This window comes from Variovorax ginsengisoli, from assembly GCF_030486595.1.
Lineage (GTDB): Bacteria > Pseudomonadota > Gammaproteobacteria > Burkholderiales > Burkholderiaceae_C > Variovorax > Variovorax ginsengisoli_B.
In genome coordinates this window covers 1-81,938 of sequence record NZ_JAUJZH010000032.1, presented here as the reverse complement: position 1 = coordinate 81,938, position 81,938 = coordinate 1, and the positions used below count along the sequence as shown (strand labels likewise).

Below are 81,938 nucleotides of genomic sequence, written 5' to 3'. Positions count from 1 at the left end.
GCCCGGCGCCGGCCTGGGTGACCCCCACGCTCCCTCACTTCGTGTAGTCGCTGCCCCCCGAGGGGGCCGCAGGCCGCCTTGGGGCGGCCCGGCGCCGGCCTGGGTGACCCCTCTCGTCCGGTGGCTGGCCGCCGAGGGCCCCATCGGCGGCTTCGTCGGGCTTCAGGCTGCCGGTGCGCTCCAGGCGCTCGAACTGGGCGATCACCTGGGCGCCGAACAGCACCAGCGTGGCGGCGATCTCCAGGCTCAGCAGCACCACGATCGCGGTGGTGAGCGAGCCGTAAACGACGTTGACCTGCGACAGGGTGGCGAAATAGAACACCAGCACCCGGCGAGTGACCTCCCACAGCAAGGCGGCGGTCACGCCGCCGATCAAGGCATGCCGCAGGCGCAGCCGGCCGACCGGCATCACCAGGTAGAGCGAGGTCAGCATGAAGATCTCGCCGCCCAGCCCGAGCAGGTAGAGCAGCACGCCCGAGACGCCCGACAGCGACCAGCTATAGCCGAACAGCTCGACGCTTTCCTCGCCGATCACCTGCAGCGCGCCTGTCACTAAGGTCACCAGCATCAGGCCGACGCACAGGCACAGGATGTAGACGTAGGGCATCACCACCGAGATCAGGAAGTGCCGCGAATGCTCGGCCTTGCGGTGGTGGAAGATCACCGCCATCGCGCCCTCGAGCACCGTGAAGGCCAGCGAACTGAAGAAGATCATCGTCACCAGCAGCACCGGGCCGAGCACCTCCGCATGGGTCAGGAAATTCGACAGTTCGGCGACGATCGCCTGCGACTGGCCGGGCAGCAGCCAGGCCAGGTAGCGCCCGACCGCACTCAGCAGCGCCGCCTGGTCGACGAAATGCGACAGCGCGATGACGCTGACGATCAGGAGCGGCACGATCGACAGCAGCGCGTAGTAGGCCACCGCGCCCGCGAGCAGCAGGCCCTGGTTGGCCTTGAAGCTCTTGAACGCCTGCCAGATGAAACGCAGTGGGTGGCGCAGCACGGGGCCGATCGGGTGGGTGAGGGAACGGCGGATCATTCGGTGCTTTCGGGCCATCGGCGGTTCGGGGGCCCGGCGCGGGCCTGACGGCTTGCGTATCATTTGGAGTTCCGAGCCTACATGACCATCCCCGCTTCTTTCATCCAGGAACTGATCGCACGCGCGGACGTGGTGGAAATCGTCGGACGCTATGTCCAGCTCAAGAAGGCCGGCGCCAATTTCATGGGCCTGTGCCCCTTCCACGGCGAAAAATCCCCGTCCTTCTCGGTCAGCCCGACCAAGCAGTTCTATCACTGCTTCGGCTGCGGCGTGCACGGCAACGCGATCGGCTTCCTGATGGAGCATGCCGGCATGGGCTTCGTCGAGGCGGTGCACGACCTGGCCGGCCAGTACGGCCTGCAGGTGCCCGAGGACGACGCCTCGCCCGAGGAACGCGCCCGCGCCGCCGGCCAGCGGCAGAAGCAGGCCACTTTGTCCGAGGTGCTCGAGAAGGCCGGCGAGGCCTACCGCAAGCAGCTGCGGCAATCGCCCGGCGCGATCGACTACCTCAAGGGCCGCGGCGTCTCGGGCGAGGTCGCGAAGCAGTTCGGCATCGGCTACGCCCCGGCCGGCTGGCGCTCGCTGGCCAGCGTCTTCCCCGACTACGACGACCCGCTGCTGGCCGAGAGCGGCCTGGTGATCGTCGGCGAGGCCGAGGAAGGCGGCGAAGCCAAACGCTACGACCGCTTCCGCGACCGCGTGATGTTCCCGATCCGCAACGTCAAGGGCGAATGCATCGGCTTCGGCGGCCGGGTGCTGGGCGACGAGAAGCCCAAGTACCTGAACTCGCCCGAGACCCCGGTGTTCAGCAAGGGCCGCGAGCTCTACGGACTCTACGAGGCCCGGGCGGCCTTCCGCGACCGCGGCTACGCGCTGGTCACGGAGGGCTACATGGACGTCGTGGCGCTGGCGCAGCTGGGCTTCCCGAACGCGGTCGCGACCCTCGGCACCGCCTGCACGCCCGAGCACGTGCAGAAGCTGTTTCGCTTCACCGAATCGGTGGTCTTCAGCTTCGACGGCGACGCCGCCGGCCGGCGGGCGGCCCGCAAGGCGCTCGACGGCGCCCTGAGCTACGCCACCGACGTGCGCAGCATCAAGTTCCTGTTCCTGCCGGCCGAGCACGACCCCGACAGCTTCATCCGCGAGTTCGGCGCCGACGCCTTCGCCCGCTTCGTGTCCGAAGCCACGCCGCTGAGCCGCTTCCTGATCGAGGCGGCCCGCGAAGGCTGCGAACTGTCGACCGCCGAAGGCCGCGCCCACATGGCGAGCAATGCCCGCCCGCTCTGGAGCGCCCTGCCCGAAGGCGCGCTCAAGCGCCAGCTGCTGGCCGAGATCGCCGCCCTGGCGCAGCTCGGCACCCAGGAGCTGGCCGAGCTCTGGATGCCGGCGGCGCCGCGCCCGCCCGCCCCGGCGCCTTCGCGGGCCAGCGCGCCGGTCGCCTCCGAAATGACCGAGGAGGACTGGGCCAGCCGGGACCAGTGGTTCGACGAACAGGCGCGCGGCGGTTCCGAGAAAAAGCGCTTCAAGTCGTTCCGCCAGCCGCCACCTCCCCGCCCGCCCCCGGGCGGCCGCCGGCTGCCGACCAGCCGGGCCGACGTGGCGGCGCGGCTGGTGCTGTCGAATCCGGCCGAATGGGAAGCCCTGTCGCACGAGCTGCACGCCCTGCTCTGCGACCTGCCCGGCGAGCACGGCCAGCTGTTCGCCTGGCTCGACAGCCAGGGGCATGAGCATGGGATCCAGCCCTGGGCGGCGCTGCGCGAGGGCCTGCGCGGCCTGAGCTTCGAAGCGCTGGCGGTGCGGGTCATGACCGGCCCGGACGGCGGTCCGATCGGCGATGCCGAGGGCGAGCAGGCGGCCGATGCGGCCCGCGAACTGCGCAACGTGCTCGACTACATGCTGGACGACCTGCTCAAGGCCCAGCAAAGCGAGGCGATCGCGGCGGTCGGCAGCGATCCGCGAGCGCTGGAACGCTACAAGGCGCTCGAAGCGCGCCGGCTCGAGTTGCGAAATCGCCTCAGGCCGAGCACAAACAGTGCTTGAAAAACTGGCAGCGCGCTATAATGTAAGGCTTAGCCAGACGCTCGAGGGCGTCTGGTTGAAGCAAAAACTGGCAAGAGCGACAGCAGCACCTCCGGGCCGACCCCAAGCGCAATGCACTTCCCGACGGGAAAAGGGTCAATACACCGCAAGGACTGCACACCAAATGTTCGCCCGACATCTTGCCTTTTGACGGCTGCCGGGGGGCTCGCGTTCCCCCAGCCTCAGTGTTTGTGCTCCTGCCTGCGCCGGGTTTCGAGGCGCGTGTGATTCCGCTTGGTCCATCTTGTTGTACGAGGTCGTATGCCCAGTTCAAAGAAGCCTGCCGTGTCCGCTGCCAAGAAGCCCGCTGCAGAAAAACCGTCGAAGACCGCCGCGCTGCAGGCAACCAAGACGGGTGCCGTCGCCTCCAAGGCGTCAGCAGCAACGAAAGTGAAAACCGTGCCCACCAAAACGACTCTCTCCGCCGATCCCACCATCGAAAAGCCCGCCGCCAAGAAGGTGGGCCGTCCGCCCAAGGCCGCCGGCGCCGCCACCACGACCACCGGCGCCAAGCGCGGCCGCAAGCCGAAGGCCGGCAATGAGTCGACGGGCAGCGACATCGACCTGTCCGACATCGAGGACGACCTGGCCGGCGAGGAGCCGGCAGCGACCACGACCGAAGAAAAGGTCAAGCCGCTGCGCATGAAGATCAGCAAGGCCAAGGAACGGGCCTTGATGAAGGAATTCGGCCTCGACGAGACCGTGCTCTCCGAAGAAGACTTGGCCAAGCGCCGTTCGCGCCTGAAGACCCTGATCACGCTGGGCAAGACCCGCGGCTACCTGACGCACGGAGAAATCTCCGACCACCTGCCCGACAAGCTGGTTGACGCCGAGACCATGGAAGTCGTGGTCACGATGCTCAACGACATGGGCGTGGCCGTCTACGAGCAGACGCCCGACGCCGAGACGCTGCTGCTGAACAACACCGCCCCGACCGCCACCACGGTCGAGGAAGCCGAAGAAGAAGCCGAAGCCGCCCTGTCGACCGTCGACAGCGAATTCGGCCGCACCACCGACCCGGTGCGCATGTACATGCGCGAGATGGGCACGGTCGAACTGCTCACGCGCGAAGGCGAAATCGAGATCGCCAAGCGCATCGAAGGCGGCCTGATGGCGATGATGGAAGCCATCTCGGCCTCCCCCGCCACGATCGCCGAGATCCTGCGCCTGGGCCAGGAAATCCGTGATGGCAAGGTCGTCATCTCGACCATCGTCGACGGCTTCTCGAACCCCAACGAGGCCGACGACTACGTGGCCGAAGAAGACTTCGACGAATTCGACGAGGAAGACGACGACGACGGCAAGGGCGGCTCCAAGGCGCTGACCAAGAAGCTCGAGGAACTCAAGCGCGACGCGCTCGAACGTTTCGACCGCATCGCCGTGCTGTTCGAGAAGGTCCACAAGATCTACGACAAGGAAGGCTACGGCACGCCGGCCTACGAGAAGGCGCAGCACGCCCTGTCCGAAGAGCTGATGACGATCCGCTTCACGGCCCGCACGATCGAGAAGCTGTGCGACCTGGTGCGCACCCAGGTCGACGACGTCCGCAAGAAGGAGCGCGAGCTGCGCCGCATCATCGTCGACAAGTGCGGCTTCCCTCAGGAAGAGTTCATCCGCGACTTCAGCGGCTACGACAAGAACGGCAACCGCGTCGCCTCCAACCTGCTCAACCTCAAGTGGGTCGAGAAGCAGGCCGCCGCCGGCAAGCCCTGGAGCGCCGTGCTGGCCCGCAACATCCCGCCGGTGCAGGAACTGCAGCAGCGCCTGACCGACATCCAGTCGCGCGTGGTGGTGCCGCTGACGCAGCTGAAGGACATCAACAAGCGCATGAACGAAGGCGAATCGTCTTCGCGCGATGCCAAGAAGGAAATGATCGAGGCCAACCTGCGCCTCGTGATCTCGATCGCCAAGAAGTACACCAACCGCGGCCTGCAGTTCCTGGACCTGATCCAGGAAGGCAACATCGGCCTGATGAAGGCGGTCGACAAGTTCGAATACCGCCGCGGCTACAAGTTCTCGACCTACGCGACGTGGTGGATCCGCCAGGCGATCACCCGCTCGATCGCCGACCAAGCGCGCACCATCCGCATCCCGGTCCACATGATCGAGACCATCAACAAGATGAACCGCATCAGCCGGCAGCATCTGCAGGAGTTCGGTTTCGAGCCCGACGCCAGCATCCTGGCCGCCAAGATGGAGATCCCGGAAGACAAGATCCGCAAGATCATGAAGATCGCCAAGGAGCCGATCTCGATGGAAACCCCTATCGGCGACGACGACGATTCGCACCTGGGCGACTTCATCGAGGACAGCAGCAACACGGCGCCGATCGAGGCCGCGATGCAGGCCGGCCTGCGCGACGTGGTCAAGGACATCCTCGACAGCCTGACGCCGCGCGAAGCCAAGGTGCTGCGCATGCGCTTCGGCATCGAGATGTCGACCGACCACACGCTGGAAGAAGTCGGCAAGCAGTTCGACGTCACGCGCGAGCGCATCCGCCAGATCGAGGCGAAGGCACTGCGCAAGCTGAAGCACCCGAGCCGTTCGGACAAGCTGCGCAGCTTCATCGACACTCTGTAAGCGCGCACTCGCAAGCAGACGACAAGAAGGCGCCCTCGGGCGCCCTTCTTTTTTCCAAGAACACCAAGAACCGACCGGAGACGCCGTCCATGAACCCCGAAGCCGACAAACTCTGGCGCGCGCCGCGCTGGGCGCTGGCCGTGCTGCTGGCGGTGCTGGGCATGCTGGGTCCGTTCTCGATCGACACCTACATCCCGGCTTTCTCGGGCATCGCGCGCTCGATCGGCGCCACCCCCGCCGAGATGCAGCAGACGCTCTCGGCCTACCTGTTCGGCTTCGCCTTCATGAACCTGTTCCACGGCGCGTTGTCGGACAGCTTCGGGCGCCGGCCGGTGGTGCTGTGGGGGCTGGCGGTGTTTACCCTCGCCTCGCTGGGCTGCGCCCTGTCGCAGACCATAGGGCAGCTGGTGCTGTTCCGCGCCCTGCAGGGCCTGTCGACCGGTGCCGGCATCGTGGTCTCGCGGGCGGTGATCCGCGACATGTTTCCGCCGGCGGAGGCGCAGAAGGTGATGTCGCAGGTGACGATCTACTTCGGCATCGCGCCGGCGATCGCGCCGATCGTCGGCGGCTTCCTGTTCGTGCACCTGGGCTGGCACGCGATCTTCTGGTTCCTGGTCGGCGTCGGCGTGGTGCTGTGGGTCGCCAATTTCAAGCTGCTGCCAGAGACGCTGCACAAGGACCATCGCCAGCCCTTCGAGGTGCGGCACCTCATGCGCGGCTACTGGGACCTCTGCTCCGACCCGCGCTTCCTGCTGCTGGCGCTGGCCAGCGGCGTGCCCTTCAACGGCATGTTCCTCTACGTGCTGGCCGCGCCCGCCTTCCTCGGCGAGCACCTGGCGCTGGCGCCGACCCAGTTCTTCTGGTTCTTCATCCTGACCATCGGCGGCATCATGAGCGGCGCCTGGGCCAGCGGCCGGATGGCCGGCAAGGTGGCGCCGAAGCGGCAGATCCGCGACGGCTTCGTGATCATGCTGGCGACCTCGATCCTGAACGTGGCCGCCAACGCCCTCTTCACCCCGCATGCCGCCTGGGCGCTGTGGCCACTGGCGGTGTTCGCCTTCGGCTGGGCACTGATGGTGCCGGTCGTGACCCTGCTGGTGCTCGACCTGCACCCGGACCGCCGCGGCATGGCCTCGTCGCTGCAGGCGGTCATCGGCTCGACCGCCAACGGCATCGTCGCCGGCGTGGTCGCGCCGCTGGTGATGCACTCCACGCTGGCACTGGCCGCCACCTCGCTGCTGATGCTGGGCGTCGGGCTGGTGGCCTGGGTCTGGCTGCACGGGCGCTGGCCCGAGATCGGTCGGCGGGTCGCCGGCGAGGCGGCCTGAAGCGATGCGGTCGTTCGATCTGCGAAGCTTCGCCCGCGCCTGGCTGCCCGGGCCCACCGTCGTCGACGGGCGCGAACGGCTGCGCGCGGTCGTGGGGGCTGCGATCGGCCTGCTGTTCACCGGCCTCGCCTGCGAATGGCTGGCCGGCGGCAGCGGCTGGCTGATCGCCCCGCTCGGCGCCAGCGCGGTGCTGGTGTTCGCCTTGCCGGCCAGCCCGCTGGCCCAGCCCTGGCCGGTGATCGGCGGCAACACGCTCGCGGCCCTGGTCGGCGTTGCCTGCGCCCATTGGCTGCCCGACGCCGTCTGGACCGGCGCGCTGGCGACCGCCCTGGCGATCGGGCTGATGTTCGCCATGCGTTGCCTGCATCCGCCGGGCGGCGCGGTGGCGCTGCTGGCCGTGCTGACCCGCACCGGCGAGCTGCCTTTCGCCTTCCTGCCGGTGTTCGCCGATTCGCTGCTGCTGGTGCTGGCCGGCGTGGTCTACAACAGCTTGACGGGACGCCGCTATCCGCACCTGCAGTTGGCGCCGCCGCGCCCGCCCGGGGCCGATGCGGGCGCCATGTCGGCCGACATCGACGCCGTGCTGGCGCGCTACAACCAGGTGCTGGACATCAGCCGCGACGACCTCGAATCGCTGATCCGGCAGACCGAGATGGAATCCTGGCACCGGCGGCTCGGCACGGTGCGCTGCGCCGACATCATGTCGCGCGACCCGGTGGTGGCCGAGTTCGGCATGCCCCTGCAGGACGCCTGGACCCTGATGCACGAGCGCCGCATCAAGGCGCTGCCGGTGACCGACCGGACGCGCCGGGTGGTCGGCATCGTCACCCAGGCCGACTTCTTCCGCCAGATCGACCTGGAGCACCACGAGGGCATCGGCGGCCGGCTGCGCCACTTCATCCGCGCGACCCGCAGCGTGATGTCGAACAAGCCCGAGGTGGTGGGCCAGATCATGACGCGCCAGGTGCGCGTGGCCAGCGAGGACCGGCCGCTGGCCGAACTGGTGCCGCTGTTCTCCGAAGGCGGCCACCACCACATCCCGATCATCGACGCCGAGCGCCGCCTGGCCGGGATGATCACGCAGTCGGATTTCGTGCGCGCGCTCTACCGCGCGGTCGGGCCGGAGAACTGACCCCGCCGGGCGGCCAGTGGGCCGGCTCGGCGAAGCGCGCCACCAGGAAATCGAGCAGCGTCCGCAGCGACGCCGGCATCTGGCGCCGCGACGCGTAGACACCGTAGACGCCCAGGCCCTGCGGCTCGAAGTCGGGCAGCAGCGCCACCAGCCGGTCCTGGGCGATCGGCCCGCGGGCCGAGTAGGCCGGCTGCATCGCGATGCCGGCGCCCTCGATGGCCGCCGCCAGCAGCACCTGCGACTCGTTGGCGCTGAGGTTGCCGCTGACCGGCACCGCGATGCGCTCGGCGCCCTGCTCGAACTGCCACAGGCTCTTGCCGAAGTAGGAATAGGTCAGGCAGTTGTGCAATGCCAGGTCCTGCACGCTGGCCGGCTCGCCGTGGGCCGCCAGGTAGGCCGGCGAGGCGCAGACCACCGAGTCGCACCGGCCCAGCGGCCGGGCGATCAGGTTCGGATCGAGATCGTTGGTGATCCGGATCGCGAGGTCGATGCGTTCCTCGACCAGGTTCACCGGCCGGGCGTCGATGTGCAGGTCGATCGCCGCCCGGGGATGGCGGCGGAGGTAGTCGGCCACCGCCGAGGCGAGCACGTCCTGGGCCAGCGACTGCGCGCAGGCGACCCGCAGCAGGCCGCGCGGTTCTTCCGCGCAGGCGCTGGCGGCGGTCGCCATCTCGGCCGCGACCTCGAGCATGCGGCGGCAGCGCGCCAGTGTTTCTTCGCCGGCCTCGGTGAGGCTGAGGCGCCGGGTCGTGCGATGCAGCAGCCGGGCGCCGGCCCACTGCTCCATCTGCGCAAGGTAGCGCGTCACCATGGCGCGCGACATGTCGAGCGTCTCGGCGGCCGCGCTCATGCTGCCGCGCTCGGCGATGCGGACGAAAACTTCGGCGGCGACGATGCGGTCCATATTCGATCGAATCAAGCAACAAACCATTGCATGCTACGCGGTTTTTCGATCGGATAGAGAAACATACGATACGGGGCATGACGGCAACGAACCCCCTCCCCCGGCGCGCCACGCTGCACTATGTCTTCGACCCGCTGTGCGGCTGGTGCTACGCCGCGGCGCCCTTGATCGAGGCCGCGCGCAGCCTGCCGGCGCTGGCGATCGAATGCCATGGCGGCGGCATGCTGACCGGCAGCAACCGGCGCCCCATCACGCCGGCCTGGCGCGACCACGTGAAGCCGCACGACCGCCGCATCGCCGAACTCAGCGGCCAGCCCTTCGGCGCCGCCTATTTCGACGGGCTGCTGAACGACAGAGGCGCGATGCTGGACTCCGCACCGCCGCTGACTGCGATCCTGGTCGCCGAGGCCGCGGCGGGCCGGGGGCTGGACATGCTTCACCGCGTCCAGCGCGCCCACTACGTCGAGGGGCGGCGCGTCGCCGACCCGGAGGTGCTGCGCGCGCTGGCGGCGGATCTCGGTCTCGACGCCGCCGCCTTCTCCGACGACTTCGACTTCATCGCCGGCGAAGCCACCCAGCGCCATATCGACGAAAGCCGCCGCTGGTTGGCCCGGATCGGCGGCCAGGGCTTTCCGACCCTGGCGCTGGCGACCACCGATGGCCGGCTGACGCCGCTGGACGCCGGCCGCTACCTCGGCCGGCCCGACGCCTGGGTCGAGCAACTCGACACCCTGCTTTCCCAACCCCTTTCACCACAGTCCCTCAAGGAACACCCATGAGCAAGATCGCCCTTCTCGGGATCACCGGCCGCGCCGGCTCCCGCATCGCCGACGAACTGCTGGCGCGCGGCCACAGCGTGACCGGCGTCGCCCGCCATGTCGACGGCGTCGACGCCCGCCCCGGACTGAGCCTCCACGCCGCCGACGCGAAAGCGCTCGACGCCCTGGTGCCGCTCTTGCGCGGCCATGACGTGCTCGTGAGCGCGACCCGTTTCGCGGGCGGCACCGACGCCGCGACCCTGATCGCCGCCGCCCGGCAGGCCGGCGTGCCGCGGCTGCTGGTGGTCGGTGGCGCGGGCAGTCTCGAGGTCGCGCCCGGCGCGGCGCTGATCGACGCGCCCGGCTTCCCCGACGCCTACAAAGCCGAGGCCGCCGCCGGCGGCGCGATGCTGGCCGCGCTGCGCGCGGAGAAAGACATTGACTGGACCTTCTTGTCGCCCTCGGCGATCTTCGAGCCGGGCCAGCGCACGGGCAAGTTCCGCGTCGGCGGCGACAGCCTGCTGAGCGACGCCGGCGGCAAGAGCTGGATCTCGATGGAGGACTACGCGATCGCGATGGCCGACGAGATCGAGTCCCCGAAGCATCCGCGTCAGCGTTTCACGGTCGGGTACTAGAGGGGCGGACGGGGCGGGCGGGTCGGCATGTTCAAGCGGCTGCCGACCCCGGATGTCGACTTCCATGGATCGACGACCAGGAGCCCGCAGCCCTCGAAATCGGTGACGTTCCGGGTCGCCAACTGGACACCATGGTGCCTCGCGATCGCGGCGATCTGAGCGTCTAACTGACTGATGGGACGACCGGCAGCCCGCCGCGCGCTCACGATGTCGGCGTAGACCCAAGCTGCCGAGGGGTCGAACGGCAGTATGCGCCCCCCAAAATCCTCGTCGAACATCGCCCGAACAGCGGTTTCGAGCGCCGCACGCCGCTTGCCTGCAGGCAACAGTCGCGCCCCAAGCATCATTTCCGCCTGCGTGATCGAACTGACGAACAGGGTGTCGGCCGGTTGGGCTTCGAACCATCTCAGCACGCCCGGGTCGGGGGTCGCCCGCAAGAGTTCCGACAGGACGTTGGTGTCGAGAAGCGTGCTCATCGAGCGCTTTCGCAGAGCGGCGCTTCGGACTTCTTTGGAGCGAGACTCCGGCTCGCCGAAAAGCTGCTGCGCAGCAGCGCTGCGGCATTCGCCTTCTGAGCGGCCGGGCGGCTCATCGTCGCTTCCGGGGCGCAGGGGCGGACTTTGGTTTGCTCGGCGCGGACGCGGCTGCCTCGTCGCCGAAGTCGGGCAGCGGGCGCACCGGACCCCTGGCCTCGATGGGCAATTGAACATCGCCCAGGGTCGCAAATCGAGAGCGAATGCGGGCGCTCAAATCCAGCGACGGCTGCGGCGACTCCTGCAGCGCGGCCCTCAGGATTTGACGCGCCTCTTCTTCCATCGACCGGTTGCGGGCCGCCGCACGCAGACGCAACCGGCTCTTGAGCGGATCCTCCAGATTGCGAATCGTCAGGGTTGCCATGGCGCGTTACTCCCGTGGAACCAGATTGTAGTCATTGCTTTCATTGCTAGCACCGACTGGCCACGGTTCCAGGGATAGCGCCTGAGCAGGCCTCCGTCGGACTGCCGCCCCGGTGATCGATGACGAAGCGTTCATTGAACAGTTGCTCCGCCCTGCGCAAGCCCTCCTCCGTCAAGACGACCGACTTGGCCTTGTTGACGGGGTCGTCAATGTAGCCCTGGGCGTGAAGACGGTCCAGCGCACCCCATTCATGGCCTTTCCAGGCCCGATTCCGTTCGTGCAGGGTCAGATAGAGGAGCGCCAGCACGGTTTCGTCGATGGCGCGCACATCGAGTTCCATGATCTTCTCCTGTCAGATGCCGGGGTTCTCCAAGGTCCTCTTCATCGCCTTCAGCCCCTCGGCGATCATGCCCGCGATCGCCGGCTTCATCTCGTGCGGCAGCAGGTCGGCGATCCAGACCAGGCGGCTGTGGGCCGCGTCTTCGGCGAACACCTGCAGCGAGGCGTTGTGGTGCGTGAGGCGGCCGCCGCTGGCCGACCAGACGGCGCGACGCGCCGCGTCGTCGAGGTCGACGATGACTTCGCGCGCCACCATGCCGTTGCCGAAGGTCACGATGCGGGCGTCGCCGTCGAGCTTGCAGTCGGTGACGAAACCCGGCACCAGCCGGCGGTGGATCTCGCCGACGTCGCGGACCGCGTCCCAGATCTTCTCGGCCGGGGCCGCGACCTGGATTTCCTGTCGAATCGATGCCATGGTCCGGCCCTTTCAGCGGAAACGAGGGCCGTGAGTTTAGGCCGCTGCGCGCTAGCGGCCAACCCCGAGCAGCCGTTCCAGCACCTCGGGCTGCGCCTGCAAGCTGGCCGCGTGGTCCGCATGCACCACGGTGCCGTGGTCGAGCACCACCGCCTCGTCGGAGATCGCGAGGATCGCCTGCGGATGCTGCTCGACGATGATCGCCGCCAGGCCTTCGTCGCGCGTGATGCGGCGGATCGCACGCAGCAGCTCTTCGACGATGATCGGCGCCAGCCCTTCGAGTGGCTCGTCGAGCAGCAGCAGGGTCGGGTTCAGCACCAGCGCGCGTCCGACGGCCAGCATCTGCTGCTCGCCGCCCGACAGCTGCGTGCCCAGGTTGCCCTTGCGCTCCGCCAGCCGCGGGAACATCTCGTAGACCCGCTGCGGATTCCAGCGGCCCGGCCGCTCCACCGCCGTCAGGTTCTCGTGCACCGTCAGCGACTTGAAGATGTTGCGTTCCTGCGGCACCCAGCCGATGCCGGCCGCCGCCCGCAGGTGCGGCGACAGCTTGTGCAGCGCCGCGCCGCCGAGCGTGATGCTCCCGCCATGCTGGCGCGTAGCGCCCGCCAGCGTGTTTATCAGCGTGGTCTTGCCGGTGCCGTTGCGGCCCAGCAGCGCCAGCGTCTGGCCCTCGCCGAGCGCGAGCCCGACGTCGTGCAGCACCACGGCCTCGCCGTAGCCGGCGCTCAGGTTCTCGATGCGCAGCAGTTCAGACATGCGCGGCTCCATGGCCCAGGTAGACCTCTTTCACCTTCGGGTCGTTGGCGATCGTGTCCGGATCGCCTTCGGTCAGCAGCGTGCCGTTGACCAGCACGGTCATGCGGTCGGCGAAGCTGAAGACCAGGTCCATGTCGTGCTCGATCAGCAGCACCGAGACGTCGGCCGGCAGCGCCGCCACGGTCTCGAGCAGTTCTTCGCGTTCACCGGCCGGCACCCCTGCGACCGGCTCGTCGAGCAGCAGCACGCGCGGCTCGCAAGCCAGCGCGATCGCGATCTCGAGCAGCCGCCGCTTGCCGTAGGCCAGATGGCGGGTCTGCTGCCAGGCGACGTCGGCCAGGCGGAACTGCTCCAGCAGCTGGCCGGCCCGTTCGGCCACCGCCGTCGAGGAGCCCAACGGGCGCCACCACTGGGCGCCCACGCCGCTGTGCTGCGAAACCACCAGCGCCAGCGTCTCCAGCGGCGTCATCGAATCGAACAACTGGTTGATCTGGAAGGTGCGCACCATGCCGCGCGCGACCCGGCGGTGCGGCGCCAGCCACGTGATGTCCTCGCCCTCGAGCACGATGCGGCCCTCGGTGGGCGTGAGCACGCCGGTCAGCAGGTTGATCAGCGTCGTCTTGCCGGCGCCGTTGGGGCCGATCAGCGCATGGCGGGCACCGCGCCGCAGGTTCAGCGTGACGTTGTTGGTGGCCGTGATGCCGCCGAAGCGCATCACGAGGCCGGTGGCGGACAGCACGATGTCGCTCATGGCTTCACCGCCTTGCGCGCGCCGAACCAGGTCCAGGGCTTGAGCAGCCGGTCGCGCCCGACCAGCACCAGCAGCACCAGGATCAGGCCGATCCAGAACATCCAGTACTGCGGCGTGACGGTCGACAGCGTGTCCTGCAGCAGCTTGAAGACGATCGCGCCGGCGATGCCGCCGTAGAGCCAGCCGACACCGCCGATGACCAGCATCAGCACCACGTCGGCCGAACGGTCGAAGGCCAGCACGTCGAGCGAGGCGAAGCCGGTGGTCTGGGCCAGCAGCGCGCCCGCGCCGCCCGCCACGGCCGCCGCCACGGTGTATATCACGGCCAGCCGCGACACCACGGGGATGCCGATCGCCATCGCCCGCAGCCGGTTGTCGCGGATCGCCTTGAGCGTGGCGCCGAAGGGCGAATGCACCAGCCGGCGCATCAAGAGGAACAGCAGCAGCAGCACCGACAGCGAGTACCAGGCGGCGGTGCGGCCGAACAGGTCGAAGTCGAAGACACCCAGCACCGGCCCCATCACCACGCCCTGCAGCCCGTCGGCGCCGCCGGTGAGCCAGTCGAGCTTGTTGGCCAGTTCGAGCAGCAGCAGGGCGGTGCCCAGGGTGACCATCAGCCGCGTCAAGTCGCTGCCGCGCAGGATGGTGACGCTGGCCACGGCGCCCAGCGCCGCCGACAGCGCAATGGCCACCACCAGGCCGATCGTCGGATCGGGCATCACGTGCTTGGCGAACAGCGCCGCCGCATAGGCGCCGAAGCCGAAGAAGGCCGCGTGGCCCAGCGACACGATGCCGGTGTAGCCGAGGATCAGGTCGAGCGACATCGCGAACAGCGCGACGATGGCGATCTCGTTGATCATCAGCGCATGCGACGGCACCAGCAGCGGCAGCGCGAAGGCCACCACCCACAGTGCGTATTCCCAGGGGCGCCAGCGCGCCTTCTGCAGCAGGGGTTGACGGAAATCCATCACTTGCCCCCCTTGCGCGTGAACAAGCCCTGCGGCCGCCACATCAGGATCAGGATCATCAGCAGGTAGACCGTGAAGGCGCCCATCTTCGGGATGAAGTACTTGCCCGCCACGTCGGCGACGCCGAGCAGCAGCGCGGCCAGCAGCGGCCCGGTGATCGACGAGGTGCCGCCGACCGAGACCACGATGAGGAAATAGACCATGTACTTGAGCGGGAAGGTCGGATCGAGGCCGAGGATCTCGGCGCCCAGCGCACCGCCCAGCCCCGCCAGCCCCGAGCCCACGGCGAAGGTCAGCAAGAACACCACGTTGACGTTGATGCCCAGACCGGCCGCCACGCGAGGATCGTCGACCGCCGCGCGCAGCCGGCTGCCGAAGCGGGTCTTGGAGAGGATCAGTTGCAGCACCACGGTGAGCAAGGTGCAGACCGCGATGATGAAGATGCGGTAGTGGCCCATGCCCAGCAGCAAGGCGCCGTCGCCAATCTCGGTGCGCCCGCGCAGCCACTCGGGCAGGTGGATGTTCTGCTGCGAGGAGCCGACGAAGTAATCGACCGCCGCCACCGCCATGAAGGCCAGCCCGATCGAGAACAACACCTGGTCGAGGTGCGACTTGCCATACATCGGCCGGTAGAGCGTGCGCTCGAGCAGCGCCCCCGCCGCGCCGACCACCAGGAAGGCCAGCGGCAGGCACAGCAGGAAGGGCACGCCCAGCTTCTGCATCGCGAACACCGTGAGATAGCCGCCGGCCATCGCGAAGGCGCCGTGCGCGAGGTTGATGAAGTTCATCAGCCCCAGCGTCACGGCCAGGCCGACCGCGAGCACGAACAGCAGCATGCCGTAGGCAATGCCGTCGAAAAGAATGGTCAACATGCGGCTGTCCGGAATCCTTCGTCTGGCTTACTTGGACTTGCCCGGGTCCTTGACCGCCTTGATGACGTCGAACTCGATGTTCCAGAGCTGGCCGTCCTTCTTCTCGACCTTGCGCAGGTAGATGTCCTGCGTGATGTCGCGGGTCTGGGCGTCGATCAGCACCGGGCCGCGCGGGCTCTCGAAGACCTGGCCCTTCATCGCGGCCAGCAGCGCATCGCCGCCGCCCTGGCCCTTGGTGGTCTTGAGCGCCTCGTAGATGATGCGCATGCCGTCGTAGCCGCCGACGGCCATGAAGTTCGGCCGCATGTTCTTGTTGGCGGCTTCGAAGTCGGCCACGAACTTCTTGTTCATCGCCGAGGGATGGGCCGTCGAGTAGTGGTGCGAGGTGACAACGCCGAGCGCGCCGTCGCCCATGTCGTTGAGCTGGTCGTCGTCGGTCACGTCGCCGGTGCCGATCATCTTGATGCCGGCCTTGTCCATGCCGCGCTCCAGGAACTGCTTCATCACGGCCGCGCCGGCGCCCGAGGGCACGAAGACGAACAGCGCATCAGGCTTGGCGTCGCGCACCTTCTGCAGGAAGGGGGCGAAGTCGGGGTTGCGCAGCGGCACCCGCAGCTTCTCGATCACCTTGCCGCCGTTGAGCTCGAAGCGCTCGGCGAAGAACTTCTCGGCGTCGTTGCCCGGACCGTAATCGGCCACCAGCGTGACCACCGACTTGATGCCGTTCTTGGGTGCCCAGTCGCCCATCGCGACCGCGGCCTGCGGCAGCGTGAAGCTGGAGCGCAGCATGTACGGCGAGGCCTGGGTGATGGCCGAGGTGGCGGCCGCCATCGTGATGGCCGGGGTCTTCGACTGGGTCGCAATCGGCGCCACGGCCAGCGCGATCGGTGTCAGGCCGAAGCCGGCCAGCACGTTGACCTTGTCGTTCACCACCAGTTCCTGCGCCAGGCGCTTGGCGACGTCGGGCAGGCCGGTGTCGTCCTTGACGATCAGCTGGACCTTCTTGCCGGCAACCGTGTCGCCATGCTGCGCCATGTAGAGCTTGGCGGCAGCCTCGACCTGGCGGCCGGTGGAGGCTTGCTGGCCGGTCATCGGCAGGATCAGGCCAATCTTGAAGGTGTTGTCCTGTGCCTGGGCGGCCAGCGGCAAGGCCAGCGCGATGGCGGTCAGGCTGGCGGCCTGGACGAGATGGCGACGAAGCATGGGAACTCTCCTATTTCAGTGGAAGCGTGACGGTGGATATTGTGACCAGATGCAAGCAGGCCCGGACGCCGGCAAATACCTAGGCTTCAAGCCCGGGCTGCGAATTCTGCGCGATCAGTAAAACGGCTGCGCGATGATCGCGCAACGCGTGGGGGTCTCAGGGATTGTCGGGTCGCCAGGCGGAGTCGAGCGTGATCGTGCCGACCGCGCGCGAGACGCAGGCGCAGATGCGGCGCCCGGATGCTTTTTCGTGTTCGCTCAGGAACACGTCGCGGTGGTCGATCTCGCCGTCGACCGCCAGCACGTCCATCGCGCACAGGCCGCACTCGCCGCGGCGGCAGTCCCAGAGCGTCTGGACGCCGGCGCCCTCGAGCGCTTCGAGCAGCGTGCTGCCTGCTGGCACGGTGATGGCGAGGCCGTGGCGCGGAATCCGCACCTCGAAGGCCTGGGTCGGCAGCCGGCCGCTGCTGCCGAAGGTCTCGAAGCGCAGGTCGGCCTGCGGCCGGCCGGCGGCGGCCCAGGCCCGCTTGACCGCCTCGAGCATCGGCACCGGTCCGCAGGTGTAGAGCTGGCCGCCGGCGGGCAGCGCGGCGATCTCGGCGGCGAAGTCGATCGGCGCCGCGCCGGTGTGGGCCTGCACGCTGGCGCTCGGGTGCGGCGCCAGCGCCGCACGCAGCTCCGGCAGGTAGGCCAGCTCGGATTCGTTGCGCGCGCCGTAGAGCATGCGCACCGGGACCCCGCCGCGCTCGGCCAGCGCCGCCAGGCGCTGCGCCATGTAGACCAGCGGCGTGATGCCGATCCCGCCCGCCACCAGCAGGTAGCCGGGCGCCGTCAGGTCGAGGCCGAAGTGGCTCTGCGGCTCGCTCACCAGCAGCCGGTCGCCGATGGCCAGCCGCCACATCGCGAGCGAGCCGCCGCGGCCGTCATCGAGGCGCTTGACCGCGATCCGCCAGCTGCGGCCGTCGGGCGCGCCGACCACCGAGTAGGAACGGTTCTGCATGCGTCCCGCGCCGGGCGCGCCGACCAGCACTTGCACCTGCAGGTGGGCGCCCGGCTCGTGGCTGGCGACCTCGCCCGATTCGGGCGTGATCACGAATTCGCGCACGGTGGGGCTGAGGTCCTTGATGGCGCTGATGCGCGCCGGCATCCAGTGGATATCGCTTTTCATCTTGGGAGCTTCTTCATGCGCGGCGGCGGATCAGCTGCACGCCCGGCAGCGGATGGTTCTGGACACCGTGCAAGGCCTCCCGCAAGTTGCGCTGGGCGATCCGGCTGTGCTCGCGCATCAGCGCCTCGGCGCGCGAGCCTTCGCGGTTCTCGATCGCATCGAGCACCTGGCCGTGCTGGTCCTGCGCGATCAGCAGCATGTCGCGGGCGGCGGGCGAATTGGCCTGCACCACCACGAAGCCCGAGGGCGAGGCGAACGGCAGGTTGATGACGCGCTCCATCTGCTTGGCGATCAGCGCGCTGCCCGACATCTCCGAGAGCAGCCGGTGGAACTCCTCGTTGAAGGCGACGTAGCGCGAGAAGGCGGCATCGTCGAGCGCCGGCTGGCGCAGCAACTCGTCGATGCGCCGCAGGCAGGCCCTGGCCTCGCGCAGCACCACCGGCGGTGCGCCGCGCTCGGCCGCCAGCCGCGCCGACAGGCCTTCGAGCGTGCCGCGAAGCTCGATGGCGTCGGCCACGTCGCGCTCCGAGAAAGTCCGCACGGCATAGCCGCCGTTGGGCAGGCTTTCGAGCAGCCCTTCCTGTTCGAGCCGCATCAGCGCGCTGCGCACCGGGGTGCGCGAGACGCCCAGCAGCTCCGACACCGCCACCTCGGCGATGCGGGCCCCGCCGGCCAGCGCGCCGGCCAGGATCATCTCGCGCAGGCGCAGCTGGGCCTTGACCGCGTGGGAACCGCCGGCCTCGACCGGCTCGGGCGTCAACCCGACAGTGCTCATGAGGAAATCCCCGCCGGCTGGATTGGGATCGTCGGCGCGCGCGGCTTCTCGCGCGCCACCATCTGGTCGATCAGGCGCCGCGCCCACATCGCGCCGGCGTCGATGTTGAGGTTGTAGAAGCTGTAGTCGGGCCGATCGTCGATCGCCCGCTGCTGGGCCTCGAGCACCAGCTCGTCCTCGCGGAAGATGCCGGCCACGCCCTCGCGCAACTGGTGCGTGAGGCGCTGCTCGCCGATGCAGTAGTTGCGCGCGAAGGCCCAGAAGTAGAGGCAGCTCTTGTCGGTCTCGGGCGTGATGGTGTTGAGCACGTAGCCGTTGACGCCCTTGCTGCGGTCGCCGGCCTGGCCGTCGCGCGGCACCGCCCCGCTGCCCGCCTCGGCCACGCCGACGTCGATGTTGACCGTGCACGGGCCCTCGAAGCGGATGATCTGCCAGCGGTCGACCGGGCCCCGGTAGCCGCGCGCATGGTGGATCTGGCCGGCCCAGAACGGCGGCGCCTCGATGCCCTCCATCCAGCGCGTGACGGTCGCCGAGCGGTCGCCATGGGTGGCGACGAAGGGCGCCTCGGCGACCGCGCGGTTGCCGATCGACGAGCCGTGGACGAAGGTCTCGTGGGTCAGGTCCATGAGGTTGTCGACCACCAGCCGGTAGTCGCACGCCACCCGGATCATCTTGCCGTCGCCGGCCCATTCGGGGTCGTCGTTCCAGTGCATGTCGGGCACCAGCGCCGGATCGGCCTTGGCCGGGTCGCCGGGCCAGACCCAGACGAAGCGGTGCTTCTCGACCACCGGATAGGCCCGCACGCAGGCCGAGGGATTGAGCGTCTCCTGGCTCGGCATGAAGGTGCAGCGCCCCTGGCTGTTGTAGACCAGGCCGTGGTAGCCGCAGACCACCTCGTCGCCCTCGAGCCGCCCGAGCGACAGCGGCATCAACCGATGCCAGCAGGCGTCTTCGAGCACCGCGACCTGGCCGTCGGTGCGGCGGTAGAGCACCAGCTTCTGGTTGCAGATCGTGCGCGGCAGCAGCGCATGCGCGACCTCGACGTCGTAGGCGGCGGCGTACCAGGCATCGAGCGGAAAGTAGCGGGTGTCGGCTTTCATGGGATACGCAATGTATACAGTGATGCGCTAAAGTCCATCGTTTTCAGCCAAATCCAGGGTAAATACTGATCTTTCGGTATCCATTGCAGGGATTCCCTGTGCGGATACGATCGACCGTTCTTTTCCAGTTACGACGGAGCCATCCCATGTCCCAGCACGCTTCCCTGCCTGCCCGCTACGACCACGTCGGCAGCTTCCTTCGCCCGAAATACCTGCTCGAAGCCCGCGAGCAGAAAGCCAAGGGCGAGATCACGCCCGAGCAACTGCGCAAGGTCGAAGACAAGGCGATCACCGAGATCGTCAAGTTCCAGGAAGACATCGGCCTGAAGAGCATCACCGACGGCGAATTCCGCCGTACCTATTTCCACATCGACTTCCTCGAGCAGCTCGGCGGCGTGAAGACCGACATCCCGGTCACCATCCGCAAGCCGGACGGCACCGAGGAACTGGCGCCCCCCGTGATGCGCGTGATCGACAAGGTGCGCCACGCCAAGAACATCCAGCTGGCCGACTTCGAGTACCTCAAGTCCCAGGTGTCGGCGGGCAACACGCCCAAGGTCACGATCCCCTCGCCCACCATGCTGCATTTCCGCGGCGGCCGCGCCGGCATCAGCCGGGAGGCCTACCCCGAACTCGACCCGGTGTTCTACGACGACGTCGCCAAGGCCTATGGCGACGAGCTGCGCTCGCTCGCGGCCGCTGGCTGCACCTACGTGCAGATGGACGACACCAACCTCGCCTACCTCTGCGACGAGAAGATGCGCGAAGCGGCGCGTCAGCGCGGCGACGACCCGAATGAGCTGCCGCACCGCTACGCCGCCTTCATCAACAAGGTGGTGGCGCAGAAGCCCGAGGGCATGATCCTGGCGATGCACCTGTGCCGCGGCAACTTCAAGAGCACGCACGCCGCGGCCGGCAACTACGAGCCGGTGGCCGAGGCGCTGCTGAAGGAGATGGACCTCGACGCCTACTTCCTCGAATACGACGACGCCCGCTCGGGCGACTTCCGGCCGCTGCGCTTCCTGCCCAAGGGCAAGACCGTGGTGCTGGGCCTGGTGACCACCAAGTTCGGCGAGATGGAAGACAAGGACGAGCTCAAGGCCCGCATCGAGGCGGCCGCCAAGTACGTGTCGCTCGACCAGCTCGCGCTGTCGCCGCAGTGCGGCTTCTCCAGCACGGTGCACGGCAACAACATCGCGGTCGAGGCGCAGCGCGCCAAGCTGCGGCTGGTGGTCGAGACCGCCCAGGAAGTCTGGGGCGCGTAGCCCGCCCGGTTGGACTCCGGGCCGGTGTGAAGTAGGCTCGGGGCCCATGAAGCTCTATTCCGGCCCCCTCAGCATGTTCGGCGCCAAGGTGCAGATCGCGGCGCTCGAAAAGGGACTCGCCTTCGAGTGCATCATGGTGCCCTTCGACCGCGACGACCGCTACGAGCCCAGGCACCCGGAAGTGCTGCGGGTCAATCCGAAACGGCAGGTACCGGTGCTGATCGACGGCGAGGTCGAGCTGTTCGACTCGACCCAGATCTTCGAGTACCTCGAAGACCGCTTCCCCGAGCCCGCCCTGTGGCCCGGCGACGTGGCGGCCCGGGCCCACGCGCGCCGGCTCGAGCTCGAATCGGACGAGGTGTTCTTCCCGCACGTCATCAAGCTGTTCGGGCTGCAGGACGACATGCAGAGCCCGGCCGCGGTCGCGGCCTGCGCCGGCTGCGCCGCCTTCTACGCCAAGCTCGAGCCGCTGCTCGCCGCGCGCGAGTACCTTGCTGGCGGCTACTCCTTCGTGGACATCGCCTTCTACATGGCGCAGGTGTTCGCAGAGCGCAAGGGCGCGCCGATGACGCAGGCCACGCCGCGCCTGCTGGACTGGCGCGAACGCGTGGGAGCGCGCCCGCCGGTGCGCGAGGTGGTCGGCGCGATGATGCGGTTCCTGGCTTCCGAGGGCCGTCCGGTGCCACCGCACCTTCAGGCGCTGGCCCGCCCGTGAACCAGATCGACGACCTGCTCGACTGGCTGCCCTCGCCGTCGCAGCATCTGCTGGTCGTCACCTTCGCCCTGCTGGTCTACGTGCTCACGACCCGCGCGCGACGGGAGCAGCGCGCGCCCACCACCGCCATCGCCTGGGTCATGGGCCTGGCGCTGCTGCCCTACGTGATCCTGCCCATGTACCTGGTGTTCGGCCAGCGCAAGCTCCGGCCGGTGGGCCTTCCGCGGCCGCCGCGCTCGGAGCCGGCGGGACACTGGGCCGCCGAGCTGATCGAGAGCTTCGGCCTCGCGGCGCCGAGCCGCTGCGACACCCGGCTGCATTCCGACGGCGCAGGCGCGCGCGACGCGCTGTTCGAGGTGATCGAAAGCGCCCGCCATTCGCTCGACGTCTCGACCTTCATCATCGGCGACGACGCGCTCGGGCACGAGGTGATCAACCGCCTGTCGCGCCGGGCCCGCGGCGGCATCAAGGTGCGGGTGCTGCTCGACGGCTTCGGCGCCCTGTCGCTGCCGCGCACGCATTTCGATTCGTTGCGCGATGCCGGCGCCGAGGTCGCGGTGTTCCGGCCGATCTTCAGCCTGCGGCGCAGCGGTCCGCGCAATCTCCGCAACCACCGCAAGCTCACGATCGCCGACGACCACTGGCTCTGGTCCGGCGGTCGCAACCTGGCGGGCGAATACTTCACTGGCAACGACGCCCATCCGGTAGCCTGGCGCGACCTGTCCTTCGACCTGCGCGGCGACGCGGCGGCCGCGGCGGCGCGCCAGTTCGACCACGACTGGACATCGGTGCGCGGACGCCAGTCGCGCGCCATCGCGGCCGATGCGGGCCCGCAGGACCACGGCGGCCTGGCGCAGTTCCTGCCCAGCGGCCCCGACCAGACCGAGGACACGGCGCAGGCGCTGCTGATCGACGCCTGTTTCCGCGCCGAGCACCGGCTGCTCGCGGTGACGCCCTACTTCGTCCCCGGCGACGGGCTGCGCGATGCGCTGCGGCTCGCCGCCCGGCGCGGCGTCCAGGTCACGATCGCGATCCCGGCCCGGTCGAACCACCGCCTCGCCGACTTCGTGCGCGCCCGCACCATGCGCGACCTGGCCCGCGCCGGCGTGATTTTCAAGATGCTGCCCTTCATGGCACATGCCAAGGCCGTGGTCATGGACGAGGACCTGGCGCTTTGCGGTTCGATCAACCTCGACTTGCGCAGCCTGCTGCTCAACCACGAGGCGGCGGTGGTGTTCTACGGCCGTGCCGAGGTCGACTGGCTGGCGCAATGGATCGAGACCACGGCCTCGGCCGGCGAGACCTACCGGGCGCGCAGGCCGGGCCTGGTGCGCGACGTTGCCGAAGGCCTCTTGCTCACGATCGCTTTCCAGCTTTAGCCTTCTTGTCTTTCTTGCCGGGCCTGGCTTTGTTGGTGAAGCTGGCATTGCCCAGTCCCGTGCCGATGGTCAGCACCGCCCAGTGCTTCACGTCCTGCATGAAGGGCAATTCGCTCAGGCCCTGCACCACGGCGTCGTTGTGCATCAGCGCCACGGTCGCCTCGCCGGCGATCTGCGGCAGCCGCTTGACGAGTTCGCTAGGCAGGTGGAAGTTGTCGCTCTCCCAATCGCCCGGCAGATTCTGGGCGCCGCGCGAGATCGAGCCGTCCTTGCGGATCAACCCCGGACAGGCGATGCCGATGAAAGGCGCCAGCCGGATCCCCTGCTTCCTGCTGTAGCGGATCTGCGCCTCGACCATCTCGGCCAGCCGGTCGATCAGCACCTTGCGGCTCGGACCGTCGTCCGCATGCCGCCATTTCTCGCGTCGCACCACCTTGGCCTTCGACAGGTCCGGCGCCCGCTTCTTTCGCAGCTTGACGATGCCGCAGCGAACATTGGTACCGCCGATGTCGAGCGCGACGATGGCGTCGTGCCCCTTCAGCATCGGCGGCGGCACCAGGTGGACCCAGCCCAGCAGGCCGCCGTCGTCGGGCTCGTGGCAGATCCGCGCCAGTTCGACCGAAACCTTCATGTGCTGCAGGATCGCCGCCGCCTGCAGCACCACGCGCTCGCCGACGTCGCTGCCCGGAAAGCCGCCGCCGATCACGATCCGCTGCACGCCTTTCCACGAAGGCTGGCGCATGAAGCGATCGATCACCCAGGCCAGTTCTTCCGCGAATTCCTCGATCGCGCCGTGCAGCATGTCGGCGGCTTCGGAGGTCTTCGTCTCGCCGAGCGCCTCGTCGAGTTCACGCTTGCTGAGTTCCTTCGAATGCACGCCGCCCAGCGGATCATTGCCCTTGCGGCGCCGGCGCTGGCGCCAGCGCTCGAGCAGCTGCCTGAAAGCGGTCTGGCTGGCCTGGTCGCCGATGAAGCCATCCTTGCCGCGCAACTGCAGGCTGTAGCCATCGACCGTGACCGAAGGGAGTTCGCGGGCGCCGTGCGGGTGGTGTTTGTTCATTGCGTCAAGTGGATTTCAATCAACGGTGGTGTCGAGGATCAGGCGGGCGGTTTCTTCGGGCTGGTCCCAGTGCGGATAGTGGCCGCAGCGCTCGAACCAGTGCAGCCGGGCGTCGGGGAACTGCGCTTGTGCGCGCGCCGCCTGGCGCGGGAAGCACACCTTGTCGAGCCGGCCCCAGCCGATCACGACGGGCTTGGCGAGCGTGCCGAGGGCCGCGCCTTCGAGCGGCGGCGATCCGCGAACGAAATCGTCCAGCATGAGCTGGAAGGTTTTCGCCGCGGCGTAGCTGTGCATTTCCTCCAGCACCAGCGCCGGCGACAGCCGGTGGCGCTGCGCCGAGAACCGTGCCAGGAGCAGCGTGCGCGCCCATGCATGGGTCACCAGGGCCGGCATGGCGGATTCGAAACCGCGCGCCAGCCTCATCGTCAGGCAGACCGAGATTTGATAGGCCAGGTGCTCACGGCCGGCCCAGAAGCCGCCCGGCCCCAGCGCCACGACCGCGCCGAGCACCTGGCCGCGGCGCGCCAGTTCGAGCACCAGGCGCGCGCCCATCGAACTGCCGACCGCGTCGGCACCGCACAGATCGTGTTCGTCCAGGAAGCGGGCCACCGCACCGGCCAGGGTGTGCAACGTGACCTCGCCTTCCAGTGGCGGGCTCTTGCCGAAACCAGGCAAATCGATCGCCACCACCGCGCGCTCGACGGCCAGGGGGTCGAGGATGGTCTGCCAGGTCCGCCAGTTGCTGCCCAGCCCGTGCACGAGCAACAAAGGCTTTCCCTGGCCACGACGGACATAGTTGATGAGCACCACTCACTGTGCTGGCCGGATGCGCGCGGTCGAATCAGCGGCGCGAACCATCGGCTGTAGGAGAGGGACCCCAACTGGTGAGACCCGGACGGCGCGCGGGTGCCGGCGCCGATACACTGGCCGCGATGCAACTGCTGCGCCGCACCGGGCTCGCCGCCCTGGCTTTCATCTTCCTGCTCGGCACCGCCCTGGGCGCGGCCGCCCAGGAGCAACCGCTGCGCGCAGGCTCCAAGCGTTTCACCGAGTCCTACATCCTGGCCGAGGTGCTGGCGCAGACCGCGGCGCCGCATACAGCCGTCGCCCCGGTCGTGCGGCAAGGGTTGGGCAACACGGCGATCGTCTACGAGGCGCTGAGATCCGGCGGCATCGATGTCTACGCCGAATACACCGGCACCATCGCGCTCGAGATCCTCAAGGGCCAGGCCTCGATGACGCGCGAGGCGATGAACGCCGCACTGCGCCCGCTCGGGCTCGGCGTGGCGGTGCCGCTCGGATTCAACGACGGCTATGCGCTCGCGATGCGGGCCGCCGACGCCGAGCGGCTCGGCATCCGCACCCTGAGCGACCTGGCGGGCCGGCGCGAACTGCGCTTCGGCCTTTCGAACGAATTCATCGGCCGCGCCGACGGCTGGCAGGGCCTGGCGGCGCGCTACGGCTTCACTCATGCGCCGACCGGACTCGACCACGGCCTCGCCTATGAAGCGATCGCCGCCAAGCAGATCGACGTCATCGACATCTACACCACCGACGCCAAGATCGACCACCTCGGCCTGCGCGTGCTCGAGGACGACCGGCACTACTTTCCCCGCTACGACGCCGTGCTGCTGTACCGCCTCGACCTGCCGGCGCGGCTGCCGGCGGCCTGGGCGGCGCTGCAACAGCTGGAGGGCCGGATCGACGAGCACGCCATGATCGCGATGAACGCGCGCGCAGAGTTGCAGGGCGTGGCCTTCGACGTCATCGCACGCGATTTCCTGGCCGCGGCGCAACCGGGTGCGGGGGCTGCGCCGAGAAGCGGGGAAGGCGCCCGCGGCTTCATGGCCAAGCTGTTCGGGCCCGACCTCGGCCGGCTCGCGCGCCAGCACCTGATGCTGGTCGCGATCTCGGTCGGTGTCGCGATCCTGATCGCGGTGCCGGTCGGGGTCGCGGTGTTCGGCCACCTGCGATTGCGCGCGCTGGTCCTGGGCCTGACCGGGCTGCTGCAGACCATTCCCTCGCTGGCGCTGCTGGCCGTGCTGATCTCTCTGCTCGGCGCGATCGGCACCTTGCCGGCGCTGATCGCGCTGACGCTCTATTCGCTGCTGCCGATCATGCGCAACACCGTGACCGGCCTGGCCGAGGTGCCCACCGGCCTGCGCGACGCCGGCACCGCGCTCGGCATGACCAGCGGCCAGAACCTGCGCGCGGTGCTGCTGCCGCTGGCCATGCCGACCTTGCTGGCCGGCGTGCGCACCGCGACCACCATCGCGATCGGCACCGCCACCATCGCCGCCTTCATCGGTGCCGGCGGCTTCGGCGAACGCATCGTGACCGGTCTCGCGCTGAACGACCGCGAACTGCTGGTCGCGGGCGCGGTGCCCGCCGCGGCGCTGGCGCTTCTGAGCGAGGCCTTGTTCGAGGCGCTCGAACATTTCATGCGGCGCCGCCGCGCGGCGCGGGCGCCCTGAACATGTGATGTCCGTGAAAGTCCCGACGTGGCGAGTCCGGTATTTGCCGCATAGTCGAGGGTTGCTTCGCGGGCGAGCCCGCACACCTTCCCACTCAGGAGACTTCCCCATGAAATTGAGCCAACTGGCCGCAGGCCTGATCCTCGGCTTTGGCATCGCGAGCGCGGCCCTTGCGCAGACGACGATGAAGATCAGCATCTCGACCTCGCAGAACTCGCACCAGGGCGTCGCCATCGACACCTTCGCAAAGGAAGTCGCCGCGCGCACCAACGGCCGCTACAAGGTCGAGACCTTCTACAACGGCTCGCTCGGGGGCGAACGCGAATCGATCGAGGCGGTGCAGCTGGGCACCCAGGAACTCGCCTTCTCGTCGACCGGCCCGGTGCCCAACTTCGTGCCCGAGACCAAGATCCTCGACGTCCCCTTCCTGTTCCGCGACAAGGCGCATGCGCGCGCCGTGCTCGACGGTCCGATCGGCCAGGAGATGCTGGGCAAGTTCGACGCCAAGGGCTTCAAGGCGCTGGGCTGGGGCGAGAACGGCTTCCGCCACATGACCAACAGCAAGCGCGACGTCAAGGCGCCCGAAGACCTGAAGGGCCTGAAGATGCGCACCATGGAGAACCCGGTGCACATCGCGGCCTACAAGGGCTTCGGCATCATCACCACGCCGATGGCCTTCCCCGAGGTCTTCACCGCGCTCCAGCAAGGCACGGTCGATGGCCAGGAGAACCCGCTGCCGGTCATCATCTCGGCCAAGTTCGACCAGGTGCAGAAGCACCTCACCTTGACCGGCCACGTCTACTCGCCCTGCATCTTCGTGATGAACAAGGCCGCCTTCGACAAGCTGAGCGCCGCCGACAAGCAGGCCTTCCTGGACGCCGCCAAGGAAGCCATCAAGGCCAACCGGGCCCGTGTCGACGAGGACGACGCCAAGGGCGTGGCCGACCTGCGCGCCAAGGGCATGACCGTGATCGACAACGTCGACAAGGCCAAGTTCGTCGCCGCGCTGGCGCCGGTCAACGCCGACTTCGAGAAGCAGTTCGGCAAGGCCAACCTCGACAAGATCCGCGACGTCAAGTAATGCCATCCGCGGCCGCGACATGCTCGCGGCAGCGCGCGCCCGCTCAGTCTCACTGGCGGGCGCTTTTTCGTTCGATTCCCTGATGCCCCTATGAAATCCGCCTTCCTCGCACTCGACCGCTGGACCACCGGCCTGGCGATGGCGATCGCCTGCTTCATGCTGGTGGTCGCCTCTTCGCTCGGCGTGTTCCAGATCGTCACCCGCTTCGTGCTCGAACAACCGGCCGAATGGTCCGAGATCCTGATCCGCATCAGCCTGATCTGGATGGTCTTCATGGGCATCCCGACCGCCTTCCGTCAAGGAGCGATGGTCAGCGTCGACGTGCTCTACCGCTGGAGCCCGCCGAAGGTCCGTCGGGTGCTCGACTGGGTGGTGTGCCTGGCCGCGCTGACCCTGATCGCGGTGATCATCTGGTGGGGCTGGGACTACGCGCAGCGCGGCAGCGTGCAGTCGATGGCCGGCCTCGAATCGATCTCGATGTTCTGGGCCTACGTGGCGCTCCCCGTGGGCGGCCTGTTCTGCGTGATCGGCATCGTCGCCAACCTGATCGACCCGCAGCGCAACGAACTGGAAACCGCCCAATGACGCCGGTGATGGTCATCACGATGGTGGTTTGCTTCGCACTCACCATCTCCGTCGCCGTCTCGATCGGGCTGGCTTCGATCCTCGGCATCCATGCCTCCAACGCGAACATGCTGATCTCCGTCAAGGAGATGTTCAACGCGATCAACAAGTTTCCCCTCGCTGCCATCCCCTTCTTCATCCTGGCCGGCAACCTGATGGAAACCGGCGGCATCTCGCGCCGGCTCGTCGACTTCGCCAAGAGCCTCGTGGGTGGGGTGCAGGGCGGCCTGCCGATGACCTGCGTGCTGACCTGCATGATCTTCGCCGCGGTGTCGGGCTCCTCGGTGGCGACCACCTTCGCCATCGGCGCGATCCTGATCCCGGCGCTCATCAAGCACGGCTACCCGGTCGGCTACGCGGCCGCGCTGCAGGCCACCAGCGCCGAGCTCGGCGTGATCATCCCGCCCTCGATCCCGATGATCCTGTACGGCGTCAGCGCCGAGGTCTCGATCGGCGAGCTGTTCATCGCCGGTTTCGGCCCGGGCATCCTGATCAGCCTGGCGCTGATGGCCTTCGTCTATGTCTATTGCAAGTTCAAGGGGCTGGGCAAGAACGATGGCGAAGGCCGGCTCAGCGTCGGCACCGCCACCTGGCGTGCGGGCTGGGCCTTGCTGATGCCGGTGATCATCCTCGGCGGCATCTACGGCGGCATCTTCACGCCCACCGAGGCGTCGGCGGTGGCGGTGCTCTACGCGCTGATCGTCGGCACGCTGATCTATCGCGAGATCAAACCGGCCGAGCTCTATGCGGTGCTGCGCAAGTCGGTGGTGTCCTCGTCGGTGATCATGTTCATCATCGCCAACGCCGGCCTGTTCGCCTTCCTGATCACGCGTGCCGGCGTGCCCGACGCGATCGGCCGCTGGCTGCAGGAGGTGCTGCAGTCGCCAGCGATGTTCCTGCTCGGCGTCAATGCGGCGCTGTTCGTGATCGGCATGTTCATCGAGACCAGCGCGGCGATCATCGTGCTGGCGCCGATCCTGGCGCCGGTGGCGCAGCACTTCGGCATCGATCCGGTGCACTTCGGGCTGGTGATGGTGGTCAACCTGGCACTGGGCATGATCACCCCGCCCTTCGGCGTCAACCTGTTCGCGGCCTGCACGGTGGCGCGCATCTCGCTGGACCGGATCGTCCCCTACCTGATCCCCTTCGTGCTGGTGATCCTGGCCTGCCTGATGGTGGTCACCTACGTGCCCGGCATCTCGCTCGGATTGCGCGACCTGGTCTACGCCAAGTAGCGCCGGCGCGGGCGGTTTCACGAAGCCGTCACGCGCAGGGCCCATGCTGCGGCGCTTGCCCACCGCAACGCCGCAGCATCCCATGTTCCTCACCAAGACCGACAAGGCGCGCCACGAACTCCAGCCCGGCCGCCGCACGCTGGGGCAGCGCGAGCGCGCCCTGCTGCTGATGGCCGACGGCCAGCGCTCGCTGACCGATTTCGGCGCCCTGTTCGGCGGCCGCGAGGAAGCCGGCCGGGTGGCGCGCCACCTGCTGCAGGAGGGCTTCCTGCAGGGGCGCCAGGTCGAAGCGGTCGAACCGGTCGAAGTGATCGAAGCGGCACCGGTCGCGGCCGACATCTTCGACGGCAAGCCCTCGCTGGCCACCACCCGCATGTTCCTGTTCGACCTCTGCGAGCGCATGTTCGTGCGCCGCGACCCGGTGCTGGCCGAGCGCTTCCGCGAAGCGCTGCGCGAGGCGCGCGACCGCGATTCGATGCTGGTCACCGCCCGCGCGATGCTCGGCGAGATCGAGCAGGCGGCGGGCGCCGCGCGCGCCGAGGCGATCCGCGAGCGCATCGAGAAACTGCTTCCGGCATCGCCGGTGCACTGAAGTCGCCGGCCGGCTCCCGATTCCCTTACACTTCCCCGGTCAGGAGAGCGTCCCGCCGCGGTGGGGCCGCCGAAGGCGCAGGTCCCCCCAAACAAGGGCCCGAACGCTCAGGCAAAAGGACTGACAAGGCGCCCGGGTCCGGGCGTTTCCTTGCTGGAGAGAGGTGGTTCGGCACGCCAGGCGTGCCGTGCCGCCCACCGAAGGAGCAAACCCCGATCGTGGGGCGAATCTCTCAGGTAAAGCGGACAGCAGGGGTGGCCCATGGCTTCTCGTCATGGAACAAGCACTGCCCCTTTGGAGAACCGCCCTTGGCCGCCGCATCCGACGTACTGCTGAAGACCCCGCTCCACGGCCTGCACCTGGAGCTCGGCGCCCGCATGGTGCCCTTCGCGGGCTACACCATGCCGGTGCAATACCCCGCCGGTCTGATGGCCGAGCACAAGCACACCCGCGCAGCCGCCGGCCTGTTCGACATCTCCCACATGGGCCAGTTGCGCCTGGTGGGGCCCGATGCAGCCGCCGCCTTCGAGAGCCTGATGCCGGTCGACGTGATCGGCCTGGCGCCGGGCAAGCAGCGCTACGGCCTGCTGCTGAACGACCAGGGCGGCATCCTCGACGACCTGATGTTCTTCAACGAAGGCAACGACTCGCTGTTCGTGATCGTCAACGGCGCCTGCAAGGCCGCCGACATCGCCCACATCCAGGCCCGGATCGGCCAGCGCTGCCAGGTGCAGCCGATGCCCGACCACGCGCTGCTCGCGCTCCAGGGTCCGCAGGCCGCGGCCGTGCTGGCGCGCCTGTCGCCGGGCATCGAGCGCTTCGTCTTCATGACCGGCGGCCCGGTCCGGATCGGCGGCATCGAGGCCTTCGCCACGCGCAGCGGGTACACCGGCGAAGATGGCTTCGAGATCTCGGTCGCGGCCCAGGACGCCGAAGCGCTGGCCCGGCTGCTGCTGGCCCAGCCCGAGGTCCAGCCGATCGGCCTGGGAGCCCGCAATTCGCTGCGGCTCGAGGCCGGCCTCTGCCTCTACGGCAACGACATCGACGAAAGCACGACACCGGTCGAAGCGGCGCTGAGCTGGGCGATCCAGAAGGTCCGGCGCAGCGGCGGTGCACGCGAAGGCGGTTTTCCGGGGTCGGCCAGGGTGCTGGCCCAGCTCACTGCCGCCAGCGGCACCGCCGGCCACCTCGACCACGAGACGCTGAAGCGCCAGCGCGTCGGCCTGGTCGCGCTGGAGCGCGTGCCGGTGCGCGAGGGCACGGTGCTGGAATCCTTCGAGGGCCTGCCCATCGGCCAGGTCACCAGCGGCCTGCTGGGCCCCAGCGTCGACCGGCCGGTCGCCATGGGCTACGTCGCGCTGGCCTATGCCGAACCGGGCACCCGGCTGCAGGCCATGGTGCGGGGCAAGCCGGTGCCGATGGAAGTCAGCACGCTGCCCTTCGTGCCGGCCCGGTACTACCGCGGCTGACGCCCCTCTTCTCCAATTTCCCCAATTTCTCCAAGCCAGCCTTTTTTCCAAGGAGTTTTCCCCATGACCATCAAATACACCAAGGACCACGAGTGGGTGCGGCAGGAAGCCGACGCGGCACTGGTCACCGTCGGCATCACGGTGCATGCACAAGACGCGCTCGGCGACGTGGTCTTCGTCGACCTGCCCGAAGTCGGCAAGAAATTTGCCCAGGGCGAGGTCGCGGGTGTCGTCGAATCGGTCAAGGCCGCCGCCGACGTCTTCATGCCGGTCTCCGGCGAAATCATCGAAGTCAACGAAGACCTGCGCGCCGATCCCTCGCTGGCCAACAGTGCGCCGATGGACGGAGGCTGGTTCTTCAAGGTGCGGGTGAGCGAGCCGGCCCAGCTCGAGCCCCTGCTCGACGAAACCGCCTACGAGAAGTTCTCCGCCGACAACTGATTCACACGCCCCACCACCCGAGCCCTCCATGCCGACGCCCGTGCCTTTCCATCCCTCGCTGCGCGAACTGCAGAACGCCGAAGAATTCATCGCCCGCCACATCGGCATCGAGGCCGAAGACGAACCGGCGATGCTCGCGGCCATCGGCTCGACCACGCGCGCCGAACTGATCGACGGCATCGTGCCCCCGGCGATCCGCCGCAGCCGGCCAATGCGGCTGCCGGCGCCGATCACCGAGGCCGACGCGCTGGCCGAACTCAAGGCGATCGCGGCGAAGAACAAGGTGGCGAAGAGCTTCATCGGCCAGGGCTACTACGGCACCCACACGCCGGGCGTGATCCTGCGCAACGTACTCGAGAACCCCGCCTGGTACACCGCCTACACGCCCTACCAGGCCGAGATCTCGCAGGGCCGCATGGAGGCGCTGGTCAATTTCCAGACCATGGTCTGCGACCTGACGGGCATGGCGATCGCCAACGCCTCGATGCTCGACGAGGCCACCGCCGCGGCCGAGGCGATGACGCTGGCGCGGCGCAGCGTCAAGAGCAAGAGCAACGTGTTCCTGGTCTCGGGCGACTGCCATCCCCAGACCATCGAGGTGCTGCGCACCCGGGCAGCGCCGCTCGGCATCGTGGTCAAGGTCAGCACCGCCACCGAGCCGCTGCCGCTGCTGATGGCCAGCGGCGGCTTCTTCGGCGCCCTGGCGCAATACCCTTCCACCACCGGCCACGTGCACGACCTGCGTCCGCTGGCAGGCCACGCCCACCAGTGCCAGGCGGCCTTCTGCGTCGCCGCCGACCTGCTGGCCCTGACCCTGCTGGCGCCGCCCGGCGAGTGGGACGCCGACATCGTCTGCGGCACCACCCAGCGCTTCGGCATGCCGATGTGCAACGGCGGCCCGCATGCGGCCTACCTGGCCTGCCGCGACGAGTTCAAGCGCTCGCTGCCCGGCCGGCTGGTCGGCGTCAGCGTCGACGCCCACGGCCAGCCGGCCTATCGGCTCGCGCTGCAGACGCGCGAGCAGCACATCCGGCGCGAGAAGGCGACCTCGAACATCTGCACCGCGCAGGTGCTGCCGGCGGTGGTCGCCAGCATGTACGCGGTCTACCACGGACCCGAAGGGCTGCGCCGCATCGCGCAGCGGGTGAGCCTGCTGACGGCGGTGCTCGCACAGGGCCTGGAGCAGATGGGCCGCGAACTGGTCAACGACACCGCCTTCGATTCGCTCACCATCCGCACCGGCGAGGACACCCAGGCCATCCACGAACGCGCCGAGGCGGCGGGCGTCAACCTGCGCTGTCGCCTGCAGCAGCATCTGGGCCTGTCGCTCGACGAGACCACCACGCGCGCCGACGTCGAGATGCTGTGGGGCCTGTTCGCGACCGAAGGCACGCGCGGACCCGACTTCGACGCCATCGCCGCCACGGTGAGCATCCGCATTCCCGAGGGCCTGCGCCGCACGAGCGGCTTCCTGGCGCATCCGGTGTTCAACACCCACAAGAGCGAGACCGCGATGCTGCGCTACATCCGCAGCCTGAGCGACAAGGACCTGGCGCTCGACCGCAGCATGATCCCGCTCGGCAGCTGCACCATGAAGCTCAACGCGACCAGCGAGATGATCCCGATCACCTGGCCCGAGTTCGCGAACATCCATCCGTTCGCGCCGGCCGACCAGCTGCTGGGCTATGCGCAGCTCGATGCCCAGCTGCGCGCCTGGCTCTGCGAGGCGACCGGCTATGCGGGCATCAGCCTGCAGCCCAACGCCGGATCGCAGGGCGAGTACGCGGGCCTGCTCGCGATCAAGGCCTTCCACGAGGCCCGGGGCGAAGCGCACCGCAACGTCTGCCTGATCCCGTCTTCCGCCCACGGCACCAATCCGGCCAGCGCCCACATGGTGGGCATGAAGGTGGTGGTGACCGGCTGCGACGCCGAAGGCAATGTCGACATCGACGACCTGGCGCGCGCCTGCGAGCAGCATCGCGACACGCTGGCCGCCGTGATGATCACCTACCCCAGCACCCACGGCGTCTTCGAGACCCGCGTCAAGGAGCTCTGCGAGATCGTGCACGCGCACGGCGGCCGGGTCTATGTCGACGGCGCCAACATGAATGCGCTGGTCGGCGTGGCGGCGCCGGGCGAGTTCGGCGGCGACGTGAGCCACCTGAACCTGCACAAGACTTTCTGCATCCCGCACGGCGGCGGCGGGCCGGGTGTCGGCCCGGTCTGCGTGGTCGAGGACCTGGTGCCCTACCTGCCCGGGCATGCGACCGGCGGACTGGCGTCCAACGGCGCGGTCGGCGCGGTGTCGGCGGCGCCGCTGGGCAATGCCGCGGTGCTGCCGATCAGCTGGATGTATTGCCGCATGATGGGCGCCAAGGGCCTGCAGGCCGCGACCGAGACCGCGATCCTGAGCGCCAACTACATCAGCGCCCGGCTCAAGGACCACTTCCCGACCCTCTACGCGAGCCCCAATGGCCACGTGGCGCACGAGTGCATCCTCGACCTGCGTCCGCTCAAGGACGCCAGCGGCGTCAGCGCCGAGGATGTCGCCAAGCGGCTGATCGACTACGGCTTCCATGCGCCGACCTTGAGCTTCCCGGTGCCCGGCACGCTGATGGTCGAGCCGACCGAAAGCGAACCGCTGGCCGAGCTCGACCGCTTCATCGACGCCATGATCGCGATCCGGGGCGAGATCCGCCGCATCGAGGAAGGCATCTGGCCGAAGGAGGACAACCCGCTGCGCAACGCCCCGCACACCGCGGCCAGCCTGCTCGGCAGCGAATGGACGCGCCCCTACTCGCGCGAGCTCGGCGCCTTCCCGCTGGCCAGCCTCCGGCAGACCAAGTACTGGCCGCCGATCGGGCGGGTCGACAACGTCCACGGCGATCGCAACCTGTTCTGCAGCTGCGTGCCGGTGGACGCCTACGCCAACGGCTGAGGCGAGATACATATTTTTTCAATCGACGGCCTGCGGGCTGTCGATTTCGCCTCCGCTGCTTCGACGTCCTGGAGAGCCCGGCAGCCCGCCGGCCTCGCAACCGAAGGAGCAAGGACATGCGATTCATGGTGATCGTCAAGGCCAGCAAGGAATCCGAAGCCGGCGTGATGCCGAGCCAGCAGCTGCTGACCGACATGGGCAACTACAACGAGGCGCTGGTCAAGGCCGGCGTGCTGCTCGCCGGCGAAGGCCTGCACCCGAGCTCGAAGGGCGCGCGCATGCGCTTCTCCGGCAAGGAGCGCACCGTCATCGACGGCCCCTTCAGCGAGACCAAGGAGCTGATCGCCGGCTTCTGGCTCTGGCAGGTGCGATCGAAAGAGGAAGCACTCGAATGGCTGCGCCGCGCTCCCTTCGACGATGGCGTCGAACTCGAGCTGCGCCAGGTGTTCGAGATGGACGATTTCGGCGCCGCGCTCACGCCCGAGCTGCGCGAGCAGGAAAAGCGGGTGTTCGACGCGGCCCGCTCGAAGCGGCCTTGAACGCACCGATGGAGGCACGACCATGAAGTTCATGATCATCCGCAAGGCCGACGCCGAGACCGAGGCCGGCGCCATGCCGACCGCACAACTGGTCAGCGACATGATGGCCTACAACAAGGCGATGATCGATGCCGGCGTGATGCTCGACGGCATGGGCCTCAAGCCCAGTGCCAGCGGCGGCGCCCGCATCCAGTTCGCAGGCGGCAAGCCGACGGTGGTCGACGGGCCCTTCGCCGAGACCAAGGAACTGGTTGCCGGCTTCACCCTGATCCAGGTCGGATCGCGCGAGGAAGCGCTCGAATGGGTCAAGCGCTGGCCGCCGATCGACGGCCACGGCAAGGTCGCGCTGGAGCTGCGCCAGGTCTACGAGGCGGAAGACTTCGGTGCCGAGTTCGCGCCCGAGATCCGCGAGCAGGAAGCGCATCTGCGCGAACGCGCCGCGGCCCGCGATTGAGACGACGGCGCATGGACGCGACCGAGACGCACCGCACGATCAACGCCGTCTGGCGCATCGAGTCGGCCCGCATCATCGGCGCGCTGGCGCGCCAGGTGCGCGACGTCGGCCTGGCCGAGGAACTGGCGCAGGACGCGCTGCTCGCGGCCCTCGAGCAATGGCCGCGCGAAGGCATCCCCGAGAATCCCGCCGCCTGGCTGACGGCGGCCGCCAAGCACCGCGCGATCGACCTCCTGCGCAAGCGCACGCTGCACGCCCACAAGGAAGGCGAGATCGCCCGCGAGATCGATGCCAGGCACGCCATCGCCGCCGCGGACTTCGCCGACGCGGTCGACGCCGCCCTCGACGACCAGGTCGGCGACGACCTGCTGCGGCTGGTGTTCACGGCCTGCCATCCGGTGCTGTCGCCGGAAGCCCGGGTCGCCCTGACCCTGCGCCTGCTGGGCGGGCTCACCACCGACGAGATCGCGCGCTCCTTCCTGGTGCCCGAATCCACGATCGCACAGCGCATCGTGCGCGCCAAGCGGACGCTGGCCGCCGCCCGCGTGCCCTTCGAGGCGCCGCGCGGGCCAGAGCTCGGCGCCCGCCTGTCCTCGGTGCTCGAAGTCATCTACCTGGTGTTCAACGAAGGCTACGCAGCCACCGCCGGCGAGGACTGGATGCGGCCCGCGCTGTGCGACGAAGCCTTGCGCCTGGGGCGCATCCTGGCCGAACTGATGCCCGACGCGCCGGAGGTGCATGGCCTGGTCGCGCTGATGGAGATCCAGGCCTCGCGGGCCGCCGCGCGGGTCGATGCCGATGGCGAACCGGTGCTGCTGCTGGCGCAGAATCGCGCCCGCTGGGATCGGCTGCTGATCGGTCGCGGCCTGGCGGCGCTGGCGCGGGCGGAGCAGCTCGGCGGCGCGCTCGGCCCCTACGCCCTGCAGGCCGCCATCGCCGCCTGCCACGCCCGCGCGCAGGAGGCAGCGCAGACCGATTGGCCTCGCATCGCGGCGCTCTACGAGGCATTGGCCCAGCTCGCGCCGTCGCCGATCGTCGAACTGAACCGGGCAGTCGCGCTGTCGATGGCCTTCGGTCCGGCGGTCGGGCTCGAGCACGTCGACGCGCTGCGATCGGCGCCGCAGCTGCAGGGCTACCACCTGCTGCCGAGCGTGCGCGGCGACCTGCTGGCCAGGCTGGGCCGACATGCCGAGGCCTGCGAGGAGTTCAAGCGGGCCGCTGAACTCACGCGCAACGCGCGCGAGCGCAAGCTGCTGCTGGCGCGCGCGCGGAGCGCCGCGGACGGCTGAAGCGCTACTTCTTCGCCACCGCCCCGGTCGCGACCTGGGCCCGCAGTTCCTTGAGCTTGGCCTTCATGCGGCGCTCGTTGACCGGACCCATGCGCACCAGCATCTTCTGGCCGGCCGAGAGCGATTCGAGCTTCGGATCGACGAATTCGTAGCTGACCCAGGGCTGCCCGCCCGCCATCTCGCCCTTCACTGCGGTCAGCTTCACCTGCACCGGGCCCTGGGGTTCCGGGGCTTGCAGCAGGTGGTCGATCACGGCGACGAGGCGGTCGTTGAAATAGCGGTTCGGGTAACCCAGCTCTTCGTAGGCCTGCTGGAACAGCGGATAGAGCCGGGCATAGAGCGCCGCCGCCCGGGCGCTGTCGACCGATTCGGCGAACAGCACGAATGGCGTGTAGCGGCTGGCGTTGTCGATCCCGATGGTCTTGACCTCGCCGTTGCCCTGGACCTCGAAGGCCTTGGGCGCGCGCTGGGTCGGCCACATGCGCGACGAGGCCTGTGCGCGCGGCAGGTTGTCGACGGTGGCGACGAAGTGGCGCACGAAGCCGCTGGTGTCGAGGAAGGAGGCCACCGCCTTCTTGCCCAGCAGCTCGTTGAGCGCCGCAGCGACGCGGCCGTCGGCGTCGTTCAGGGCCGGCAGTGCCGCATCGGGCTGGGCCAGGGCATCGACCAGGTTCTGCGGGCCGGTCGCGACCGGGGCCGGGGCTGGCGCATCGGCGGGCCGGTCGGGCGGGGGCGGTGCGCTGGCGGCAGACGGCGCCGGCGGCGGCTCCTTCTGCAGGGACCATCGCCACCAGCCGAAGGCAGCGGCGAGAATCACCACCACGACGACGACCAAGGTCCAGACCGAGGACTCGCGCGCTGGCCTGAAATCTGCTGGGTCCCTTTCGGGCATGGTCGAATCCTCCTTTGAATCACGGGCGTTGCATGCGGTCCATTGGAAACCACGCCGGCGCCTCGTGCCGTAACGCCCTGTGACCGTCAAGGAATCCGAATGGACATCGACTTTTCCGCTCTCACCGAATACCAGCGCTACAAGCTCATGGCGAGCCTGATCGTGCCACGCCCGATCGCCCTGGTCACCACCCTCGGCGCCGACGGCGTCGTCAACGCCGCGCCCTTCAGCATGTTCAACATGCTCGGCGAGGAGCCGCCAATCGTGATGATCAGCGTCAACCGGCTGCAGGACAACGCGCTCAAGGACACGGCCGCCAACATCGTGCGCACCGGCGAGTTCGTGGTCCACCTGGCCGACGAGGACATCGCCGAGCAGATGCACCGCTGCGGCGACCGCCATCCGCCGCACGTGAGCGAACTCGATGTGGTGGGCTTCACGCCGCTGCCGAGCCGGGCCGTGAAGCCGCCGCGCATCGCCGAGGCCCCGGTGGCGTTCGAGTGCACGCTCTGGGAGACGCTGGAGACCGAGAGCCGGCAGATCTTCATCGGCCAGGTGCGCTGGATGCACGCGCGCGACGAGCTGATCGACACCGACGCCTGGCGCGTCCGGCTGCAGAACTACTTTCCGGTCGGCCGCTTCGGGGCCAGCTTCTACGTGAAGACGCGCGAGCGCTACTCGCTGGCGGCGCAGGAGCAGACGCGCAGCACGCAGATCGACGAGATGTAGGCGTGTCGCGACTCAGCGCAGCCTCACCACGTGCGCGGTGCGCGGGTCGACGCGGCCCCCGTGCAGGTCGGCGATCACCTGCTGCGCGGCCTCGAAGCCCTGGCTCTGTGCCAGCGTCATCCAGCGATTTCCCGGCCGGCTCAGCTCGGCGATGAAACGGCCCTGCGCCTCGTTGAAGCGCCGGTTCACTTCCTGGGGGCCCCAGTCGGCGTTGCGCTTGCGGATCTGCACCGGCGCGAAGTAGAGCAAGGGTTTCGGGCCCGGCAATGGCGACTCGGCCAGGAAGGCGGTCTTCTGCGCCGAGCCCGCATAGCAGTCGTAGACCAGGGCCGCACCGAAATGGTGGTGGACCGTGGCGCGCAGGTCGTCGTCGCCGGCGAAGTCGACATAGAGCGTCGGCACCTCGGCGGGCAGCCGCACCGCGCCGGCATACGAAAGCACCTGGTCGTAGCAGCCGAGGTTCTCGACGAAGCCGCGGTTGCGCTCCGAGGTCAGCGCGACCAGGCTGCGCCCGTCGCGCCGGCGCAGACAGAAGGCCGTGCCGTAGGCGGTCTTGCTCGAGGCGCTGGACACGACCACCTGCCGGGCGCCGAAGAAGGCGTTGTCCTCGAGAAAATCCGCCAGCATGAACGAGGTGATGAACAGCGGCCGCACCAGCATCTGGTAGTCCTCGAGCGCCGGGTCGTAGCCGGCATCATGGCTGCAGCGCATGTACTGGTTGTAGGCGGAGACCAGCTCGCCGCGGTGCGGCGCGCCGTCGTAGAAGCCGCGCTCGGTCACGCGCACCGGCGACATGCGCAGGTGGCTGGCGATCGGGAAGTAGCCGTAGAAGCGTTCGCCGACCGCGACGCCTTCGACCGTCGAGGCCACCACGTCGGCAAAGCCCCAGGCCGGCATGTGGCCCCAGGCCTCGTCACCGGTCGGAAAGAACGACCAGTACTTCATCATGGCGTCGCCGAAGGCCGCATAGGTGATGTTGTTGGTGGTGAGCGAGAAGCGGTCGATGCGCAGCAGCACCTCGCCGGGCGCCAGCGTGCCGGCGTCCGGAGCGCTGCGCAGGCGGGTGGTGCCGAGCGCGTCCTTGCGGGTTTCGAGACGGGTTAAAGTGAAAGCGTCGTTCATGTCTGGCCTCAGGTGATTCGGGGCCGATCCCCTTGCCGAAAAATGTATCGCCCTCCCTCCAGCCGCGGGTTCGGAAAAAAGGCGCCGGCCGCCGCACCTAGCTCCAAGCCCCTGAAACGCCCGACGCAGGCCCGCGGCAAGTTCACCGTGCAGGCCATCTACGACGCCTTTGTTCGGATTTGGGAGGCCGAGGGCTGGGATGGCGTGACGACCCGCGCCGTGGCCCTCGAAACCGGCATCGCGGTCGGCACGCTGTACGACTACTTCCCAGACAAGGAGGCGCTGCTCTCCGGCTACGTGCGCCACTGCGTCGAAGCCCTGCTGGCGCGGCTCGACGCCGACGTCGTCGCGCCGCCCGCGGCCGCACTGGCTGCGCGCGAGCGCATCGCGCGACTGGTGCGCATCACTTGCGACAGCCGGCTCGACGGCCTGCCGGCCTTCGATCACGGCATGCTGCTGCTCGAACACCGCGTGGCCGAGCCCAAGCATCACCTGCGCGTGTACGACGAACTGGCGACCCGCTGGCTGCAGGCCTTCGCCGCCTGCGGGTTGCCCGATCCGCCCACGGACGCGACGGTCCACGCCCTCTTGACCGCCGCCTGGGGCGGGCGGCGCTATCGCCTTCTGCGGGGCTTGGGCAGCGGCACGCCCGACGATGCGGCGTGGGTCGCCGAGATGGACGAGATCGCGTGGCGCAGCGTGGCCGCGCAGCGGAGCTGACGTTCGCCAGACGAAAAAAAAGCCACCCGTCGGGTGGCTTCTGCATCGAACAAACCGGTTGAACCGGCTGTGATGCTTCGCGTATCCAAAATTCTCAAAATCTGGAGCGGGAGAAGAGTCTCGAACTCTCGACCTCAACCTTGGCAAGGTTGCGCTCTACCAACTGAGCTACTCCCGCGAAGCCTTCGATTATAGAGCATTTTTTTCCTGTTCTTCACCAGCCGGCAAATGAATTTGTCCGGTCCGCAGATCGAACTCGAACACCTCGCCGTAGCGGCCCCATTCGATCGCGGTCCGCAGCACCCGTTCGGCGGTCGCGCGGTCCAGGCTTTCTTCCAGCAGATCGAGGAAAGGCTCCTGCGGCAATTCGCCCGCGGGCGCCTGCTCCAGGCTGTGGCGGATGTGGGCCGCGAGCGGCACGTGGGCCAGCAGCTGCTGGCCCAGCAGCTGCTGACGCAGCGTGTGCGCACCCGCGACGTAGTGGCGGCCCAGTTCGGTCAAGTGCAGGTCGCCATCCGCCAGTTGCGCGAAACCCAGCAGCGCCAGCGCCTGCGCCAGCGGCAGCAGGTCGTGGTCGGTGAGCTCGGCCTCTTCGGCCAGCTGCGGCAGGTCGGCACGGCCTTCGCGGCCGTCTTCCACCAGCATTTCGAGCAGGGCTTCCATGCGGCCGATGTCGGCATCGGGCAGCCGGTCGCCCAGGTGCATGCGCACCGGCTCCTCGGTTGCGCGGCCGGCCACCGGCGCACTGGCCGTCATCAGCGCGTAGGCCTCGTCGATCAGCGCCCTCACTTCGAGGCTGTCGACGTCGCGGGGCCGTGCCAGCCGGATCGGCAGCTCGGCGCGCACGCGGCCCGGGTCGGCGGCGAAGATCAGCACCCGGTCGGCCATCAGCACCGCTTCCTCGATGTTGTGGGAGACGATCAGCATCGCCTTGGTCGGCATCTCGCCCCCGCTCCACAAGCGCAGGATGTCGTCGCGCAGGCGCTCGCCCGTGAGCACGTCGAGGGCCGAGAAGGCCTCGTCCATGAGCAGCACCTCGGGCTCGATCACCAGCGCCCGCGCGATGCCCACCCGCTGGCGCATGCCGCCCGACAACTCGCGCGGCAGGGCGCCCTCGAAACCCGCGAGGCCGATGAGCTCGATCGCCGCATTGGCGCGCCGGGCGCGTTCGGCCGGCGCGACACCGCGCGCCTCGAGCCCGAGCTCGACGTTCTGCTGCACCGTGAGCCAGGGAAAGAGCGCGAACGACTGGAACACCATCGCGATGCCGCGCGCCGGCCCGTAGAGCGGCTGGCCACGGTAGCGCACGCTGCCGGCATCGGCGCCGATCAGGCCCGCGAGGATTCGCAGCAGGGTCGACTTGCCCGAGCCCGACTGGCCCAGCAGCGCCACGATCTCGCCCTCCGCCAGGCGGAAGTCGACGCCTTCGAGCACCGATCGCGCGGCGCCGTCGGCCGAGCGAAAGGACTTGCCCACGCCCTTGAGTTCAACGATGGCTTCGGCCATGGGCCCTCCTCGCGCGTTGGTCATCAGAAATGCATCCGGTTCTCGGCCAGTTCATAGAGCCGGCGCCAGACGAAGTGGTTCATGCCCATGACGAACACGCACATCACGCCGATACCCAGCGCGATGCGCGGGAAGTCGCCGATGGCCGTCATGTGGGCGATGTAGCTGCCCAGGCCCGCCGCCTGCAGCGTGGTGTCGCCCCAGGTGACGTACTCGGCCACGATGCTGGCGTTCCAGGAGCCGCCGCTGGCCGTGATGGCGCCGGTGACGAAGCTCGGGAACACCGCCGGCAGCAGGTAGCGCCGCCATTTGAGCCAACCCGTGAGCCCGAGGTTGCTGGCCGCATAGCGCAGCTCGGTCGGCACGGTGGAGGCGCCCGCGATCACGTTGAACAGCAGGTACCACTGCGTGCCCAGCACCATCAGCGGCGCCAGCCAGATGTTGGGGTTCAGCTGCCAGCGCACGATGAACAGCACCGCCACCGGGAACATCAGGTTGGCCGGGAAGGCGGCCATGAACTGCGCCACGCCCTGCAGCCGTCCGGCCCAGCGCGGATTCATGCCGATCCAGATGCCGATCGGCACCCACACCAGCGCCGCCAGCGCGATCAGCACCACCACGCGGATCATGGTGTAGAGCCCGAGCACGAACACGTGGGCCACCTCGGACCATCCGACCTCGGCGTGGATGAAGCGCACCAGCCAGACCACGGCGAGCAGCACCGCAGCGGCCAGCACCGCGTCCCAGGCACGGCCGACGGCCGGGTTCGGCGTGCTCGGCCGGGCCTTGATCGAGGTGCCGTCGTGGTCGCGCCGGAACAGCAGCAGCGAGCGTTCGAGCACCCGCGCCGCGGCGCCGATGCCTTGGCGGATGCGTTCGGTGCGTCGCAGCCAGGTCAGCAGCCAGGAGCGCGGCGCGTCTTCGCTGCTGCCCTCCTCGAAACGGAACTTGTCGGCCCAGGCGATCAGCGGCCGGAAGAAGAGCTGGTCGTAGAGCGTGATCCCGATCAGCATGCCGCCGATGGCCCAGCCGATGGCGCCGAGGTCGCGGGCCTGGATCGCCATCGCGATGTAGGAGCCCACGCCCGGCAGCATGATGCTCTGGTTGGACACCGAGATCGCCTCCGAGGCGACCACGAAGAACCAGCCGCCCGACATCGACATCATCATGTTCCACAGCAAGCCGGGCATCGCGAACGGGAGCTCGAGCCGCCAGAAGCGGTGCCAGGCCGAGAGCTGGAACACCGAGGCGGCCTCGCGCAGCTCGGACGGCACGGTGCGCAGCGACTGGTAGAGGCTGAAGGCCATGTTCCAGGCCTGCGACGTGAAGATGGCGAAGATCGCCGCGCACTCGACCCCCAGCAGGTTGCCCGGGAACAGCGCGATGAAGCCGGTCACCGTGATCGACAGGAAGCCGAGGATCGGGATCGACTGCAGGATGTCGAGCATCGGCACCAGCACCTTTTCCGCCGCGCGATAGCGGGTCGCGAGCACCGCGAAGGCGCAGCTGAACAGCAGCGAGGCCCCGAGCGCCAGGAACATGCGCAGCGTGGTGCGCAGCAGGTAGTACGGCAGCTGCCACGGGTCGAGGCTGATCGGCAGCGGCTGGCCGAGCTCGTAGGGCCGTGCCATCTGGGCGCCGCCGTAGGCCAGCGCGAACAGCGTGGCCAGCACCAGTGGCAGCAGCGCCCAATCCCAGCGGTTGCCGCCGGACGCGACGGCCTGGCGCGGAAAAAAGCGTTTGTCGAGCATGAGCGGAGGCGGAAGGGGTTCGGTTCACGGACCCGGTCCGCGGCGCGGCGCCATTGTGCCTTCGCCAACGGACCCCAGCCTGACCGCTCGCGCCCCGCCTCGCGGTGCAGCGGAAAAGCTACAGCGGAAAGGCCTGCAGCCCCGGCTGGCCCTCGGCACCCTGCACCGGCGTGTGGGCCGCGTTCATGATCCAGCAGACCATCGCGAAGTACCCGACCAGGGCCGACAGCTCGACCACCGCCGCCTTGCCGAAGCGGGCCTCGGCCGCTGCGTAGGTCGGCTCGCTGACGCCATGGTGCCGCAGCAGCTCGAGGGCGAAGTCGAGGCCCAGCTGCTCATCCTCGGCCAGCGGTGCCGCGCGGCGGCCCAGGCGAAGCGCCTCGACCGCGCCCGCATCGACCCCGGCCTTGACCGCCGCGCCCGCATGCAGCACCCATTCGAACTGGTTGCCGACATGACGCGCGACCGCGCAGATCACCAGCTCGCGCACGCGCGCATCGAGCGCGCTGTCGAAGCGCAGGTACTCGCCCAGGCTGCCGATGCGCTCCATCAGCACCGGGCTTTGCAGCAAGGGAACGAAGGGGCCGAAGACGGCCTTGCGCGGCCCGTCGATCAGCGCTTGCGCGGCCGCGCGCTGGGCCTCTGTCATGGCTTCGGCGGCAGGCAGTGGCAGGCGCTCGGCCCAGGGTTCGGTGTGGCCTTGAGGGATGAGCATGCGGAGTCCTTTCAGTTCGGTGAGGGTCGGGCGCTGCGCGGCGCGCGCAACAGCCATGCGGCACTGGCCAGCAAGGTGACGGCGCCCGTCGCCAGTGCGATGAAGAGGCCACCGAAGCCCGCTGCGCCGCCGCTCAGGGCGGAGGACAGCACCGGCCCGGCCATCTGGCCGATCGCGAAGGACGCCGTCATGCGTCCGAGCGCTCGCGCGGGATCGCCCGTGGCGCCGGCCCGCGCCGCCTGGATGCCCGCCATGGTGGCGACCATGAAGGTCCCGCCCACCAGCAGCGCCGCCGCGAGCACCGTGCCCGCGGACAGGTGCAGCACCGGCAGCAGGCAACCCAGCGCCATCAGCAGATGGCTGCCCGCCAGCACATGGCGGCGCGACAGGCCCGACAGCAGAGCGCCCGCCAACAGCGTCGACAACGCGGCCGCGGCGCCGAAGACCGGCCAGGCGGCACCGAACACCGCAGGGTTGTCGACCACCGCCCGCGCCAGCACCGGCAGGAAAGTGGCCGGCAGGATGTAGCCGAAGCCGAGCATGCCGTAGCAGATGACCAGGTCCCACTGCGAATCGCCCGGCGCTGCGCTTGCGGGTCCGGTGCCCGGCGCAGCGGCCGCCACGGCCAGGGGGCCGGCCTCGCGAGGCATCAGCGCCGCCACGATGATCGATCCGACGAGTGCCAGCAGGCCGAGATGCAGCCACAGGCGATCGGGCGCAATGTCGGCCGCGCCGGCACGCCAGCAGTACAGCCCCGCCAGCGCGATGCCGGCCCCGACACCCGCATAGACCATGCCGGCGCCGTTCGGCCGGCCCAGGCGCGCCAGCCACGACAGGCACCAGACGCTGGTGCTTACCAGCGCCCAGGCGCTGGCGACGCCGGCGATGCCGCGCAGCAGCAGCCAGGCCGCGAGCGAATCGACCAGCCCCATCGCCGCCGTCGACCCGACGATCACGGCCAGCGACAGCAGGCCCGTGCGTTGCGGCGACAGCGGCAGCCGCGCCGCCGTGAGCGCACCGAGCAGGTAGCCCGCATAGTTGGCCGCCGCCAGCCAGCCGCCGGCGCCGACGTCGGCGCTGCCGGCGCGGATCATCAGCGGCAGCATCGGGGTGAAGGCGAAGCGGCCGATGCCCATCGCGATCGCCAGCGCCAGCAGGCCAGCGCCGCAGACTGCGAACAAGGAGGGCCGGCCGAGGGCGATGGAAGGGTTCGACATGGCTCCAGATTGGACGCAAAATCGCCTCATTCGACAAATGAATTATTCTGAATATTCATTCTTTTTATGAGAACCATCGACCTCGACTCCCTGGAGATCTTCCGCACCGTCGTGGCCGAAGGCGGCGTGATCCGGGCCGCCGACAAGCTCAACCGCGTGCAGTCCAACGTCACGACCCGCATCCAGCAGCTGGAGGAGCGCCTGGGGCAGAAGCTGTTCCATCGACAGGGCCGCTCGCTCGCGCTGGCACCGGCCGGCCACAAGCTGCTGCCCTATGCCGAGCGCCTGCTGCGCCTGGCCGACGAGGCCGAAAGCGAATTGCGCAGCGACCTCCCCTTCGGCACCTTCAGGCTCGGCTCGCTCGAAAGCACGGCGGGCAGCCGGCTGGCGCCGGTGCTGTCACGTTTCCACAGGCTCTATCCGGGGGTGGTGGTCGAGCTGGCGACCGGCACCACGGGCGCATTGCTCAAGCGGGTCAGGGCCTTCGAGCTGGAGGCCGCGTTCGTGTCCGAGCCCTTTGCCGCGCCGGAGCTCGAATCGATGCCGGTGTTCGACGAAGAACTGGTGCTCATCACGGCGCGCAGCGTGGCCGCCGTGAGCCGCGCCGGCGACCTGGCCGATGCGACCCTGATCGCCTTCGCGCCGGGCTGCTCGTACCGCCGCTTGCTCGAGCAATGGCTGGTCAAGGGCGGCGTCTCGGCCTCGCGCTCGCTGGAGTTTTCTTCCTACCAGGCGATGATCGCCTGCGTCGCCGCCGGCACCGGCTTCGCGATCGTGCCGGTGTCGGTGCTGAAGGCGCTGCGCGCCACCGCCGATGTCCGCCAGCACCCGCTGCCGGAGCGCATCCGCGGCAACCGCACGCACCTGGTCTGGCAGGGCACGCCATCGGTGGCGCTGGCCCGGCTCATCGAGATGCTGCAGAAGCCCTGACGCGCGCTTGCAGGGCTGCAGGCCTCAGGCTTCGGCCGTGCGGGCCGGCTCGGCGCCCGCGATCTGCCGCAACGCGCGCTCGAACACTTCGACCGGCTGGCCGCCGGAGATCAGGTGCTTGTTGTCGATGATGATCGCCGGCACCGAATGGATGCCCGCATCGGTGTAGAGCCGCTCGCGCTCGCGGGTCTCGGCGGCGTATTCGTCGCTCGCCAGGATGCTCCGTGCGCGCTCCGGATCGAGCCCCGATTCGGTGGCCAGGCGCACCAGCACCTCGGGGTCGGACGGATTCTCGCCATCGGTGTGGCACGCTTTGAGCAGCGCCTTCTTGAGCGCCGCCTGTTTGGCCAGGTCTTCCAGCTCCGCCCAGTGCAGCAGCCGGTGGGCATCGAAGGTGTTGTAGATGCGCGGGCGCCCGCCCTCGCTGAAGGCAAAACCGACGTCGGCGCCGCGGGCACGGATCGCGGCACGGGCCTGGGCCTGCTGCTCCCGGCTCGACCCGTACTTCTGGTTCAGGTGCTCGAAGGTGTCCTGGCCTTCGGGCGGCATCTGCGGATTCAGCTCGAAAGGCTGGAAGCGCAGTTCGGCGGTGACCTCGGGGGCGACGTTGCGCAGCGCGGCTTCGAGCGCGCCAAGCCCGACGGCGCACCAGGGGCACGAGACGTCGGACACGAAATCGATGTGGAGTCGGGTGGTAGGCATGGTTGCGATGATGGGGCCGGCAACGCTTTTTTCAAGCGCCGGGCGACGGATTCCCCTGCCCTCGTTGCGGCATCGCCGGGGCGACCAGCTCGCGCCCGAACTGCGCCACCAGGCCGCGCAGCCAGCGATGGGCCGCCGAATGGTGGACCCGGTCGTGCCACAGCTGGTAGAAGCGCATGCGCGGGAAGCCCGCCGGCGCTTCGAGCAGCGCCAGCGGCAGCAGCCGCGCGTGGTACTCGGCGAAGTGCCGCGCGGTGGTGAACAGCAGCCGGGTGCTGGCCGCGATCGACGGCGCCAGCCCGAAGTAAGGCACCTGCACGCGGGCGTCGCGCCCGAGGCGGCGCTCGCCGAGGTAGGTCTCGACCACGCCGCGCTGTGCCATCGCATAGGGCACCGGCACCACATGCCCTGCTGCCAGGTAGTCGGCCTCGCTGACCTGCGTGGCGCCCTGTGCCAGCGGATGGTCGCGGGCCATCAGGCAGACGAGCTCGTCCTCCAGCAGCAGCGAGATGTGCAGGTGCTCGGGCGGTGAAGGCCAGTTGCCGATCACGAGGTCGAGTTCGTCGTCGCCCAGCGCACGCTCGAAGTCGAAGGTCGGGCCGAGCGCACGCAACTCGATGCGGCAACGCGGCGCCTCGGCGCCCACGTGCTGCGCCAGCCGCGCGATCCATGAGGGCGCGATGTAGTCCGGCGAGGCGATCCGGAAACGCTGCTCGGCCTCGGACGGGACGAAGGCTTCGGGCTCGACCAGCAAAGCTTCGAGTTCGCCGAGCGCACGCCGCGCCTGCACGGCGAGGCCGGCGGCGCGGGCGGTCGGCACCATCGCGGTGCCGTCGCGCACCAGCAGGGCGTCGCCGAAGATGTCGCGCAGGCGCTTGAGCGAGCCGCTCACGGCGGGCTGCGTCTGGCGCAACCGGGCGGCGGCACGCGACACGCTGCGCTCCTCCACCACCGTGGCGAGCACGCGCAGCAGATGGCCGTCGAGTAGATCGACGCCGCGTTGCATGGTGTTTTCCCTTAGTTCGGGTCTATCGATATGTCCGATGCAGTCTATAGCGATTCGCATGCCGGCACGCTATCGACAGTCCGGGGGTGCGCTGGCCCAATCCATGGACGCATCCGACGCCCCACCCGAATCCCGTCAAGGAGTTGTTCATGGCCACCCTGGAAGTTCCGCAACATGCCGTGCCCACCGCGCCGGCCAACGCGCTCGACGCGGCCTACAGCCGCATCACTTGGCGCATCATTCCGTTCATCTTCGCGCTCTGGGTCCTGGCCTGGGTCGACCGCGTCAACGTCGGCTTCGTCAAGCTCACCATGCTCGACGAACTGGGCTGGAGCGAAGCGGTCTACGGGCTGGGCGCCGGCATCTTCTTCCTCGGCTACTTCTTCTTCGAAGTGCCGTCGAACCTGCTGCTGCAAAGGATCGGCGCCAAGAAGACCATCATGCGCATCACCATCGGCTGGGGCATCGTCTGCGTCGCGACGATGTTCGTGAAGACGCCGGCGATGTTCTATTTCCTGCGCTTCCTGATGGGCGTGTTCGAGGCCGGCTTCTATCCCGGCATCATCCTCTACCTCACCTACTGGTATCCGAGCGAGCGGCGCGCCAAGGCCTTCGGCATCTTCATGTCGGCCTCGGCCATTGCCGGTGTCATCGGCGGGCCGCTGGCCGGCGGCATCATGAACAACATGCACGGCCTGAACGGCTGGTCGGGCTGGCAATGGGTGTTCCTGATCGAGGGCATCCCCTCGGTCCTGGCCGGCTTCGTGACCTGGTTCTACCTGACCGACCGGCCCGAGCAGGCCCACTGGCTCACCGCCGAGCAGCGCCGCCTCGTGCACGAAGACATGGCACGCGACAACAGGGCGCTCGGCCATCGCGAAGAGAGCCTGATCGCCTCGCTGAAGGACCGCCGCATGTGGCTGCTGATCCTGATCTTCTTCTGCATCATCGCGGCCAATTCGTCGCTGACCTTCTTCGGCCCCTCCGTGGTCAAGGAAGTGGGCTTCACCAACCCGGCGACGGTGGGCTGGATCATGGCCGCCTCGTACCTCTGCGGCGCCGTCGGCATGATCTGCAACGGCCTGCACTCCGACCGGCAGCAGGAAAGCCGGCTGCACTGCGCCTTCGCGGCGGCACTCGGCGCGATCGGCCTCGCGCTTACGGCGCTCTTCATGAAGCAGAGCCCGATGATCGCGCTGGCCGCGCAGACGCTGGCGATCGTCGGCACCATGAGCGCGATCCCGGTGTTCTGGCAACTGCCGGGCCGCTTCCTCGCCGGTGCGGCCGCGGCGGGCGGCGTGGCACTGATCAACTCGATCGCCAACCTCGCCGGCTTCGGCGCCCCTTCGATGATGGGCGCCATCAAGACGTCGACCGGTCTGCTCTCGCCGGGGCTCTACATCGTGGCGGCGGTCGAGGTCTGCGCCGCGATCCTCATCATCGCCTTCGTGCCGCGTTTCGCGAAGAAGGCGGTGACGCGATGAGCGCCGTCATGCATGTCTCCGAAGCGCCGGCGTTGAGCCTGTCGGATATCAACCGGCTCGACCGCGTGCGCTTCGTCGCCGCACTGGGCGGCGTGTTCGAGCACTCGCCCTGGGTCGCGACCGAGGTCTGGGCCGAGCGGCCGTTCGCGAGCATCGACGATCTGCACCGCGCGATGATCGGCGTGGTGCGGGCAACCTCACGCGAGGTGCGCATCGACTTCCTGCGCATGCACCCGGAGCTGGCCGGCAAGGAGGCCCAGGCCGGCACCATGACCGGCCACTCGACCGCCGAGCAGGCCGGCCTCAATGCCTTGACGCGCAACGAGTTGCAGATGCTTCGTCGGCTCAACGCGGCGTACGCGGCGAAGCATGGCTTCCCTTTCATCATCGCGGTGCTCAAGAACACGCGCTCGCAGATCTTCGAGGCGCTGCGCACGCGCATCGAGCGCGACACCGACACCGAGCTCGATGCCGCCCTCGAACAGATCTCGATCATCACGCGCCTGCGCCTGGGCAGGCTGCTGGCCCATTGAACGGAGCTACCGCGCCATGACCTCGCCCACCCTCACCCGCCGCGCCTTCCTGCCCGCCGGTCTCGCACTCGGCAGCCTTGCGGCCGGCGCTGCGACAGCACAGAACGCGCCGACCGCGCTCGCGACCGCGCCGGTGTCGCAGATCGACCTGAGCCCGCGCCTCACGATGCATGCGATCGACACGCACAACGGTTCGCCGGGTGCCGGCATGAAGGTGCAGCTCTCCAGATACGACGGCGATGACTTGCAAGTGCTGCGCCGCTTCGAGACCAACAAGGGCGGCCGCACCGACGAGCCCTTGCTGCTCGATGCGACCTACCAGCCCGGCCGCTACGAGCTGCTGCTGCAGCTGGACGACTACTTCGCCGCGCGCGGCACGACGCTGCCGAAGCCGAATTTCCTCTCGCAGGTGCCGGTGCGCTTCCGCATCACGAACCCGACGGAGCGCATCCACCTGGCGATCCTGTTCACCCCCTGGGGCTACTCGTACTACCGCGGCAGCTGATCCGCCGATCGACAAGGAGACAAGCACATGGCAGGCATTTCCACGCATGTCCTGAACAGCGGCACGGGCCGCCCCGGCGCCGGCATGCGCATCGATTTCTCGGTGCGCGACGGCGACGGCTGGAAGCTGGTGAAGACCCTCACCACCAACGCCGACGGCCGCACCGACCAGCCGGTGCTCGCGCCCGACGCGGCGAAGGTCGGGCAGTACGAGCTGCTGTTCCACGTCGGCGACTTCTTTCGTCGCCAGCCTGGCGCCGGCAACGACATGCCCTTTCTCGATACCGTGCCGGTGCGCTTCGCGATCTTCGACACGCAGCAGCACTATCACGTGCCGATGCTGTGCACGCCGTGGAGCTGCTCGACCTACCGCGGCAGCTGAGCGATAGCGCCGCAGTGCATCAAAGACTGCGCCAGAAATCGACGAGCAGTTGGGTGAACGCCTCCGGCCGCTCGACCGCGCTCAAGTGAGCGGCTGCTATGGTGGCCAGACGCGACCCCGGAATCGCCGCCACCATCGCCTCGGACATCGAGGGCGGCGTGGCCTCGTCGCGCGTGCCGGCGATCACCAGCGTCGGCACGGGGATGCGCCGGTTGCTCTCGCGGAAGTCGATCGCCGCCACGGCCTCGCAGCTCGCGATGTAGCCGGCCGCATCGGTGCGCAAGAGCATGTCGCGCAACTGCCGGGCCGCCGCGGCGCCTTCGGGCGTCGCCACGTAGCCGGGTGTGAGCCAGCGTGCCACTGCACCCTCGGCGATGCCCGCCACGCCTTGCGCCCGCACCGTCTCGATGCGGGTGCGCCAAGGGGCGGCATCCGGATAGTGGGACGCCGAATTGGCGATCACCACGGTCTTCAGCAACTCGGGACGACGGGCCGCCAGCGCCTGGGCCACCATGCCGCCCATCGACAGCCCGACGAAATGCACCGGCTCGCCCTCGGCCTCGCGCTCGATCAGCGCGGCCGCGTCGTCCGCCAGGTCCTGCATCGTGACCGGCCCGGCCACCGACTCGGAGGCCCCGTGGTTGCGGTGGTCGTAGCGCAGCACCGAGTGGGCCCGCGCCAGCAGCGCCGCCGCGCCGTCCCACATGTGGAGGTCGCAGCCGAGCGCATGGCTGAGCACGACGATCGGGCCACCGCCCTCGCGGACAAGGTTCAAGCGGATCATGGGCTTTCCTTTCTAGGATGCGACAGCGGCAGACGGGGCAGCCAGACATAGGCGATCAGCACCAGCGCGGCGCCGGCCAGCGCCATCGGCACCACCATCGGCCAGGCGCCGTGGCTGAGTTCGGGATCGACGAAGCCGGCGGCCACCTGGCCGACGACGAAAGCCACCGCCATCATCGCGAATCCGGACCACGACACCGCGCGCCCCGCCAGATGCGGCAGGTCGCCGACCGCGCCGGCCTGGCCGCAGGGCTGGTGGATGCCGTGGCCGATGCAGTAGATCGCATGGCCCAGCAGCAGCGGCCAGGCCGTGCGCGGCAGCAGCCAGCAGCCCAGCGCCTGCACCAGCGGCCCGGCGAGGCTCAGCAGCGAACCCATCTGCACCGCGCGCACCGCCCCCACGCGCCGCAGCAGGCGACGGCACAGCGTGGTGCTGAAGATGTAGACCAGCGAGCCGCCGGCCGGGATCCATCCGTACCAGGCGGGAGAGAAGCCCAGGTAGCTGATGTAGACCATAGGCGACAGCAGCAGGAAGCAGAAGATTCCCCCGTAGGTGGCGGCGGCCAGCGAGGCCCAGGCGCGAAAGCTCGCGCTGGCGAAGACTTCGCGCAGGCTGCCCTTGGGCGCGGAGGGGCCGGCGCTGTCGGCGCGCGTTTCGTCGAAGCCGCGCCAGCATAGAAGCCAGAGCAGGAATGCATATGCCGCCATCCCTCCCAGCACCCAGCGCCAGCCCGCGGACTGCACCGTCCAGGCCCCCATGAGCGGCGCCAGCAGGCCCACCACGCCGAGTCCGGTGAGGCCGCGCGCCATCACGTGCGGCCCCTCGTGGGCCGGATAGAGGTCGCGCACCGCGGCCCGCGCGCAGACCAGGATCGCCGCCATCGAGAAGCCCTGCAGCGCCCGGCAGGCCACCAGCATCGGGATCCCGCTCGACAGCGCGCAGCCCAATGCCGCCAGCGCATAGCTGGCGAGGCCGACCAGCAGCACCGGGCGGCGCCCGAACCGGTCCGACAGCGGGCCGCAGGGCAGCTGGCCGAAGCCGAAGGCAAGCACGAAGACAGTCAGGCTGGCGCTGGCCGGGCCCAGGTCGCGCGTGATCGCCGGCAGTGCCGGCAGGTAGCTGTCGGTGGCGACCGGCTGCGCCGCCAGCAGCAGCGGCAGCAGCAGGGCGAACGAGATGCCGCGGCGGGCTGCGGCGGAAGTCATCCCGCAATGTCGCTTGGATCGACGGGTTCGGAGGCTGACTGAAGGACCAGCACCTGCGCCAGTGCCTGCACACCGGCGGCCTCGGCTTGCGCCGGGTCGAGGCGCAGCTGTTCGATATTCGACAGCATCCGCGCGGCATCGACCTGCAGGCCGGGCAAGGCGTCCGCCAGCGCCCGCGCGCTGCCGTGCGCCGACATCAGGAGCTGGGGCCATTCGGCCAGCTCCGCCTGCCAACTGCCCGGCGAATGCGCCTGCGGCATGCCGGCCAGCAGCGCCGCCACGCGCTGCGGCGCGCGCTGCGCGGCCGCCAGCGCGACCACCGACGCCGGTCGCTGGCCGCGAGCGGGATCGCCGCCCTCCGCCAGCTCGCCGACCTCGGATCGGGCCAGCAGCGCGATGTCGCTGGCGACCCGGCCCAGGCTGCCGATCAAGAGCCCCAGTTCGCAGCCGAGTGCGATCCAGTCGTCGCGCTCGCTGCGCCCGTCAGCCCCCGGGTCGCGCAGGCCGAGCGCCTCAGCCAACTGCCGGCGCACCACCGCGCCCTGCCCCTGCATCCGGTCGTCCACACCGTCGCCGGCGCCGAACCGCACCTGCAGCGCCCGGCGCGCGGCCCCGGCCAGCCGCTCGCGGCGGCGGGCGAGCGGCGCCGCCCAGTCGACGCACACCCGCCCGAAACTCGTGACCGTGTCCGGCTGCCCCAGCGGGCGCGCGAGCATCGGCGTGGTGGCATGGCGCTCGGCTTGCACGAGCAGCGCCTGGACGGCGCGGGCCAGATCGGCATCGACCAGCGCCACGGCCTCGCGCGTCAGCAGCGCCATCGCACTGTCGACCAGTTCCTGGGCGCCGCAGCCGAAATGCACGAAAGGCACCGCGTCGGCGTTGAAGAGGCCGACCGCCTCCTTGAGGCTGTGGACCAGCGGGTCCGCGATGCTGCCGGCGCGGCCGCTGTCTCGAACGATCTTGGCGACGTCGAACAGCTCGACCTTGCAGCTGCCGGCGATCGACGCGGCGGCCGAGGCCGGGATCAGCCCGAGCCGGGCCTGGGCGCGTGCCAGCGCGGCCTCGAAGCGCAGCATCGCGTCGACCACGCTGCGATCGCCGAAGACGCCGCGCATCTCGGACGTGGAAAGCACCGCCTCGAAGAGGCTCATGACGTTCAGTAAGCCAGCGTCGCCACCGCCCGCAAATCTTCCGGCGTGGCGCTGCCGAAACCGAAGAACTCCAGGTAGGCCGGAATCATCTCGAACAGCATGTCGGTGCCGACCTGCACTGCGCAGCCCTTGTCGCGCACTGCGCGCAAGAGCGGCGTGTATTCGCTCTTCATGACCACTTCGCCAACGAAGGTGGACGGCGCGATGCGCGCGACGTCGAAGGGGAGCGGATCGCCCTCCTTCATGCCGAGCGGCGTGGCGTTGACCACCAGGTCGAAGCCGGCCGGGTCGTTGGAGCCGGTCGTGACCACCAGTTGCGGGTAGTGCGCGCGCAGGCGGCCGGCGAGCGCCTCCGACGAGGCGGCGCTGCTGTCGTAGAGCGCCATCTGCGCCACGCCGGCCGCGGCCAGCGAGGCGGCGATCGCCGAACCGACGCCGCCGCTGCCCGACACGAGCACCCGCGCGCCTTCCAGCGCGCGGCCCTTGCGCTGCACGCCGCGCACGAAGCCGGCGCCATCGAACTGGTCGCCCAGCAAGCTGCCGTCGGGCCGCTTCAGGATCGCGTTGCAGGCGCCGGCGATCTTCGCGGTCGGGGTCGCCTCGTCGACCAGCGACAAGGTCGTGATCTTGTGCGGCATGGTGACCAGCGCGCCGCGGATATTGGTCAGCTTGAACAGCGAGGCCAGCACGCCGGCGTAATCCTCGGTCTTGACGCCCATCGGCATCACGACGGCGTCGATGCCCTGCCGGTCGAACCAGGGGTTGTAGATCATCGGAGCCTTGAAGCTCTCGGTCGGGTAGCCCAGGTGGGCGATCAGGGTGGTCTTGCCGGAAATCATGGGGATGTCGTCCTTCGGTCGGCCGGCCTCGCGCCAGCCACATGCGATTCGCTGATCCAGCGCGCGCTCTTCATCGCGCGCTGGCCGATGACCATCGGGTCGGAGTTGACGTAGTCGTCGTTGAAGACCTCGAAGGTGTAGTGGCCGTGATAGCCCTTGTCCTCGAGCAGCTGCACCAGGTCGCGCACGTCGTGCAGGCCCTCGCCCGGGAACAGGCGCTGGTGGCGGGCCAGCTCGATCATGTCGGCCTGGCGGTCGCTGTACTCGAAGAAGTAGTCCGCCAGCTGCACCAGGAAGATCTTCTCGACCGGCACCTCGGCCAGTTGCGCCAGCATCTCGGCGCCGTCGTCGCCATGCACCGACATGTGGAAGAAGTCGAGATTGAGACCGACATTCTCGCGGTCGCAGCGGCGCACGATGTCCCAGGCCTGGTGCCAGCGGTTCACGTGGCGGCCCCACGAAAGCGCCTCGTAGCAGATGCGGATGCCCAGCGGCGTCGCCAGCGTGGCGAGCGTGCGCAGGTCCTCGGCGGCGCGCTCCGGATCGTCGATCGCCAGCGGCGAGGTGGTCGAGCAGCACAGCAGCAGGTCGGTGTCGACCAGCGCCATCTGGCGCAGCTGCTCGCGCGCCATCTCGAGCCGGTGCGGGCGCATCGCGTCGGGCGCGCACTCGAAGTCGCGCAGCGGCTGGAAATCGGTGACCTTCAGCCCGCTCTGCTTCACGAGCTGAGCCGCCTTCTCGACCCCGGCCGGATGGTTGATCAGGTCGCGCGCCCACAGCTCGACGCCGGCGAAGCCGGCCGCCTTCATGCATTCGAGCTTGTGGCCGAGCTCGCCGCCCATCGTGACAGTGTTGAAGCCGAAGCGGTCGAGGGCGATGGCCATGGCAGTCCCTGGTTCGGAAGATTCGGTTGTCAGGCCACGAAGCGCAGCTGGGCGCGCCGGGGCACATCGACGAGTTCGGGCTCGGGCTTGAGCTCCAGCACGGTGGGCCGGCCGTGATCGAACAAGGGCCAGTGCGGCAGGCCCTCGCCGTTGGGGTTCCCGGTCTTGGCGAACCGGATCCAGCAGCCCTGCATGAGGGCTGTCATGCGGTCGTCCTCGGCCCCCCAGTCGCGCGTGAGTTCGCGCGTGGTGCCGAAGACGTACGGGTACTCCGAGCTGTGGAAGACGCCGAGCGCCATGGCCGGATCGGCCTCGCGATAGCGCTGGCCCGGCCGGAAGGGCTGCAGGTGCGCGAAGTGATAGACATAGGTCGGCGCCCGCAGGGCCTGGGCACGCGCGGCCGCATGCACGCCGCCGGCGAAGAGGCCGTCGCCGAACAGCGCCCGGCTCGACGCCGCCGCCTGGGCGTCGTCGTTGGCGGGGTAGAAGGCTTCAGCCTCGCCGGCGCGCTCGCCGAAGCGCCGCTTCAGCTGGGCCCGGAATGCCTCGGCACTGGCCGCCGCCGGGAAGGCCGTGCCTTCGTCGCGGTTCCAGCCGGTGAGAAAGGGCACGGCCTGCTGCTCGCCGGCGCCGAAGGTCTCGGCCAGGGTGCGGGTCAGGAAGCGGCCGTCGACGATCGGCATGAAGCGCGTGCCCTGCGCCAGGTAGCGCTGCAGCAGCTGCTCCGCGGTCAACGCGCGCAGCGAGGCGATGGCGTCGCCGTCCGCGAAGGCCAGCCCCTGCGCTTCGCCGGCCGCCAGGTCCTCGGTCGGGCTGATGCCGAAGCTCTGCGCGATGGCGTGCCTGAACAGGCCGCGCGCCTCGGGCGAGGCCATCAGGGCCACGACCCCGTGGCCGCCGGCGGACTGCCCGAACACCGTGACCTTGGCGGGGTCGCCGCCGAAGGCCGCGACATTGCGCTGGACCCAGCGCAGGGCCGCCGCCATGTCGAGCAGGCCGTAGTTGCCCGAGCTGCCGCCCGCCTCCGCGCTCAGTTCCGGATGCGCCATGAAGCCGAAGGGCCCGAGGCGGTAGTTGATCGTGACCAGCACCACGCCCTGCCGGGCGAGATCGCCGCGCACGAAGACCGGGTTGGCGGCCGAGCCCTGCTGGAAGGCACCGCCATGGATCCAGACCATGACCGGCAGCGCCTCGTCGGCCGCTGCCGCGGGGGTCCACAGGTTCAGGCAGAGGCAGTCCTCGCTCATCGGCTGCACGCCCGAGAATTCCGCGTAGACCGAATCGGCGGCACGGCCCGGCTGCACGCACTGCGGCGCGAAGCGGTCGGCCCGGCGCACGCCGTCCCAGGGCACCACGGGCGCCGGCGGGCGCCAGCGCAGGTCGCCCACCGGCGGCGCCGCGAAGGGCACGCCCAGGTAGGCCCGCACGCCGGTGGCGGCGTCGCGCACGCCGGCCAGCAGGCCGCCGTCGACGCGCACCGTCTCGGCGCCGGGCACGGGCGCGGCGGCCAGCGACGGCATCGGCTGTTGCGGATCGTGGCGCATCAGGCGAAGGCCCTCGCGTTCTTGCCGAGTTCGTGCATCGGCACCTTGTAGGTCTCGCGCGCCGTCAAGATCGAGATCGCTGCGATCACGCAGGACGCCGTCACCAGGGCGGCCACCGGCATCCAGCCGTTCGGGCCTTCGCCCATGATCGCGGCGCTGATGGTGGGCGCGAAGCCGCCGAGCGCGAAGCCGATCTGGGTGCCGATGGCCATGCCCGAGAGGCGCACGCGGGTGTCGAACATCTCGCCGTAGAGCGAGGGCCAGATCGCGTTCGAGGCGCTGTAGACGATCCCCGAGGTGAGCAGGCCGAAGATGAAGATCAGCGTCAGGTCGCCGCGGCTGATGGCCCACAAGGTCGGCCAGATCAGCACCGCGCAGCCCAGCGCGCCGAAGATGAAGACCGGCCGGCGGCCGATCCGGTCGGCCAGGATCGCCCACAGCGGGATCGCGGCCAGCGCCACCACGTTGCTGCAGACCAGCAGCGTCAGCATGGTGGCGCGCGGGATGTGCACGGTGTTGACCGCGTAGGACAGCACGAAGAGTCCGAAGATGGTGCTCACCACCGACACCAGGGCGCCGAAGATCACGCGCAGCACGGCCGGCGTGTGGTCGCGGAACAGAACGGCCGCGGGCAGCTTGACGGTCTCCTTGGCATCGGCCTCTTCCTTGAAGGCCGGTGTCTCGGGCAGCGTGCGGCGGACCCAGAAACCCACCGCCACCACGATCGCGCTCAGGAAGAACGGAATACGCCAGCCCCACGAGAGCAGCTGGTCCTCGGGCAGGGCCGAGATCGGCAGGAACACGATGGTCGCCAGGATGAAGCCCATCTGGGTGCCGCTCAAGGTGAAGCTGGTGTAGAACGCGCGCCGGTGCGCCGGTGCATGTTCGAGCGTCATCGAGTTGGCCCCGGCCTGCTCGCCGGCCGCCGACAGTCCCTGCAGCAGGCGCAGGATGACCAGCATGATCGGCGCCGCCATGCCGACCTGGTTGTAGGTCGGCAGCAGGCCGATCAGGAAGGTCGAGATGCCCATCAGCAGCAAGGTGAAGGTCAGCACCTTCTTGCGGCCGAACTTGTCGCCCACGTGGCCCATGAAGAAGGCGCCGATCGGACGCGTGATGTAGCCGACGCCGAAGGTCGCGAAGGCGGCCACGGTGGCCAGCTTCGGGTCGATCGACGGAAAGAAGATCTTGCCGAACACCAGCGCCGCCGCCGTGCCGTAGATGAAGAAGTCGTAGTACTCGACCGCGCTGCCGATCCAGCTCGCGAAGGCGGCCTTGCGCGGCGTCTTGAGCCCTTCGGGCTCCGGCTGCGTCGCGCGCGCGTCCGCCGCGTTGAGGGTGATGGCCATCGTGCTTGTCTCCTTGGGAAGTGCTGGAATGGTCGGGCGCTGGCTCAGGCCACGCTCGCCGAGTGGTAGCGCAGGGGGTGGCGGATCTCGTCGGCCATGGCCGGGGGGTAGATCAGCTCGCGCAGGAAATCGGCATCGTGGCGCAGCGCATGGGCGGCGTCGCGGTGGCCGAAGAACTCGAAGTAGTGCGGCATCTGCTGCACCAGCATCTCGAAGCCGGCCTGGGCATGGAGGCCGCGCTCGCGGGCGGCGCGCACCAGCGGCGTCGGCTGGTTGCGCAGCAGGATGTCGAACAGCGCCGCATGCGGTTCCATGCGGGCGACGTCGACCGGCAGCGGGTCGTCGGGCTTGAGCCCGAGCGCCGTCGCATTGACCACCAGGTCGTAGCCGGCCGGGTCGCTGCTGTCGACCGCCACCGTGGTGGCATCGAAGAAGGCGTCGAGCTGGGCCGCGACGCCGGCCGCCTTGCCGGCCACGATGTCGTGGAAGGCGATGTGCTCGGCGCCGTTGACCGTGCCGCCCTCGGCCAGCGCGACGCCGATCGCCGCCGCGCTGACGCCGGCGCCGAGGATCAGCACGCGCTTGCCGCGGAACGGGATGTTGTAGTGGTCGAGCGCGCCGAGCAGGCCCTCGCCGTCGAACAGGTCGCCCTCGAGTTCGCCGTTGGCGATGCGCCGCACCACGTTGACCGAGCCGGCCACGCGGCCGAACAGGCCGCAGCCGTCGAGCAGGTCCACCAGCAGCGGCTTGTGCGGTGGCGCGATCGCCATGCCGCGCACGTTCTTGGCCAGGAAGGCGGCCTTGACGAACACCGCCAGGTCGCGCTTGGCCACCTGGACCGGCACCATCACGGCATCGATGCCGCAGCGCTCGAAGACCGCGTTGAACATCCGCGGCAGGCGGACGTTCGTGACCGGGTCACCGGGGAGCAGGTAGACGGAGGTGCTGCCGACGATGGAGGGGAACATGGATGGTGTCTCGCTTCAAATTGTTCGAATATCGCGCGATTTCGAAGAAGCGGCGCTAATGTAGGCCGCCGCCGCCCCGGCGCGAGCGTTCGTCCGTCACGCAGAAATCGATCATCGAACGCAAATGTTCGATAATCGCACGCATTCAGGGTTTCCCCGCGAACGATGACCACCGACGACGCCACCCCGCCCGAGCTCGACAAACGCGACTGGATCGCCGGCCTGGAACGCGGCGTGGCCGTCATCGAGGCCTTTGACGACGCGCACCCGCGCATGACGGCGAGCGAGGCCGGCCAGCGCACCGGCATGACGCGGACCGCGGCCCGGCGCTACCTGCTGACCTTGCAGCACATGGGCTACGTGGCCGGCGACGGCAAGCTGTTCTGGCTGACGCCGCGGGTGCTGCGGCTGGGCCAGTCCTACCTCGAATCGGCGCGGCTGCCGCGCATCGTCCAGCCCTTCCTGCAGCGCGTGGCGGCAGGCACGCACGAGATCGCCTACCTGAGCGTGATGGACGGCGACGAGGTGGTCTACATCGCGCGCAACGGGCCGAACCGCAGCATGAGCACCGGCTACGTGCTGGGCGCGCGGGTCCCGGCCCAGGTCACGGCCTCGGGCATGCTGATGATCGCCCTGCGCAGCGACGCGGAGCGCAGCCACTGGCTCGACACCCATGAGCTCGCGGTCTTCACGCCGCACACCATCGCCAGCAAGGAGCGCATGAAGCTTGAGCTGGCGCGCATCCGGGCCCAGGGCTGGGCGCTGTCGGAGCAGCAGCTGGACCTTAACTCGCGCGGCATCGCGGTGCCGCTGCGCGACCGCCACGGCGACCTCGTGGGGGCGCTCAACATCACGATGCCGATGGGCCACGAAGGCAGCGAAGACGCCGTGGCGCGGGTGCTGCCGGTGCTGCGCGAGACGGCGCAGGCGATGCGCGGGCTGCTCTGAGCCTTGTCGTCAATGCCCCGCCCCGCCCCACGCGGTGGCGATGGCCGCCGCCCCCGACAGCATCAGGCCGGCCGACCAGAGCGTGTCCAGGTCGAGCCAGGCGCTGCGCAGCGCCTTCAGGCCCAGGTAGCGGTAGACCAGCCAGGCGACGCAGAGCCCCGAACCGATCATCGCGGCCGAGTGGACCAGCGACACCGCGACCGCCGTGGCGGCGCTCGCGCGCATCAGGGCCAGGATGGACGGCGGATCGAGCGCCGGGTCCGCCGGGACGCCGCACAGCCCCACCAGGATCGGCAGCAGCATCAGCCCGGCGCCGTGCGCACTGGCCATCAGGAAGGACCACAGGGTCAGCTGTGTCGGCCGAAGGCGCCGGCTCCACCGGTGGCGGCCCGGCCGGACCAGGCGCCAGGCGCCGAAGACCAGCACCAGCAGGCCGACGCCGATGCGGATCTCGCGGCCCCAAGGCAGCAGGTTCGCCAGCAGCGCGAAGGGCAGCAGCACCAGCGCCATCGCCAGCAGGTGGCCCGCCCCCAGCGGCAGCCAGGTGGCGAAGACGGCCGCGCCGCGCTGGCGCTCGAGGCCATTGGCCACGGCCAGGGGCCAGCCCATCGCGGGATTCAGTCCATGGTAGAGGCCGATCGCCACCACGCCGGCCCAGAGCGAGGCTGCAGCGAGGGGGCTCACGGCGACTCGGAGGCCTCGATTCAGGCCGACGAATAGCAGAAGGAATCGGTCGAGCAGTCGCCCCCCTGCAGCCGGATCTGGTGGGCACCGTAGTCGTTGCCGAAATCGACCAGGAAGCCCGGGTCCAGCGTGAGTCCTCCGTCGGCACCGACGTGGCACAAAGCCTGCCGGCCCGGCACGCCGTCGGGATAGAACTGGGCGTCCCAGCGGCTGTAGAGCGAGTTGGTGAAATAGACGCGCTTGCCGTCGCGGCTGATCTCGGTCATCTGCGGTCCGCCGCCGAAAACCGTTCCGTTCGGGTGCGGCGTGCGCCGCGCGATGCCGCCGACGTGCACGCTGCCGGCCAGGCGCGGGTTCATCGGGTCGGACACCTCGTACTGGCGCAGCTCGCCGGTGCCCCAGCAGGCCACGTAGAGGAAGCGGTCGTCCAGCGACAGGTCGATGTCGCTGACCAGCGGCGGCACGGCGCCGAAGCCCTTCAGCAGCGGCGGCAGCAGCGCCGCATCGGCCGGCTCGGGCGGGATCACCGCCGTCTTCTTCGCCTGGAACTTGCCGCCCTCGCGCCACCAGGTCCAGATCGAGGCCTCGAGGTTGGTGGTGTCGACCACCACCCCGACGAAGCCGTATTCGCGCGTCGGCTCGTGCGCCGGCCGCACTTCCAGCGCCATCTGGTGGTTGGCGCCCAGGTCGATGCTCTGGACATGGCGGCGCCCGCGCAGGTCCCAGAAGTGGAGCTGGTGCCCGTAGCGGTTGGCCAGCAGGTCTTCGGCCACGATCCCGCCCTCGAACTGCGGCGGCAGGCCCCACTCGCTCGACACCATGTAGTCGCGCGGCAGGTTCCACCAGAAGTCGTAGTGCAGCTTCTGCGGCCCGCGCTCGATCTCCCACTTGCCGAGGACCTCGAAGCTCTCGCAGTCCATCAGGAACACGCCCGGTGGCCCCTCGCACCCGTCGGCGCCGGCGCCGCCGAGGGTGCTGATGTACAGCCCCTCGGGGCCGCAATGCACCGTGTGGGGCCGCGAGTAGCCGGTCTTGCGCAGCACCTCCTCCGGCTCGATCACGCGGGCGATGGTCGGCCGCACGGGATCGGGCTGCGTGTCGACCACGTAGATGCGCGACGACCGGATGCCCGGGATGACCAGGTAGCGCCGCTTCAGGAACGCATGGCCGGACATCGGCGACAGCACCGAGCTGCAGGCGTTCCAGCCGAAGTGATGGAATTCGTCGCCCCGGTTCGGCATGTCCAGCCGGTGCAGCACGCGGCCATAGGTGGCTGAAGCGGGGTCGACATCCACCACCGCCAGCGCATCCGGCCGGGAGGCATCGGGCGACAGCAGCGCGGTGTAGGCGATGCGCTCGGCTTCGGCCTCCATCGCCAGCCGCGGCGAGGCGTGGAAAGTGGGATCGGTTCGCAGCGATTCGAGCATGGCGAGCTCCTGCAGGCGATGGCGCGCCAGTATGCGCCTGTCGCCGGCTCTCAAAAACCCCCTGGGCCGGTCCGGGACTTTCCGTGCGCGGCCGATCTCAGGCCGCGGCCCTGGCCAGCTTGGCATCGGCCAGCGTCTGGGCCCGCATGCGCTCGTAGTCGGGCTTCGGGACCGGCACCGCATCGGCGTTGCCGAGGTCGTTCAAGTGGACCCGGTAGGTTTCGCGGGCGCTCAGCACCGCCAGCGCCGAGATGATGGTGATGCCGAAGGTCAGCGCGCCGATGGTCAGCGGGATGTTGGCCGCGCCGGGCGGCGCGACGGCGACGAACAGCGCCGGCAGCAGGGCCGTGATGGTGGTGCCGATGTTCTGCGAGATGGCCATCGCCGAGCAGCGGGTGCGGGTCGGGAACAGCTCCGGGTAGAAGCTCGGGAACACGGCGTTGTAGCCCTGGTACACGATGCCCCACATCAGCAGCGACATGACGATCGCCAGCGGCACGTTGTGGATGCTGATCGCGTAGAGGTAGCCGAAGGACAGCAGGCCGGCGCCGAGCGCACCGATCACGATCGGCGGCTTGCGTCCGACCTTGTCGGACAAGTTGCCGACGATCGGGATCACGATCACGGCCAGGATGTTGCCGAGCACCGGGATCCACAGGTAGATGTCCTTCTGGAAGCCGATGCCGTAGGCCGGCTGCACCGCGTAGGCGGCACCGAACACCGTGGCCACCACCGGGATGACGTTCATCAGGGCCGCGCAGACCACGCGGAGCATGTCGCGCCAGCTGTTGGTGAAGGCCTCGATGATCGGCGCCTTGGGTGCCGCATGCGCCTTGTCGACCTCGGCGAAGGCCGGCGTCTCGTCGACTTCGCGGCGGATGATGTAGCCGGCCACGATCACGATGAAGCTCAGCAGGAACGGAATGCGCCAGCCCCACGACAGGAAGGCCTCCTCGGGCATGAAGTGCGCGAGCGGAAGGAACACGGCGGCCGCCAGGATCTGCCCGGCCTGGACGCCCTGCAGGCTGAAGCTGGCGAAGAAGCCGCGGCGCCCGAACGGCGCATGCTCGAGGATCATCGAGCTGGCGCCGGCGATCTCGCCGGCCACCGCGAAGCCCTGGATCAGGCGCAGCACCACCAGCAGCGCCGGTGCCAGCAGGCCGACCTGGGCGTAGGTCGGCAGCAGCCCGACGGCGATGGTCGAGAAGCCCATCAGGAACATGCAGACCAGCAGCACGTGCTTGCGCCCGCGCGTGTCGCCCCAGTGGCCGAGCACGAAGGCGCCGATCGGCCGCGCCACGTAACCCACGCCGTAGGTCGCGAGCGAGGCGATGATCGCGATCCTCGGATTGCCCGAGGGAAAGAAGATCTGCGGGAAGATCAGCGACGCCGCGGTGGCGTAGATGAAGAAGTCGTAGTACTCGAGCGCCGAGCCGATCCAGCCGCTGGCGGCGGCCTTCCTCGACTGGTGCTTGCCTTGCGGCTCGTGGTCGTTGGGGTTGCTCATTTGTCTCTCCTTGGGGGTTCGGGGGTCGGCTGGCGCTTCGCGGGCCGAGGCGGCGACTTTGGACCGCCTCAGGGTTCTCCACAACGCCGAAGCCGCATGTCGCGAGCGATGATCGACCGCACCCGTGCACCACGCGCACGAAAACCGGGTTTCCCCCAGCCATGCTCCCACCTGCCGAGCCACCGCCCATCGACCGCAAGCTCCTCATCGAAGGCCTCGGCAAGGGACTTCGCGTGATCGAGGCCTTTTCGGAGGACCGGCCCCGCCTGACGGCCACCGAGGCCGGCGAGCGCGCCCTGCTGACCCGCACCGCGGCCCGCCGCTACCTGCTCAGCCTGGTGCACTACGGCTATGCGGCGACCGACGGCAAGTACTACTGGCTGCTGCCGCGCGTGCTGCGGCTCGGCCAGGCCTTCATGGAGGTGGCGCGGGTGCCGCGCATCGCCCAGCCCTTCATCCAGCGGGCGTCGATGCAGTGCGGCGAATCGCTCAACGTCGCCACCCTGGACGGGCACGAGGTGGTCTACCTGTCGCGCAGCAATTCGCCGCGCGTGGTGTCGATCGGCTTCCACCCGGGGGCCCGGGTGCCGGCCCACGTGGTGGCGCCGGGGCTGGCGCTGCTCTCGACCCTGGACGATGCCGGCCTCGATGCCTGGCTCGCCGCCCACGACTTCGCCAGCTTCACCGGCTTCACGGTGGTCGACCCGGCCCGTTTCCGCGAGAACGTGGGGGTGGCGCGCCGGCTCGGCTACGCGCATGCCGACCAGTACCTCGACTTCGGGCTCAGCGGCCTCGCGCTGCCCCTCAAGGACCGCAAGGGCCACTGCCAGTACGCGCTCAGCGTCACGGTGCAGCGGCAGGTCTACCCCGACACGCAGCTGGTCGACAAGCTGCTGCCGGTGCTGCGCGAAGTGGCCGAGGCGCTGCGGCCGATCATCTGAGAAGCTGTTTGCAAGCGCGTATCGGCGCCCGGTGCTGGCGGACTGGTTCGAACCGGCGCCAGCCTGTAATCTCCTGATCCTCACTTTCAAGGATCCCCATGTTCGTGGTCTGCGGCGAAGCCCTGATGGATGTCTACACGGGCGAAGCCACCCCCACCGGCCTGGCGCTGGATGCCCGCATCGGCGGCTCGCCGCTCAACGTGGCCCAGGGCCTGGCCCGGCTCGGGCGGCCGGTGGCCTTCCTGGCCGGGCTGTCGACCGACGCCTTCGGCGAGCGGCTGCTGGCCTCGCTCGCGGCCGAAGGGGTCGACACCTCGCTGATCGTGCGCAGCGATGCGCCCAGCACGCTCAGCGTGGTCAGCGTCGACGCCCGCGGCGTGCCGCGCTATGCCTTCCACGGCACCGGCGCGGCCGACCGGCAGCTCAGCCACGACACGCTTCCCGCGCTGCCGCCGACCGTGCGCGTGCTGCAGTTCGGCTCCTACGCGCTGGCGGTCGAGCCGGTCGGCAGCGCGTTGCTGGCACTCGCCGCCCGCGAGCGCGGGCAGCGGCTGGTCGCCTACGACCCGAACGTGCGTCTCAATGTCGAACCCGACGTGGCGCGATGGCGCGCGCTGGTCGACCGGATGGTCTCGATCGCGCACCTGGTCAAGGTCAGCGACGAGGACCTGGGCCTGCTCTATCCGGCCGAGACGCCCGAGCAGGTCGCGGCGCGCTGGCTGGCGCAGGGCGCGGTGCTGGTCGCGGTGACCCGCGGCGGCCAGGGCGCCAGCGCCTGGACCCGAAGCGCGCGAGCCGACGTGCCGACACCGCAGGTGAAGGTGATCGACACCGTGGGCGCCGGCGACACCTTCCAGGCCGGCCTGCTGACCTGGCTCGACGAACACGGCGCGCTGACGCCCGGGGCGCTCGCGGCGCTCGATGGCCAGGCGCTGGGCGCCCTGCTCGGCTTCGCGGCCAAGGCCGCGGCCATCACCTGCTCGCGCCGGGGCGCCGACATGCCGAGACGGGCCGAGCTGGACTGAGAACCTGCGGCTTCAGCGCGGGTCGAAGCCCGCGATGAAATCCTCGATCCGCACGATCGGGATCGCCGTGCCAGCGGCCAGCACCAGCAGATCACGGTCACCGGTCACCAGGGTCGCATCACCGACCGCGGCCAGGTGCAGAAACGGCAGGTCGAAGGCGTCGCGGCAATCTGGAACCTCGGGCGGCGGGTCGGGCACCAGCACGATCTCGGCGAACGGCAGGTAGTCGCCCAGCAGCTCCTCGCGCTCCGCCGCCGAGAGTCGGAATTTGGGACAGGCCAGCACGCGAAGCAGCTCGGCGGCGGTGGCCTTGCTGAGCAACGGCACGCAGGCCCCCTGCTGCCAGAGCCCGCGCAACCTTGCCGTCGCCGGGCCGCCGAACAGCAAGGCCGAAACGACCACGTTGGTGTCGAACACCACCCGGACGGCGGCCACGCGGCTCAGGCCCCGGGCTTGCGTCGGGGGACGGGAGTCCGGTAGGCGGGCGTGGGCTCGACGGCCACGGGCACCGGCTGCTCGCTGCGCGCCCAGGCCACGGCATCGACCACGTCCGAAGCGCCCAGGCCCAGCGCCGCCAGCTTGGCTCGCACGGCATCGCCGCGCTGGATGCGCACCGGTGTCAGAACGATCTGGCCGTCGCGCAGCGCCACGTCGAAGTACTCCGGGACATCGCCGAGCTGGTCCGTCACGCTGCGCGGCAGGGTGAGCTGGTTCTTGGAGGTCATCTTGGCGAGCATTGGAAATCCCTCCGGTAAGGAATCCTTACTTTAGCCCCGATCCGCCCCCACAGTCAAACCGCGCCGCCGACCCGCTGCGCCCGCCACGCGCATCCGCTCGCGACGGCCGCCACCGCCGTCGCCACGCTGAACATGGCGACATAGCCGAAGCGCTGCGCGATGGCGCCGCCCACCAGGACACCGAGCACGCCGCCGAAGCCATAGCCGATCACCGTGAACAGCGCCTGCCCGCGGCCGCGCAGCCGGCCCGGAAAGTGGCGCGACACCATCGCGATGCAGGTGGTGTGGTGGGCCGCGAAGGACAGCGCGTGCAACGCCTGCGCCACCACCAGGGCCCAGACCCATTTCCCGCACCCGGCCGTGATGCCCATGCGCAGCACCGCCGCGAAACCGCACAGCAGCAGCCAGCGCGGCATCGACAGCAGCCCGAGCAGCCGCCCCTGCAGGAAGAACCAGACGATCTCGGCCACCACCGAAAGCGCCCAGAGCAGGCCGATCGTGCCCTTGCCGTAGCCGAGCGAATCGAGGTAGAGCGACAGGAAACCGTAGACCGCGAAATGGGCCATCACGTGGAAGAACAGCGAGACGAAAAACCAGCGCACCGCCGGATTGCGCAGCACCGGACCGACCGGCTCGCGGGCCTGCGCGTGCTGCGACACCGGCTCGCGCACGTCAGGCAGCCGCAGCGTCGCAATCAGCACGATCGCCAGCGTGCCGCCGGCCCAGGCCGGGAAGTGCCGCATGCCGAAGCGCTCGAACCATTCGCCGGCGAAGAACACGGTGACCAGGAAGCCCGCCGAACCCCAGAGCCGGATGCGGCCATAGCGGCCCCAGTCGCCGGCCACCAGGTGCGCCATCGCGGCTTCGGTGAGCGACATCATCGAACTGGTGTGCGTGAACATCACGAGCAGCACCAGCATCAGCCACCACGGGCCGCCGTTCCACCACAGGCCGAACGAGGACACCAGCGCCACCGCGGCGCTGAAGCGCAGCAGCTTCACGCGCTCGCCGGTGTGGTCGCTCAGCGCGCCCCATGCATACGGCGCGAAGACCCGGGTCACCGACTGCACCGAGGTCAGCAGGCTGATCACGAAGATCGGCAGCCCGAGGTCCTTGAGCCACAGCGGCAGGTACGGATTGAAGAAGCCGATGTGGGCGAAATAGCTCGCCGACAGGGCCGCGAAGGCCAGCAGGTGGCCGCGCCCCCCGGCGGCGGGCGGCGCGGACGCCACTAGAGGAACGAAGCCTGGGGCGAGGGATGCTCCGGCAGGTCCGGCGCATGCACGTCGCCGCACTGGGCGCGGTTGCGCAGCGCATGCTCCATCACGACCAGCGCCAGCATCGCCTCCGCGATCGGCGTCGCCCGGATGCCGACGCAGGGGTCGTGCCGGCCCTTGGTCACGACCTCGACCGGCTGATTGTTGACATCGATGGACTGGCGCGGACTGATGATCGAACTGGTCGGCTTGATCGCGATGCTCACCTCGAGGTCCTGGCCCGTGCTGATGCCGCCGAGCACGCCGCCGGCGTTGTTGGTCACGAAGCCCTGCGGCGTGATCGAGTCGCCGTGGGTGGTGCCGCGCTGCGTGACGCTGGCGAAGCCGGCGCCGATCTCGACGCCCTTGACCGCGTTGATGCCCATCATCGCCCAGGCGATGTCGGCATCCAGCTTGTCGAACAGCGGCTCCCCGAGGCCCATCGGGACGTTCGACGCCGTGACCCGGATGCGGGCGCCGCAGGAGTCGCCGGCCTTGCGCAGCGCGTCCATGTAGGCCTCCAGCTGCGAGACGTCGACCATGGGCGCGAAGAAGGGGTTGTTCGGCACGTGGTCCCAGGCCTCGAACGGGATCACGATGTCGCCGATCTGCGCCATGCAGCCGCGGAAGCGGGTGCCGTACTTCTCGAACAGCCACTTCTTGGCGACCGCGCCGGCCGCCACCATCGGTGCCGTCAGGCGGGCCGACGAGCGGCCGCCGCCGCGCGGGTCGCGGATGCCGTATTTCTTCCAGTAGCTGAAGTCGGCGTGGCCGGGGCGAAACTGCTGCGCGATCTGGCCGTAGTCCTTGCTGCGCTGGTCGGTGTTCTGGATCAGCAGCGCGATCGGCGTGCCGGTGGTCTTGCCTTCGTACACGCCGCTCAGGATCTGCACCGCGTCGGGTTCGTTGCGCTGCGTCACGTGGCGGCTGGTGCCGGGGCGGCGCCGGTCGAGGTCGCCCTGGATGTCGGCTTCGGTGAGCGCCATGCCGGGCGGGCAGCCGTCGATGACGCAGCCGATCGCCGGGCCGTGGGATTCACCGAAGTTGGTGACCGCGAATAAGGTGCCGAAGGTATTGCCGCTCATGGCGGGATTATCCCAACAAAGGCCCGATGTTCCGGCCGGGCCGAACCACGGCTTCAGCGCTTGCGGCTGGGTCCGGGCGACCGGCCCAGAATTTCTCGTAGTGGGACAACCACACGGCGGCCTCCTGCATCGGGGCCGGCGACAGCGCGCAGCGCACGATGCGGCCTTCTTTCGTGCGCGACACCAGGCCGGCCTCCTCGAGCACGCGCAAGTGCTTCATGAAGCCGGTCAGCGACATGCCATGCGGCTGGGCCAGTTCGCTGACCGTGAGGCCGCCGCCGCGCCCCAGCCGTTCGAGCACGTCGCGCCGGGTGGCGTCCGACAGGGCGGAAAAGACGGCATCGAGGGTGCCGGCATCAGAGTGAACCATATGGTTTAGTTTCGAAGCCGGGCGCCCGCTTGTCAAGCCACGCGGCAGGAATGGTTTATGCGTGCTGCGGCGCAGCATCCCCCACCCCCTCCGAAGGAGCTCGCCCATGCTGGACCGTACCGACACGAAGTTCTCCCATGTCAAACCCGGCGACACCGACTACGTTTCAGGCGGATTGCGCGATTTCTTCCTGTATCGCGACCTCGGGGTGGCGGACGCCACCAACGGCCGTGTGATCGCGCACCTCGTCAAGGCCAACATGGCACCGGAAACGGGCACCGGCTGGCACCGGCACGAAGCGGATTTCCAGATCGTCTACATGCTCAAGGGCTGGGCCCGCTTCATGTACGAGGACAAGGAGACGCTGGTCGCCGCCGGCGACGTGGTCCACCAGCGCCCGGGCATTCGCCACTACCTGTTCGACTATTCGCCCGACATGGAATACCTCGAGATCGTTTCGCCGGCCGACTTCAAGAGCATCGACGTCGAGCCCGCCTGCGAGGTCCCGGCGCCGACGCCCTGGAAATAGCCTTTCAGTCTTTCTTGAAGCTTCAGCAATTCGGCCTGAAAATCGGCCGATGCCCAAAGACGCCCTGCCCGCCCTCAGCCGAGAATTCATCGCCCACTTCGGGGAAATGGGCAGCAAATGGGGCATCAACCGCACGGTCGGCCAGATCTATGCGCTGATCTTCATCTCGGAGCGGGCGCTGAATGCCGACGAGATCGCCGAGTCGCTCGAGTTCTCGCGCTCCAACGTGAGCATGGGCCTGAAGGAGCTGCAGGCCTGGCGGCTGGTGCGGCTGCGCCACCATGCGGGCGACCGGCGCGAGTATTTCGAGGCGCCTTCCGATGTCTGGGAGATCTTCCGCGTGCTGGCCGAGGAGCGCCGCCGGCGCGAGATCGAGCCGACCCTCTCGATGCTGCGCATGGCGCTGCTCGAAGAGCCCAAGACCGACGCCGAGCGCCATGCCCAGCAGCGCATGCGCGACATGCACGACCTGATCGACCGGCTCATGAAGTGGTTCGACGACGTGCAGCGGCTCGCCCCGGAAACAGCGATGCAGCTCATGGGCATGGGCGCGACGGTGACCAAGGTGCTGGGGCTCAAGGACCGACTGACAGGCGGGTCCAAGGCCCTGAAGCCACCCAAGGAATAGCGGCCGGCTACGGCTTGTCGAGCTTGTCGTGCCTTACGGCCTCGTCGTCCATCAGCTCGTACCACATCGCATTCAGCACCGCGAAGGTCGCGGCGAGCGGCAGTCCCAGGATCCAGGCGAAGTACCACATGGTCGGATTCTCTTTCTGTGACTAGTACGCGTGGCCGCGGTCTTCGCTGATCGCGGCGGCGTCGACCTTGCCGCGCAGCACGGCGTACACCCAGCTGGTGTAGGCGACGATGATCGGGATGAAGATGGCGGTGACCACCAGCATGATGAACAGCGTCAGGTGGCTGGACGACGAGTCGAACACCGTCAGGCTGGCGCGCGGATCGATGGTCGAGGGCAGGATGAACGGGAACATCGAGACGCCGACGCTCAGGATGATGCCGGCGATCGACAGCGCGCTGGCCACGAAGGTCATCAGCTCGGCCCGCATGCGCAGGCCCAGCAGCGCCACCAAAGCGCCGGCCAGGCCCAGGCCCGGCACGACGTAGAGCCACGGATGCGCCTCGTAGTTGGCGAACCAGGCGCTCGAATGCACCTCGACGGTCTTGAGCAAGGGGTTGGACGGCCCGTCGGCCGGCAGCGCGCTGGTCACGCGAAAGCCGTCGACGAACTTCCACAACGCGAAGCCGGCGAGCGCATACAGCACGATCGTCGCGGCCGCCGCCACGCTGCCGTAGGCCCGCGCGCGCTGGGCCACCGGGCCCTGCGTCTTCAGTTGCAGCCAGGCGGCGCCGTGCATCGCGAGCATCGCCACCGACACCAGGCCGCACAGCAGCGCGAACGGATTGAGCAGGCCGAAGAAGGTGCCGTCGTAGAAGATGTGCATGTCGGGGTTGAAGCGGAACGGCACGCCGCGCAGCACGTTGCCCATCGCGACGCCGAAGATCAGCGCCGGCACGAAGCCGCCGATGAACAGCGCCCAGTCCCAGCGCGCGCGCCAGGCCGGCTCGTCGCGCTTGCCGCGGAACTTGAAGGCCACCGGCCGCAGGATCAAGGCCACCAGGATCGCGAACATCGCGATGTAGAAGCCCGAGAACGACACCGCGTAGAGCTGCGGCCAGGCCGCGAAGATCGCGCCGCCGCCGAGGATCAGCCAGACCTGGTTGCCCTCCCAGACCGGGCCGACGCTGTTGATGATCACGCGGCGCTCGAGGTCGTTGCGGCCCGCGAACGGCAGCAGCATGCCGGCGCCGAGATCGAAGCCGTCCATGACCGCGAAGCCGACCAGCAGGACGCCGAGCAGCAGCCACCAGACGAGGCGCAGCACTTCGTAGGAAATGAGGGTGTGAAGAATCATGGTCAAGCTCCCAGCGAGGTGCGCGGACGGCCCGCGATGTCGGGACCGGCGCCGGTGCGCCAGGCATCGGCCGGTGTCGGCGGATGTTCGGTCGGCCCGTTGCGGATCGCCTTCAGCATCAGCTTCATCTCGATCACGAACAGGATCGTGTAGATCGTCACGAAACCGACGATGGTGCCGAGCACCGTCGCGGCGCCGAGGTTCGAGACCGCGACCGCGGTCGGCAGCACGCCTTCGATCACCCACGGCTGGCGGCCGACCTCGGCCACGATCCAGCCCATCTCGGCGGCCACCCAGGGCAGCGGAATCGAGAACACGGCGACCTTGAGCAGCCAGGGATGGGCATCCAGCCGGCGCCGGGTCGACAGCACGAAGAAGGTGGCGGTCAGCACGATGAAGAACATGCCCAGGCCGACCATGATCCGAAACGACCAGTAGAGCGAGAACACCGGCGGCACCAGGTCCCACGAGGCCTTGGTGATCTGCTCGGCCGTGGCCTGGCGCGGATCGTCGACATAGCGCTTGAGCAGCAGCGCGTAGCCCATGAAGTTGCCGTGGGCCTCGAAGTCGGCGCGCGCCTGCGGCGGCACCTCGGCATCGCTCCTGGCCTGGCGGATCGTCTGCAGCGCGTCGTAGGCCTTGATGCCGTCGCGGATGTGGTCCTCGGCGCGCGCGACCAGGTCCTCGATGCCCGGCACCTCCTTGGTCAGCGAGCGGGTGCCGATCAGGCCCAGCAGCATCGGGATGTGGACCGCGAAGTGGGTCTCGCGGGTGCGCTGGTCCGGGAAGCCGAAGGCGGTGAAGGCGGCCGGTGCGGGCTCGGTCTTCCACATCGCCTCGATCGAGGCGACCTTCATCTTCTGGTGCTCGGTCGACAGGTAGCCGCTCTCGTCGCCGAGCACCACCACCGACAGCGAGGCCGCCAGCCCGAAGGAGGCGGCCACGGTCATCGAGCGCTTGGCGAGTTCGAGATGGCGGCCCTTCAGCACGTACCAGGCCGAGACGCCGAGCACGAAGATCGCCGCCACCGTGTAGCCCGCCGACACCGTGTGCACGAATTTGGCCTGCGCCACCGGGTTGGTCAGCACCGCGGCGAAGTCGGTCACCTCCATGCGCATGGTCTGCGGATTGAAGGCCGCGCCCACCGGGTTCTGCATCCAGCCGTTGGCGATCAGGATCCAGAGCGCTGACAGGTTGGAGCCGATCGCGACCAGCCAGGTGACGATCAGGTGCGCCACCTTCGACAGCTTGTCCCAGCCGAAGAAGAACAGGCCGACGAAGCTGGCCTCGAGGAAGAAGGCCATCAGCCCCTCGATCGCCAGGGGCGCACCGAAGACGTCGCCCACGTAGTGGCTGTAGTAGCTCCAGTTCATGCCGAACTGGAACTCCATGACGATGCCGGTGGCCACGCCCATCGCGAAGTTGATGCCGAACAGCACACCCCAGAACTTCGTCATGTCGCGCCAGATGGTCCGCCCGGTCATGACGTAGACGGTCTCCATGATCGCGAGGACCACGGCCAGGCCGATGGTCAGCGGCACGAACAGGAAGTGGTACAGCGCCGTCAAGGCGAACTGCAATCGGGAGAGGGCAACGATGTCGAGGTCCATGGGGTTCCTTTCGTATTCTTCGTTCTCAGTCCGGGCGCAGCGCCTTCAGTGCCGCGTCGAAGGCTGCGGTGCCGCGCCGCAGGTCGGCGGTGATCCGGCCGTCCTGAATCGAGATCAACCGGTGGGCCAGCGCCGCTTCGCGCCGCAAATGGGTCGCGACCAGCAGCGTGTGGCCTGCCGCCTGGGCATCGAGGCGTTGCAACACATCGTGGGCGGTCGCAGTGTCCAGTGCTTCGGTGGGTTCGTCCAGCAGCCAGAGCGGCACGTCGCGCAGCATCAACCGCGCCAGCGCGAGCCGTCGCGACTGGCCGCCCGAGAGTCCGAGGCCGCCCTCGCCCAGCGGCGTGTCGAGTCCGGCGGCCGTCGCGCGCACTTCCTGCGACAGGCCGGCGGCCTGCAACGCGGCCCACAGCCGGGCGTCGCCGGCACCGGGATCGGCCAGCCGGAGGTTGTCGCGCAGGCTGTCCTGGAACAGCTCCGTTCGCTGCGTCAGCAGGCAGTGCGGCGCGCAGCGCACCTCGCCGGAGGCCGCCGCGAATTCGCCAGCGACCAGGGCCAGCAAGGTGGACTTGCCGGCGCCGCTGGGCCCGACCAGTGCGACCCGCTCGCCGGTGGCCAAGGTCAGGGAGATGTCACGCAGCGCCGGCACCCGGCTGCCGGGGTGGGCCGCCACGACCCGCGCGAGGCAGAGCGCAAGGCCGGCGTCGGAGGGTGCGGCCGGCCACGCTGTCGCGGCCACCTCGGCAGGCAGGTCCGGCGCGAGGCGGCGCGCCAGGCGCCTCGCCGCCAGCCAGGCGCGGCCGGCCTCGAGCGCGCCGCGGCGCAAGGCGGCGAAGGGTTCGAGCGCGGTGAGCGCCACCAGCAGCGCCAGTGCCGCCGCGGGTGCGCCGATCGCGCCATCGCCCACCAGCGCGGCAGCCGCCAGCAGCACCGCCACCAAGGTCAGCGTGCCGGCCATGCCGTAGGCCATGCCGGCGCGCACCTCGAGCCGGTTGAGCGCATGGTCCGCATTCGCCAGATGGCGGTCGGCCGCGGCCAGCGCCTCGCACTGCGCCTCGCTCCTGCCGGCCATGACCAGCTCGGTCTGGCCCGACACCAGGTCGGCGGCCCGGGCCCGCAGCGCTTCCATGGCATGCGCGCGCCGCAGCGACGCCGGCCGGCCCCGCACCGCCACCGCCAGCGCGATGCCCCAGCCCGCCATGACCAGCCACAGGGCCAGCGCAACGCCGATCCAGGCGTTCATGAAGCCCAGCACGACGCCGGCGAACAGCGCCGCACCGAGCGCCGCGATGGCCGGCACCAGCAGCCGCAGGTAGAAGGATTCGAGGGCGTCGATGTCGGCCGTCAGGCGGAACAGCAGGCGTGCCGGCCGGGCCAGCAGCCGGCGTGCCGCATCGGGGCGGGCCCATCCGCGGAACAGCCGCTCGCGCAGTGCGGCCAGCACGCCGAAGGTGGCGTCGTGCGTGACCAGCCGCTCGGCGTAGCGCGAACCGGTGCGGCCCAGCGCCAGCAGGCGGATGCCGGCCGAGGGCATGAAGACATCGAAGCGCAGGGCCGTCGCGGCCTGCAGCCCGGCCAGCGCGGTGGCGCTGATGAACCAGCCGGAGAGGCCCAGCAGGCCCATGCCCATCAGCACCGTCAGCAGCGCCAGCGCGGCGCCGAGAGCCAGGCGGCGCGGCTGCGCCTGCCAGAAGGCCGCGAGCACCGGCCGCACGTCGCGCCAGTGCTTCATGCGGCCTCCTTTGCCGGCAGGTGGTCGAGCCGGATCACGCGGCCCATGCGGGCGGCCAGTACCGGGTCGTGGGTGGCGGCGATCAGCGTCTTGCCGCGCGCCAGCTGCATCAGGGCATCGACCACGCGTTCCGCGGTCTCGCTGTCGAGGTGCGCGGTCGGCTCGTCGACCAGCAGCAGATCGGCCCCGGGCTGCGCCGCCACGCGCGCCAGCGCCAGCCGCACCGCCTCGCCGCCCGACAGGCCGCCGCCGCCCTCCCCCAGCGCGACGCCGGGGCGGGCCTGGGCGACGCCGTCGAGCGCGACGAAGCGCATCGCGGCCTCCACCTGCGCCGTCTGCACGCCGGCCCGTCCGAGCGCCACGTTGGCCTGCACCGAGCCGGCGAAGACATGCGGCTTCTGGCCCATCCACGCCATGCGCGCGCGCAGCCCGGCCGCCGTCTCGTCGGACAGCGGCACGCCGCCGATCTGGATCTCGCCGCGCTGCGCCGGGAGCAGGCCGGCGATCAGGCTCAGCAGCGCCGTCTTGCCCGAGCCGCTGGGCCCCATCAGGGCAACGTGCTCGCCGGCCGCCACGCGCAGGTCGTAGTGGTCGAAGAAAGCCGCCTCCCCGGCATGCGAGAAACACAGGCCCTGCACCCGGACCGCGGGCGCGCCGGGCATGCCGACCTGCGGACACGGCCGTTCGCCTGTCGAAGCGGCGCCGGGCAGCGCGACGCCACCCTCGCGGAGGCGAGCCAGCGATGCCAGCGCGGCTTCGCCGGCCGCGCGGTCATGCCAGACCGCCGACAACTCCCGCAGCGGCTCGAAGAAGGCCGGCGCCAGCAGCAGGATGAACAGCCCCTCGCCCAGGCTCAGCGTGCGGCCCCAGGTGCCGAAGCCGAGGGTGCCCAGCAGATGGAAGCCGATGTACGCCGCCACCATCGCGACACCGAGCGCCGAGAACAGCTCCAGCACCGCCGACGACAGGAAGGCGATGCGCAGCACCGCCATCGTTCGGGTCCGCAGCGATTGGGCCGACTCGCCCAGGCGCCGTGCGGTGGCGTCGACCGCATCGAGCGCACGCAAGGTGGCGAGTCCGCGCAGGCGATCGAGCAGGAAGCCGTTCATGCCGCCCAGCTCGACCATCTGCGCCTCGCTCGCGGCCCGTGCGCGCCAGCCGACGATGGCCATGAAGATCGGGATCAGCGGCGCCGCCACTAGCAGCACGGCAGCCGCCACCCAGGACAGGCAGGCCACCACCGCGACGATGACCAGCGGCACCACCGTCGCCCGCCAGCGCGCCGGCCCGTAGCGCACCAGGTAGGGCACGACCGCCTCGGCCTGCTCGGCGATCACGCTGGCGGCGAGGCCCGCGGCCGGGCGCGCGCTGTCCATCGGCGAACGCGCGGCCAGCGCGGCCGCGACCCGGGCCCGCAGCGCGGACAACTGCAGCCGCGCCTGCGCATACACCCGCCGGGCGCCCCAGGCCTCCGCTGCCGCCCGCAACAGTCCGAGCAGCAGGATCCCGGCCGCCGGCCAGAACACCGCGGTCGGGCCCTCGCCCGCCCCGAGCCGCTGCACCGCCCAGGCCAGCAGCGCCGCCTGCGGCACCCAGAGCAGCGCGGCGGCGCCCTGGACCAGGCTGGCGAACGAAGGGGTGGCGGTGTTCAAGTACTAAATTTCTGTAATTTCAGTATTTACTGAAAACTCACGAATCATACGGGATGCACGCCCTCGCTGCAGGGCCGCGGTTCGTTAAGCTAACAGAAGCCCGTGACGCGCGGGGCACTCTCGGTGCCCGCGCCGGCGCACGCGGGCAGCGCTCAGGCCGAGACCAGCAGGCCGCAGGCCAGCAGGGCCGCGAACAGGCCGAGCACCGCGCGCCAGGTGGCGGGCCGCGACTCGACCCAGCGATAGAGCAGCGTCGCGGCTGCGATCGACAGCGCGAAGGTCGCCAGCAGGCCCATCAGGTCGATCCACGGTGTGTCCGGCAACAGATGGCTCATCGCCGCGCTGACCAGCAGCAGCACCGGGAAGTGGATCAGGAACAGCGAATACGAAATGCGGCCGAGCCGCACCAGCGGCGCGCCGATGCGAGGCCACGCGGCGGGGGCCAGTCCGTCGCGATGCTGCACCACGGCCACGGCCAATGCGGTGACCAGCGCGATCGCGATGCGGCTGCGCCAGTCGAGCGCCAGCGCCGCGGCGCCGACCAGCGCGAGCAGCAGCACCGCGTAGCGCCAGGTGCTGTCGCGGGTCGCGCGGCCGATCCAGAACACCAGCATGCCCAACCCGTACGAGCCGAAGAAATAGATCGCCGTGACATCGAGTTCCTGCCGGCGGTTGAACACCGCCAGCGAAGCCACCGCCAGCGCCAGCACGAGGCCGGCCACCAGCCAGCGCGAGCGCTCGCGGCCCAGCGCCCAGCGCCGCTGCAGCAGCTCCGACAGGCCGATCGCCGCCAGCGCCAGCACGAACAGCTGGAAGTCGATGGCCACGTACCAGACCCCGGTCGAAAGAGCGTCGAATCCGAGCAGGTCCTGCAGCAGCAGGCCATGCGCCAGCAGCTGGGCCAGGCCGGGCGCGGCCGGCACCGCGTCGCCGTCGAGCCAGGGCCGCACCAGCGCGGCGACCAGCACGCTGAAGCTGAGCGCCGCCAGGTAAGGCATGACCAGGCGCCCGTAGCGCTGGCCGACACGCGCCAGCGGGCGGTCGACCCGCAGCACACCATCGGGCGCCAGGCTGCCGGCCGCCAGGAAGCCGGCCAGCACCAGGAAGACCTGCACCGCCAGCCGGCCGTCCTGGGCCAGCCAGTCGAACAGCGCCGGCGCGAGCACCGAAGCGCCTTCCTGCAGCGGCCCGTAGCGCGCCAGGTGATGGCCGACGATCAGCGCGCATGCCACGCCCTTGACCGCGTCCAGCAGCGGCATGCGACCCATGGCCGCCCCTCGCAGTGTCACGGTCCTAGAGCGCGAGACGTCGGCGGGCGTCGAAGTATTCGCGCTTGAGCTTTTCGACGAAGGCCGCTGCGCTCGCGACTTCGGTCACCGCGCCGATGCCCTGGCCCGAGCCCCAGATGTCCTTCCAGGCCTTGGCCTTGCTGCCCTCGCCGCCGCCGAAGTTCATGGTCTTGAGGTCGCCTTCGGGCAGGTTGGCCGGGTCCATGCCGGCGGCCACGATGCTCGGCGCGAGGTAGTTGCCATGCACGCCGGTGAACAGGTTCGAGTAGACGATGTCGTCGGAGCTGCCGTCGACGATCGCCTGCTTGTACTCGTCGCTCGCGCGGGCTTCCTCGGTGGCGATGAAGGCGGTGCCGATGTAGGCGAAGTCGGCGCCCATGGCCTGCGCCGCGAGCACGGCGTCGCCGGTGGCGATCGAGCCCGACAGCGCGACCGGGCCGTCGAACCACTGGCGGATTTCCTGGATCAGGGCAAACGGGCTCTTCACGCCCGCATGGCCGCCGGCGCCGGCCGCCACCGCGATCAGGCCGTCGGCGCCCTTCTCGATCGCCTTCTTCGCGAAGGTGTTGTTGATGATGTCGTGCAGGGTCACGCCGCCGTAGCTGTGGACCGCATCGTTGACGTCGGTGCGCGCACCGAGCGAGGTGATGACGATCGGCACCTTGTACTTCACGACCATCGCCATGTCGTGCTCGAGGCGGTCATTGCTCTTGTGCACGATCTGGTTGATGGCGAAGGGCGCCGCCGGCTTGTCGGGATTGGCCTTGTTGTAGGCGGCCAGTTCCTCGGTGATCTCGATCAGCCATTCCTCGAGCTGCGCGGCCGGGCGCGCATTGAGCGCCGGCATCGAGCCGACCACCCCGGCCTTGCACTGGGCGATCACCAGCTTGGGGTTGCTGATGATGAACAGCGGCGAGCCGATGATGGGCAGCGGAAGGTTGGCGAGCACGGGCGGCAGCTTGGACATGGAGTCTCCGGAATTCGATGAATGAGATCTGTTGGTCTTAGAAGGATTCGAGTGCGAGGGCGGTGACGCTGTCGGCCCCCTCCACGATGCTGTCGCGCAGGCCCGGCGCCTTGTTCAGGATGTGCTCGGCATAGAAGCGCGCGGTGGCGATCTTGGCCTTCATGAAGGCGACGTCGGTGCCGGCCTTGGCGAGGTCTTCGGCCACCAGCAGCGAGCGCGCCAGCTGCCAGCCGGCCACCACGTTGCCCGCCAGCATCAGGTAGGGAACGCTGCCCGCGAACACCGCGTTCGGCGACGCCTTGGTCTGGCCGGCGACGAAGCCGGCCACGTCCACGAAGGCTTCGCGCGCGGCCTTGAGCTTCTTGGCCACCGCTCGCGCATCGGCGCTGTCGCGCTGGGCGAGTTCGGCTTCGGTCTTCTCGATCTGGGCGGCGATGGCCTTGGCCGTCTGGCCGCCGTCGCGCGCGGTCTTGCGGCCCACCAGGTCGTTGGCCTGGATCGCGGTCGTGCCTTCGTAGATGGTCAGGATCTTGGCGTCGCGCAGGTACTGCGCCGCGCCGGTCTCCTCGATGAAGCCCATGCCGCCATGCACCTGCACGCCCAGCGAGGCCACCTCCAGGCTCATCTCGGTGCTGTAGCCCTTGACCAGCGGCACCATGAATTCGTAGAAGGCCTGGTTCTGCTTGCGCGTCTCGGCGTCGGGGTGGTGATGGGTCGCGTCGTAGGCGGCCGCGGCCACGGCGGCCATCGCGCGGCAGCCTTCGGTGTAGGCCCGCATCGTCATCAGCATGCGCTTCACGTCGGGGTGGTGGATGATCGGCGCGCTGGCGTTGATGGAGCCGTCGACCGGACGGCTCTGCACGCGGTCCTTGGCATAGGCCACGGCGTGCTGGTAAGCGCGCTCGGCGATCGCGATGCCCTGCATGCCCACCGCGTAGCGGGCCGAGTTCATCATGATGAACATGTACTCGAGGCCGCGGTTCTCCTGGCCCACGAGGTAGCCGATCGCGCCGCCATGGTCGCCATACTGGAGGACGGCCGTCGGCGAGGCCTTGATGCCCAGCTTGTGCTCGATGCTGACGCAATGGACGTCGTTGCGCGCGCCCAGTGAGCCGTCCTTGTTCACCATGAACTTGGGCACCACGAACAGGCTGATGCCCTTCACGCCTTCGGGCGCGCCCGTGACGCGGGCCAGCACCAGATGGACGATGTTCTCGGCCATGTCGTGCTCACCGTAGGTGATGAAGATCTTGGTGCCGAACACCTTGTAGGTGCCGTCGGCCTGCGGCTCGGCGCGGCTGCGCACCATCGCGAGGTCGCTGCCGGCCTGGGGCTCGGTCAGGTTCATGGTGCCGGTCCACTGGCCGCTGACCAGCTTCTCGAGGTAGGTGGCCTTGAGTTCGTCGGAGCCGGCCGTCAGCAAGGCTTCCGTGGCACCGTCCGTCAGCAATGGGCACAGCGCAAAGCTCATGTTGGCCGAGTTGAGCATCTCGACGCAGGCCGCGCCGATGGCCTTGGGCAGGCCCTGGCCGCCGAAGTCCGCCGGATGCTGCAGCCCTTGCCAGCCGCCCGCCACGTACTGGGCGAAGGCTTCCTTGAAGCCCGGCGTGGTCGTGACCTGGCCGTCCTTGAACGACGAAGGATTGCGGTCGCCGTCCACGTTCAGCGGCGCGATCACGTCCTGGTTGAAGCGGGCGCATTCCTCGAGCACCGCCTGGGCGGTTTCGAGGCCGGCGTCTTCGAGGCCCGGCATCTGCGCCACCTGCGCGATGTTCGCGAGGTGCTCGATGTCGAACAGCATGTCCTTGAGGGGGGCGATATAGCTCATGTGCGTCTCCTGCGGCTTCTGGTGCCGGATACCAACCGATGTGAAAAAGGGCACCGCGAACGATGCCCTTTGGCTCACATGTCTCTAAGTGTCAGAGGGCCTTGACCAGTTCCGGCACGGCCGTGAACAGGTCGGCCACCAGGCCGTAGTCGGCCACCGAGAAGATCGGCGCCTCTTCGTCCTTGTTGATCGCCACGATCACCTTGGAGTCCTTCATGCCCGCCAGATGCTGGATCGCGCCCGAGA

General features: G+C 69.3%; 80 protein-coding genes, 1 tRNA gene, 1 pseudogene and 2 riboswitches. Of the genes and pseudogenes, 32 read left to right on the top strand and 50 right to left on the bottom strand.

Features of this window, described 5'->3' with window-relative positions:
• Positions 1-34 precede the first annotated feature (34 nt).
• Complete coding sequence (locus tag QZH52_RS31820) at positions 35-1,039, bottom strand: YihY/virulence factor BrkB family protein (protein WP_301815085.1); 1,005 nt, start codon at positions 1,037-1,039, stop codon at positions 35-37.
• Positions 1,040-1,120: 81 nt separating this feature from the next.
• On the opposite strand from QZH52_RS31820, the gene dnaG reads away from it, so the two are divergent.
• From dnaG to QZH52_RS31800, 4 genes are all read left to right on the top strand, one after another.
• Positions 1,121-3,079, top strand: a complete 1,959-nt coding sequence (dnaG, locus tag QZH52_RS31815; protein ID WP_301815084.1) for a DNA primase — start codon at positions 1,121-1,123, stop codon at positions 3,077-3,079.
• A gap of 300 nt (positions 3,080-3,379) precedes the next feature.
• Entirely contained in the window at positions 3,380-5,698 is a 2,319-nt protein-coding gene (rpoD, locus tag QZH52_RS31810) for an RNA polymerase sigma factor RpoD (protein WP_301815082.1), read from the top strand.
• Positions 5,699-5,787: 89 nt separating this feature from the next.
• Complete coding sequence (locus QZH52_RS31805) at positions 5,788-7,026, top strand: multidrug effflux MFS transporter (RefSeq protein ID WP_301815081.1); 1,239 nt, start codon at positions 5,788-5,790, stop codon at positions 7,024-7,026.
• A gap of 4 nt (positions 7,027-7,030) precedes the next feature.
• Positions 7,031-8,158: an HPP family protein gene (locus tag QZH52_RS31800; protein ID WP_301815080.1), complete on the top strand. Its 1,128-nt coding sequence runs from the start codon at positions 7,031-7,033 to the stop codon at positions 8,156-8,158.
• Here the strand turns inward: QZH52_RS31800 and QZH52_RS31795 are convergent.
• On the bottom strand, positions 8,103-9,062 hold the full coding sequence (locus tag QZH52_RS31795; protein WP_301815079.1) for a LysR family transcriptional regulator: 960 nt from the start codon (positions 9,060-9,062) through the stop codon (positions 8,103-8,105). The two genes, QZH52_RS31800 and QZH52_RS31795, sit on opposite strands and share 56 nt — an antisense overlap.
• A gap of 77 nt (positions 9,063-9,139) precedes the next feature.
• Here QZH52_RS31795 and QZH52_RS31790 point away from each other — a divergent pair, with 77 nt between their 5' ends.
• Both QZH52_RS31790 and QZH52_RS31785 read left to right on the top strand, forming a co-directional pair.
• Positions 9,140-9,841 (top strand): DsbA family protein, encoded by a 702-nt coding sequence (locus QZH52_RS31790; protein ID WP_301815078.1) that lies wholly within the window; start codon positions 9,140-9,142, stop codon positions 9,839-9,841.
• Entirely contained in the window at positions 9,838-10,455 is a 618-nt protein-coding gene (locus QZH52_RS31785; protein ID WP_301815076.1) for an NAD(P)-dependent oxidoreductase, read from the top strand. Before QZH52_RS31790 ends, QZH52_RS31785 begins: the two co-directional genes overlap by 4 nt.
• Here QZH52_RS31785 and QZH52_RS31780 read toward each other — a convergent pair.
• From QZH52_RS31780 to QZH52_RS31725, 12 genes are all read right to left on the bottom strand, one after another.
• Positions 10,452-10,931 carry a type II toxin-antitoxin system VapC family toxin gene (locus QZH52_RS31780; RefSeq protein WP_301815075.1) on the bottom strand — a complete coding sequence of 160 codons (480 nt, stop codon included), beginning with the start codon at positions 10,929-10,931 and terminating at the stop codon, positions 10,452-10,454. The genes QZH52_RS31785 and QZH52_RS31780 overlap by 4 nt on opposite strands.
• Before the next feature lie 112 nt (positions 10,932-11,043).
• Positions 11,044-11,352 carry a FitA-like ribbon-helix-helix domain-containing protein gene (locus tag QZH52_RS31775; protein WP_301815074.1) on the bottom strand — a complete coding sequence of 103 codons (309 nt, stop codon included), beginning with the start codon at positions 11,350-11,352 and terminating at the stop codon, positions 11,044-11,046.
• 46 nt (positions 11,353-11,398) lie between these two features.
• Positions 11,399-11,692: a DUF6429 family protein gene (locus tag QZH52_RS31770; RefSeq protein WP_301815073.1), complete on the bottom strand. Its 294-nt coding sequence runs from the start codon at positions 11,690-11,692 to the stop codon at positions 11,399-11,401.
• A gap of 12 nt (positions 11,693-11,704) precedes the next feature.
• Entirely contained in the window at positions 11,705-12,106 is a 402-nt protein-coding gene (locus tag QZH52_RS31765; RefSeq protein WP_301815072.1) for an SRPBCC family protein, read from the bottom strand.
• Positions 12,107-12,157: 51 nt separating this feature from the next.
• Positions 12,158-12,862 carry an ABC transporter ATP-binding protein gene (locus QZH52_RS31760; RefSeq protein WP_301815071.1) on the bottom strand — a complete coding sequence of 235 codons (705 nt, stop codon included), beginning with the start codon at positions 12,860-12,862 and terminating at the stop codon, positions 12,158-12,160.
• The gene (locus tag QZH52_RS31755) at positions 12,855-13,613 is read right to left on the bottom strand and encodes an ABC transporter ATP-binding protein (protein ID WP_301815070.1); all 759 of its coding nucleotides are present in this window, start codon (positions 13,611-13,613) and stop codon (positions 12,855-12,857) included. Before QZH52_RS31755 ends, QZH52_RS31760 begins: the two co-directional genes overlap by 8 nt.
• Positions 13,610-14,581 (bottom strand): branched-chain amino acid ABC transporter permease, encoded by a 972-nt coding sequence (locus tag QZH52_RS31750; RefSeq protein WP_301815069.1) that lies wholly within the window; start codon positions 14,579-14,581, stop codon positions 13,610-13,612. The genes QZH52_RS31755 and QZH52_RS31750 overlap by 4 nt, the downstream gene beginning before the upstream one ends.
• Positions 14,581-15,453, bottom strand: coding sequence for a branched-chain amino acid ABC transporter permease (locus QZH52_RS31745; protein WP_286524567.1), 873 nt, complete (start codon positions 15,451-15,453; stop codon positions 14,581-14,583). Before QZH52_RS31745 ends, QZH52_RS31750 begins: the two co-directional genes overlap by 1 nt.
• Positions 15,454-15,480: 27 nt before the next feature.
• Positions 15,481-16,656 (bottom strand): ABC transporter substrate-binding protein, encoded by a 1,176-nt coding sequence (locus tag QZH52_RS31740; RefSeq protein ID WP_301815068.1) that lies wholly within the window; start codon positions 16,654-16,656, stop codon positions 15,481-15,483.
• A 157-nt stretch (positions 16,657-16,813) separates the two neighbouring features.
• Positions 16,814-17,824 carry a PDR/VanB family oxidoreductase gene (locus tag QZH52_RS31735; RefSeq protein ID WP_301815067.1) on the bottom strand — a complete coding sequence of 337 codons (1,011 nt, stop codon included), beginning with the start codon at positions 17,822-17,824 and terminating at the stop codon, positions 16,814-16,816.
• A 13-nt stretch (positions 17,825-17,837) separates the two neighbouring features.
• Entirely contained in the window at positions 17,838-18,599 is a 762-nt protein-coding gene (locus QZH52_RS31730) for a GntR family transcriptional regulator (RefSeq protein WP_301815066.1), read from the bottom strand.
• Positions 18,596-19,699: an aromatic ring-hydroxylating dioxygenase subunit alpha gene (locus QZH52_RS31725; RefSeq protein WP_301815065.1), complete on the bottom strand. Its 1,104-nt coding sequence runs from the start codon at positions 19,697-19,699 to the stop codon at positions 18,596-18,598. The genes QZH52_RS31730 and QZH52_RS31725 overlap by 4 nt, the downstream gene beginning before the upstream one ends.
• Positions 19,700-19,845: 146 nt before the next feature.
• Between QZH52_RS31725 and QZH52_RS31720 the strand changes: the two genes are divergently transcribed.
• From QZH52_RS31720 to QZH52_RS31710, 3 genes are read left to right on the top strand one after another with little or no spacing between them, the layout of a single operon-like run.
• On the top strand, positions 19,846-20,964 hold the full coding sequence (locus QZH52_RS31720; protein ID WP_286532564.1) for a 5-methyltetrahydropteroyltriglutamate--homocysteine S-methyltransferase: 1,119 nt from the start codon (positions 19,846-19,848) through the stop codon (positions 20,962-20,964).
• Between the two features lie 46 nt (positions 20,965-21,010).
• Entirely contained in the window at positions 21,011-21,679 is a 669-nt protein-coding gene (locus QZH52_RS31715) for a glutathione S-transferase family protein (RefSeq protein ID WP_301815063.1), read from the top strand.
• Positions 21,676-23,058 (top strand): phospholipase D-like domain-containing protein, encoded by a 1,383-nt coding sequence (locus QZH52_RS31710; protein WP_301815062.1) that lies wholly within the window; start codon positions 21,676-21,678, stop codon positions 23,056-23,058. Before QZH52_RS31715 ends, QZH52_RS31710 begins: the two co-directional genes overlap by 4 nt.
• On the opposite strand, the gene QZH52_RS31705 is transcribed toward QZH52_RS31710, so the two are convergent.
• Positions 23,036-24,118: an ROK family protein gene (locus tag QZH52_RS31705; protein ID WP_301815060.1), complete on the bottom strand. Its 1,083-nt coding sequence runs from the start codon at positions 24,116-24,118 to the stop codon at positions 23,036-23,038. The two genes, QZH52_RS31710 and QZH52_RS31705, sit on opposite strands and share 23 nt — an antisense overlap.
• Positions 24,119-24,133: 15 nt before the next feature.
• Positions 24,134-24,928 carry an alpha/beta fold hydrolase gene (locus QZH52_RS31700; RefSeq protein ID WP_301815058.1) on the bottom strand — a complete coding sequence of 265 codons (795 nt, stop codon included), beginning with the start codon at positions 24,926-24,928 and terminating at the stop codon, positions 24,134-24,136.
• A gap of 122 nt (positions 24,929-25,050) precedes the next feature.
• Between QZH52_RS31700 and QZH52_RS31695 the strand changes: the two genes are divergently transcribed.
• The 11 genes from QZH52_RS31695 (at position 25,051) to QZH52_RS31645 (ending at position 37,254) form a co-directional block, all read left to right on the top strand.
• Positions 25,051-26,592, top strand: a complete 1,542-nt coding sequence (locus QZH52_RS31695; RefSeq protein ID WP_301815086.1) for an ABC transporter permease/substrate-binding protein — start codon at positions 25,051-25,053, stop codon at positions 26,590-26,592.
• Positions 26,593-26,701: 109 nt separating this feature from the next.
• Positions 26,702-27,673: a TRAP transporter substrate-binding protein gene (locus QZH52_RS31690; RefSeq protein WP_286532552.1), complete on the top strand. Its 972-nt coding sequence runs from the start codon at positions 26,702-26,704 to the stop codon at positions 27,671-27,673.
• 90 nt (positions 27,674-27,763) lie between these two features.
• Positions 27,764-28,258: a TRAP transporter small permease gene (locus QZH52_RS31685; protein ID WP_286532550.1), complete on the top strand. Its 495-nt coding sequence runs from the start codon at positions 27,764-27,766 to the stop codon at positions 28,256-28,258.
• Complete coding sequence (locus QZH52_RS31680; RefSeq protein WP_301815057.1) at positions 28,255-29,532, top strand: TRAP transporter large permease; 1,278 nt, start codon at positions 28,255-28,257, stop codon at positions 29,530-29,532. The genes QZH52_RS31685 and QZH52_RS31680 overlap by 4 nt, the downstream gene beginning before the upstream one ends.
• Before the next feature lie 82 nt (positions 29,533-29,614).
• On the top strand, positions 29,615-30,124 hold the full coding sequence (locus QZH52_RS31675; protein ID WP_301815055.1) for a hypothetical protein: 510 nt from the start codon (positions 29,615-29,617) through the stop codon (positions 30,122-30,124).
• A gap of 30 nt (positions 30,125-30,154) precedes the next feature.
• A riboswitch (glycine riboswitch) is annotated at positions 30,155-30,257 on the top strand.
• A gap of 10 nt (positions 30,258-30,267) precedes the next feature.
• Positions 30,268-30,383, top strand: a riboswitch (glycine riboswitch).
• Positions 30,384-30,432: 49 nt separating this feature from the next.
• The gene (gene gcvT / locus QZH52_RS31670) at positions 30,433-31,593 is read left to right on the top strand and encodes a glycine cleavage system aminomethyltransferase GcvT (protein WP_301815054.1); all 1,161 of its coding nucleotides are present in this window, start codon (positions 30,433-30,435) and stop codon (positions 31,591-31,593) included.
• Positions 31,594-31,656: 63 nt separating this feature from the next.
• The gene (gene gcvH / locus QZH52_RS31665; protein ID WP_286524594.1) at positions 31,657-32,034 is read left to right on the top strand and encodes a glycine cleavage system protein GcvH; all 378 of its coding nucleotides are present in this window, start codon (positions 31,657-31,659) and stop codon (positions 32,032-32,034) included.
• A 28-nt stretch (positions 32,035-32,062) separates the two neighbouring features.
• Positions 32,063-34,972 (top strand): aminomethyl-transferring glycine dehydrogenase, encoded by a 2,910-nt coding sequence (gcvP, locus tag QZH52_RS31660; protein WP_301815051.1) that lies wholly within the window; start codon positions 32,063-32,065, stop codon positions 34,970-34,972.
• Between the two features lie 116 nt (positions 34,973-35,088).
• Positions 35,089-35,511 carry a YciI family protein gene (locus tag QZH52_RS31655; RefSeq protein ID WP_301815050.1) on the top strand — a complete coding sequence of 141 codons (423 nt, stop codon included), beginning with the start codon at positions 35,089-35,091 and terminating at the stop codon, positions 35,509-35,511.
• A gap of 22 nt (positions 35,512-35,533) precedes the next feature.
• A complete protein-coding gene (locus tag QZH52_RS31650) occupies positions 35,534-35,965 on the top strand; it encodes a YciI family protein (protein ID WP_286524597.1) in 432 nt (143 codons plus the stop codon).
• An 11-nt stretch (positions 35,966-35,976) separates the two neighbouring features.
• The gene (locus tag QZH52_RS31645) at positions 35,977-37,254 is read left to right on the top strand and encodes an RNA polymerase sigma factor (protein ID WP_301815048.1); all 1,278 of its coding nucleotides are present in this window, start codon (positions 35,977-35,979) and stop codon (positions 37,252-37,254) included.
• Positions 37,255-37,258: 4 nt separating this feature from the next.
• Here QZH52_RS31645 and QZH52_RS31640 read toward each other — a convergent pair whose 3' ends face one another.
• Positions 37,259-38,146, bottom strand: a complete 888-nt coding sequence (locus QZH52_RS31640) for a DUF3014 domain-containing protein (RefSeq protein ID WP_301815047.1) — start codon at positions 38,144-38,146, stop codon at positions 37,259-37,261.
• 99 nt (positions 38,147-38,245) lie between these two features.
• Here QZH52_RS31640 and QZH52_RS31635 point away from each other — a divergent pair, with 99 nt between their 5' ends.
• Positions 38,246-38,875 (top strand): flavin reductase family protein, encoded by a 630-nt coding sequence (locus QZH52_RS31635; RefSeq protein ID WP_301815046.1) that lies wholly within the window; start codon positions 38,246-38,248, stop codon positions 38,873-38,875.
• 12 nt (positions 38,876-38,887) lie between these two features.
• Here the strand turns inward: QZH52_RS31635 and QZH52_RS31630 are convergent, their stop codons facing one another.
• The gene (locus QZH52_RS31630; protein WP_301815045.1) at positions 38,888-39,997 is read right to left on the bottom strand and encodes a DUF2855 family protein; all 1,110 of its coding nucleotides are present in this window, start codon (positions 39,995-39,997) and stop codon (positions 38,888-38,890) included.
• Between the two features lie 42 nt (positions 39,998-40,039).
• On the opposite strand from QZH52_RS31630, the gene QZH52_RS31625 reads away from it, so the two are divergent.
• Positions 40,040-40,717, top strand: coding sequence for a TetR/AcrR family transcriptional regulator (locus QZH52_RS31625; protein WP_301815044.1), 678 nt, complete (start codon positions 40,040-40,042; stop codon positions 40,715-40,717).
• Between the two features lie 102 nt (positions 40,718-40,819).
• On the opposite strand, the gene QZH52_RS31620 is transcribed toward QZH52_RS31625, so the two are convergent.
• The 5 genes from QZH52_RS31620 to QZH52_RS31600 all read right to left on the bottom strand — a co-directional run bounded on the left by QZH52_RS31620 (position 40,820) and on the right by QZH52_RS31600 (position 45,906).
• A tRNA-Gly gene (locus QZH52_RS31620) sits at positions 40,820-40,895 on the bottom strand.
• A gap of 11 nt (positions 40,896-40,906) precedes the next feature.
• Positions 40,907-42,223 (bottom strand): ABC transporter ATP-binding protein, encoded by a 1,317-nt coding sequence (locus QZH52_RS31615; RefSeq protein WP_301815043.1) that lies wholly within the window; start codon positions 42,221-42,223, stop codon positions 40,907-40,909.
• A 23-nt stretch (positions 42,224-42,246) separates the two neighbouring features.
• Positions 42,247-43,974, bottom strand: coding sequence for an ABC transporter permease (locus tag QZH52_RS31610; RefSeq protein WP_301815042.1), 1,728 nt, complete (start codon positions 43,972-43,974; stop codon positions 42,247-42,249).
• A 118-nt stretch (positions 43,975-44,092) separates the two neighbouring features.
• Positions 44,093-44,689, bottom strand: coding sequence for a carboxymuconolactone decarboxylase family protein (locus tag QZH52_RS31605; protein WP_301815041.1), 597 nt, complete (start codon positions 44,687-44,689; stop codon positions 44,093-44,095).
• A gap of 11 nt (positions 44,690-44,700) precedes the next feature.
• On the bottom strand, positions 44,701-45,906 hold the full coding sequence (locus tag QZH52_RS31600) for a YbfB/YjiJ family MFS transporter (protein WP_301815039.1): 1,206 nt from the start codon (positions 45,904-45,906) through the stop codon (positions 44,701-44,703).
• A 66-nt stretch (positions 45,907-45,972) separates the two neighbouring features.
• Here QZH52_RS31600 and QZH52_RS31595 point away from each other — a divergent pair, with 66 nt between their 5' ends.
• On the top strand, positions 45,973-46,836 hold the full coding sequence (locus QZH52_RS31595; RefSeq protein WP_286532523.1) for a LysR family transcriptional regulator: 864 nt from the start codon (positions 45,973-45,975) through the stop codon (positions 46,834-46,836).
• Between the two features lie 24 nt (positions 46,837-46,860).
• Here QZH52_RS31595 and QZH52_RS31590 read toward each other — a convergent pair whose 3' ends face one another.
• Together QZH52_RS31590 and QZH52_RS31585 are read right to left on the bottom strand one after the other, a co-directional pair.
• Positions 46,861-47,538: a DsbA family oxidoreductase gene (locus tag QZH52_RS31590; RefSeq protein WP_301815036.1), complete on the bottom strand. Its 678-nt coding sequence runs from the start codon at positions 47,536-47,538 to the stop codon at positions 46,861-46,863.
• 31 nt (positions 47,539-47,569) lie between these two features.
• The gene (locus QZH52_RS31585) at positions 47,570-48,544 is read right to left on the bottom strand and encodes a LysR family transcriptional regulator (protein ID WP_301815034.1); all 975 of its coding nucleotides are present in this window, start codon (positions 48,542-48,544) and stop codon (positions 47,570-47,572) included.
• A gap of 149 nt (positions 48,545-48,693) precedes the next feature.
• Between QZH52_RS31585 and QZH52_RS31580 the strand changes: the two genes are divergently transcribed.
• Genes QZH52_RS31580 through uraH (QZH52_RS31565) form a run of 4 tightly spaced genes read left to right on the top strand, consistent with a single transcriptional unit; the run spans position 48,694 to position 51,447 of the window.
• Positions 48,694-50,028 carry an MFS transporter gene (locus QZH52_RS31580; protein ID WP_301815033.1) on the top strand — a complete coding sequence of 445 codons (1,335 nt, stop codon included), beginning with the start codon at positions 48,694-48,696 and terminating at the stop codon, positions 50,026-50,028.
• Positions 50,025-50,561: a 2-oxo-4-hydroxy-4-carboxy-5-ureidoimidazoline decarboxylase gene (gene uraD / locus QZH52_RS31575; RefSeq protein WP_301815032.1), complete on the top strand. Its 537-nt coding sequence runs from the start codon at positions 50,025-50,027 to the stop codon at positions 50,559-50,561. Before QZH52_RS31580 ends, uraD begins: the two co-directional genes overlap by 4 nt.
• 16 nt (positions 50,562-50,577) lie before the next feature.
• Positions 50,578-51,066 carry a hydroxyisourate hydrolase gene (gene uraH / locus QZH52_RS31570; protein ID WP_301815031.1) on the top strand — a complete coding sequence of 163 codons (489 nt, stop codon included), beginning with the start codon at positions 50,578-50,580 and terminating at the stop codon, positions 51,064-51,066.
• Between the two features lie 27 nt (positions 51,067-51,093).
• The gene (uraH, locus tag QZH52_RS31565; protein ID WP_301815030.1) at positions 51,094-51,447 is read left to right on the top strand and encodes a hydroxyisourate hydrolase; all 354 of its coding nucleotides are present in this window, start codon (positions 51,094-51,096) and stop codon (positions 51,445-51,447) included.
• A gap of 19 nt (positions 51,448-51,466) precedes the next feature.
• On the opposite strand, the gene pcaD is transcribed toward uraH (QZH52_RS31565), so the two are convergent.
• From pcaD to QZH52_RS31525, 8 genes are read right to left on the bottom strand one after another with little or no spacing between them, the layout of a single operon-like run.
• Complete coding sequence (pcaD, locus tag QZH52_RS31560; protein WP_301815028.1) at positions 51,467-52,231, bottom strand: 3-oxoadipate enol-lactonase; 765 nt, start codon at positions 52,229-52,231, stop codon at positions 51,467-51,469.
• A complete protein-coding gene (locus QZH52_RS31555) occupies positions 52,228-53,436 on the bottom strand; it encodes a multidrug effflux MFS transporter (RefSeq protein ID WP_286532505.1) in 1,209 nt (402 codons plus the stop codon). Before QZH52_RS31555 ends, pcaD begins: the two co-directional genes overlap by 4 nt.
• Entirely contained in the window at positions 53,433-54,587 is a 1,155-nt protein-coding gene (locus QZH52_RS31550) for a lyase family protein (protein ID WP_301815026.1), read from the bottom strand. Before QZH52_RS31550 ends, QZH52_RS31555 begins: the two co-directional genes overlap by 4 nt.
• A gap of 5 nt (positions 54,588-54,592) precedes the next feature.
• Positions 54,593-55,426, bottom strand: coding sequence for a shikimate dehydrogenase family protein (locus tag QZH52_RS31545; protein WP_301815025.1), 834 nt, complete (start codon positions 55,424-55,426; stop codon positions 54,593-54,595).
• Positions 55,423-56,310 carry a sugar phosphate isomerase/epimerase family protein gene (locus QZH52_RS31540; RefSeq protein WP_286532498.1) on the bottom strand — a complete coding sequence of 296 codons (888 nt, stop codon included), beginning with the start codon at positions 56,308-56,310 and terminating at the stop codon, positions 55,423-55,425. Before QZH52_RS31540 ends, QZH52_RS31545 begins: the two co-directional genes overlap by 4 nt.
• A gap of 29 nt (positions 56,311-56,339) precedes the next feature.
• A complete protein-coding gene (locus QZH52_RS31535; protein ID WP_301815022.1) occupies positions 56,340-57,854 on the bottom strand; it encodes a carboxylesterase/lipase family protein in 1,515 nt (504 codons plus the stop codon).
• Entirely contained in the window at positions 57,854-59,203 is a 1,350-nt protein-coding gene (locus tag QZH52_RS31530; protein WP_301815021.1) for an MFS transporter, read from the bottom strand. The genes QZH52_RS31535 and QZH52_RS31530 overlap by 1 nt, the downstream gene beginning before the upstream one ends.
• Before the next feature lie 44 nt (positions 59,204-59,247).
• Positions 59,248-60,171 carry a shikimate dehydrogenase family protein gene (locus QZH52_RS31525; protein ID WP_286532490.1) on the bottom strand — a complete coding sequence of 308 codons (924 nt, stop codon included), beginning with the start codon at positions 60,169-60,171 and terminating at the stop codon, positions 59,248-59,250.
• Between the two features lie 165 nt (positions 60,172-60,336).
• On the opposite strand from QZH52_RS31525, the gene QZH52_RS31520 reads away from it, so the two are divergent.
• Positions 60,337-61,119: an IclR family transcriptional regulator domain-containing protein gene (locus QZH52_RS31520; RefSeq protein WP_286532488.1), complete on the top strand. Its 783-nt coding sequence runs from the start codon at positions 60,337-60,339 to the stop codon at positions 61,117-61,119.
• A 9-nt stretch (positions 61,120-61,128) separates the two neighbouring features.
• Here QZH52_RS31520 and QZH52_RS31515 read toward each other — a convergent pair whose 3' ends face one another.
• The 3 genes from QZH52_RS31515 to QZH52_RS31505 all read right to left on the bottom strand — a co-directional run bounded on the left by QZH52_RS31515 (position 61,129) and on the right by QZH52_RS31505 (position 64,737).
• A complete protein-coding gene (locus tag QZH52_RS31515; protein ID WP_301815019.1) occupies positions 61,129-61,803 on the bottom strand; it encodes a hypothetical protein in 675 nt (224 codons plus the stop codon).
• A gap of 20 nt (positions 61,804-61,823) precedes the next feature.
• Positions 61,824-63,230 (bottom strand): selenium-binding protein SBP56-related protein, encoded by a 1,407-nt coding sequence (locus tag QZH52_RS31510; protein ID WP_301815018.1) that lies wholly within the window; start codon positions 63,228-63,230, stop codon positions 61,824-61,826.
• A gap of 97 nt (positions 63,231-63,327) precedes the next feature.
• On the bottom strand, positions 63,328-64,737 hold the full coding sequence (locus QZH52_RS31505; protein WP_301815017.1) for an MFS transporter: 1,410 nt from the start codon (positions 64,735-64,737) through the stop codon (positions 63,328-63,330).
• Positions 64,738-64,898: 161 nt separating this feature from the next.
• Here QZH52_RS31505 and QZH52_RS31500 point away from each other — a divergent pair, with 161 nt between their 5' ends.
• Both QZH52_RS31500 and QZH52_RS31495 read left to right on the top strand, forming a co-directional pair.
• Positions 64,899-65,678, top strand: a complete 780-nt coding sequence (locus QZH52_RS31500; protein WP_286532481.1) for an IclR family transcriptional regulator domain-containing protein — start codon at positions 64,899-64,901, stop codon at positions 65,676-65,678.
• A gap of 98 nt (positions 65,679-65,776) precedes the next feature.
• Positions 65,777-66,703: a carbohydrate kinase family protein gene (locus QZH52_RS31495; protein ID WP_301815015.1), complete on the top strand. Its 927-nt coding sequence runs from the start codon at positions 65,777-65,779 to the stop codon at positions 66,701-66,703.
• 12 nt (positions 66,704-66,715) lie between these two features.
• Here QZH52_RS31495 and QZH52_RS31490 read toward each other — a convergent pair whose 3' ends face one another.
• Genes QZH52_RS31490 through QZH52_RS31470 form a run of 5 tightly spaced genes read right to left on the bottom strand, consistent with a single transcriptional unit; the run spans position 66,716 to position 70,151 of the window.
• Positions 66,716-67,138, bottom strand: a complete 423-nt coding sequence (locus QZH52_RS31490; RefSeq protein WP_301815014.1) for a putative toxin-antitoxin system toxin component, PIN family — start codon at positions 67,136-67,138, stop codon at positions 66,716-66,718.
• Between the two features lie 5 nt (positions 67,139-67,143).
• Complete coding sequence (locus QZH52_RS31485) at positions 67,144-67,440, bottom strand: AbrB/MazE/SpoVT family DNA-binding domain-containing protein (protein ID WP_301815012.1); 297 nt, start codon at positions 67,438-67,440, stop codon at positions 67,144-67,146.
• Between the two features lie 53 nt (positions 67,441-67,493).
• A complete protein-coding gene (locus tag QZH52_RS31480; RefSeq protein ID WP_301815011.1) occupies positions 67,494-68,672 on the bottom strand; it encodes an MFS transporter in 1,179 nt (392 codons plus the stop codon).
• Entirely contained in the window at positions 68,672-69,781 is a 1,110-nt protein-coding gene (gene aroC, locus QZH52_RS31475) for a chorismate synthase (RefSeq protein ID WP_301815010.1), read from the bottom strand. Before aroC ends, QZH52_RS31480 begins: the two co-directional genes overlap by 1 nt.
• Positions 69,782-69,788: 7 nt before the next feature.
• Positions 69,789-70,151, bottom strand: a complete 363-nt coding sequence (locus QZH52_RS31470; RefSeq protein ID WP_366919341.1) for an ArsR/SmtB family transcription factor — start codon at positions 70,149-70,151, stop codon at positions 69,789-69,791.
• Between the two features lie 106 nt (positions 70,152-70,257).
• Here QZH52_RS31470 and QZH52_RS31465 point away from each other — a divergent pair, with 106 nt between their 5' ends.
• The gene (locus tag QZH52_RS31465) at positions 70,258-70,680 is read left to right on the top strand and encodes a cupin domain-containing protein (RefSeq protein WP_301815009.1); all 423 of its coding nucleotides are present in this window, start codon (positions 70,258-70,260) and stop codon (positions 70,678-70,680) included.
• Between the two features lie 49 nt (positions 70,681-70,729).
• Entirely contained in the window at positions 70,730-71,308 is a 579-nt protein-coding gene (locus QZH52_RS31460; protein WP_301815008.1) for a GbsR/MarR family transcriptional regulator, read from the top strand.
• Between the two features lie 7 nt (positions 71,309-71,315).
• On the opposite strand, the gene cydX is transcribed toward QZH52_RS31460, so the two are convergent.
• From cydX to QZH52_RS31415, 9 genes and pseudogenes are all read right to left on the bottom strand, one after another.
• Positions 71,316-71,438 (bottom strand): cytochrome bd-I oxidase subunit CydX, encoded by a 123-nt coding sequence (cydX, locus tag QZH52_RS31455; protein ID WP_286524681.1) that lies wholly within the window; start codon positions 71,436-71,438, stop codon positions 71,316-71,318.
• 21 nt (positions 71,439-71,459) lie between these two features.
• Positions 71,460-72,614, bottom strand: a complete 1,155-nt coding sequence (gene cydB / locus QZH52_RS31450) for a cytochrome d ubiquinol oxidase subunit II (protein WP_301815007.1) — start codon at positions 72,612-72,614, stop codon at positions 71,460-71,462.
• Between the two features lie 2 nt (positions 72,615-72,616).
• Positions 72,617-74,224: a cytochrome ubiquinol oxidase subunit I gene (locus QZH52_RS31445; protein WP_301815006.1), complete on the bottom strand. Its 1,608-nt coding sequence runs from the start codon at positions 74,222-74,224 to the stop codon at positions 72,617-72,619.
• A gap of 25 nt (positions 74,225-74,249) precedes the next feature.
• Positions 74,250-75,956, bottom strand: a complete 1,707-nt coding sequence (locus QZH52_RS31440; RefSeq protein WP_301815005.1) for an amino acid ABC transporter ATP-binding/permease protein — start codon at positions 75,954-75,956, stop codon at positions 74,250-74,252.
• A complete protein-coding gene (gene cydD / locus QZH52_RS31435) occupies positions 75,953-77,608 on the bottom strand; it encodes a thiol reductant ABC exporter subunit CydD (protein WP_301815004.1) in 1,656 nt (551 codons plus the stop codon). Before cydD ends, QZH52_RS31440 begins: the two co-directional genes overlap by 4 nt.
• A gap of 152 nt (positions 77,609-77,760) precedes the next feature.
• On the bottom strand, positions 77,761-78,867 hold the full coding sequence (locus tag QZH52_RS31430; protein WP_436411655.1) for an acyltransferase family protein: 1,107 nt from the start codon (positions 78,865-78,867) through the stop codon (positions 77,761-77,763).
• A gap of 34 nt (positions 78,868-78,901) precedes the next feature.
• Complete coding sequence (locus QZH52_RS31425; RefSeq protein WP_286532450.1) at positions 78,902-79,864, bottom strand: NAD(P)H-dependent flavin oxidoreductase; 963 nt, start codon at positions 79,862-79,864, stop codon at positions 78,902-78,904.
• 37 nt (positions 79,865-79,901) lie between these two features.
• Positions 79,902-81,692 carry an acyl-CoA dehydrogenase gene (locus QZH52_RS31420; protein WP_301815002.1) on the bottom strand — a complete coding sequence of 597 codons (1,791 nt, stop codon included), beginning with the start codon at positions 81,690-81,692 and terminating at the stop codon, positions 79,902-79,904.
• Between the two features lie 91 nt (positions 81,693-81,783).
• A pseudogene (locus QZH52_RS31415) lies at positions 81,784-81,938 on the bottom strand (electron transfer flavoprotein subunit alpha/FixB family protein); the annotation flags it as partial.

Coding starts and splice junctions, on each gene's coding strand:
- QZH52_RS31820 (WP_301815085.1), bottom strand. CDS start 1,039: ATGATCCGCCGTTCCCTCACCCACCCGATCGGCCCCGTGCTGCGCCAC.
- dnaG (WP_301815084.1), top strand. CDS start 1,121: ATGACCATCCCCGCTTCTTTCATCCAGGAACTGATCGCACGCGCGGAC.
- rpoD (WP_301815082.1), top strand. CDS start 3,380: ATGCCCAGTTCAAAGAAGCCTGCCGTGTCCGCTGCCAAGAAGCCCGCT.
- QZH52_RS31805 (WP_301815081.1), top strand. CDS start 5,788: ATGAACCCCGAAGCCGACAAACTCTGGCGCGCGCCGCGCTGGGCGCTG.
- QZH52_RS31800 (WP_301815080.1), top strand. CDS start 7,031: ATGCGGTCGTTCGATCTGCGAAGCTTCGCCCGCGCCTGGCTGCCCGGG.
- QZH52_RS31795 (WP_301815079.1), bottom strand. CDS start 9,062: ATGGACCGCATCGTCGCCGCCGAAGTTTTCGTCCGCATCGCCGAGCGC.
- QZH52_RS31790 (WP_301815078.1), top strand. CDS start 9,140: ATGACGGCAACGAACCCCCTCCCCCGGCGCGCCACGCTGCACTATGTC.
- QZH52_RS31785 (WP_301815076.1), top strand. CDS start 9,838: ATGAGCAAGATCGCCCTTCTCGGGATCACCGGCCGCGCCGGCTCCCGC.
- QZH52_RS31780 (WP_301815075.1), bottom strand. CDS start 10,931: ATGAGCACGCTTCTCGACACCAACGTCCTGTCGGAACTCTTGCGGGCG.
- QZH52_RS31775 (WP_301815074.1), bottom strand. CDS start 11,352: ATGGCAACCCTGACGATTCGCAATCTGGAGGATCCGCTCAAGAGCCGG.
- QZH52_RS31770 (WP_301815073.1), bottom strand. CDS start 11,692: ATGGAACTCGATGTGCGCGCCATCGACGAAACCGTGCTGGCGCTCCTC.
- QZH52_RS31765 (WP_301815072.1), bottom strand. CDS start 12,106: ATGGCATCGATTCGACAGGAAATCCAGGTCGCGGCCCCGGCCGAGAAG.
- QZH52_RS31760 (WP_301815071.1), bottom strand. CDS start 12,862: ATGTCTGAACTGCTGCGCATCGAGAACCTGAGCGCCGGCTACGGCGAG.
- QZH52_RS31755 (WP_301815070.1), bottom strand. CDS start 13,613: ATGAGCGACATCGTGCTGTCCGCCACCGGCCTCGTGATGCGCTTCGGC.
- QZH52_RS31750 (WP_301815069.1), bottom strand. CDS start 14,581: ATGGATTTCCGTCAACCCCTGCTGCAGAAGGCGCGCTGGCGCCCCTGG.
- QZH52_RS31745 (WP_286524567.1), bottom strand. CDS start 15,453: ATGTTGACCATTCTTTTCGACGGCATTGCCTACGGCATGCTGCTGTTC.
- QZH52_RS31740 (WP_301815068.1), bottom strand. CDS start 16,656: ATGCTTCGTCGCCATCTCGTCCAGGCCGCCAGCCTGACCGCCATCGCG.
- QZH52_RS31735 (WP_301815067.1), bottom strand. CDS start 17,824: ATGAAAAGCGATATCCACTGGATGCCGGCGCGCATCAGCGCCATCAAG.
- QZH52_RS31730 (WP_301815066.1), bottom strand. CDS start 18,599: ATGAGCACTGTCGGGTTGACGCCCGAGCCGGTCGAGGCCGGCGGTTCC.
- QZH52_RS31725 (WP_301815065.1), bottom strand. CDS start 19,699: ATGAAAGCCGACACCCGCTACTTTCCGCTCGATGCCTGGTACGCCGCC.
- QZH52_RS31720 (WP_286532564.1), top strand. CDS start 19,846: ATGTCCCAGCACGCTTCCCTGCCTGCCCGCTACGACCACGTCGGCAGC.
- QZH52_RS31715 (WP_301815063.1), top strand. CDS start 21,011: ATGAAGCTCTATTCCGGCCCCCTCAGCATGTTCGGCGCCAAGGTGCAG.
- QZH52_RS31705 (WP_301815060.1), bottom strand. CDS start 24,118: ATGAACAAACACCACCCGCACGGCGCCCGCGAACTCCCTTCGGTCACG.
- QZH52_RS31695 (WP_301815086.1), top strand. CDS start 25,051: ATGCAACTGCTGCGCCGCACCGGGCTCGCCGCCCTGGCTTTCATCTTC.
- QZH52_RS31690 (WP_286532552.1), top strand. CDS start 26,702: ATGAAATTGAGCCAACTGGCCGCAGGCCTGATCCTCGGCTTTGGCATC.
- QZH52_RS31685 (WP_286532550.1), top strand. CDS start 27,764: ATGAAATCCGCCTTCCTCGCACTCGACCGCTGGACCACCGGCCTGGCG.
- QZH52_RS31680 (WP_301815057.1), top strand. CDS start 28,255: ATGACGCCGGTGATGGTCATCACGATGGTGGTTTGCTTCGCACTCACC.
- QZH52_RS31675 (WP_301815055.1), top strand. CDS start 29,615: ATGTTCCTCACCAAGACCGACAAGGCGCGCCACGAACTCCAGCCCGGC.
- gcvH (WP_286524594.1), top strand. CDS start 31,657: ATGACCATCAAATACACCAAGGACCACGAGTGGGTGCGGCAGGAAGCC.
- gcvP (WP_301815051.1), top strand. CDS start 32,063: ATGCCGACGCCCGTGCCTTTCCATCCCTCGCTGCGCGAACTGCAGAAC.
- QZH52_RS31655 (WP_301815050.1), top strand. CDS start 35,089: ATGCGATTCATGGTGATCGTCAAGGCCAGCAAGGAATCCGAAGCCGGC.
- QZH52_RS31650 (WP_286524597.1), top strand. CDS start 35,534: ATGAAGTTCATGATCATCCGCAAGGCCGACGCCGAGACCGAGGCCGGC.
- QZH52_RS31645 (WP_301815048.1), top strand. CDS start 35,977: ATGGACGCGACCGAGACGCACCGCACGATCAACGCCGTCTGGCGCATC.
- QZH52_RS31640 (WP_301815047.1), bottom strand. CDS start 38,146: ATGCCCGAAAGGGACCCAGCAGATTTCAGGCCAGCGCGCGAGTCCTCG.
- QZH52_RS31635 (WP_301815046.1), top strand. CDS start 38,246: ATGGACATCGACTTTTCCGCTCTCACCGAATACCAGCGCTACAAGCTC.
- QZH52_RS31630 (WP_301815045.1), bottom strand. CDS start 39,997: ATGAACGACGCTTTCACTTTAACCCGTCTCGAAACCCGCAAGGACGCG.
- QZH52_RS31625 (WP_301815044.1), top strand. CDS start 40,040: ATGTATCGCCCTCCCTCCAGCCGCGGGTTCGGAAAAAAGGCGCCGGCC.
- QZH52_RS31615 (WP_301815043.1), bottom strand. CDS start 42,223: ATGGCCGAAGCCATCGTTGAACTCAAGGGCGTGGGCAAGTCCTTTCGC.
- QZH52_RS31610 (WP_301815042.1), bottom strand. CDS start 43,974: ATGCTCGACAAACGCTTTTTTCCGCGCCAGGCCGTCGCGTCCGGCGGC.
- QZH52_RS31605 (WP_301815041.1), bottom strand. CDS start 44,689: ATGCTCATCCCTCAAGGCCACACCGAACCCTGGGCCGAGCGCCTGCCA.
- QZH52_RS31600 (WP_301815039.1), bottom strand. CDS start 45,906: ATGTCGAACCCTTCCATCGCCCTCGGCCGGCCCTCCTTGTTCGCAGTC.
- QZH52_RS31595 (WP_286532523.1), top strand. CDS start 45,973: ATGAGAACCATCGACCTCGACTCCCTGGAGATCTTCCGCACCGTCGTG.
- QZH52_RS31590 (WP_301815036.1), bottom strand. CDS start 47,538: ATGCCTACCACCCGACTCCACATCGATTTCGTGTCCGACGTCTCGTGC.
- QZH52_RS31585 (WP_301815034.1), bottom strand. CDS start 48,544: ATGCAACGCGGCGTCGATCTACTCGACGGCCATCTGCTGCGCGTGCTC.
- QZH52_RS31580 (WP_301815033.1), top strand. CDS start 48,694: ATGGCCACCCTGGAAGTTCCGCAACATGCCGTGCCCACCGCGCCGGCC.
- uraD (WP_301815032.1), top strand. CDS start 50,025: ATGAGCGCCGTCATGCATGTCTCCGAAGCGCCGGCGTTGAGCCTGTCG.
- uraH (WP_301815031.1), top strand. CDS start 50,578: ATGACCTCGCCCACCCTCACCCGCCGCGCCTTCCTGCCCGCCGGTCTC.
- uraH (WP_301815030.1), top strand. CDS start 51,094: ATGGCAGGCATTTCCACGCATGTCCTGAACAGCGGCACGGGCCGCCCC.
- pcaD (WP_301815028.1), bottom strand. CDS start 52,231: ATGATCCGCTTGAACCTTGTCCGCGAGGGCGGTGGCCCGATCGTCGTG.
- QZH52_RS31555 (WP_286532505.1), bottom strand. CDS start 53,436: ATGACTTCCGCCGCAGCCCGCCGCGGCATCTCGTTCGCCCTGCTGCTG.
- QZH52_RS31550 (WP_301815026.1), bottom strand. CDS start 54,587: ATGAGCCTCTTCGAGGCGGTGCTTTCCACGTCCGAGATGCGCGGCGTC.
- QZH52_RS31545 (WP_301815025.1), bottom strand. CDS start 55,426: ATGATTTCCGGCAAGACCACCCTGATCGCCCACCTGGGCTACCCGACC.
- QZH52_RS31540 (WP_286532498.1), bottom strand. CDS start 56,310: ATGGCCATCGCCCTCGACCGCTTCGGCTTCAACACTGTCACGATGGGC.
- QZH52_RS31535 (WP_301815022.1), bottom strand. CDS start 57,854: ATGCGCCACGATCCGCAACAGCCGATGCCGTCGCTGGCCGCCGCGCCC.
- QZH52_RS31530 (WP_301815021.1), bottom strand. CDS start 59,203: ATGGCCATCACCCTCAACGCGGCGGACGCGCGCGCGACGCAGCCGGAG.
- QZH52_RS31525 (WP_286532490.1), bottom strand. CDS start 60,171: ATGTTCCCCTCCATCGTCGGCAGCACCTCCGTCTACCTGCTCCCCGGT.
- QZH52_RS31520 (WP_286532488.1), top strand. CDS start 60,337: ATGACCACCGACGACGCCACCCCGCCCGAGCTCGACAAACGCGACTGG.
- QZH52_RS31510 (WP_301815018.1), bottom strand. CDS start 63,230: ATGCTCGAATCGCTGCGAACCGATCCCACTTTCCACGCCTCGCCGCGG.
- QZH52_RS31505 (WP_301815017.1), bottom strand. CDS start 64,737: ATGAGCAACCCCAACGACCACGAGCCGCAAGGCAAGCACCAGTCGAGG.
- QZH52_RS31500 (WP_286532481.1), top strand. CDS start 64,899: ATGCTCCCACCTGCCGAGCCACCGCCCATCGACCGCAAGCTCCTCATC.
- QZH52_RS31495 (WP_301815015.1), top strand. CDS start 65,777: ATGTTCGTGGTCTGCGGCGAAGCCCTGATGGATGTCTACACGGGCGAA.
- QZH52_RS31485 (WP_301815012.1), bottom strand. CDS start 67,440: ATGCTCGCCAAGATGACCTCCAAGAACCAGCTCACCCTGCCGCGCAGC.
- aroC (WP_301815010.1), bottom strand. CDS start 69,781: ATGAGCGGCAATACCTTCGGCACCTTATTCGCGGTCACCAACTTCGGT.
- QZH52_RS31470 (WP_366919341.1), bottom strand. CDS start 70,151: ATGGTTCACTCTGATGCCGGCACCCTCGATGCCGTCTTTTCCGCCCTG.
- QZH52_RS31465 (WP_301815009.1), top strand. CDS start 70,258: ATGCTGGACCGTACCGACACGAAGTTCTCCCATGTCAAACCCGGCGAC.
- QZH52_RS31460 (WP_301815008.1), top strand. CDS start 70,730: ATGCCCAAAGACGCCCTGCCCGCCCTCAGCCGAGAATTCATCGCCCAC.
- cydX (WP_286524681.1), bottom strand. CDS start 71,438: ATGTGGTACTTCGCCTGGATCCTGGGACTGCCGCTCGCCGCGACCTTC.
- cydB (WP_301815007.1), bottom strand. CDS start 72,614: ATGATTCTTCACACCCTCATTTCCTACGAAGTGCTGCGCCTCGTCTGG.
- QZH52_RS31445 (WP_301815006.1), bottom strand. CDS start 74,224: ATGGACCTCGACATCGTTGCCCTCTCCCGATTGCAGTTCGCCTTGACG.
- QZH52_RS31440 (WP_301815005.1), bottom strand. CDS start 75,956: ATGAAGCACTGGCGCGACGTGCGGCCGGTGCTCGCGGCCTTCTGGCAG.
- QZH52_RS31430 (WP_436411655.1), bottom strand. CDS start 78,867: ATGCCGCTGCTGGACGCGGTCAAGGGCGTGGCATGCGCGCTGATCGTC.
- QZH52_RS31425 (WP_286532450.1), bottom strand. CDS start 79,864: ATGTCCAAGCTGCCGCCCGTGCTCGCCAACCTTCCGCTGCCCATCATC.
- QZH52_RS31420 (WP_301815002.1), bottom strand. CDS start 81,692: ATGAGCTATATCGCCCCCCTCAAGGACATGCTGTTCGACATCGAGCAC.